General features: G+C 65.4%; 110 protein-coding genes and 1 tRNA gene (1 of these 111 running past the window's edge). 50 read left to right on the plus strand and 61 right to left on the minus strand.

All coding sequences use genetic code 11. The annotated features are described in order from the left end of the window. The 4 genes in view from argS to C935_RS0102020 are tightly spaced (at most 25 nt apart) and all read left to right on the plus strand, a layout consistent with a single transcriptional unit that may run on beyond the window. Positions 1-431 carry the 3' end of an arginine--tRNA ligase gene (gene argS / locus C935_RS0102005; protein ID WP_018860843.1) on the plus strand. 1,333 nt of this gene lie to the left of the window's left edge, so 431 of the gene's 1,764 nt are visible here — the last part of the coding sequence; its start codon lies beyond the left edge, outside the window; it ends in the stop codon at positions 429-431. Positions 432-434: 3 nt separating this feature from the next. Then, positions 435-1,019 carry an SPOR domain-containing protein gene (locus tag C935_RS0102010; RefSeq protein ID WP_018860844.1) on the plus strand — a complete coding sequence of 195 codons (585 nt, stop codon included), beginning with the start codon at positions 435-437 and terminating at the stop codon, positions 1,017-1,019. Further along, positions 1,019-4,942: an ATP-dependent RNA helicase HrpA gene (gene hrpA, locus C935_RS0102015; RefSeq protein ID WP_018860845.1), complete on the plus strand. Its 3,924-nt coding sequence runs from the start codon at positions 1,019-1,021 to the stop codon at positions 4,940-4,942. Before C935_RS0102010 ends, hrpA begins: the two co-directional genes overlap by 1 nt. Positions 4,943-4,967: 25 nt before the next feature. Then, positions 4,968-6,224 carry an FAD-dependent oxidoreductase gene (locus C935_RS0102020; RefSeq protein WP_018860846.1) on the plus strand — a complete coding sequence of 419 codons (1,257 nt, stop codon included), beginning with the start codon at positions 4,968-4,970 and terminating at the stop codon, positions 6,222-6,224. A gap of 64 nt (positions 6,225-6,288) precedes the next feature. On the opposite strand, the gene C935_RS0102025 is transcribed toward C935_RS0102020, so the two are convergent. The 3 genes from C935_RS0102025 to C935_RS0102035 are packed head-to-tail and all read right to left on the minus strand — an operon-like array spanning position 6,289 to position 8,691. Then, positions 6,289-7,611, minus strand: a complete 1,323-nt coding sequence (locus C935_RS0102025) for a HAMP domain-containing sensor histidine kinase (RefSeq protein WP_018860847.1) — start codon at positions 7,609-7,611, stop codon at positions 6,289-6,291. Between the two features lie 40 nt (positions 7,612-7,651). Next, positions 7,652-8,368, minus strand: a complete 717-nt coding sequence (locus C935_RS0102030) for a response regulator transcription factor (protein WP_018860848.1) — start codon at positions 8,366-8,368, stop codon at positions 7,652-7,654. Continuing rightward, positions 8,365-8,691 carry a PepSY domain-containing protein gene (locus C935_RS0102035; RefSeq protein ID WP_018860849.1) on the minus strand — a complete coding sequence of 109 codons (327 nt, stop codon included), beginning with the start codon at positions 8,689-8,691 and terminating at the stop codon, positions 8,365-8,367. The genes C935_RS0102030 and C935_RS0102035 overlap by 4 nt, the downstream gene beginning before the upstream one ends. Positions 8,692-8,787: 96 nt before the next feature. Here C935_RS0102035 and C935_RS0102040 point away from each other — a divergent pair, with 96 nt between their 5' ends. Together C935_RS0102040 and C935_RS0102045 are read left to right on the plus strand one after the other, a co-directional pair. Beyond that, on the plus strand, positions 8,788-9,102 hold the full coding sequence (locus tag C935_RS0102040) for a DUF2288 family protein (RefSeq protein ID WP_026278592.1): 315 nt from the start codon (positions 8,788-8,790) through the stop codon (positions 9,100-9,102). Positions 9,103-9,109: 7 nt separating this feature from the next. Then, positions 9,110-9,502 carry a DUF3775 domain-containing protein gene (locus C935_RS0102045; protein ID WP_018860851.1) on the plus strand — a complete coding sequence of 131 codons (393 nt, stop codon included), beginning with the start codon at positions 9,110-9,112 and terminating at the stop codon, positions 9,500-9,502. Positions 9,503-9,535: 33 nt separating this feature from the next. Here C935_RS0102045 and C935_RS0102050 read toward each other — a convergent pair whose 3' ends face one another. After that, positions 9,536-9,847 carry a PilZ domain-containing protein gene (locus C935_RS0102050; protein WP_018860852.1) on the minus strand — a complete coding sequence of 104 codons (312 nt, stop codon included), beginning with the start codon at positions 9,845-9,847 and terminating at the stop codon, positions 9,536-9,538. A 225-nt stretch (positions 9,848-10,072) separates the two neighbouring features. On the opposite strand from C935_RS0102050, the gene C935_RS0102055 reads away from it, so the two are divergent. Both C935_RS0102055 and C935_RS0102060 read left to right on the plus strand, forming a co-directional pair. After that, positions 10,073-10,387: a c-type cytochrome gene (locus C935_RS0102055; RefSeq protein ID WP_018860853.1), complete on the plus strand. Its 315-nt coding sequence runs from the start codon at positions 10,073-10,075 to the stop codon at positions 10,385-10,387. Between the two features lie 18 nt (positions 10,388-10,405). Next, the gene (locus C935_RS0102060) at positions 10,406-11,701 is read left to right on the plus strand and encodes an FCSD flavin-binding domain-containing protein (RefSeq protein WP_018860854.1); all 1,296 of its coding nucleotides are present in this window, start codon (positions 10,406-10,408) and stop codon (positions 11,699-11,701) included. Positions 11,702-11,781: 80 nt separating this feature from the next. On the opposite strand, the gene C935_RS0102065 is transcribed toward C935_RS0102060, so the two are convergent. Further along, entirely contained in the window at positions 11,782-11,982 is a 201-nt protein-coding gene (locus tag C935_RS0102065) for a YdcH family protein (RefSeq protein ID WP_018860855.1), read from the minus strand. A gap of 90 nt (positions 11,983-12,072) precedes the next feature. Here C935_RS0102065 and C935_RS0102070 point away from each other — a divergent pair, with 90 nt between their 5' ends. Then, positions 12,073-12,843, plus strand: coding sequence for a carboxylesterase (locus C935_RS0102070; protein ID WP_018860856.1), 771 nt, complete (start codon positions 12,073-12,075; stop codon positions 12,841-12,843). Positions 12,844-12,946: 103 nt separating this feature from the next. On the opposite strand, the gene C935_RS0102075 is transcribed toward C935_RS0102070, so the two are convergent. Beyond that, entirely contained in the window at positions 12,947-13,687 is a 741-nt protein-coding gene (locus C935_RS0102075; RefSeq protein WP_018860857.1) for a ferredoxin--NADP reductase, read from the minus strand. A gap of 143 nt (positions 13,688-13,830) precedes the next feature. On the opposite strand from C935_RS0102075, the gene C935_RS0102080 reads away from it, so the two are divergent. Both C935_RS0102080 and C935_RS0102085 read left to right on the plus strand, forming a co-directional pair. Further along, entirely contained in the window at positions 13,831-14,412 is a 582-nt protein-coding gene (locus C935_RS0102080; RefSeq protein ID WP_018860858.1) for a thioredoxin family protein, read from the plus strand. A 109-nt stretch (positions 14,413-14,521) separates the two neighbouring features. Next, positions 14,522-15,052, plus strand: coding sequence for a hypothetical protein (locus C935_RS0102085; protein WP_018860859.1), 531 nt, complete (start codon positions 14,522-14,524; stop codon positions 15,050-15,052). A 94-nt stretch (positions 15,053-15,146) separates the two neighbouring features. Here the strand turns inward: C935_RS0102085 and C935_RS0102090 are convergent, their stop codons facing one another. Next, a complete protein-coding gene (locus C935_RS0102090) occupies positions 15,147-15,524 on the minus strand; it encodes a hypothetical protein (RefSeq protein ID WP_018860860.1) in 378 nt (125 codons plus the stop codon). Positions 15,525-15,610: 86 nt separating this feature from the next. On the opposite strand from C935_RS0102090, the gene C935_RS0102095 reads away from it, so the two are divergent. Continuing rightward, positions 15,611-15,817 (plus strand): hypothetical protein, encoded by a 207-nt coding sequence (locus tag C935_RS0102095; RefSeq protein WP_017926221.1) that lies wholly within the window; start codon positions 15,611-15,613, stop codon positions 15,815-15,817. 161 nt (positions 15,818-15,978) lie between these two features. On the opposite strand, the gene nadA is transcribed toward C935_RS0102095, so the two are convergent. After that, the gene (gene nadA / locus C935_RS0102100; protein ID WP_018860861.1) at positions 15,979-17,061 is read right to left on the minus strand and encodes a quinolinate synthase NadA; all 1,083 of its coding nucleotides are present in this window, start codon (positions 17,059-17,061) and stop codon (positions 15,979-15,981) included. A 135-nt stretch (positions 17,062-17,196) separates the two neighbouring features. Here nadA and C935_RS0102105 point away from each other — a divergent pair, with 135 nt between their 5' ends. Then, complete coding sequence (locus tag C935_RS0102105) at positions 17,197-17,628, plus strand: hypothetical protein (protein ID WP_018860862.1); 432 nt, start codon at positions 17,197-17,199, stop codon at positions 17,626-17,628. Then, positions 17,625-18,164: a protein disulfide oxidoreductase gene (locus tag C935_RS0102110; RefSeq protein ID WP_018860863.1), complete on the plus strand. Its 540-nt coding sequence runs from the start codon at positions 17,625-17,627 to the stop codon at positions 18,162-18,164. Before C935_RS0102105 ends, C935_RS0102110 begins: the two co-directional genes overlap by 4 nt. Before the next feature lie 112 nt (positions 18,165-18,276). Here C935_RS0102110 and C935_RS0102115 read toward each other — a convergent pair whose 3' ends face one another. Both C935_RS0102115 and C935_RS0102120 read right to left on the minus strand, forming a co-directional pair. Next, complete coding sequence (locus C935_RS0102115; RefSeq protein WP_018860864.1) at positions 18,277-19,122, minus strand: SUMF1/EgtB/PvdO family nonheme iron enzyme; 846 nt, start codon at positions 19,120-19,122, stop codon at positions 18,277-18,279. Positions 19,123-19,257: 135 nt separating this feature from the next. After that, a complete protein-coding gene (locus tag C935_RS0102120; RefSeq protein ID WP_026278593.1) occupies positions 19,258-19,692 on the minus strand; it encodes a type IV pilin protein in 435 nt (144 codons plus the stop codon). 172 nt (positions 19,693-19,864) lie between these two features. Between C935_RS0102120 and C935_RS0102125 the strand changes: the two genes are divergently transcribed. The 12 genes from C935_RS0102125 (at position 19,865) to C935_RS0102180 (ending at position 31,861) form a co-directional block, all read left to right on the plus strand. Beyond that, entirely contained in the window at positions 19,865-20,416 is a 552-nt protein-coding gene (locus C935_RS0102125; protein WP_255349343.1) for a GspH/FimT family pseudopilin, read from the plus strand. Further along, positions 20,416-21,189, plus strand: coding sequence for a PilW family protein (locus C935_RS0102130; RefSeq protein ID WP_255349344.1), 774 nt, complete (start codon positions 20,416-20,418; stop codon positions 21,187-21,189). The genes C935_RS0102125 and C935_RS0102130 overlap by 1 nt, the downstream gene beginning before the upstream one ends. A gap of 83 nt (positions 21,190-21,272) precedes the next feature. After that, entirely contained in the window at positions 21,273-22,421 is a 1,149-nt protein-coding gene (locus C935_RS0102135; RefSeq protein WP_018860868.1) for a pilus assembly PilX N-terminal domain-containing protein, read from the plus strand. Further along, a complete protein-coding gene (locus tag C935_RS0102140; RefSeq protein ID WP_018860869.1) occupies positions 22,418-24,280 on the plus strand; it encodes a hypothetical protein in 1,863 nt (620 codons plus the stop codon). Before C935_RS0102135 ends, C935_RS0102140 begins: the two co-directional genes overlap by 4 nt. Before the next feature lie 142 nt (positions 24,281-24,422). Continuing rightward, entirely contained in the window at positions 24,423-24,947 is a 525-nt protein-coding gene (locus C935_RS0102145; protein ID WP_018860870.1) for a GspH/FimT family pseudopilin, read from the plus strand. Between the two features lie 92 nt (positions 24,948-25,039). Then, complete coding sequence (locus C935_RS0102150) at positions 25,040-25,558, plus strand: GspH/FimT family pseudopilin (RefSeq protein WP_018860871.1); 519 nt, start codon at positions 25,040-25,042, stop codon at positions 25,556-25,558. 9 nt (positions 25,559-25,567) lie between these two features. After that, the gene (gene pilV / locus C935_RS0102155; protein WP_018860872.1) at positions 25,568-26,038 is read left to right on the plus strand and encodes a type IV pilus modification protein PilV; all 471 of its coding nucleotides are present in this window, start codon (positions 25,568-25,570) and stop codon (positions 26,036-26,038) included. Beyond that, the gene (locus tag C935_RS0102160; RefSeq protein ID WP_026278595.1) at positions 26,035-27,069 is read left to right on the plus strand and encodes a PilW family protein; all 1,035 of its coding nucleotides are present in this window, start codon (positions 26,035-26,037) and stop codon (positions 27,067-27,069) included. Before pilV ends, C935_RS0102160 begins: the two co-directional genes overlap by 4 nt. A 2-nt stretch (positions 27,070-27,071) precedes the next feature. Beyond that, entirely contained in the window at positions 27,072-27,569 is a 498-nt protein-coding gene (locus C935_RS0102165; RefSeq protein ID WP_026278596.1) for a PilX N-terminal domain-containing pilus assembly protein, read from the plus strand. Positions 27,570-27,600: 31 nt separating this feature from the next. Continuing rightward, complete coding sequence (locus tag C935_RS0102170; RefSeq protein ID WP_231367683.1) at positions 27,601-31,125, plus strand: pilus assembly protein; 3,525 nt, start codon at positions 27,601-27,603, stop codon at positions 31,123-31,125. Between the two features lie 14 nt (positions 31,126-31,139). Then, the gene (locus C935_RS0102175) at positions 31,140-31,451 is read left to right on the plus strand and encodes a hypothetical protein (RefSeq protein WP_026278598.1); all 312 of its coding nucleotides are present in this window, start codon (positions 31,140-31,142) and stop codon (positions 31,449-31,451) included. After that, positions 31,448-31,861: a type IV pilin protein gene (locus C935_RS0102180; RefSeq protein WP_018860876.1), complete on the plus strand. Its 414-nt coding sequence runs from the start codon at positions 31,448-31,450 to the stop codon at positions 31,859-31,861. The genes C935_RS0102175 and C935_RS0102180 overlap by 4 nt, the downstream gene beginning before the upstream one ends. Positions 31,862-31,984: 123 nt before the next feature. On the opposite strand, the gene typA is transcribed toward C935_RS0102180, so the two are convergent. From typA to speA, 3 genes are all read right to left on the minus strand, one after another. Beyond that, positions 31,985-33,805: a translational GTPase TypA gene (gene typA / locus C935_RS0102185; protein ID WP_018860877.1), complete on the minus strand. Its 1,821-nt coding sequence runs from the start codon at positions 33,803-33,805 to the stop codon at positions 31,985-31,987. A 253-nt stretch (positions 33,806-34,058) separates the two neighbouring features. Next, positions 34,059-34,307, minus strand: a complete 249-nt coding sequence (locus C935_RS0102190) for a YcgL domain-containing protein (protein WP_018860878.1) — start codon at positions 34,305-34,307, stop codon at positions 34,059-34,061. A gap of 4 nt (positions 34,308-34,311) precedes the next feature. Beyond that, on the minus strand, positions 34,312-36,216 hold the full coding sequence (speA, locus tag C935_RS0102195; RefSeq protein ID WP_018860879.1) for a biosynthetic arginine decarboxylase: 1,905 nt from the start codon (positions 36,214-36,216) through the stop codon (positions 34,312-34,314). 106 nt (positions 36,217-36,322) lie between these two features. On the opposite strand from speA, the gene speE reads away from it, so the two are divergent. After that, positions 36,323-37,174 carry a polyamine aminopropyltransferase gene (gene speE / locus C935_RS0102200; RefSeq protein ID WP_018860880.1) on the plus strand — a complete coding sequence of 284 codons (852 nt, stop codon included), beginning with the start codon at positions 36,323-36,325 and terminating at the stop codon, positions 37,172-37,174. A 148-nt stretch (positions 37,175-37,322) separates the two neighbouring features. Here the strand turns inward: speE and fetB are convergent, their stop codons facing one another. The 6 genes from fetB to folB form a co-directional block, all read right to left on the minus strand. Further along, entirely contained in the window at positions 37,323-38,129 is an 807-nt protein-coding gene (fetB, locus tag C935_RS0102205) for an iron export ABC transporter permease subunit FetB (RefSeq protein WP_018860881.1), read from the minus strand. Next, complete coding sequence (locus C935_RS0102210; RefSeq protein ID WP_018860882.1) at positions 38,120-38,740, minus strand: ATP-binding cassette domain-containing protein; 621 nt, start codon at positions 38,738-38,740, stop codon at positions 38,120-38,122. Before C935_RS0102210 ends, fetB begins: the two co-directional genes overlap by 10 nt. A 203-nt stretch (positions 38,741-38,943) precedes the next feature. Beyond that, complete coding sequence (locus C935_RS0102215) at positions 38,944-40,197, minus strand: ammonium transporter (protein WP_018860883.1); 1,254 nt, start codon at positions 40,195-40,197, stop codon at positions 38,944-38,946. A gap of 37 nt (positions 40,198-40,234) precedes the next feature. Further along, positions 40,235-40,573, minus strand: a complete 339-nt coding sequence (locus tag C935_RS0102220) for a P-II family nitrogen regulator (protein ID WP_012981610.1) — start codon at positions 40,571-40,573, stop codon at positions 40,235-40,237. A gap of 65 nt (positions 40,574-40,638) precedes the next feature. After that, positions 40,639-41,355, minus strand: coding sequence for a TorF family putative porin (locus C935_RS0102225; protein WP_018860884.1), 717 nt, complete (start codon positions 41,353-41,355; stop codon positions 40,639-40,641). A gap of 254 nt (positions 41,356-41,609) precedes the next feature. Next, on the minus strand, positions 41,610-41,975 hold the full coding sequence (gene folB / locus C935_RS0102230) for a dihydroneopterin aldolase (RefSeq protein WP_017926523.1): 366 nt from the start codon (positions 41,973-41,975) through the stop codon (positions 41,610-41,612). Between the two features lie 111 nt (positions 41,976-42,086). Here folB and C935_RS0102235 point away from each other — a divergent pair, with 111 nt between their 5' ends. Both C935_RS0102235 and C935_RS0102240 read left to right on the plus strand, forming a co-directional pair. Further along, the gene (locus tag C935_RS0102235) at positions 42,087-43,079 is read left to right on the plus strand and encodes an amidoligase family protein (RefSeq protein WP_018860885.1); all 993 of its coding nucleotides are present in this window, start codon (positions 42,087-42,089) and stop codon (positions 43,077-43,079) included. Then, on the plus strand, positions 43,045-43,884 hold the full coding sequence (locus tag C935_RS0102240; RefSeq protein WP_369771384.1) for a gamma-glutamyl-gamma-aminobutyrate hydrolase family protein: 840 nt from the start codon (positions 43,045-43,047) through the stop codon (positions 43,882-43,884). Before C935_RS0102235 ends, C935_RS0102240 begins: the two co-directional genes overlap by 35 nt. On the opposite strand, the gene hmpA is transcribed toward C935_RS0102240, so the two are convergent. Then, complete coding sequence (gene hmpA / locus C935_RS0102245; RefSeq protein WP_018860887.1) at positions 43,885-45,066, minus strand: NO-inducible flavohemoprotein; 1,182 nt, start codon at positions 45,064-45,066, stop codon at positions 43,885-43,887. A gap of 169 nt (positions 45,067-45,235) precedes the next feature. On the opposite strand from hmpA, the gene argB reads away from it, so the two are divergent. Further along, positions 45,236-46,114 carry an acetylglutamate kinase gene (gene argB, locus C935_RS0102250; RefSeq protein WP_018860888.1) on the plus strand — a complete coding sequence of 293 codons (879 nt, stop codon included), beginning with the start codon at positions 45,236-45,238 and terminating at the stop codon, positions 46,112-46,114. 9 nt (positions 46,115-46,123) lie between these two features. Here argB and C935_RS0102255 read toward each other — a convergent pair whose 3' ends face one another. Further along, positions 46,124-46,780, minus strand: a complete 657-nt coding sequence (locus tag C935_RS0102255; RefSeq protein WP_018860889.1) for a DUF4124 domain-containing protein — start codon at positions 46,778-46,780, stop codon at positions 46,124-46,126. Here C935_RS0102255 and C935_RS0102260 point away from each other — a divergent pair. Further along, positions 46,773-47,534 carry a sulfite exporter TauE/SafE family protein gene (locus C935_RS0102260; RefSeq protein WP_018860890.1) on the plus strand — a complete coding sequence of 254 codons (762 nt, stop codon included), beginning with the start codon at positions 46,773-46,775 and terminating at the stop codon, positions 47,532-47,534. The genes C935_RS0102255 and C935_RS0102260 overlap by 8 nt on opposite strands. A gap of 75 nt (positions 47,535-47,609) precedes the next feature. Here the strand turns inward: C935_RS0102260 and metH are convergent, their stop codons facing one another. After that, the gene (gene metH / locus C935_RS0102265; protein WP_018860891.1) at positions 47,610-51,401 is read right to left on the minus strand and encodes a methionine synthase; all 3,792 of its coding nucleotides are present in this window, start codon (positions 51,399-51,401) and stop codon (positions 47,610-47,612) included. 151 nt (positions 51,402-51,552) lie between these two features. Between metH and C935_RS0102270 the strand changes: the two genes are divergently transcribed. Beyond that, a complete protein-coding gene (locus C935_RS0102270) occupies positions 51,553-52,293 on the plus strand; it encodes an arginyltransferase (RefSeq protein WP_018860892.1) in 741 nt (246 codons plus the stop codon). Positions 52,294-52,318: 25 nt separating this feature from the next. Here C935_RS0102270 and C935_RS0102275 read toward each other — a convergent pair whose 3' ends face one another. Both C935_RS0102275 and C935_RS0102280 read right to left on the minus strand, forming a co-directional pair. Further along, positions 52,319-53,167: a methyltransferase domain-containing protein gene (locus C935_RS0102275; RefSeq protein ID WP_018860893.1), complete on the minus strand. Its 849-nt coding sequence runs from the start codon at positions 53,165-53,167 to the stop codon at positions 52,319-52,321. Then, a complete protein-coding gene (locus C935_RS0102280) occupies positions 53,164-53,982 on the minus strand; it encodes a class I SAM-dependent methyltransferase (RefSeq protein WP_012981594.1) in 819 nt (272 codons plus the stop codon). The genes C935_RS0102275 and C935_RS0102280 overlap by 4 nt, the downstream gene beginning before the upstream one ends. A 472-nt stretch (positions 53,983-54,454) precedes the next feature. Here C935_RS0102280 and purH point away from each other — a divergent pair, with 472 nt between their 5' ends. Genes purH through C935_RS0102295 form a run of 3 tightly spaced genes read left to right on the plus strand, consistent with a single transcriptional unit; the run spans position 54,455 to position 59,847 of the window. Then, on the plus strand, positions 54,455-56,020 hold the full coding sequence (gene purH / locus C935_RS0102285) for a bifunctional phosphoribosylaminoimidazolecarboxamide formyltransferase/IMP cyclohydrolase (protein WP_018860894.1): 1,566 nt from the start codon (positions 54,455-54,457) through the stop codon (positions 56,018-56,020). Positions 56,021-56,028: 8 nt separating this feature from the next. Further along, positions 56,029-57,318 (plus strand): phosphoribosylamine--glycine ligase, encoded by a 1,290-nt coding sequence (gene purD / locus C935_RS0102290; RefSeq protein ID WP_018860895.1) that lies wholly within the window; start codon positions 56,029-56,031, stop codon positions 57,316-57,318. Positions 57,319-57,360: 42 nt separating this feature from the next. Further along, the gene (locus tag C935_RS0102295; RefSeq protein WP_018860896.1) at positions 57,361-59,847 is read left to right on the plus strand and encodes a glycogen/starch/alpha-glucan phosphorylase; all 2,487 of its coding nucleotides are present in this window, start codon (positions 57,361-57,363) and stop codon (positions 59,845-59,847) included. Positions 59,848-59,860: 13 nt separating this feature from the next. Here the strand turns inward: C935_RS0102295 and C935_RS0102300 are convergent, their stop codons facing one another. The 5 genes from C935_RS0102300 to C935_RS0102320 all read right to left on the minus strand — a co-directional run bounded on the left by C935_RS0102300 (position 59,861) and on the right by C935_RS0102320 (position 65,940). Further along, positions 59,861-60,742 carry an NAD(P)-dependent oxidoreductase gene (locus C935_RS0102300; protein ID WP_018860897.1) on the minus strand — a complete coding sequence of 294 codons (882 nt, stop codon included), beginning with the start codon at positions 60,740-60,742 and terminating at the stop codon, positions 59,861-59,863. A 13-nt stretch (positions 60,743-60,755) separates the two neighbouring features. After that, complete coding sequence (locus C935_RS0102305) at positions 60,756-62,381, minus strand: BCCT family transporter (protein WP_018860898.1); 1,626 nt, start codon at positions 62,379-62,381, stop codon at positions 60,756-60,758. A 226-nt stretch (positions 62,382-62,607) separates the two neighbouring features. Then, a complete protein-coding gene (gene rsmD / locus C935_RS0102310; protein ID WP_255349347.1) occupies positions 62,608-63,189 on the minus strand; it encodes a 16S rRNA (guanine(966)-N(2))-methyltransferase RsmD in 582 nt (193 codons plus the stop codon). A 28-nt stretch (positions 63,190-63,217) separates the two neighbouring features. After that, the gene (locus C935_RS0102315) at positions 63,218-64,552 is read right to left on the minus strand and encodes a pitrilysin family protein (protein WP_018860900.1); all 1,335 of its coding nucleotides are present in this window, start codon (positions 64,550-64,552) and stop codon (positions 63,218-63,220) included. Then, the gene (locus C935_RS0102320; RefSeq protein ID WP_018860901.1) at positions 64,552-65,940 is read right to left on the minus strand and encodes a pitrilysin family protein; all 1,389 of its coding nucleotides are present in this window, start codon (positions 65,938-65,940) and stop codon (positions 64,552-64,554) included. Before C935_RS0102320 ends, C935_RS0102315 begins: the two co-directional genes overlap by 1 nt. 89 nt (positions 65,941-66,029) lie before the next feature. Here C935_RS0102320 and ftsY point away from each other — a divergent pair, with 89 nt between their 5' ends. From ftsY to rpoH, 4 genes are all read left to right on the plus strand, one after another. Next, positions 66,030-67,052 carry a signal recognition particle-docking protein FtsY gene (gene ftsY / locus C935_RS0102325; RefSeq protein WP_018860902.1) on the plus strand — a complete coding sequence of 341 codons (1,023 nt, stop codon included), beginning with the start codon at positions 66,030-66,032 and terminating at the stop codon, positions 67,050-67,052. Positions 67,053-67,363: 311 nt separating this feature from the next. Further along, complete coding sequence (gene ftsE / locus C935_RS0102330; protein WP_018860903.1) at positions 67,364-68,035, plus strand: cell division ATP-binding protein FtsE; 672 nt, start codon at positions 67,364-67,366, stop codon at positions 68,033-68,035. Then, entirely contained in the window at positions 68,032-68,961 is a 930-nt protein-coding gene (locus C935_RS0102335) for an ABC transporter permease (RefSeq protein ID WP_018860904.1), read from the plus strand. The genes ftsE and C935_RS0102335 overlap by 4 nt, the downstream gene beginning before the upstream one ends. Before the next feature lie 103 nt (positions 68,962-69,064). Then, positions 69,065-69,934, plus strand: a complete 870-nt coding sequence (gene rpoH / locus C935_RS0102340; RefSeq protein WP_018860905.1) for an RNA polymerase sigma factor RpoH — start codon at positions 69,065-69,067, stop codon at positions 69,932-69,934. 293 nt (positions 69,935-70,227) lie between these two features. Here rpoH and ccoS read toward each other — a convergent pair whose 3' ends face one another. From ccoS to C935_RS0102395, 10 genes are all read right to left on the minus strand, one after another. Further along, positions 70,228-70,446 (minus strand): cbb3-type cytochrome oxidase assembly protein CcoS, encoded by a 219-nt coding sequence (ccoS, locus tag C935_RS0102350; protein ID WP_018860906.1) that lies wholly within the window; start codon positions 70,444-70,446, stop codon positions 70,228-70,230. Positions 70,447-70,477: 31 nt separating this feature from the next. Beyond that, positions 70,478-73,033 carry a heavy metal translocating P-type ATPase gene (locus tag C935_RS0102355; protein WP_026278601.1) on the minus strand — a complete coding sequence of 852 codons (2,556 nt, stop codon included), beginning with the start codon at positions 73,031-73,033 and terminating at the stop codon, positions 70,478-70,480. Between the two features lie 15 nt (positions 73,034-73,048). After that, a complete protein-coding gene (locus C935_RS0102360; RefSeq protein ID WP_018860908.1) occupies positions 73,049-73,876 on the minus strand; it encodes a FixH family protein in 828 nt (275 codons plus the stop codon). A gap of 96 nt (positions 73,877-73,972) precedes the next feature. After that, positions 73,973-75,373 (minus strand): cytochrome c oxidase accessory protein CcoG, encoded by a 1,401-nt coding sequence (gene ccoG / locus C935_RS0102365; protein ID WP_018860909.1) that lies wholly within the window; start codon positions 75,371-75,373, stop codon positions 73,973-73,975. Positions 75,374-75,538: 165 nt separating this feature from the next. Then, positions 75,539-76,477, minus strand: a complete 939-nt coding sequence (gene ccoP / locus C935_RS0102370; RefSeq protein WP_018860910.1) for a cytochrome-c oxidase, cbb3-type subunit III — start codon at positions 76,475-76,477, stop codon at positions 75,539-75,541. After that, positions 76,474-76,692 (minus strand): cbb3-type cytochrome c oxidase subunit 3, encoded by a 219-nt coding sequence (locus C935_RS0102375; RefSeq protein WP_018860911.1) that lies wholly within the window; start codon positions 76,690-76,692, stop codon positions 76,474-76,476. The genes ccoP and C935_RS0102375 overlap by 4 nt, the downstream gene beginning before the upstream one ends. A gap of 29 nt (positions 76,693-76,721) precedes the next feature. Beyond that, positions 76,722-77,456 carry a cytochrome-c oxidase, cbb3-type subunit II gene (ccoO, locus tag C935_RS0102380; protein ID WP_018860912.1) on the minus strand — a complete coding sequence of 245 codons (735 nt, stop codon included), beginning with the start codon at positions 77,454-77,456 and terminating at the stop codon, positions 76,722-76,724. Between the two features lie 18 nt (positions 77,457-77,474). Beyond that, positions 77,475-78,962, minus strand: coding sequence for a cytochrome-c oxidase, cbb3-type subunit I (gene ccoN, locus C935_RS0102385; protein ID WP_012981573.1), 1,488 nt, complete (start codon positions 78,960-78,962; stop codon positions 77,475-77,477). A 206-nt stretch (positions 78,963-79,168) separates the two neighbouring features. After that, complete coding sequence (gene bioC, locus C935_RS0102390; protein ID WP_018860913.1) at positions 79,169-80,041, minus strand: malonyl-ACP O-methyltransferase BioC; 873 nt, start codon at positions 80,039-80,041, stop codon at positions 79,169-79,171. A 10-nt stretch (positions 80,042-80,051) separates the two neighbouring features. Further along, entirely contained in the window at positions 80,052-80,798 is a 747-nt protein-coding gene (locus C935_RS0102395) for an alpha/beta fold hydrolase (RefSeq protein WP_018860914.1), read from the minus strand. A 105-nt stretch (positions 80,799-80,903) separates the two neighbouring features. Here C935_RS0102395 and plsY point away from each other — a divergent pair, with 105 nt between their 5' ends. Continuing rightward, entirely contained in the window at positions 80,904-81,530 is a 627-nt protein-coding gene (gene plsY / locus C935_RS0102400; protein ID WP_018860915.1) for a glycerol-3-phosphate 1-O-acyltransferase PlsY, read from the plus strand. A gap of 9 nt (positions 81,531-81,539) precedes the next feature. On the opposite strand, the gene tsaD is transcribed toward plsY, so the two are convergent. Together tsaD and C935_RS0102410 are read right to left on the minus strand one after the other, a co-directional pair. Next, positions 81,540-82,550 carry a tRNA (adenosine(37)-N6)-threonylcarbamoyltransferase complex transferase subunit TsaD gene (gene tsaD / locus C935_RS0102405; protein WP_018860916.1) on the minus strand — a complete coding sequence of 337 codons (1,011 nt, stop codon included), beginning with the start codon at positions 82,548-82,550 and terminating at the stop codon, positions 81,540-81,542. A gap of 70 nt (positions 82,551-82,620) precedes the next feature. After that, entirely contained in the window at positions 82,621-83,754 is a 1,134-nt protein-coding gene (locus C935_RS0102410; RefSeq protein ID WP_018860917.1) for a class I SAM-dependent methyltransferase, read from the minus strand. Between the two features lie 133 nt (positions 83,755-83,887). On the opposite strand from C935_RS0102410, the gene C935_RS0102415 reads away from it, so the two are divergent. The 3 genes from C935_RS0102415 to C935_RS0102425 are packed head-to-tail and all read left to right on the plus strand — an operon-like array spanning position 83,888 to position 86,487. Then, entirely contained in the window at positions 83,888-84,610 is a 723-nt protein-coding gene (locus tag C935_RS0102415; protein ID WP_018860918.1) for a pteridine reductase, read from the plus strand. Positions 84,611-84,666: 56 nt separating this feature from the next. Beyond that, positions 84,667-84,921, plus strand: a complete 255-nt coding sequence (locus C935_RS0102420; RefSeq protein ID WP_018860919.1) for an accessory factor UbiK family protein — start codon at positions 84,667-84,669, stop codon at positions 84,919-84,921. 60 nt (positions 84,922-84,981) lie between these two features. After that, positions 84,982-86,487, plus strand: coding sequence for a YifB family Mg chelatase-like AAA ATPase (locus C935_RS0102425; protein WP_018860920.1), 1,506 nt, complete (start codon positions 84,982-84,984; stop codon positions 86,485-86,487). Positions 86,488-86,552: 65 nt separating this feature from the next. On the opposite strand, the gene C935_RS0102430 is transcribed toward C935_RS0102425, so the two are convergent. Continuing rightward, positions 86,553-87,398: a c-type cytochrome gene (locus C935_RS0102430; RefSeq protein WP_018860921.1), complete on the minus strand. Its 846-nt coding sequence runs from the start codon at positions 87,396-87,398 to the stop codon at positions 86,553-86,555. 190 nt (positions 87,399-87,588) lie between these two features. Between C935_RS0102430 and C935_RS0102435 the strand changes: the two genes are divergently transcribed. Both C935_RS0102435 and C935_RS13315 read left to right on the plus strand, forming a co-directional pair. Then, positions 87,589-87,665 (plus strand) — tRNA-Arg (locus C935_RS0102435). A 485-nt stretch (positions 87,666-88,150) separates the two neighbouring features. Further along, positions 88,151-88,288 carry a hypothetical protein gene (locus tag C935_RS13315; RefSeq protein WP_018860922.1) on the plus strand — a complete coding sequence of 46 codons (138 nt, stop codon included), beginning with the start codon at positions 88,151-88,153 and terminating at the stop codon, positions 88,286-88,288. A 132-nt stretch (positions 88,289-88,420) separates the two neighbouring features. Here the strand turns inward: C935_RS13315 and C935_RS0102445 are convergent, their stop codons facing one another. The 3 genes from C935_RS0102445 to C935_RS0102455 form a co-directional block, all read right to left on the minus strand. After that, positions 88,421-89,470, minus strand: coding sequence for a DmsC/YnfH family molybdoenzyme membrane anchor subunit (locus tag C935_RS0102445; protein ID WP_018860923.1), 1,050 nt, complete (start codon positions 89,468-89,470; stop codon positions 88,421-88,423). Positions 89,471-89,495: 25 nt separating this feature from the next. After that, complete coding sequence (locus C935_RS0102450) at positions 89,496-90,191, minus strand: 4Fe-4S dicluster domain-containing protein (protein ID WP_018860924.1); 696 nt, start codon at positions 90,189-90,191, stop codon at positions 89,496-89,498. A gap of 67 nt (positions 90,192-90,258) precedes the next feature. Continuing rightward, a complete protein-coding gene (locus C935_RS0102455; RefSeq protein WP_018860925.1) occupies positions 90,259-93,165 on the minus strand; it encodes a molybdopterin oxidoreductase family protein in 2,907 nt (968 codons plus the stop codon). Positions 93,166-93,394: 229 nt separating this feature from the next. Here C935_RS0102455 and moaA point away from each other — a divergent pair, with 229 nt between their 5' ends. Beyond that, positions 93,395-94,399, plus strand: a complete 1,005-nt coding sequence (gene moaA, locus C935_RS0102460; RefSeq protein WP_018860926.1) for a GTP 3',8-cyclase MoaA — start codon at positions 93,395-93,397, stop codon at positions 94,397-94,399. Positions 94,400-94,495: 96 nt separating this feature from the next. Here moaA and C935_RS0102465 read toward each other — a convergent pair whose 3' ends face one another. After that, positions 94,496-95,752: an inorganic phosphate transporter gene (locus C935_RS0102465; RefSeq protein ID WP_018860927.1), complete on the minus strand. Its 1,257-nt coding sequence runs from the start codon at positions 95,750-95,752 to the stop codon at positions 94,496-94,498. 27 nt (positions 95,753-95,779) lie between these two features. Continuing rightward, complete coding sequence (locus tag C935_RS0102470; RefSeq protein ID WP_018860928.1) at positions 95,780-96,460, minus strand: TIGR00153 family protein; 681 nt, start codon at positions 96,458-96,460, stop codon at positions 95,780-95,782. Between the two features lie 573 nt (positions 96,461-97,033). Between C935_RS0102470 and thiC the strand changes: the two genes are divergently transcribed. Further along, on the plus strand, positions 97,034-98,923 hold the full coding sequence (gene thiC, locus C935_RS0102475) for a phosphomethylpyrimidine synthase ThiC (RefSeq protein WP_018860929.1): 1,890 nt from the start codon (positions 97,034-97,036) through the stop codon (positions 98,921-98,923). Between the two features lie 188 nt (positions 98,924-99,111). Beyond that, positions 99,112-99,726 (plus strand): hypothetical protein, encoded by a 615-nt coding sequence (locus tag C935_RS0102480; RefSeq protein WP_018860930.1) that lies wholly within the window; start codon positions 99,112-99,114, stop codon positions 99,724-99,726. 158 nt (positions 99,727-99,884) lie between these two features. On the opposite strand, the gene C935_RS0102485 is transcribed toward C935_RS0102480, so the two are convergent. Together C935_RS0102485 and C935_RS0102490 are read right to left on the minus strand one after the other, a co-directional pair. Then, positions 99,885-100,982, minus strand: a complete 1,098-nt coding sequence (locus C935_RS0102485; RefSeq protein ID WP_018860931.1) for a diguanylate cyclase — start codon at positions 100,980-100,982, stop codon at positions 99,885-99,887. Positions 100,983-101,103: 121 nt separating this feature from the next. Continuing rightward, positions 101,104-101,478: a DUF5362 family protein gene (locus tag C935_RS0102490; RefSeq protein WP_018860932.1), complete on the minus strand. Its 375-nt coding sequence runs from the start codon at positions 101,476-101,478 to the stop codon at positions 101,104-101,106. A gap of 132 nt (positions 101,479-101,610) precedes the next feature. Here C935_RS0102490 and C935_RS0102495 point away from each other — a divergent pair, with 132 nt between their 5' ends. Both C935_RS0102495 and C935_RS0102500 read left to right on the plus strand, forming a co-directional pair. Beyond that, positions 101,611-102,144, plus strand: a complete 534-nt coding sequence (locus tag C935_RS0102495; RefSeq protein ID WP_018860933.1) for an FHA domain-containing protein — start codon at positions 101,611-101,613, stop codon at positions 102,142-102,144. Positions 102,145-102,158: 14 nt separating this feature from the next. Next, entirely contained in the window at positions 102,159-103,844 is a 1,686-nt protein-coding gene (locus tag C935_RS0102500) for a serine/threonine-protein kinase (protein WP_018860934.1), read from the plus strand. A 15-nt stretch (positions 103,845-103,859) separates the two neighbouring features. On the opposite strand, the gene C935_RS0102505 is transcribed toward C935_RS0102500, so the two are convergent. From C935_RS0102505 to soxY, 12 genes are all read right to left on the minus strand, one after another. Continuing rightward, positions 103,860-104,216 (minus strand): cupin domain-containing protein, encoded by a 357-nt coding sequence (locus tag C935_RS0102505; protein WP_018860935.1) that lies wholly within the window; start codon positions 104,214-104,216, stop codon positions 103,860-103,862. Positions 104,217-104,224: 8 nt separating this feature from the next. Then, the gene (gene gpmI / locus C935_RS0102510) at positions 104,225-105,775 is read right to left on the minus strand and encodes a 2,3-bisphosphoglycerate-independent phosphoglycerate mutase (protein WP_018860936.1); all 1,551 of its coding nucleotides are present in this window, start codon (positions 105,773-105,775) and stop codon (positions 104,225-104,227) included. Positions 105,776-105,891: 116 nt separating this feature from the next. Beyond that, on the minus strand, positions 105,892-107,082 hold the full coding sequence (tatC, locus tag C935_RS0102515; RefSeq protein WP_018860937.1) for a twin-arginine translocase subunit TatC: 1,191 nt from the start codon (positions 107,080-107,082) through the stop codon (positions 105,892-105,894). Beyond that, complete coding sequence (gene tatB / locus C935_RS0102520) at positions 107,079-107,786, minus strand: Sec-independent protein translocase protein TatB (RefSeq protein WP_018860938.1); 708 nt, start codon at positions 107,784-107,786, stop codon at positions 107,079-107,081. The genes tatC and tatB overlap by 4 nt, the downstream gene beginning before the upstream one ends. Before the next feature lie 44 nt (positions 107,787-107,830). Beyond that, positions 107,831-108,133 (minus strand): twin-arginine translocase TatA/TatE family subunit, encoded by a 303-nt coding sequence (gene tatA / locus C935_RS0102525; protein WP_018860939.1) that lies wholly within the window; start codon positions 108,131-108,133, stop codon positions 107,831-107,833. A gap of 73 nt (positions 108,134-108,206) precedes the next feature. Next, on the minus strand, positions 108,207-108,584 hold the full coding sequence (locus C935_RS0102530; protein ID WP_018860940.1) for a phosphoribosyl-ATP diphosphatase: 378 nt from the start codon (positions 108,582-108,584) through the stop codon (positions 108,207-108,209). Beyond that, the gene (gene hisF, locus C935_RS0102535) at positions 108,584-109,375 is read right to left on the minus strand and encodes an imidazole glycerol phosphate synthase subunit HisF (protein WP_018860941.1); all 792 of its coding nucleotides are present in this window, start codon (positions 109,373-109,375) and stop codon (positions 108,584-108,586) included. Before hisF ends, C935_RS0102530 begins: the two co-directional genes overlap by 1 nt. Position 109,376: 1 nt before the next feature. Continuing rightward, positions 109,377-110,108 carry a 1-(5-phosphoribosyl)-5-[(5-phosphoribosylamino)methylideneamino]imidazole-4-carboxamide isomerase gene (gene hisA / locus C935_RS0102540; protein ID WP_018860942.1) on the minus strand — a complete coding sequence of 244 codons (732 nt, stop codon included), beginning with the start codon at positions 110,106-110,108 and terminating at the stop codon, positions 109,377-109,379. Between the two features lie 10 nt (positions 110,109-110,118). After that, positions 110,119-110,775, minus strand: coding sequence for an imidazole glycerol phosphate synthase subunit HisH (hisH, locus tag C935_RS0102545; protein ID WP_018860943.1), 657 nt, complete (start codon positions 110,773-110,775; stop codon positions 110,119-110,121). Positions 110,776-110,803: 28 nt separating this feature from the next. Next, positions 110,804-111,397, minus strand: a complete 594-nt coding sequence (gene hisB, locus C935_RS0102550) for an imidazoleglycerol-phosphate dehydratase HisB (RefSeq protein ID WP_018860944.1) — start codon at positions 111,395-111,397, stop codon at positions 110,804-110,806. A 150-nt stretch (positions 111,398-111,547) separates the two neighbouring features. Further along, complete coding sequence (gene soxZ, locus C935_RS12675; RefSeq protein WP_038040115.1) at positions 111,548-111,832, minus strand: thiosulfate oxidation carrier complex protein SoxZ; 285 nt, start codon at positions 111,830-111,832, stop codon at positions 111,548-111,550. A gap of 46 nt (positions 111,833-111,878) precedes the next feature. Further along, positions 111,879-112,352, minus strand: coding sequence for a thiosulfate oxidation carrier protein SoxY (soxY, locus tag C935_RS0102560; RefSeq protein WP_018860946.1), 474 nt, complete (start codon positions 112,350-112,352; stop codon positions 111,879-111,881). Between the last annotated feature and the right edge of the window lie 238 nt (positions 112,353-112,590).

The raw sequence follows: 112,590 nt of genomic DNA on the forward strand, positions 1-112,590 counted from the left end.
ACCTGGACTTCGACCTGGATCTGGCCAAGTCGCAGTCCAACGACAACCCGATGTACTACATCCAGTACGCCCATGCGCGCATCGCCAGCGTGCTGCGTACCGCCGCCGAACGCGGCCATACCGCCAGCGCGCTGGACGACGCCGGGCTGTCCGAACGCCTGACCGAGCCGCAGGAAGACGACTTGCTGGATCGCCTCGACCGCTTCCCCGAGGTGATCGCGGCGGCCGCCGAGGCCTGCGAGCCGCACCAGATCGCCCAGTACCTGCGCGAGCTGGCCGCCGGCTTCCATACCTACTACAACGCCGTGCCATTCCTGAATGCCGAGGACGCCAACGTCATCGGCGCGCGCCTGGCGCTGCTGACCGGCATCAAGCAGGTGCTGCACAATGGGCTGCGCCTGCTCGGCGTCACCGCCCCCGAACGGATGTAGCCCATGGCCCAGGCCCGCCGCAAGCGCCGCAAGACGACCCCCGCCCGATCTTCACGACCGATCCCGGGCTGGGTCTGGATGTTCGCCGGCCTGCTGATCGGGCTCGGGATCGCGGCCGTGCTCTATCTCCAGGGGGCCGACCGTTCGCCCGACATCGGCGCCCTGTTCGGCGAGCCGGAGACCCCGGCCGAGCGCGCACCCGCAGCGCAGCCGGAGCGCCTGCCCACCGATGATGAGCCGCGGTTTCGCTACTACGAGCTGCTGCCCGAAGACGAGGTGCGTGTCCCTCGGGGTGAGCGCGAAGTCCCGCAGGACCAGGTGGTCCCACCCCCGGCCTCCCCGGCCGAGGGCGATCCGGTGATCCTGCAGATCGGATCCTTCCGGCGGTTCGAACAGGCCGACGAGATGAAGGCCCGCATCTCCCTCCTGGGCCTGAGCCCGCAGGTACACGAGGTCCAGGTCGAGGGCGAGACCTGGCACCGAGTCTTTGTCGGCCCCTTCACCCAGGAGGACGACGTCAACCGCGCCCTGGACCGCCTGCGCTCGGAGAACATCGAGGCCCTGCGCCTGCGTCACCGGGACGGTTGATGGCCGCGGCCGGCCCGGACCTGGACGCGCTGGCGAGGACCGTGGAGGCCCTGCCACAGGGCAGCGAACGCCGCGAACTGGGCGAACTGCTGCGCCGGGCCCGCCAGCGGCACAAGCGCGGCCAACCCTGTGACCGGCTCGTCTCCACCCTGACCGAACGCCTTGCACACGCCGAACATGGCGCCGCCGAGCGCGAACGCCTGCGCCCGCAGCCCGTCTACGCCGGCGACCTGCCGATCCACGCCGAGCGCGAGCGGATTGTCGCCGCGATCCGCGAACACCCGGTGCTGGTGCTGTGCGGCGAGACCGGCTCCGGCAAGACCACCCAGCTGCCCAAGCTGTGCCTGGAGGCCGGGCGCGGCGAGGCCGGGCTGATCGGCCACACCCAGCCGCGCCGCATCGCCGCGCGCTCGGTCGCCAGCCGCATCGCCGAGGAGCTGGGCACGACGCTGGGGGGCGATAAGACCTCCACCGTCGGCTTCAAGGTCCGCTTCTCCGACCAGACCGGGCCGAACAACTGGGTCAAGCTGATGACCGACGGCATGCTGCTGGCGGAGCTGGCGCATGACCCGGAGCTGCGCACCTACGACACCCTGATCGTCGACGAGGCGCATGAGCGCAGCCTGAACATCGACTTCCTGATGGGAGTGCTCAAGCGCCTGTCGAAGAAGCGCCCGGAGCTGCGCATCATCATCACCTCCGCGACGCTGGATCCGGAGCGGCTGTCCGCGTTCTTCGACGACGCCCCGATCCTGACCGTGGCCGGCCGCACCTATCCGGTGGAGCTGCGCTACCGCCCGATCGAGCCGGAAGACGCGGCCGACGACGAAGACGCAGGCCGTGGCGAGCGCGACCTGTTCGACGGCATCCGCGACGCGGTCGCCGAATGCGAGCGTGCCGGCCCCGGCGATATCCTGGTGTTCCTGCCCGGCGAACGCGAGATCCGCGACGCCCACAAGGCCCTGCGCGGCCAGGTGCGCGCGGACACCGAGGTCCTGGCGCTATACGCGCGCCTGTCCGCGCGCGAGCAGTCACGGGTATTCCAGTCGCACGCCGGCCGACGCATCGTGCTGGCCACCAACGTCGCCGAGACCGCGCTGACCGTCCCCGGCATCCGCTTCGTGATCGACTCGGGGCTGGCCCGCGTCTCGCGCTACTCCTGGCGCTCCCGCGTGCAGCGCCTGAGCCTGGAGCCGATCTCGCAGGCCGCCTGCGACCAGCGCGCCGGGCGCTGCGGACGGCTGGGCCCCGGCATCTGCATCCGTCTGTTCGCGGAAGACGACTACCACCTGCGCCCGCCGTTCACCGACCCGGAGATCCAGCGCTCCAACCTCGCCTCGGTGATCCTGCAGATGGCCGCGCTGAAACTCGGCCAGCCGCGCCAGTTCCCGTTCGTCGACCCGCCCGACCCGCGCCTGGTCAAGGACGGCTACCGCCTGTTGGAGGAGCTGGGCGCGGTGGATGCCCGCGGCCGCATCACCCCGCGCGGTCGCCAGCTTGCACGCATGCCCATCGACCCGCGCCATGGCGCGATGCTGCTGGCCGGGGCCGACCACGGCTGCGTAACCGAGACCGCCACCATCGCGGCCTTCCTGTCGCTGCAGGACCCGCGCGAACGCCCGGCGGAGGCCACCCAGGCGGCGGACCAGGCCCATCGGGAGTTCCAGGTCGAGGGCTCCGACTTCATGGGTATGCTGCGGCTGTGGGAGGCCTGGCACACCGCGCGCGAGGACCTGGGCTCGAATGCCCTGAAACGCTGGTGCCGCGAGCACTTCCTGAACTTCCTGCGCATGCGCGAGTGGCAGGAACTGCGCGTGCAGCTGCTGCGCCAGGCCCGCGAGATGGACCTAAAGCCGAACCACCAACCGGCCGACGCCGAGCCCGTGCACCGCGCACTGCTGACCGGGCTTGTCAGCCAGATCGGGCAGAAGACCGAGCGCGGCGACTACCTCGGCGCGCGCAACCGCCGCTTCCAGATCCATCCCGGCTCGGTCCTGGCGAAGAAGAAACCGGCCTGGGTGATGAGCGCGGAGATCGCCGAGACCACCCGCGTCTACGCCCGCGACAACGCCCGCATCGAGCCCGACTGGATCCTGGCCGCGGCGGCGCATCTGCTCAAGCACCACATCTTCGAGCCGCACTTCCAGCGCCGCAGCGGACGCGTCGGGGCCTTCGACCGCATCACCCTGTACGGCCTGGTCGTCGCCCCGAAAAAGCCGGTGGACTTCGCAAGACACGACCCCGCCGAGGCCCGGCGCATCCTGATCCGCGAGGGCCTGGTCGGTGGCGAGCTGCGCACCCGCTCGAAGGGGGTGCAGGCCAACCGCGAGGCGGTGGCCGAGATCGCCGAGCAGGAGGCGCGCGGACGCCGGCGCGACCTGCTGGTGGAAGAGGATCGCCTGTTCGACTTCTATGACGCCCGCCTGCCGGCGGAGATCACCGACGGCACGAGCTTCGAGACCTGGGCGCGCAAGACCGAGAAGCGGGACCCCGACGCCCTTCGGATCGACCGCGCGGCGCTTCTGAACGAACCGGACACCACGCTCCCGCAAGGGGCCTACCCCGACCACCTGGAGGTCGAGGGCCTGCGTCTACCGCTGGCCTACCGCTTCGAGCCGGGCCAGCCGGACGACGGCGTGACCGTGACCATCCCGATCGCCGCGCTGAACGCGGTGCCCGACTGGCTGGGCGACTGGCTGGTGCCGGGGCTGCTGGAGGAGCGCGTGACCGGCCTGTTGAAGAGCCTGCCCAAGGGTCTGCGCCGCCAGTTCGTGCCCGCGCCGGACTTCGCGCAGGCCGCGCTGGCGCGCATCGAACACCGCCAGGGCCCGCTGATCCCGGCGCTGGCCGAGGCCCTGCACGCGATGACCGGCACCGAGATCCCGCTGGATGCCTGGCGCCCGGAGAACCTGGAGCCCCACCTGGTGATGCGCTTTCGCATCCTCGATCCAGAAGGCAACGAGCAGGCCAGCGGCCGCGACCTGGCCGCGCTGAAGCGCCGGCTGGGCGACAGCGCCGAGGCCCACTTCGACGCCAGCCGCCCGGACGAGATTACCCGCGAGGGGATCACCGAGTGGGACTTCGGCGCGCTGCCGGAGAGTGTCGAGTTCGACCATCAGGGGGCGCAGCTGCGTGCCTTCCCGATCCTGGTCGATCGCGGCGACGCGGTCTCGCTGGAGCTGGAACCGGACCCGACTCGGGCCACGCGCGCCCACCGCGCGGGCCTGCGCCGGCTGTTCCTGCTGGGCGCGCGCAAGACCGCGCGCGACCTGCGCCGCCAGCTCCCGGAGATCGAGCGCGCCTGCCTGAACTACTCGACGCTCGGCAGCTGCGAGGCGCTGCGCGACCAGATCCTGGAAGCCGCGGCCGACCGCGTGTTCCTGGCCGAGCCATGGCCGCGCGATACCGAGGCCTTTCGAGAGCGCCTGGAGGCCAGCCTGCCCGAGTTCTCGCCGACGGTGATGGAACTCTCGCGCTTGGCCGCCGAGATCCTGCGCCACTGGCACGACCTGCGCACGCGGCTGCAGGGGGATCTGCCGCTGTCCTGGATCGAGGCCGCGCGCGACATCCGCGGCCAGCTCGAGGCGCTGGTCCCGGCCGATTTCCTGCTGCGTACCCCGCACGCCGTGCTGCCCGAGCTGCCGCGCTACCTGCAGGCAATCGACAAGCGCCTGGAACGCCTGACTCAGGCGCCGGACAAGGACCGCGCGCGACGTGTGGCGGTCGAGCCGCTGTGGCAGCAGGCACAGGAGCTGATCGCGCGGGCGCCGGACCACCCGGATGTGCTCGCCTTTCGCTACCGCATTGAGGAGTTTCGCGTCTCGCAGTTCGCCCAGGAACTGGGCACTCGCGAGAAGGTGTCGCCGAAGCGGCTGGAACGCGAATACGCCGACGTAATCCAACGACTGGCAAGCGGTACATGAGCGTTCTTGATAGGGGAAGCAGCGGATGCGCGTAGTCGTGATCGGGGCCGGTGTGATCGGTGTGACCACTGCCTGGTACCTGCAGGAGGCCGGCGCCGACGTCGTGCTGGTGGACGCAGGCCCGCGGCCCGCCACCGGCTGCAGCCAGGCCAATGGCGGCATGCTGCATGCGAGCCATGCCGAGCCCTGGAACACCCCCGGCGTCGGCCTGGACCTGCTGCGCTTTCTCGGCCGCACGGAGTCGCCGCTGCTGTTGCGCCCCCGCGCCCTGCCCGGGCTGGCCGGATGGGGTCTGCGCTTTCTGTGGCACAGCCGCCGCTCACTGTTCGAGCAGCACACCCGCCTGAATGCCCGCCTGGCGGCGTTCTCGCTCCGGGAGATCGACCGCCTCCAGCAGGAGCTGGCAAGCGAGGGGCTGGACTTCGACTTTCGCCGCTGCGGCATCCTGAAGCTGTTCCAGGACCCGGCCAGCCAGACCCACAACCGCGCCGCGAGCGAGGCGATGCGTGATGAGGACGTGCGCTTCGAGGACTGGGACGTGGAGCGGATCATCGCGGAAGAGCCGGCACTGGCGCCGGTGCGCGAGCGCCTGTGCGGCGGGCTGTTCTTCCCCGGCGATGCGATCGGCGACGCGGCCCGCTTCACCGAGCAACTGCTCGCGATCGGCCAGCGCCGGGGCATCCGCTATTACCCGAACGTCACCGCCCGGCGCCTGCGCACCCACCGCGGCCGGATCGACGCGGTGGAGACCTCCGAAGGGCCGATCGCGGCGCAGGCCTGCGTGGTCGCCAACGGCTACCACGCCGCGGACCTGCTGCGCCCGCTGGGGCTGCACCTGCCCGTCGCCCCGGTAAAGGGCTATTCGCTGACCCTGCCGATGGACGCAGACTGCCGGCTGAACCTGCCGCTGATCGATGACGCCAACAAGGTGGTGATGACCCCACTGGGCAAACGCCTGCGCCTGGCCGGCACCGCCGAATTCGCCGGCCGTGACCGCCACCTGAACACCGAGCGGAGCGCCAATGTCCTCGACCAGTGCCGGCGCACCCTGACCGGCCTGCCCGCGACCTTCGACCCGGCGACGATGGCCCCCTGGACCGGGCTGCGCCCAATGAGCGCCCGCGGTACGCCGATCCTGGGGCCCACCTCCATCAACGGCCTGCACCTGAACACCGGGTCCGGACATCTGGGCTGGACGTTTGCCTGCGGGGCGGCGGCGCTGGTGCGTGCGGGGGTGCTGGGCGAATCGCCGTCTCTACCCATGGAAGAACTGAGGCTCTGATCGGCTCTGGGGCGATGCGTTGAGCAACGCGAAACGCATCATGAGGCAATACAGACCACGCCATTTACGACGCCGGGAATACCATGCGGATCCGTGCCCCATGCAGCTCCGGTGCCTGTTCGATATGCAGCTCGCCACCGTGATCCTGCACCAGGGCCTGGATAATGCTGAGACCCAGGCCCTGGCCGGCCTCGGCGTCGCTGCGTACGTCTGCGCGTTCCCCCCGCTCCAGCACCCGGGCGCGATCCGCCGGCGCGATACCGGGCCCATCATCGTCGATGGTCAGCGTAACGGCCTGCGGCGTGCACTGTGTCGAGATTCGCACACGGCTGGTCGCATGGCGGATCGCGTTGTCCAGGGTATTGCCGAGAAGCTCGAAGATCGCGCCCGGTTCCATGCGCAGGGCACAGCCCGGTTCGAGTTCGCTGTCCAGATCCACACCCTGCTGGCTGGCGAGCCGTCCAAGCGCCTGACAGGTTCGCTCGATGATGGGCGCCAGTAGCTCGGGCGCCTGGAAGGGCGCCGGACCCAGGCGCTGTGCCTGGCTGAGCTGGTGCTGCACCATGGCCTGCAGCCGGTCAACCTGGCGCTGCATGTCCTCGGAGTCGAGGTTCTGGCTCTCGAGGTTGAGACGCAGCGCGGAGATCGGGGTCTTCAGGCTGTGGGCCAGGTCGGCCAGGGCATTCTGCTGGCGTTTCAGTCGCGCGCGCTCGAATTCGATCAGGTCGTTGATGCTCCCGGTCAGGGCCTGCACCTCGGTCGGGTACGGCCCCTCCAGGCGCCTGTGGTCCCCGTGCCGCAGTGCCTCCAGATCGCCCTGTACGCGGCGCAACGGCCACAGTCCCCAGAACCACAGTGCCAGCCCAAGGGCGACGATCAACGAGATCGTCATGGTCATCAGCCCCTGCCAGAGGCTGGCGCGATACTGCTCCACCTGTTCTTCAAAGGCCTCACGATCTTCCAGCATCTGGAAAGTCAGTCCGACCTGGCCACCGTCCAGCTCCCATTGCACGGGCAGGCTGAAGGCGAAGAAGTCGTCCTCCGACCAGTCACGCAGGGAGATCCCCACTGCGGACGGGGAGCGCCAGAGCGTGCGCCCGTCCGGACCGAGGATGCGGGCATAGAGACCACTGGCGGGCAGTTGCAGGCGACTCTCGGGCAGCATCTCGGGGACGCGGACCTCGTTGCGCCCGACGACCTCGACCAGCCCCATCAACAGCAGAACCTGGGCCTCCAGGCGGGTCTCCACGGCATCCGCCGCATTGTCGCGAAATGCGGCCTCCAGCACCCAGGCCGTTAGCAGGGAAAACACCAGTACAGTAGCCCCTGCTACCAGCGCCAGGCGCAGGGTCAGGCTACTGCGGATCTGGCGCAGAGGGCGTCTCATCGGATATCGAACAAGGAGCCGGCGTCGCCCGTGCGCAGCGTCATGAGCCCGAGGCGGGATCGGACGGGGTGGCGGCATCCGCCTCGCGTACAAAGCGATAGCCCCGGCCGCGCAGGGTCTCGATCAGGCCCAGGCTGCCGTCCGGGTCCAGCTTGCGGCGCAGGCGCCCGATCAGCACCTCAATCACGTTGCTCTCGCGATCCTCGTCGTGTTCGTAGAGATAGTCCGCCAGCACTTCCTTGCTCAGCACACGCCCCGGCTGGCGCACCAGTGTCAGGAGCAGGCGGTACTCGAACGTCGTCAGCGAGACCGGCTCGTCGTTCAAGCGAACATCGTCGGTGGCGGTGTCGATCAACAGAGGGCCGAACTGCAGCTGTTCGCGACCGGCCTGCAGACTCCGACGCGCAAGGGCGCGCAGGCGAGCCACCAGCTCCTGAATGTGGAACGGCTTGGTCAGATAGTCGTCGGCACCCGCCTCGAGACCCTCGACCTTGTCCTGCCAGCGGTCGCGGGCCGTGAGGATCAGGATGGGCAGTTGCGGCTTCACCTCGCGAGCCTTGCGAATGACATCGAGGCCATCCATGCCGGGCAGCCCCAGATCCACCACCGCAATATCGCAGTGATACTCGGTTAGCAGGTACAGGCCGGTGTCGCCGTCCGAGGCGGTATCCACGCGGCAGCCGTTGTTCTCCATCTCCTCGGCGATCTGGCTGCGCAGAGCCAGATCGTCCTCGATCACCACTACGCGCAGATTCATGGGTCCAGCTCCGTCCCTTCCTCGATCTTGATCGTTCGCACCTGCTGGTTGTCGGTCAGGATACGCACGATAAACACGCGATTCCCGTACTCGGTCAAATCTTCGCGCGCGGACAGGACCCGCCCTGGATAGTTGGCTTCGACACGCGCCACCGCCTCGTCCAGCGTCCAGACGGCCGCATGCGGATCTTCGGTAATGAATTGCGCCTGCGCCGCGAAGGGCGCCAGCAGGACCGCCAGCAGGATCCCGAGCGCGCCCGCACGACCGATGAATCGGCGTCTCCGGGCACCGCCTTTGGCAACGGTCTCCGGTCCGGGGCGCATAACGGTGATCTCCGTGACAGGGTGGGTGAGCAAACTCTTGCAGCTACAAGGCTATAGGCCTAGCCTGAACGTTATCTGAAACCGGACGTTCCCGTCATGACTCAAGCCCCTGCCCACTCCGAACCCGAGGTACCTTTGGAGGAAGAAGCCGGCCCTCTGCGCTGGAACGAACTGATGCCGCATTTCGCCCGTGGCGTGGTGATTCGCGTGGCGCCCGAGCTGGACCTGATCGCGGTGGCCCGCGCGTTCCGTGACGACGCCACGCATCAGGTCAGCGAATGGCTGGCCAATGACCAGGTCGCCCGTGCCTCGGATGACGATGCACGCCGCTGGGCCGCGAATGACCCCGTGTTCACCGCGATCGTCGCCGCACCCTGGGTGCTCGCCCAGGAACGCAGCACGGCCCACTGATCCCGCCATGACCTCGCCGCTGGGCATCGAGGACGACACGCTGGCCCGCCTGATCCAGGCGGCGCGGGAGTTCCATGCCAAGGAGGAGGTCGTATTTCCGGACTCGAACCCCGACACGTCGGACGACGACTGGGCCATGCAGATCCTCGCCGATCATGCCGGCGATCTGACCCTGCGCGAGCTGGAAGACACCCTCAGCGGCCTCGGGCCGGAGTACCAGGCAGAGCTGCAGGCCCTCAGCGCCCTCGGGCGTGGCGACTACGGTGCCGAGGAATGGGAAATCGCACTGGAGGATGCCCGCGACGACTGGACACCCGATACCGCCCATCGCCTGATCGCCAACCCGATGATCGCGGACGAGTGGGAGGCCGGGCTGGAGCAGATGCAGGCTGTTGACTAGGGAGAAGGCAGCCCGGGGCCAGAGCGGCCCGAGTCACGCCCCCAGCTCGGACGGATCGAACTGCACGGCCACCCCGTCTTCCATGACGCGCACGACCTGTGCCCGCACCCGGGGTGGCTCGCCCCCGTCCCCGAGCAAGCCGAACACCTGCAGCATGAGTTCGTCGCCCGGATCGAGGCCCTTCAACACGCCAATCCCGGGCTGCTCCCGATCTTCCCAAGCGAGGAAGGCGCCTCCACCGGAGATATCATTCGTGGTGAGTCTTACCTGACTCCCGTCACTGCATTCCGCCACCACCTCGACGGTCATCGGGATGCGCGGATGGCGCCGACGTTCCCCTGTCATGGCCTTTCTCCTGCTGCAGATACCTTTTCGATGCATCGAAAAGGCGGATGGGTTGTGCTATATCCCAAATCAATGATCGTTCCATCACACGATCAGGCGCAACTCCGGGCGAACAAACCCGGAAATGCATCCCAGCCCGGCGACCACACCGGGTGCGAGGAGCGAGGCAGTACCGAGAAGACTGTCGCCATACAAAGCCACTTCAAGACGGAGGAGTCCGTTCACATGAAGCAATCACGTTTGTTTGTGGCGGGGCTTGTGGCCTCGCTGGCGATGGCCGGTACCGCATCCAAGGCAATCGCCGATAATGACGAAATCACCCGTGGCCAGCTGATGGCCGCTTCCTGCAAGGCCTGCCACAACGCTGCTGGCGCCGAAAAGGGCGTGCCCGACCTGGCTCGAATCTCGCCAGAGGTCATCCAGAGCCAGATGCGCGCGTTCCGCGATGGCGACCGTGACGCGACCATCATGGACCGCCACGCCAAGGGCTACACGGACGAAGAGATCGAAGCGATGTCGGTCTACTTCTCGCGCTTCTGATCACGGGGGATGACAACAATGCACAATTTTACTCGACGCCACTTTCTTAAGGCCTTCGGGGTCACCAGCGCGGCCGCACTGACCGGTATCGGCTGTGCCCCTCGTGCCGCCCGTAACGGCGCAAAGGCCCATGTGGTCGTGGTCGGGGGCGGTTCCGGCGGTGCCACGGCAGCGCGCTATCTGAAACAGTTCTCGCCCGACATGATGGTCACGCTGATCGAACCCAACGCCACCTACGTCACCTGCTACGGCAGTAACTGGGTGATCGGCGGGTTCGAGAGCATGGATGCGATCACGCACGGCTACCAGAACCTGCGCGACCGCGACGGTATCGACGTCATCGAAGACAAGGTCGTCGGTGTAGACACCGACAGCCGAACCGTGCGCCTCGAAAGCGGTGGCAGCGTGCAGTACGACAAGCTGGTCATGTCGCCGGGGATCGACTTCAAGTACGACGACATGCCCGGCATCGATGAGGCCGACGCCGAACGGATTCCACACGCCTGGAAAGCCGGTTCGCAGACCGAACTGCTACGTTCTCAGTTGCTGGAGATGCCCAATGGGGGCGTCTTTGTAATGGTCGCACCACCGAACCCGTTCCGCTGCCCGCCCGGACCCTACGAGCGGGTCTCGCTGATCGCGCACTACTTCAAGGAGCACAAGCCACGCTCCAAGATCATCGTGCTCGATGCCAAGGACAACTTCTCCAAGCAGGGCCTGTTCGAGGAAGGCTGGGCCCAGCACTATGGCGACATGATCGAGTGGCGCGGCGCCTCCGACGGTGGTCTGGTCGAGGAGATCGACGTCGGCGGGATGACCGCCCGCTCCGACAGCGGCTTCGAGCGCGTGCGCGCGGATGTAATGAACTTCATCCCGGCGCAGCGGGCTGGCCAGATCGTCCACGATGTCGGCCTCACCAACGACCAGGGTTGGGTCCCGGTCAACCAGCGGACCTTCAAGTCGGAGATGGATGACAACATCTACGTGCTGGGGGATGCCAGCGTGGCGGGCGCGATGCCGAAGTCCGGCCATTCGGCCAACAACCAGGGCAAGATCGTCGCCGCGGCGATCGTGCGCGAGTTGATGGACCAGGAGCCGATCGATCCCTCCTCGGCCAACACCTGCTACAGCCTGATCACCCCGGAACACGGGATCAGCGTGGCGGCCGTCTACAAGTACCAGGATGGTGCCCAGGCGGGCGTCGAAGGCTCTGGCGGTGTCAGCCCCTCGGGCGAAACCTCGAGCTTCCGTCGTCGCGAGGCCGAGTACACCCGGGCCTGGTACGCCGGGATCACCCGGGACATCTGGGGCTAGACTCGATTACAGCCGTCACGGCTGTAATCGATGGATGAAGACGGCGCCTGCGGGCGCCGTCTTCTTTTGGGTGCTTCGAATCAAGCGTTCAGGTCGGGAATCAGGCGACTGCGCAGTCGCTGGATGGAGTCTTTCAGCTGCAGCTTGCGTTTTTTCAACCGCTGAATCGCAAAGGCATCCGGCGCCGGTTGCTCGTGCATCACCGCAATTGCGGAATCCAGCGCCCGATGCTCGGACTCGAGCTCCGCCAGTCGTGCACGAATCTGACTCTCCGTCTCCAACAGCCCATCCTCGCTTGTTTGTTCGGGTCACGAGATACATCCAGCTCGCGTATCATCGCAGACCCACCTTGCCCGAACCATCCCGAACCCATGGCCATCCGCAACACCAGCCTGTCCATCGATACCCCGCGCGGCATCCAACTGAACGGCGTTCTGGCAGAACCCGACCAGGGTCCGCTACTCGGCCAGGCCTGCATCGCACACTGCTTCGCCTGTTCCAAGGACTTCCCCGCCACCGTGCGTCTGGCACGCGCGCTGGCGGAAGAGGGCATCGCCACGCTGCGCTTCGACTTCGCCGGCCTGGGCGACTCCGAGGGCCGCTTTCGCGACAGCACGCTCGAAACCTATTGCGAGGACCTGAACGCCGCACTGGACGCGGTGCAACAGGCCACCGGCGAGCCCACCGATCTCCTGATCGGGCACAGCTTCGGCGGGGCCATGGCCATCCATGTGGGCAGCCAGCGCGAGGAGTTGGGGGGTATTGTCACCATCGCCGCGCCCAGCCGGCCCGGCCATGTCGCGCATCTGTTCGGCGACATCGCCGACACCATCGAGCGCGAAGGCTTCGCCCGCGTCAATATTGGCGGCCGCCCGGTCGAGATCGGAAAACCCTTCCTGGACTCGATCGAAGAGCCAACGCTGGACAGCGCCCTGGAGCGCATGACACAACCACTGCTGCTCCTGCACGCCCCCGGCGATACCGTGGTCAGCGTCGATCATGCCCGTCGGATCTTCCAGCAGGCCCACCACCCCAAGAGCTTCGTCGCCCTGCACCAGACCGACCACCTGCTCTCGCGTCCCGAACACACGCGCTATGCCGCCGGGCTGATCCACGCCTGGGCCGCCAACCTGTTCGATTAACCCCAGCGCACGCTGAACTGTAGGAGGCCAGCCCTCTGGCCGATGGGGTTTTATTGGCGTCCAATCGGCCAGAGGGCTGGCCTCCTACAGCATGAACCAGGCTCTACCAGTAGTTTTCGGTCGTGATCTGCCCCGGCTTGCGGCGGCGATTCTTTTCCAACCCGCGCTCGCGGAGGATGGAGGCGGTGTCCTTCACCATGGCCGGGTTGCCGCACAGCATCACCTGCGAATGTTCCGGCGCGATCTTGAGCCCGGCGTGATGCTCCAGGCGACCTTCGGCAATCGCGGCCGGGATACGACCCTCGAGGCCGCCCGGGCAGGGTTCGCGGCTGACGAACGGGATGTACTGGAACTGTTGCGAGTCGCGTTCCTGGAACTGCCGGATCGTATCCTGGTAGGTCAGTTCGTCCGCCTTGCGCACGGCATGGATCAGCCGGATATTATCGAAGCGTTCCCAGGGGGTGTCGGTCTTCAGCATCGACAGGAAGGGTCCCAATGCGGTGCCGGTGGACAGCAACCACAGATCGCGGCTGTCCGGCAGCTCGTCCAGCGTGAAGAACCCCGTGGCGCGCGGCATCAACTCCACCGTGTCACCGGACTTCAGTTGCACGAGCCGGTTCGACAACGGGCCCTCGGGCACCGTGATCAGGTAGAAATCCAGCGGGGTTTCGTCCGGCGCGTTCACATAGGAATAAGGACGCGCGACCGGCTCGCCGTCGATCTCCAGGCGCAGCCGGTTGAACTGCCCGGCCTTGAACGGCTCCACATCCGCCTCCACCCGCAGCGAGAAGAGACGATCCGTCCACTGCTTGCACTCCTGCACGGTCCCCGTGACCCAGCCCATATTTCCGACTCCATGACTCAAGTATTATCCAGACTGGTGGCGTATCCGGATCGTTTCAAGCCGTCCTCCAGACGACGCGGATTAATCCACCCAGTCCCAATCCGTATAATCGGCACCCACACCTAACAGGCACTGGAGCAACCATGGCCCGCACCCCCTCGCAGATGATCGAACTCGGCACCGAGGCCCCGAACTTCTCCCTGCCGGACGTCGTCTCCGGCGACACCATCAGCCTCGACAGCTTCCCCGATGCGAAAGGCTACATGATTGCCTTCATCTGCAATCACTGCCCGTTCGTGCAACTGATCCGCCACGAGTTCGCACGCTATGGCCGCGAGTACGCGGACAGGGGCATTGCGGTGATCGCGATCAACTCCAACGACATCCAGGCGGTACCGGACGACGCCCCGGACAAGATGCGCGACGATGCCCGCCGTTTCGGCTACAAGTTTCCCTACTGCCTGGACGAGGACCAGTCCGTGGCCAAGGCCTACCATGCGGCCTGCACCCCGGACCTGTACCTGTTCGACGCCGACCGCAAGCTGTACTACCGCGGCCAGTTCGACGAAACGCGCCCCGGCTCCGACACCCCGGTCACCGGGCGCGACCTGCGCGCGGCCAGCGATGCCCTGCTGGCCGGCCAGACTGCCCCGGAGCCACAGCACCCGAGTCTGGGCTGCAACATCAAGTGGCGCCCGGGCAACGAGCCGGACTACTACGGCTGACCCACCTGCCGCAATGGGCTGGCCGAATCGACCGTGCGGGAGCGGGCTTGCCCGCGCGGCGGCCGTGCCCGCCGTATACTGAACGCACACTCCGAACCATGGCCACCGCATGCCGCCCAGCAACGTGATCGACGGCCCGCGGGTCGCCACCTGGCGCTGCCCGTCCTGCCAGGAGGCCGTCCCGCGCCTGCTGCCCAACGGCGAGAGCAACCGCATCCCGATCCCGCCGGCGCGCATGGCACTGCCGGACAATACCGTGCGCCAGGCCTGCGAACGTGTGCAGGGGCTGCGCGCACCGGAGATCTGCTTTGCCTGCGGCCAGGCCTACCAGGAGCTGCTGGGCACGCTTGTGCGCCCACCGGCCGAGCTGGGCGACGCCCGTGGCGAGCCCGGGCTCAATGACACCGGCATCATCGGGGCCCTGTTGCCTATCGCCGACCAAGGTACGCAGATCCTGATCTTCAACGTGGTCGACCAGGAACTGCGCTGCACCGAGATCGAGCGCCTGGCCACCTTCAATCCCGACCGCCTGACCTACCCTGGTTCGCGCGGCGCCATCGCCCCGCGCATCTGGGCCCTCTACGAAGACCACCTGGCCCAGCTGCATGCCCGGCCGCCCGTTCCATACCACCCCGAATAGCCGTTGTCATCGCGTGGCGCGCAGCGCCGAGGCGATCTTTCGGGGCACCCCCGGGCGCTCACATCAACGCGGCCTCTCGACAACACGCGATCCGTTACGCGTGACCGCCTTCCCCGTCATCGCCCCCGGCAGCATCCACACGCGCGAGCATGCGCATCCCGCCGGCCATACAGCGCAACGCCTCCAGGGTCTGCAGGTCGAAATCGGCCCCGGTCTCGTCGGGCAACTGCCAGTACTTCGGCCGACAACTCGCGGGACGGCGTGCCGGCATGACGCGGGCGGCAGACGTGTCGACCGCCACCAGCAGATCGGCCCAGGACAGGTCAGCGTCCGTGACGTCGGCCATCGCGTCCGCCGGGCGCACCTCGATCCAGTCCTCGAACTCGGCCGCCGCGGCCAGCTCCGCCACGCGCGCAGCGCGCCCATCCGGCCGTTCCGCCGCCACCAGCAGACGCGCACGGCGCTTATACATCTCCACTTCCTCGCAGGTGCTTTTGAATGGCACCGCAGGCCACCGTCAGGCTATAACCCAAATGATCGAAACGGAGAACGGACGCCATGGCCCACCTCGACTGGTCGCATTATCCGGTGAATGAACTCAAGCTCGTCTACAGCACGCTGCACGCGCAGCTGACGCTGGCGCCGGAGTTGATGGATTCGCAACTGATGGATGACCTGCAGACCCACCTGCAAAAGGCCGCGAAGGCCGACGGCGTGGACGTCTCCACCCACTCCCAGTGGGCCGCCTGGCTGAACGACCGCTGAGCCCCAGGAGCATCACTGCTTACAAGGGCCCGATCGGCCAGGGGGCTGGCCTCCTACAGTGGGTGACACCAAGGGCGTAGCAACCTCCATGCGAAAACCCGCACCTTGTGCCACCCCCGAAGGTCGCCTCGGCGCTGCGCGGCGCGCGATGACGGGCACCCCTAGGCGTCGCCGGCGGTGGCCTTGCGGTGTTCGGCGGCGAAATCGAGCATGCGCTGGGTAGCCACCAGGGCCTTCTGGCGCGCGGTTTCATCAACGAAGATCTCGTTCTTCGCGGGTTCCGCGGCGTCTTCCAGCGTCTCGGCTAGCGAAACCAGGTCGTTCATGGCCATCCACGGGCAGTGGGCGCAACTGGTGCAGGTGGCGCTGTGGCCGCCGGTGGGGGCCTCGATCAGGGTCTTCCCCGGGGCCGCCTGCTGCATCTTGTAGAAGATGCCCTTGTCGGTGGCAACGATGAACTCCTGTTCCGGGCGGTTCTTCACCGCCGCGATCAGCTGGCTGGTGGAGCCGACCACATCGGCCTGATGGATCACCTCCCGCGGGGATTCCGGATGCACCAGCACCGCGGCGCCGGGGTGGCGGCCGCGCAGGTCCTCCAGCGCCCAGGCGCGGAACTCGTCGTGCACCACGCAGGAGCCGTCCCACAGCACCATGTCGGCACCGGTGGTGCGGCGAATGTAGTCGCCAAGATGTTTGTCTGGGGCCCACAGAACCTTCTTGCCCTGATCGCGCAGGTGCTCGACCAGCGGCACGGCGATGCTGGACGTGACGACATAGTCGGCCTGCGCCTTCACGTCCACCGAGGTGTTGGAGTACACCACCACCGTGTGATCCGGATACTGGGCGCGGAACTTCGCGAACTCGTCAGCCGGGCAGCCTAGATCCAGCGAGCACTCGGCCTCCAGCGTCGGCATCAGCACGCGCTTCTCCGGGCTCAGGATCTTGGCCGTCTCGCCCATGAATCGCACCCCGGCGACCACCAGCGTCTCGGCCGGGTGCTCCTTGCCAAATCGCGCCATCTCCAGGGAGTCGGCCACACAGCCGCCGGTCTCGTCCGCCAGACGCTGTAACGACTCGTCCACATAGTAATGCGCCACCAGCACCGCGTTGCGCTCGATCAGCAGGCGCTTGATACGGCGCACCAGTTCGTCGCGCTGGGCATCGGTCAACGCATGCAGCGAAGCCGTCACGTGATCCGTGCGCGGAACCTGGAAGATTGGAATTTCGGCCACCGGTGCGGTCATGGGTCCTCAACACCCCGGCATGCGGGGTAAATTATCGTTGGCTAATAGTACGACAGGCTCCCGGGCGCTGTCGTTCCTACACATTGTGGGGGCGTCGCCGCGCATCCCAACCCGGGCGCCTATAATGCCCCGGCCATGACCGACCTGAAGCAGCAATACAAGGCAATGACATTCGAGGAACGCATGGACCTCGCACTGTCCGCGGACCTCGAGGCGCACTGGCGGCCCCTGCTGGTGCGCGACCAGCATGCCCAGGTGAAGGCCTACTTCTCCCGCCGCATGGATCTCACACCCGAGGAGGTCGCCCTGCTGCTGGCCGACCCCAACCAGACCGTGCGCCTGAACTGCGCCAAACGCCCCGACCTGACGCCCGAGCAGGTCGACGCCTGTGTGAACGACCGCGACCCGAATCTGCGCTACTTCGTCGCCCGCAATCCGCTTCTGACCGAAGCCCAGCGTGAACGCCTGATGGCTGACGAGGACGAACTGGTGCGCATCGCGGTGCGCAAGGGCCCGAAAAAACGCGGGACCCGCGCCCGCCCCGGACAGGCCGAGATGATCCGTTGACCGAGACCCGCCCCGACAAACCGAAACGCCCGAAGCCTTCCCGGCGCCGCCGCGCCCTGAGTTGGGGCATCCAGATCGGGATCGCCCTGGTGATCTTCCTGGCCGTGCGCGCCTGGATGGCGCGCGACATGGTCGAGGGCCCCGCCCCCGAGTTCGAGGCCCAGCTACTGGATGGCACGCCAGTAACACTCGCCGACTACGCGGACGAGCCCATGCTGCTGCACTTCTGGGCCACCTGGTGCCCGATCTGTCGCCTCGAGGAAGGCGAGATCGTGCGCCTGTCGCAAAGCCACCCGGTGCTCACGGTGGCCATGCAATCCGGCACGCCGGAAGAGGTGCTGGAGCACCTGAACGACCGCGAGCGCGAGCTGGCCGTGATCAACGACCCGCAGGGCAAACTCGCTTCGCAATACAACGTTCGCGGTGTACCCGCGACCTTCATCATCAACCCCGACGGCGAGATCGTCTTCCGCAAGCAGGGCTACGCCCCGCCCCTGGAGCTGCGCCTGCGCCTCTGGCTCGCCCGCTGGCTGTAGCCCCACCGCTCCACGGTGCAGTTCGCTGCGCTCAGTGCGCCCTACGCGTCACATCCCAACCGTAGGATGCGTTGAGCAAAGCGAAACGCATCGCGCTCAGGCAACCGAGCGTTTAATCATCCAACTCCCGCAGGACGCGGAAGCCGAGGTTGGTATCCATCTCGTCGATGTTGCGGCGACGCCGGGCGGCGCTGCGGGTGGCGACCGCCGGGTCGAACCACGAGCCGCCCTTGACCACGACCCACTCGTTGTCCGGGTCGCGACGGTATACGCCGTCGCGCGGCATGTTCGCGTGATCGTCATGCCAGGGCGTGGAAGTGAACTCCTGCACGTTGCCGTGCATGTCGTACAGGCCCCACAGGTTCGGCTGGAAGCTGCCGACATCCAGCGGACGGGACAACGGGAAACAGGCGGGCAGATACCACTTGCGGCGCTGCCGGCGCTCCTCGTAGGGGAACAGGGAATTGAAGTGCACGTCGCGGCAGCCAACCACCTCGCCGAAGGCAAAAGGCGTGCGTGTACCGGCCCGGCAGGCGTATTCCCACTCGGCCTCGGTGGGCAGACGATAGCGCTTGCCGGTTTCCTCGCTCAGCCAATCGAGATACTGCTGAATCGACGCGGGCTTGATGTTGAAGATCGGCGTGCGTGGCGTCCTTGGCCACACCAGCCAGTCCCAGGTCTCCCAGCCCGTCGCCTCGGCAAAGGCCTCCCACTCCTCCCGCGTAATCGCGAAACGGCCCAGCGCAAAAGGCTTCTCCAGCACCACATAGCGCCGCGGTGACTCATGCTCCTGATGCCCGTACTCCGAAGCATCCGAACCGATCTCGCACTCGCCCGCCGGGATCACCTGCAACTCGGGCGTCACCGCACCCGAACGCGCCTCGTCACGGAACGTGACATCCAGCCGCGCCTTGCGCGCCGCCCGCTGCTGCAGATCCAGCAGATCCGCCTGCTCCAAGTCCTGAACGCTCCGGGCTTTATCCAATTGCATTCCACAAGTGTCTGCCTACATGAATCATCAGGCAACAACAAATGCCCGCAAGTTCGGGCACTTGCTGAATGAATAAGGCCGATCAATGGAACACAGAGAAGGCTAGAAGCACTCCTCGGGAGTTCGATCCGTTTCACCCGTATCGCGCGTCACCGTCACAACCATGGGATTACACGTCGAGTCCGTGCGCCCGGAAACCTTGTCCGCCTGCACGGTAAAGGCGTTGGTTCCCGAAGAAGTGATCGAAAGTCGCCACCGCCCCTCATCACTATCGTACGTGGCCGACTGCCCATCACTCACAAGCCTCAGCCCGTCGTCATCCGACCCGAAATTACTCGAGTACTGCGGGTTATTGGCCCGGAATCGCTCCTGGCGGAGCAGTACATCTGTCAACGCATTCTGCCCATCCGCTCGCTCGGCCCGTGTGACGTAGCGGTCATAGGCAGGGAAAGCGATCGACGCGAGTATGGCCACGATCACAACGACGATCATGACCTCGATCAGCGTAAACCCGAGTACTCTGCGCTTTGCATACATGATCGTGCCCCCCTGCCCAGCGATTTCCCTGCCCCGAGAATACCACCAGTTCGTCAATCTTCCGGAACGCTCTTGCGAGCGGGGCATTCGCCCCCATGAGCGGTCAACCCGTGCCCGCTCGTTCAACCCATACTACATACACGAAATCGTATACCCGGCGAGGTCAATCCGCATGCCGCTTGCGCCCCCCATTTCTGCAAGCCAAATCACCCGCAGGTCACAGCCCTGCACGGGCTTCACCTTGATCGAATTGATCGTGGTGGTGTCCGTGCTTGCAATTATCGCGACGCTGGCAGCTCCCAACCTGATCAACTTACTCGACAACCGGCGCCTGAACGGTGCTGCCGAAGCCATCCTGGCGGAACTCCAGTTCGCACGATCGGAAGCGATCATGCGCTCCGGCGAGGTTACGCTGGAACTACCTTCCAACGGAGCCTGGCTTGTGGTCCGCGATGCCAACAATCAAGACATCCGACGGATCAACAACGATGATTTTCCCCGCATCCAGATTGCCGCCAACGAAACCTGGGATGACGGGATCCTGATGGATCCGGTGCGCGGCCTGGCGCTTCGCACGACCAACACCGATCAGGTGATTTCACCGGTCGCCTCCATAACGGTATCCGACCCGCGCGGACGATCCCTGGAAATTCGCCTGAACGCGCTTGGCCGGTCATGGATTTGCCAGCCCGATGGCAGTGGGCGTTTCGGGGCCTGCACCTGATGCGCACAGTAACGACGAAAGACACGGTCGTCACCCGCCCAGGGAAAGCAGTCCCTGGGCGACGGACTGCTCAGCATGGTGTGACACTGATCGAACTGATGATTGGTCTCGTCGTGGGCCTGATCGTGCTGCTCGCGCTTTCCACGGTTTACATCGTCACCGTAAATGCCAGCAACGAGACATTGTCATCGGTTCGTCTGAATCAGGACATGCGTTCCACCATGTTGATCGTCTCGTCGGACGTCCGGCGGGCCGGATACTGGAATCAGAATCTGAACGCGGCCAGCCCTTTCGCTCAGGGAACCGGACAGGGCTTGCAACTGGACGACTGCGCTTCCGAGAGCACCAACTGCGGGCGCCTGAATTACGCCTTCGACCGGAATCGTGACGGCACCATTGGCAACAACGAGTTGTACGGGTTCCGTCTTAGCGAAGGGTCGATCCAGATGCTGAATCCGTCATCGGACCCCGATGACGAAGAATGGGTGGTACTCGTCGGCGGGGCCAATGACCCAGTGGAAATCACCAATCTGACCTTTACGGCGATCGGAGATCCAGGGCAGGAAGGTCAGTTTCTCTGTCGAAACATCTCCACGGGCGAAGGGAGTTTTTCATCCTGCTCTGCTGATGCCAGCGAAGCCGGCGACCCAGGACAGACCATTCTGCAAAAGCGCCGCATTCGGATTGTCATGGAGGGTCAACTTGGTGACCACCGGGTCACGCTGACCGAGATCGTACGGGTGCGCAACGACCGACGGGTAACACTGCAATGAATCGAGTGACCCAGACTACGAGATCGACCCGCATGCGAAACTTTCCAGCGTTGTCGTCGCCTCCGAGGAGACAGGCCGGTGCCATGGCGTTGGTCGTTGGCGTCATCCTTTTCTTCGGCGCCACCCTGATCGCCCTTTACACCACCGACCCTGTTCGCACCGAGCAGCAAATGGCGGGCAACGAATACCGGTCGTTTCAGGCCCTAAACGCGGCTGAGGCTGGGCTGGGTTACATGCAGTCCATTTTCGTTTCCTACGACGTCGACAACCTCGATTGCGGCCCTCATTTTCTCGGCCCCAACAGTGATCGAGGTAGTTTCGAGATCGTCCGCATTGATGGTCAGGCATGTTCCGATTTCGAAGCCCCATCCGACGTCGCCGCAATCGGCTATGTAACCCTCGATATCGAGGTGGAAGGCCGTAGCGACGATGGATCCGCCGTTCGCCAGTTGTCGCAAAGCGTGTTCTTGATGGACTTTGGCGAAGGCGCTTCAGAAGGGAGCCTGGCTCCCCTCAACTTTGCTGGCGACGTCGACTTCGACGCACCAAACAGTAACTCGTTTCGGGTGGATGGCGCTGGCGGGCCGGCCATCTCACTCCAGGATGCAGCGAACCGCGACGCAGTAATCAACGCAATCGCGGAAGTGGGGCGTGCGGACAACTACGACGGGCCCATCTCGGACGGTGGTTTTGGCGAACCCTGGGACAATCCCAACGCACTGAATGACTTTGTCAGCGCCATCGAAGCAGAGGCCAATGTGATATCTGGCAACCATTCGGTTGGCGGCAACAGCAGTCTCGATGGCGTGAACGTCGTGAATGGAGATATGGAATTCAGCGGCAACGCGGGGGGGTCGGGTGTCCTGGTGGTGAAAGGGGGTCTGACCACATCCGGGACACCGCAGTTCGACGGACTCATCATCGTCCTGGGCGGAAGCTACACAGTGACCGGTGGTGGCAGTGGCGGCCTCGAAGGCTCCATGTTCGTCTCGAACTTGATTCAGAACAATGGGAGTTATGAATACGGCGAGACCACCTTCCAGAGCTCAGGCGGTGGTAACGCCGACTTCAATTACAATTTTGCGGCGCTCAATGCCGCCCGTGACCTTCTGAGCCAACAGGCACGGGACCTCTGGTATCTGGAGGATCCCACGGGACCGTCCGGGCCCAATATCTATGGCGCGGGCATTCAGACGGGCATCATCGCAGGCAGCTGGGTGGACTTCGAATGAAATATTCTTTCTATCGCACAGGCGATGCAGCGCTGCCAAAGGCGCGCACCCACGGCTTTGCTCTTCTTGAGGCCTTGATTGCGTTGATCGTATTCGCGGTAGGCCTGCTCGCCATCGCGCAGTTCCACGGCACACTGATGCAAACGAGCGGCCAGAGCAAAGCGTCCAGCGAAGCCCTCTATCTGGCCCAGCAGAAGATTGACGAATTGCGATCCGTCAGCTGGGAAGAGATGGAAAGCGGTAGCGAAACTGGGCTCGCGGGAACCAACGATGTCTTTGAACTGACCTGGGAAGTGACGAAGGTCGATGACCTCGCCAATATCACGGTACGCGTAGACGGCTCGGAGATTGAGGGCATACAGCTTTACACCTCGATTTCCCGCGTCGCTGATATCGCACTCGCGCAAAGCGACGGAGACGGCACTACCGGCACGTATCGAAACGAAGATGGCGAAGTCGAATTACCCAGTGATGCCCATGAAGGGCAAACGGTCGATGGCATGATGGTCCGCACGGACGAAAGCGGGGAGATCACCGAGATCATTGACCCGGATACCGGAGACTTCCTGGAAGTTCCGAACGGCAGTGCGCGCATTAGTGGGAACATCTTTTTCCGCGGGGACGACTTCCTGGACAACGGGCTCCCTCCAATCCAGATCACAGCCACGGGGAACACCCTTTGCCGTGTATTCCCCGGACAGGGACTCAGCCACAGCACCACATTTGGTAGCTATGAGGCGATCGGATATTCGTGTTACGTGTCCAACGGCTGGCTGGGCAATATCGTGGCCTTCCCGCAGGACCCGACGACACAGGTTTGCATTGGTTCGCCCAACGAGCGGCCTCAGGCATTCTCCGGCGGACTGGGCGGGGCCGTGGAACGCCGTTACTTTGGCAATCGCATCACCGAAGAGGACACGATTGTCGAAATCGGGATCACGGGTAGCACCATCGAAGGAAAGGCCAGCATCGGCACCGTATGCGATCGCGACGGAGACTGCCGCGACACGGAGGTTGAATATTTCGTCCCCGGAGGCCATCACTTCCTGGTAAAAGACGACTCCAGTGACTGCGAGCAAGCGATGCTCCAGTTCAGCGAGGAACACGTCGGGCACGAAAATCACCAAGCCGACAGTGCGGACAACCCCAATAACCCGTTCTACGACAACCCTGCCGGCCTGGTCTGCACTACGCGCCCGACTTGCGGTGCTGTAACGCAAACACGCACCACCTTCCGCACCCGAATGAGTGGATTCCTCGACGCGGACAGCAACGTCTCGACCGCCGATGCACGGATGTCGGGCGGCTCTCTCGAGTGCCAGACGTTCGGGCGCCTCGGGGACGGGGATGGCAGCGGAGCCTACTGGTGTCCGGTTACCGACCCCATGCGCAATTCCGCTCAGGGCGTCGTCGGCGCAGCCTCCGGATCCGGAGTCGAGGTAGACGAACTTTGGGGGTACCGAATCGAGCGCGACGGGCAGGGCGAGCTCATCGAAAAGCGTGCCGGGCGCTCGGCTTCCTCACTCAACATTGAAAAAATACTCGACTTCAACAGCTTCGGATTCGTACTAGCTGCCCGCGACAGTGGTGACGACGACGATGGTGACGACGACCCTCCCCCATCCGGATCGGAATGTACGACCGTCGTGCAGGGGAGCCGCCACAACCGAAATCAGATCGTTTCGGTCGATCTGCCCACTTCAGGGGGGACTTGTTCCCATCCGAGCAACAGTACCTATTCCTGCTCCATTGAAGCGCTCGAAGGGGAGACGATCGAACTGTTGGCTTCGGGGCCCGGTAACCAACTGCGTGAGTTCCGCGGAACAACGAACTGCGGCACGATCAACCATAACTTCTAGCAGCGTCAGACGGGTTGCGTCACGAGAACAAGGCTCGTGCCCGGATGACACGGACATCAAGCATATGGCACGTTCGCACCAGTGGCGATAATTTACGAACGCCTTTAGAGTCATAGCTAAACAACTCAGGGAGGAGTCTGGTATGCGCAAGGATGCGCTCGGGCTGACGCTCGTGGAATTGATGGTGACGCTGGTGGTTTTTGCGGTGCTGGTCGGTATCGCGGCCCCCGCTTTCGGCAATCTGGTCGAGCAGAATCGCGTGACCAGCGCGACGAATTCCTTTCTGACCACCCTGCACCTGGCGCGTAGCGAGGCGATCCGTCGCGGCTCGCCGGTCACGCTGTGCACATCTCAGGATGGCGCCACCTGTTCGGCGGCGATCGACTGGGACGGCGGCTGGATCCTTTACCAGAACGCCGCACTGGCCACACAACCGACAGGACCTGATGCGATCGTGCGCGTGGGGCAGGAGGCGCCGCGCGTGGGAATCACTGGCAACACCCCCACCCGTCACTACATCAGTTTCGATGCATTGGGACAGTCACAGCAGCTCTCCGGTGCCTGGCTAATGGGGACCGTCAGTGTCTGCGCGGGAGAAGGCTCGGGACGGGCGATCGTGCTGTCGAATACCGGGCGACCGCGCGTGGGCGAAGCAACATGCGGCTAAAGTAATTAAGACACCGTCCATTGCTGTATTTGGACCGCCGGTTAGAACAGGTCTACACGCGACCCTTCCCATCATCTAGAAATGAGCCCGTCATGGAAGACTCGGCTATCCGACAAACCCGGCGAAAGGGATTTTCGCTGGTGGAGTTGATGATTACGATTGCCGCGCTGGTAATCCTGATCAGCCTCGCCATCCCGCACTTCTCCACCCTCGTGGAGAATCACCGCACCTCGGCGACCACCAACGAACTCGTCAATGCCCTGAATCTCGCCCGCAGCGAGGCAGTCCGCCGCGGGCTGCCCGCAGCCGTATGCCCGGATGGCAACGACTGGGAGGGTGGCTGGGAGGCACGGGTGTTTGCCGTGGACGAAGACCCGAACGACTGCGGCCAGGGCACGGCCCTGCAGCAATGGTCAGGCCCGGCCAGTTCCATTCGGATCGCGGTCAATGGCTCACTCGCCTTCGACGCCCTGGGTGCCCAGTCCAGTCCGGAACCGACCGATGCCGCTATGCGCATCTGGCCACAAGACTGCAGCGGCGAGCGCGGCCGTTCGCTGCATGTCGAGCCGGGCGGACGCGTATCGACACAGCCCGAAAGCTGCCCGGAATAGGCCAAGTCGATGTCATCACGTCCACTCCCCGCCGCCCGTGTGGCCCGTACCCGTGGCGTCACCCTGATCGAGGTGCTCGTCGCCCTGGTGGTGCTCTCCATTGGCGTGATTGGGCTGGCGGCCCTCCAGGCGCAGGCGCTTCAGCTCAACCAGGGTGCCTATATGCGTGCACAGGCGACCAACCTTGCCTACGACATCGCCGATCGCATGCGCACCAACCGAGAGGCCGCCCTGGATGGCAACTATGACACGGGCTTCCAGTCACCACCCGATTGCGAGGCCCCGGGAACGGGGCCCGACCTGGCAAGCGCCGACCTGACGCAATGGCGGATGGCGCTGGCCTGTGCCCTGCCCGAAGGACAGGGCCGCATCGAACGCAACGGTGAGGTTTTCACCATCACCATTCGCTGGGACAACCGCCGCCTGGCGGAGGATGGCGAAGAGCCCTTTGAAGAGTTCGTCACGAGGACCGGGATATGAGTGCCGACTCCTCATCTGGCCGGAACAGGAACCGTGTGCGCGGCTTCACTCTGGTGGAGCTGATGGTCGCGATGGTGCTCGGGCTGTTGATCGTGGGCGGGGTCATCGCCCTGTTTGTCTCCACCCAGCAGACCTCGCGCACACAGGAAGCCATGTCGCGCGTGCAGGAGACCGGGCGCTTTGTGATCGAACGCATCGCTCGCGATGCGCGGGAGGCCGGCCACGAGGGCTGCCGTGGCGGCAATGTCAACAACCTGCTCGACACGGCAAGCGCGGATTTCGACCCCTGGTCGCACACGGTCGAATCGGCATTCCTGCCCCCGCAGCCACCCAGCGACCATCTTCGTGGTGACGTCCTGACCCTGCATGGCATGACCTCGATCGGGTCGGTTGCCGTCGCGGTGCCCAATACCACCGCACCGATCAACACGGTTGACCCGGTCGATGTTGCCCAGGGCGAGATCGTGCTGGTCGCGGACGAGGCCGGCACCACCTGCGAGCTTTTCCAGAACGCTCCAGCCCAGCCCGGCGTGCTCAGCCGCGCGACGGGCGCGAACATCTCGCCAGGGAACGTGGGCGGCGACCTCACGGATTTCTCCGGGCCCGCCACCCTCTCGATCTCCCGACTCGAAACCATCACCTATTACATCGGCGAATCCTCGGCCAGCCCCGGTGTGGCCAGCCTGTTCCGGCGCAGCACGGCGGATACCGATAGCAACGGCAACCCGGTGCGCCGCGAGATCGCCGAGGGGGTGTACGACATGCGCCTGGAGTTCGGGCAGGACAACAACGACAACCAGCAGGTCGACGGCTTCGTGGCCGCGGGCAATACCACCAGCTGGAGCGAAAGCGACTGGGCCAGAGTCGCCGCCGTGCGCGTCCACCTGCTCGTCTACAACGGGCTGGACAACAACGTGGTGGATCAGCCCCGCACCGGACTGCTGTTCGCCAACGAACTGTTCGATGCGCCGGACCGGCGTCTGTACCAGGTGTTCACCACCACCGTCGCCACGCGCAACCGGCTGGAATGACCATGAACGCAACACCTCGAAGCGTGCCCTGTCGGCATGGGCAGCAGGGCTCGGCCCTGATCGTCGGGCTGGTACTGTTGCTGGTGATCACGCTGATCGCCGTTACCGGCATGCGCAACACCATTCTGCAGGAACGCATGACCGGCAACATGCTGGACCGCAACCTGGCGTTCCAGGTCGCCGAGGCTGCCCTGCGGCATGGCCAGATGAATCTTGATCCCAGTACAGCAGCGGAGCCCGTGGGCGCGCCTGCCGATCCTCTCGCCTGGGAGGAGCGGCTCGCCAACGGAGGCGGAACGGCCTATGCCCCGCCGGACGCGGAGAGCTTCGGCCTGTACGCGATGCCCCGCTACTACATCGAGGCCGTGCCGGTTCCCCCGGTGGATGCGCTCGCCGCAGACGAAGCCCTGCCCAATCAGGATCTCTACCGGATCACGGTGCGCGCTCAGGGCGGATCACCCGAGGCTGTCGTAATCCTGCAGGCCACCTTCCGCCACTAACCCTCGGCCACCGCATGACGCAAGGATGCCCATGACGCCAGGAATCTCCACGCCACGAGCCGCACCCCGCCACGCCCTGGTTGCGGCCGCGCTGGGCCTCGCGCTGGCCAGTATGCCGGCGAGCGTGGCGGCACAGGTCGCCAACAAGCCGCTGTTCCTCACCGGGCCAGGCCTGCCACCCAACGTACTGCTGATCCTCGACAACTCCGACAGCATGCAGGAGGGCCTGAGCCAGGGCCGGGTCGCGATGGACTGGGATCAGTGCGCCCCGGGCGAGGACCTGGAGCCCGACACGTGCCCGGCCGGTGCGCGCTACGAGGACAGCAAGGGCAGCATCGTCAAACGTGTAGGCCAAAACCTGATCAACGAGTATCGAGGGCGCATCAACCTGGGACTGATGGCCTATCAGCAACATCCGCCTAGCAATGCCCGCAACGACGTCTTCATCAGCGCGGTAGACGACCCAGCCGACCTGGGTACCGTGCTCTGGCGCCTGGTCCACCGCCCGCATGACGTGCGCTACGCCTCCACCCCGAATCCCGATTTCTACGATCCGGACCACGAGGGCCCGTGGGATTCGGATACCAAGCGCTTCCGCGAACCCCACCCCACACGCGACGACGTCTGGGTCTTCTACAACGTGGCCGTGCCCGGCTATCAGTGGATCACGGCGGAGGATGGAGCGACCGGCTTTCCGGAACACGACGAGACCTGGTTCTGCGAATACACCGGAGACTTCACCGAGGACGACCTGTTTCCGTTCGACTGCTACCGCGATGTCACCGCGGGTTTCGGCGGGCAGCCCGTCTATTCGAACCAGATCCCGCTGAACCTGCTCGGCACCCTGACCGACAGCATGCGCCAGCGCGGTGTTACGCACTGGGGCGAGCACATGATCTTTTCCCAGCTCAATCAACCGGAATGGCGTGCCAACCATTCGCCGGGCCTCGGCTACCTGCATGTGCCCATCGGCGGATTCGATGCCGACGGCAACGTGGATCCCAACCACTGGGAAGCGATCGAGCGCAAGCTGGAGCCCCAACGCCACGACTGGTCACCCGGCGATGGCAATGTACTGGTGGACCCGGACTGGCCACTGATTGCCGCCGGGCTCACGCCACTCGAGGGGACGATGCGCACCGCGCGTGACTACTTCCTCGGACAAACCGAGCACTTCGGCAGCGATCAGGGGAATCTCGATACGCCCGAGATCCCGCGCAGTTGCGATGTCAACGCCGCGGTCTGGGTCACCGACGGCCTCCCTTCGGTACAGGCCGACGGCACCGAACTGGGCGACGACCCGGCCACCGCGATCCGCCAGGCGTCCGACGCGATCGAGGACTTCCACGCCACAACCGACGTCGACACCTACATCGTGGGCTTCGCTTTGCCTCCCGGAATCGGAGGCCTGGACGACGACATGCCGGAGAACCCGCTGGACCTTCTGGCCGAATCCGGTGGTACCGGTTCCGCCTTTGACGCGACCAGCGAGGACGGTCTGCAGGACGCCATGTCGCGCATCTTCGAGGGCGTAATCGCGGAGGCGACCGGCAGCTCGGCTGCTGTCGCAGCCAACTCCACCAGCCTGCAGGCGGGATCCGCGATCTTCCAGGCCGGCTTCGACTCCAGCGACTGGTCGGGAGAGTTGCGGGCCTTTCGGCTAACCAGCCCCGCCCTGGATGACGGCGAACTGATCGAGTCCATCCCCGCTTGGGATGCCGAGGCCCAGCTGCCACCACCTGCGGGGCGCAACCTGCTGACCTGGGCACCCAGCGAAGAACCGGATGATTTCTCACCGAGCTGGAGCCAGGGCGAGACCGTCGCCTTCGAATTCTCGGCACTGACCGATCCCCAGCAGGAAGCGCTGGGCGGAGAAGGGACGGGCCCGGAGCGGCTCGACTGGCTGCGTGGCATGTCGGATAACGAGGGTTTTGGCGCAGACCAGTTACGCCCCCGGCAGCGCCTTCTGGGCGATATCGTGAATTCACGCCCGTTGTTCGTACATGCACAGGACTTCGGGTATGGGCGTCTCGAAGGGGTCGGCGAGTCCTACAGCGACGCGCTGGACTCCTGGAGGACCCAGCGCCCACTAGTGGCCGTCAACGCGAACGACGGCAAATTCCATGCTTTCGACGGCCGACTCCCCTGCCAGGACAACACTGCCGAACCCATTGGTGGCTGCTCCTCGGAAGGCGGCCTCGAGGTCTTCGCGCTCGTCCCCAACGCCGTCTATGGCGACCTTCAGGATCTCTCCAGACCCGATTACGACCGGCGCTATGTGCTGGATGGCTCACCCCGGCTCGGTCACGTGCATGACGGAACCGGCTGGCGGCGCATCGTGGTGGCCTCGCAGGGGGCGGGTGGAACCGGCGTGTTCGCGCTGGATATCGACCGGCAGGAAGTCCTGTGGGAGATCGACCACCGTCACGAGGCATTCGAGTCCTCTCTCGGCCGGGTCATCGGCGACCCCGTGCTCGGGCGCGCCGCCAGCGGGCAATGGATCACCGCGATTCCGAACGGCTACGGCAGCGAGAACGGCCAGGCCTCAATCCTGATTCTCGACACCCTGAGCGGCGAACGGCTGTTCGAATGGACACCGAACCACTCGGACAACACCGCAGACAACGGCATGTTCAGCCCCGTACCCGTCGACACCAGCGGCGACCGCAAGATCGACCGCATCTACGCCGGGGATCTGAATGGCAATCTCTGGCGTCTGGATCTGGGTGGAAACGGACCCGCGCAGTGGGGTGCCCCGGGGTTCCTCACTACCGGCACCCAGACTTCACCGCTATTCCAGGCGCATGATGCGGGTGGCACCCGGCAACCGATCACGGCGCGTCCGGCGGTCGCGCGCGACGACAGTGGGCACGTGAACCTGTTCTTTGGTACCGGCCAGTATTTCGAGGTCGGCGACAACGACCCCGGCAACAGCTCCACGCAGAGCCTGTACGGGGTACGAGATCGCGATGAGGGCATCGTCGAACGCTCCGATCTGCTGGTCCAGGAGATCCAGCACGAGGTCCAGGCATTCGACTTTGATCTGCGCGTCACCAGTGATCACACCATGGAGGACAGCCAAGCCGGCTGGGTGATGGATCTTGTCTCGCCGCTGTTCGGTTTTCAGGGCGAACGGGTGGTGGAAGATGCCCTGATCCGCCACGGCGACCGTGTCGTCTTCGCGACCCTGATCCCCGAGCCCAGCAGCGATCCCTGCGACCCCGGTGGCGGGACCGGCTGGATCATGGAGTTCGATGCCTTCAGCGGCGGCCGGCTGGAGCGGTCGCCCTGGGACCTCAGCGGCGAAGGCTTTGGCGAAGAAAGTTTCGTGGACGTCCCGGTCGAGAACGAGGATGGCACCGTGGAATCGATCGCCCTGCCCGCCCACGGAATCCGCTCGCCAGTCGGCATCCCCTCGCGGCCAACCGTGGTCGAGGACCAGCAACGGCGGGATCGCGAATACAAACTGCCCGTTGGCTCCGGGGGAGAGGTCTGGCAGATGCCGGACGAGGAACGTCCGGGCTTCAACTGGCGCAGCTGGCGTCAGCTCCGATAACGGGGGGATACAGGATGAAAAAACCGAGAACAACCTTGCCCGCGATGGGCCGCAGACGGGCGATCGGGGTGCTGGTTGCGTTGAGTCTGTCCCCGACCTTCGCGATGGCTTACGTCGAGCAGGAACGCACGGTTGAAGGCGTGCTGGAACGCAGCCTTCCGGAACAGAAGCAGGTCGTCATCAATGGCGAGCGACTGCGCCTGCATTCCCGCATCCCGCATCCGAAACACCGCCGCACTCATGACGACACGAGCCCGGCGGTCGGCGACCGGGTGAGGGCCACAATCGCGGACGGCCGGGTCGTGCAGCTGGAGCGAAAACCATGACCCCCAAAGCACCTCGGGGCGGTCTCGGGTTCACCCTCATCGAGGTAATGGTGGTGGTCGCGGTCGTGGGCATCCTCGCAGCGATTGCCTACCCCTCCTACCAGAACCATGTGACCAACACCTGGCGGGGCAATGCCGCCGGCTGCCTGACCGAGGCTGCACAGTCGATGGAGCGACGCTACACCCGTGAAATGAGCTACGAGGGCGACCTGCCCAGCCGTGGCTGCATGACCGAAAACGGCATGCCGGATCGGTACAGCTTCCGTCTGGCCGAGGTCGAGCGGGCCTCGTTCCGGCTCGAGGCCGTACCCCAGGGGGTCCAGGCCAGCCGTGACACCCGGTGCGGCACCCTTACCCTGAACGAGCGCGGCGAACGCGGTGCCAACGGTACCGCGTCCGATTGCTGGTGAAATCGACGGGCCAGCCCGAACAAGCCCCGGCGATCCGATGCCCAAACAAAAGCGCCCGGCGGGTAAACCCGGCCGGGCGCCTGTTATTGCCTTGCCCCTTGTAGGAGGCGCTGGCGTTGACCGTTACGCCGAGGCGGCGCGGGCGGCCTTTTTGCGTTCGTGTTCGAGCAGGAACTTCTTGCGGATGCGGATGTTTTCCGGAGTGACCTCGACGAGTTCGTCGTCGTCGATGAACTCGATGGCCTGCTCCAGCGTCATGCGGATCGGCGGGGTCAGCTGGATGTTCTCGTCCGTGCCAGCGGCGCGGATGTTGGTCAGCTGCTTGGCCTTGAGCGCATTCACGACCAGGTCGTTCTCGCGCGAGTGCAGGCCGATGACCATGCCCTCGTAGACCTCGTCGCCGGGGCCGATGAACAGCTTGCCGCGATCCTGCAGGTTGAACAGCGCAAAGCCGAGCGCCTTGCCGGCAGCATTGGCGATCAGCACGCCGTTCTGGCGCGAGGCGACCGCACCCGGCTGGTAGGGGCCGTAGTGGTCAAAGATGTGGTGCAGGATGCCGGTGCCGGAGGTCGCGGTCATGAACTCGGTCTGGAAGCCGATCAGCCCGCGCGACGGGATGATGAAGTCCAGGCGCACGCGGCCCTTGCCGTCGGGCACCATGTTGGTCATGTCGCCGCGGCGTTCGCCGAGCTTTTCCATGATCGTGCCCTGGTGCTGCTCCTCGACGTCGACGGTGACGGCCTCGTAGGGCTCCTGCTTTACGCCGTCCACTTCCTTGATGACCACTTCCGGACGCGAGACGCCCAGCTCGTAGCCTTCGCGGCGCATGTTCTCGATCAGAATGCCGAGATGCAGCTCGCCACGGCCCGAGACCTTGAACTTGTCGGCGTCGTCGGTCTCTTCCACGCGCAGGGCGACATTGTGCTTGAGCTCTTCCAGCAGGCGGTCGCGCAGCACGCGCGAGGTCACGTACTTGCCTTCGCGCCCGGCGAACGGCGAGGTGTTGACCTGGAAGGTCATGGTCACCGTCGGTTCGTCCACGGTCAGCGGTTCCATCGCCTCGACGTTATTCGGGTCGCACAGGGTGTCGGAGATGTACAGCTCGTCCATGCCGGTGAAGGTAATGATGTCGCCGGCGCGGGCCTCCGCGACCTCGACACGCTCCAGGCCGTGGAAGCCCATGATCTGCAGCATGCGGCCATTACGTACCTTGCCCTCGCGGTCCACCACCTTCACCGGAGTGTTCGGCTTGATGCGCCCGCGCTTCACGCGGCCGATGCCGATCAGGCCCTGGTAGGAGTTGTAGTCCAGCGAGGAGACCTGCATCTGGAACGGGCCGTCGGCGTCGACGTTCGGCGGCGACACATGCTTGACGATCGTCTCCAGCAGGCAGGTCATGTCGCCTTCGGTAACACTGGAATCCAGTCCGGCGAAGCCGTTCAGCGCGGAGGCGAACACGATGGGGAAGTCCAGCTGCTCGTCGGTCGCGCCAAGGCGGTCGAACAGGTCGAACACCTGGTCCACGGCCCAGTCCGGGCGGGCGCCGGGGCGGTCGACCTTGTTGACCACCACGATTGGCTTGAAGCCCATCGCAAAGGCCTTCTGGGTCACGAAGCGGGTCTGCGGCATCGGGCCGTCGACCGCGTCCACCAGCAGCAGCACGGAATCGACCATGGACAGCACGCGCTCGACCTCGCCACCGAAGTCGGCGTGTCCAGGGGTGTCGACAATGTTGATGCGGTAGTCCTGCCATTCGATGGCCGTGTTCTTGGCCAGGATGGTGATCCCGCGTTCTTTCTCGATCGCGTTCGAATCCATGATCCGCTCGCCGTGGTCGCCGCGCGCATCAAGCGTTCCGGACTGGCGCAGGAGCTGGTCGACCAGCGTGGTCTTGCCATGATCGACGTGGGCGATAATGGCGATGTTGCGAAGCTTCTCGGTCATGGAATACAAACTCTGGATACTGGCAAAAGGGCCGACACTATACAGACTTATTCGTGACCGCGCTGCGACTTCCACGTTTTATGCGCAGGCTCCTTCGCCCCCGCGCTGCCAGGGCAACTCATCAGCCGCCTGATCGCCATCGATAACCGGCGCCCGGCCATCCCGGCCGTAACGCAGCGACAGAGCCGGAATGACCCAAAGTGACGCGGGTTCGGGAAGCATGGCGGCACCATGTGGGCGGCCGCGCGGAGGGTCAGGACCTGGACTCGTCTTCCGGCGGTGGGAGCTGGAGGTGGAAGCCCTGCTCATTGAGGTTGGCCAGGACCTTTTGCGGGTCTTCCTGGGCCAGGGCGCGCTCCGGGGTCAGCTCGAACTCCAGGGCGAACTCGAGGCGACCGAGTGCTCGACTCAGGCCGTCGGGGAGTTCGGAGAAGTCGCCCTTCTGCGGCAGATAGACGTAGGTATCGGCGCGCCGGGTCGCGCGGTAGACATAGCACTGCATCGGTTCAGTCCTCGAGATAGGTGTAGCCGGTCAGGCCCTGCTCCAGCTCCGCCAGCAGCCGGCCCGCGGCCTCGCCGCGCAGGCCGGCGGCGTCGATCTTGGCGCGGAAGGTGCGCCGCAGATCATCCGGGGCAAAGTGCACGTACGACAGCAGTTCGTCCACGGTGTCGCCGCGTTCTGGGTCGACCAGGCGATAGCCGCCTTCCGGCAGCAACTCCACGTTCACGGTGTCGGTGTCCCCGAACAGGTTGTGCAGATCGCCCAGGATCTCCTGGTAGGCGCCGACCAGAAAGATGCCGAGGTAGTACGGCTCGCGGTCGTTCCACGGGTGCAGGGCGAGCGTTGTGTGCGTGCCTTCGCGCTCCACGTAGTGCTCGATGTGGCCATCGGAGTCGCAGGTCAGGTCCTGCAGCACCGCGCGCCGCGTCGGCCGTTCGTCCAGCCGATGCAGCGGCATGATCGGGAAGATCTGGTTGATCGCCCAGGTGTCCGGGATCGACTGGAACACGGAGAAGTTGCAGAAGACCTTGTCCGCCAGCTTGTCGGTCAGCTCCGCGTGGATCTCCGCCGGCAGGGCCTCCGGCCGTGCCAGCAGCCGCTGGCACAGGGCAAAGTAGATCGCCTCGGCACGGGCGCGGTCGGCCAGCGACAGCATCCCGCGGGCAAAGCGCGCCTGCACCTCCGCCAGGCCGTAGGCGGCATCGTGGTAGATCTCGGACGCCGGGCGCTCGCCCTCGTCCAGCAAGGCACGCATGGCGGCGATCTCGGGCAGTTCGCCATTCTCCGCAGGCGGGACGTCGCCATCCCCCGGGGCCGGCTCGCAGTCGATCACGTTGGTGATCAGCACCGCATGGTGCGCGGTCAGGGCGCGCCCGGACTCGCTGAAGACCTCGGGCATGGTCAGACCCAGTTCCTCGCAGATGCGCTTGAGCGGGCGCAGGATGTTCAGCGCGTACTCCTCCACCGAATAGTTGATGGAGCATTCGTTGCGCGAGCGCGAGCCCTCGTAGTCGATGCCCAGCCCGCCGCCGACATCCACTACCCGCAGGGCCGCGCCGGCCTCGGTCAGCGCGGCGAAATAGCTGGCCGCCTCGCCCATGCCGTTCTGGATGTCGCGGATGTTCGCGATCTGCGAGCCCATGTGAAAGTGCAGCAGTTGCAGCCGGCCCAGCCAGCCGAGGCCGCGCAGGCGCTCGAGGATGCCCAGCACATCCGCCGCCGAGAGGCCGAACTTGGCCTTCTCGCCGCCGGTGTTCTGCCACTTGCCCTTGCCGATCGAGGCCAGGCGCACGCGCAGGCCCAGCAGCGGCTCGACCTGCATGGCCTCGGCCTGGCGGATCACCTCCTCCAGTTCGGAGGGTTTCTCGATCACGATGTACACGCGGTGTCCGAGCTGGCGCCCGATCAGCGCCAGGCGCACGTATTCGCGGTCCTTGTAGCCGTTGCAGATAATCGCCGCACCCGGGCGCGACTGCGCCAGTACGGCCATCAGCTCCGGCTTGGAGCCGGCCTCCAGCCCCACGCGCGGGGTTAGCCCCTCGGCATCCGGCTGATCACCGGCCGCCAGAATCTGATCCACCACACTGCGCTGCTGGTTGACCTTGATCGGATAGATCGCCGTGAATACGCCTTCGTACTCCAGCTCGCGCGCGGCGGTGTCGAAGGCCCGCGCCAGGCGGCGCACCCGGCCGTCCAGCACATCCTGGAATCGCACCAGCACCGGCGGGCCCACATGCTCCTCCCGCAGACGCCCCGCGAGCTCGTACAGATCCACGCCAGGGTGCTCCGGCCAGTCCGCGCGGCGCATCGCCACGTTGCCCGCGGCGTTCACCTCGAAGAAGCCACCGTTCCAGTGATCGATCCCGTAGGTGGCGCGGGCCTCGTCCAGATTCCAGGGCGTGTCAGACATGGCGATCCCGGGTTTGCGCATGAGTGTGACCAGTTGCCCGCAGCGTACGGGGCACTATCATAGCGGCGCATCATACCGTCCACCGCACCGGCAAGGGGAGCCGCCAATGGCACTCGACAACAACTGGTTCAGCGAACCGCACGAAGACATGGCGCTGTCCCTGCGCATCAAGCAGAAGCTGCACGAAGAACAGACCCCGTACCAGAGGATCGAGATCTACGAGACCGAGGCCTTCGGCAACCTGATGGTGATCGACGACTGCGTGATGCTGACCGGCCGCGACAACTTCATCTACCACGAGATGATGTCGCACCCGGTGCTGTATTCGCACAACGCTCCGAGGAACGTGGTGATCATTGGCGGCGGCGACTGCGGCACCCTGCGCGAGGTGCTCAAGCACGACGAGGTCGAGCGCGCCGTGCAGGTGGATATCGACGAGCGCGTCACCCGCCTGTCCGAGCAATACTTCCCGGAGCTGTGCGACGCCAATGACGATCCGCGCGCCGAGTTGCTGTTCGACGACGGCGTGCAGTACCTGAAGGACGCCGCCCCCGGCTCCATCGACGTGATCATCGTCGACTCCACCGACCCGGTCGGCCCGGCCGAAGGCCTGTTCTCCACCGCGTTCTACAAGGACTGCGTGAAGGCCCTGGGCCCGGACGGCCTGCTGGTGCAGCAGAGCGAATCGCCGCTGCTGCACACCGACAGCATCATCCGCCCAATGCATGACAGCCTGCGTGCGGCGAACTTTATCGACGCCCTGGCATTGCACTTCCCGCAACCGACCTATCCCTCAGGCTGGTGGACCTGCACCATCGCCGCGAAGGACTGCCCGGTGTCGTTCCTGCGCGAAGAGGCAGCCGAGGAACTGCCGTTTGTCACGCACTATTACAACGCCGCGATCCACCGCGCCGCCGGTGCCACCCCGGAGTTCTTCCGCCGCAAGCTGTTCGCCTGAGGCGGGCAGCCCCTTCAGCCTCCCACGCAAGGGGTTCCGCCGGCCGCGGCTTGATGCGGTTCGCTGCGCTCAGCGCATCCTACGGAGCTACCGAGCACCGCAGGGTGCAAAGAGCACATGCGAATTGCGCCGTGAGTGCGGGATCGGGCTAGGCGGGGCGGCCGGCCTTGAGGCGGTCGAGGCGCAGGCGTTCACGGGTGTCGAACAGGCGGCGGGAGGCGAACCAGACCGCGCCCAGGGTGCCGAAGCCGGTGCCCGCGGTGATCAGGAACATGATCAGGATCTGGTACTTCACGGCCTCCACCGGCGGGGCGCCGGCCAGGATCTGGCCGGTCATCATGCCCGGCAGGCTGACGATGCCGGCGGCGGCCATGGCGTTGATGGTCGGCATCAGGCCGGAGCGCGCGGCCTCGCGACGCATGGTCGTGACCGCTTCGCTCCAGGAGGCCCCCATCGCGAGCCGGCCCTCGATTGTTCGGCGCTCGCGCCAGACGGTCTGCGTCAGGCGGTCCAGTCCCAGCGCGATACCGGTCATGGTGTTGCCGAGCAGCATGCCCAGCAGCGGGATCGCGTATTGCGGCTCCCACCAGGGGGTCGGGCCGACCATGGTGGTCAGTGCCAGCACCGTGACCGCGAATGCCGAGATGAACATGGTCACGGTACCGATCCCGTAGCCCCACAGCCCGGCGAAGCGGCGCTGCTGGCGCGCCATCACCTCGTAGCCGGCCACCGCCAGCATGATCACCGCCATCAACGCCACCCAGCCAAGCTGGGCGTGGTCGAACAGCGTCTGCAGGATCAGCCCGACCAGCAGCAGCTGGATCACGGTGCGCGCCCCGGCGATCAGCAGGCTGCGCCCCAGGCCCATGCGCGCCCAGACGGTCACCCCGGCCAGCGCGACGACCAGCAGCGCCGCCAGCGTCAGATCGAACGGGGAAAGCGAGATCAGCTCCATGCGGGGGCCTCCAGCTTGCCGTTGCTGATGGTCAGGATGCGTCCACCGAGGCGCTGGCGTTGCAGCGTGTCATGGCTGACCCAAAGGGCCGCCGCCTCTTCCTCCGCCAGGTATGTGCGTACCGCGCGCTCGATGCGCCTGGTGTTCTCCAGGTCGAGGTTGGCGGTGGGCTCGTCCAGCAGGAGGACGCGTGGATGATTCAGCAGCGCCCGCAGAAGACCCAGGCGCTGCTTCTCGCCGCTGGAGAGCCGCTCGACCTCCCAGTGCAGGGATTCTTCCGGGAGTGCGACCTGCTCCAGCAGGTGCAGCGCCGTCTCGCGGGAGAAGTCGGCGGGCAGGTGCTCGTCCACGCGTTCGCTCCACCAGGCGGTCTCCGCCGGCACATAAGCAACCTGCCGGCGCCACTGCACCGGGGGCATCGAGTCGCGGGGCGCACCGGCCAGACGGACCTCGCCGGTATTCGGATCCAGGTCCGCCAGCGCGCGCAACAGCAGGGACTTGCCGGAGCCCGAGGCACCGGTAAGCTGCACCAGCTCGCCGGGCTGGAGTTGCAGTTCCAGCGGGCCCAGGTGGGCCGTTTTCAGCTCATGTGCTTCGAACAGGCGATCCATGCTGGCGGTTCCGGTCAGGCGAAAGCGGAATCGTAACCGAACCCGCGGGGGTTCGCGGGGGGCAAAAAAAGAGGGCGCCGGGGAGGCGCCCTGAAAGCCAACATCCTTGAGTCCTGGGAGACTGTTGCTGTCGGCGTCGGAGGAGACACTTTGGGGGTTCGACCCGGCCCTCCGGGCCGAACCCCTACTCGCGTTTCGAGCGTTTACTGCTTCCCGGTGAATTCCGGGTAGGCCTCGAGGCCACACTCGGTGATGTCGGCACCGATCTCCTCGTCCTCTTCGCTCAGGCGAATACCCATCACGGCCTTCAGGATGGCCCAGACAATCAGGGATGCCGTGAAGACGAAGGCGAAGATGGCGAGCAGGCCCGCGATCTGGCCGAAGAACGTCGCGTCCGGGTTGGACAGCAACACGGCCATCACACCCCAGATACCGGCAGTACCGTGCGCGGAGATCGCACCAACCGGATCGTCGATCTTCAGCTTGTCCAGCGCGACGATCGAGAAGACCACGATCACGCCACCGATGGCACCGATGATCATCGCCAGGAACGGGCTGGGCATCAGCGGCTCGGCCGTGATGGACACCAGGCCCGCGACCGCGCCGTTCAGTGCCATGGTCAGATCAGCCTTGCCGAACACCAGACGGGTGGTGATCAGGGCGGCGACCACACCCCCGGCCGCGGCCAGGTTGGTGTTGGCGAACACGGCGGCCACGGCGTTGGCGGACTCGATGTCCGAGACCTTCAGCTCGGAGCCACCATTGAAGCCGAACCAGCCCAACCACAGGATCAGCACGCCCAGGGTCGCCAACGGCATGCTGGAGCCCGGGATCGCGTTGATCTGACCGTCCTTGCCGTACTTGCCCTTGCGCGCCCCGAGGAGCAGCACACCGGCCAATGCCGCGGCGGCACCCGTGAAGTGGACGATGCCGGAACCGGCGTAGTCGAGGTAGCCGATCTGGTCGAGGAACCCTTCACCCCAGCTCCAGAAGCCCTGGATCGGGTAGATGAAGCCGGTCAGCACGACCGCGAAGGCCAGGAAAGCCCACAGCTTCATCCGCTCGGCCACGGCACCCGAGACGATGGACATCGCGGTGGCCACGAACACGACCTGGAAGAAGAAGTCGGCACGATCGGAGTAGTAGATGTCGCCATCGCTACCCAGTACCTCGCCCACGGCATTGTCGCCGGTGATCAGGAAGCCCAGGCTCGGGATTACGGAGCTCAGGCCATCGCCGTACATGATGTTGTAACCGATCAGCATGTACATGATGCTGGCGATCGAATACAGGGCGATGTTCTTGGTAGCGATTTCGGCGACACTCTTGGTGCGCACCATCCCGGCCTCGAGCATGGTAAAGCCCGCGGCCATCCACATCACCAGTGCACCGGCCACCAGAAAATAAAATGTGTCCATCGCATAGGCGAGTTCGACAACTTGTTGTTCAATTTCCATGATTGAAATTCCTCATTCGATGGAAGAGGGAAAACCCTTAAAGGGCCTCCGGGCCGGTCTCGCCCGTGCGAATACGCACGACCTGCTCCACCGGTGTGATAAAGATCTTGCCGTCGCCGATCTTGCCCGTACTGGCAGACTTGGAAATGGCCTCGACCACCTGATCGACCAAGTTCTCGTCGACAGCCACTTCCAGTTTCACCTTGGGCAGAAAATCGACCACGTATTCGGCTCCGCGATAGAGCTCGGTATGGCCGCGCTGACGACCAAAACCCTTTACTTCGGTCATGGTCATTCCTTGCACGCCGATCTCCGAGATCGCCTCGCGGACATCATCAAGCTTGAACGGCTTGATCACGGCGGTAATCATCTTCATGTCGGACTCCTTGAGCGGGTCCACCAAAAGGCGGACCCGCAGTTACTTGAGGGGAAAAGCCGGGTTTAGAACGTCTTGGTCCAGCCCACCCAGGCGCCAACGTCCTCGTCGGACTCATCGACGTATTCCAGGTTGAAACTGAACTCGCCCCAGTCACCGGCATCGCGGGTGAGGCTCGCGGTGTAGTGGGTGTAGTTGTCGTTTTCGTCGGTGTCGTCGAAGGTCTGGCGGCCGACCAGGAAGCCGACGCTGTAGACATCCATGAACGGGATATCGAGGCCGCCGTAGTAGTACGTATCCTTGCGCTCGAGCGCCGAGTCGGAGCTGTCGGTGACGACGTGTGCGATACCGCCATAGAGGCCTACAGGGCCGGTGTCGAAACTCAGCTCGCCGTAGATCTCGCCGAAATCGGCGCTCAGGGAACCGGTGTCGTCACGGGCATCGGGGTAGGCGTAGTAGACGTAGCCGACGTCGTAGCCAAGACCGTTTTCGAAGTCATCGGCGAACCCAAGATAAAGATCCAGCTCGTAACTCGTGTCGTCCCCGAAGTCGACATTGGAGACCCAGGTTCCGGTATAAAATCCGGATGCGTGTTCGTAATCTATGCCACCCTGGATCGCGGCACCGTCATCCGTTTCAGAACCACCACGGAAGTAGTAGTTGGAGACCGCCCCGATGTTGACGGAAAGCTCCGCGGTGGCGGTCGAGGTAAAGACCACGCCACCGGTCGAGCCGACAGTGACAATGGCGGCGGCCAGTGCGGAACGAGTGAACTTCTTCATGTTGTGTTCTCCCAGTTGTGCAATTGAGTGTCGCGTAGTCGACACCCGGTCCTTGCACGGGCCGTGCCACATCGGGAAAACGGAGCCAGATCGGCTTTTCACAACACCTGTTGCAGGCGAACGACGCTCGCGCGCACGAAAGTAGTGCGCACTAAAAGTGCACACGCACCATGTTGGGTCAGAGAATGAGGAATCTGTGACCGGCCGCACGGCCGGCACCGAAACGGACTAAGTCAGGAACAGGCGTAAGGGGATCAGGCGGAGGCTGGCAGGGTGCCGCGTTCGACCACGATGCCGACCTCGGCCACACCGGCAACCGCACCGGGCTTGCCCAGTTCGATGCGCACCCAGGGGGTGCGGAACTCGGCCATCAGGGCCTCCGCGACCTCCTCGGCCAGAGATTCCAGTAGCGCGTGAGGCTCGCGCGTGACGATCGCGCGCACGGCGTTAGCCACCGCCTCGTAATCGACCGTATCGGTGATCTCGCCCGAGTGCGCGGCGATGCGCGTATCAGTAGCCAGCTGGATGTCAAAGCGCAGGGGGCGCTGGATGCGCTGTTCCCAGTCATAGACACCGACGACGGCATCAATGCGCAGATCCTTGAGGTAGATTCGATCCATCCCGTACCTTCGCGGTCCGGCCCTGGCGGCCGGCGCCTATCGTACTGGCTTGCCCACGGCAGGTACACCGAACCGTTATCATGACGCGGCACCTTCCCAAGGACATTCCTGATGCCCGAGCGCTTTCACGATCTGCCGTGGCCAGATAACCCGGATGGGTCGCCCCGAAAGGTGGGCGTGGAGATCGAGATGGCTGGCGTTTCGCTCGAGCGCATGGCGGAGGCGATCCGCACCGAGTTTGGCGGCCAGGTGCGCTGTGACAACCCGTTCGTCGCCCGGGTCTGCGATACGGACCAGGGCGATTTCCAGGTCGAACTGGACGCCCGGGTACTGAAGGACCGGGCCTATCGCAGCCACCTGCGGCGGCTGGGCATCGAACTCGACGACACCGACGAGGCCGCGCTGGACCGCTGGCTGGCCGATGCCGCCGGGCGCCTGGTACCGCACGAGATCGTCGCACCACCGATACCGGCCTCGGCACTTCCCCGCCTGGACCGTGTACGTGCCGTACTGCAGGAAGCCGGTGCCCTTGGGACCGAGCGCTCGTTGCTCTACGCCTTCGGGCTGCAGCTCAATATCGAGGTCCACAGCACCGATGCCGCCTGGATCCTTGATGTCCTGCGGGCCTTCCTCCTGCTGTACGAGGTGCTGACGAACGCGGGCGAGATCGACCTGGCCAGGCGCCTGTCGCCCTACATCCGCGCGTTCCCCGGCACCTTCGTCCGCGAGACCCTGAACCCGGACTTCCAGCCGGGCCAGGGGGGACTGATCGACCATTACCTCGCACACAACGCCACGCGTAATCGGCCGCTGGACATGCTTCCGCTGTTTGCCGAGCTGGACCGGGACCGCATCAACGCCGCCCCGGTGGAGCATGAACTGATCAAGGCCCGGCCCGCGTTCCACTATCGCCTGCCCAACTGCGAGATCGACGACCCCGAATGGAGTCTGGCCCACCCCTTTAACGGCTGGGTCGAAGTGGAACGGCTCGCCGCGGACCGGGAACGCCTGCAGCGGATGAGCCGCGAATACCTGGAACGTCCCACTCAGGCACTGGGTCGCTGGGCCGATGACTGGGCCAGGAGGCTGCGTGGCTGGTTCTGAATACGAGGCCCTGAGCGACCCCGAGCCGGCGCGGCGTCCAGTCGTCGCGATCACCGGCCCCGACCAGGGTGGAGGCCCCGCCTGGCTGTTTACCGCGCTGGCCGTCTGGCGCGCCGGCGGGCGCCCCCTGCGCGTACGCCCCGGCAAGCCGCGCCCCCATTGCGCGTTCGACGCACTGGTGGTCGGGGGCGGTGCGGATGTCGATCCCCAACTGTACGGGGAGTCGCTGCCTCAGGGCCCGAACCCGGAGGCCATTCGCGGCGCGGAACGCCGCCTGTCGCAACGACTGATCGGGTACCTGTTCTACCCCGCGCTCTGGCTCCTGAGGCGGCTGTTCCAGTCGCACGGCGGCGTACTGGACGTGGAGCGTGACCGGCTGGAAAAGGCATTGATCCATCGCGCGCTGGACGAGCACCGCCCGGTACTGGGCATCTGCCGCGGGATGCAGCTGATCAACGTGGTGCGCGGCGGGACGCTACAGCAGGATCTAGCCGAGTTCTATGTCGAGACCCCGCAGGCGCGCAGCCTGCTTCCGGTCAAGCCGGTCATGCTCGATAGCCGCAGTCACCTGGCCCAGATACTGGGCGAAGGCGCGATCCGTGTGAACGCGCTGCACAATCAGGCGGTGGACAGGCTGGGCCGGGGGATGCGCATCGTCGGACGCGAGGAGACGGGCGTCGTTCAGGCGATCGAGGCCGAGCATGGCTGGTGCATCGGCGTGCAATGGCACCCAGAATACCTCCCACAAAAACGCCGCCACCAGCGCCTGTTCCGGGCACTGGTGGCCGCCGCCCAGCCGCTGTGATCAGGCTTCCAGCGCCCGTGCCGGGCCAAAGAACTCGAAAAAACAGCGTTCCTCGGGCACGCCAAGCTCGCGCAGCTGCTGGCGAACCTGCCGCATGAACGGCGTCGGCCCCAGAAAGTACACGTCGACCTCGGTGCGATGCGGGAGCCACTCGGCGAGCTTGTCCCGAGTCAGGAAGCCGGTCGCGTCGGCGGCATCCTCGTTGGCAGGCTCGCTGTAACAGAAGTACGGACGCAGGTGATCGTGCTCCCGTGCCCGCGCCTCGACCTGCTCGCGAAAGGCATGGACCCCACCGTGGCGGGCGCAATGGATGAAGTGCACCTGGCGTCCGGCCTCCAATGCCGGGTCCAGCATGGCCATGGTCGGGGTAATCCCCACGCCCGCCGAGATCAGGGCCAGCGGACGATCGCTTTCGCGCAAGACGAAATCTCCGGCCGGCGGGGTGAGTTCCAGTACATCGGCCTCCTGGATGCGGTCGTGCAGAAACCGAGATACCCGGCCTTCCGGCTCCCGTTTCACGCTGATGCGCAACCCGTGCGCGCCCGGCGGGATAGAAAGCGAGTAGTTTCGGCGCAGCTCTTCGCCATCAATATCGACCTTCAGCCCGATGTACTGGCCGGGCTGGAACGGGGGGACTGGCCCGCCGTCCTGGGGCTCCAGATAGAACGAGGTGATCTCCTCGCTCTCCGGCACCTTGCGCCGCACGACAAACGAACGCAGTCCGCGCCAGCCGCCCGCCTGCGCCTCGGCCTGCTGATAGGCATCCTCCTCGGCAGCGATCAGGATATCCGCCAGCTGCTGGTAGGCCGCACCCCAGGCCTCCAGCACGGCATCGGTCGCGATCTCCTCGCCCAGCAGCTCGCGCATTGCCCGCAGCAGGCACTCGCCCACAATCGGGTAGTGCTCCGGCTGCACCTGTAGCGACACATGCTTGTTCACGATCTGCCCGACCAGCGGGCCCAGGGCCTCCATCTCGTCGATGTGCCGCGCGTACTGCAGCACCGCATTCGCCAGCGCCCGCGCCTGCTGGCCGCTCGCCTGATGCGCCTGGTTGAACAGGGGCCGCACCTCTGGGTAATCGCGAAACATAATGCTGTAGAAGTGGCGGGTCAGGTCTTCGCCCCCGGATTCCAGGATGGGGACGGTCTTCTGGATAATGGACTTGTGGTCGTCCGACAGCATGTATCTCTCCTTATGTTGTATTGTGTGTGCAGCTTTATACGGGAGCGGCAACCCACCGTCAAACGCCGTATTTCTAACGCACCTTAAAGCCGGGTACCGGCACCTCAGGCGCCTGCCTCTGTCACGGTGGTAAACTGCGCGGCCGCATTCCTGAACAGCCAGAACTGCCATGGATACCCATACGGCCCATTCCGTAGCCCATGTCCTGATCGAGGCGCTGCCCTATATCCAGCGCTTCGCGGGCAAGACGATCGTGATCAAGTACGGCGGCAACGCCATGACCGAGGACCACCTGAAGGCCTCGTTCGCGCGCGACATCGTGCTGCTCAAGCAGGTGGGCGTGAATCCGGTGGTGGTGCATGGCGGCGGGCCGCAGATCGGCCAGCTGCTGGAACGGCTGGGTAAGCAGACGGAGTTCGTCAACGGCCTGCGTGTGACCGACCGTGAGACCATGGACGTGGTGCAGATGGTGCTCGGCGGGATCGTGAATCAGGAGATCGTCTCGCTGATCAACCGCTTCGGCGGGCGCGCGGTGGGCCTGACCGGCAAGGACGGCCAGATGATCCGCGCAAACCCGCTGCGCGATTACGGCGCCTCGGAGGGGCAGCCCACCGTGGACCTGGGCCATGTGGGCGAGGTCGAGGGCGTGGACCCGGCGATCGTGCATACCCTGGACGAAAGCGACTTCATTCCGGTGATCGCGCCGATCGGCTTCGACCGCGACGGCAAGGCCTACAACATCAACGCCGACACCGCGGCCGAGAAGCTCGCGGTGGTGCTGGATGCGGAGAAGCTGTTCCTGCTGACCAACACCCCGGGTGTACTGGACGGCAACGGAAAACTACTACCCAAGCTGACGGCCCCGGAAGTGGACGAGATGATCCGGGACGGGACGATCCACGGCGGGATGATCCCGAAGATCCGCTGCGCACTGGATGCCGTGCGCAGCGGCGTCAACGCCACGCATATCGTCGATGGCCGTGTGGAGCATGCCGTGCTGCTGGAACTCCTGACCGACGAAGGTGTGGGGACCCTGATCAGCCGCTAACGACAGTTTCTAACCGTCGCCGTCCATTACAAGCCGCTGATAATCCTCGCGGTCCAGGTCCAGCCGCTGCTGAATGGCAGACAGGCGGTCTTGCTGCCCCTGCCGGTAGGCACGTTCGCGCGCAATGCGTTCTTCCAGGTCATCAAGCTGGGCCTTGAACCGCTCCCGTGACGACGCCGATTCGCTGTCGGCATACTGCTGACGGATACGTTCGCGTTCCCGCAACAACGTCGTTTCCTGCGCCTCGGAACGCGCGATATCCCCGCCGATAGCGGACTCGCGGCGCGCACGAAGTTCCTCGATTTCCTCAAGGTTTTCGTAGGCCTGTCTTAACTGATGCGCGCGCGTGGCCCGGTCGGCCCGGGCCTGGCGCGCGGCCTCCAGTTCCTGCTGCGCCTGCTCCTGTTCGGCGCGGGCCTGCTCGCGCTCCTCGAGGGTGGGGGGAGCAGGTATGATCTCCCGCATAAGACCACGGGAATCAAACACGCGCCGCTCGCGCTGGCTGGCCTCTGGCTGTGGGGTGTTCGAGTAATGCACCGTGCCGTCATCATCGACCCAGCGATAGATTTCCGCATGAGCCGGCAGCGCCAGCACCAGCGCCACCAGGCCCCAAAAAACGCCGCGCCGCCACACGGAATCGCGCTTTCCGCCCCCTGACATGACCATACTCGAACACCTCGGCCTGCTCTTCATCGCCATCCTGGCGAATGGATTCTCCGCCCTTGCGGGCGGCGGGGCCGGCTTGTTGCAGTTGCCGGTCCTCATATTTCTGGGGCTCCCCTATCCCGTCGCCCTGGCCACACACAAGATCGCCACCGTTGCGCTTGGCGCCGGGGCCAGTCTGCGGCACCTCAAGCAAAGCACATTCGAACCGGCTCGCCTAGCCGTCATTCTTGCGGCCGGTCTTCCCGGGGTGCTGATCGGTGCGTGGCTGGTGCTGGAAATCCCCCCGCGGGCCGGCGAGATCGCCCTGGGCCTGCTGACCGTCGCCCTGGGCTGGTACTCCTGGCGCCGGCCACAGCTGGGCCAGGCCGTGCGCGAGACGGACAAGACCCTGCAACACGCCCTGATCGGAGCGCTGGGCCTGTTCATCATCGGCATCCTGAATGGCTCGCTGGCCTCCGGCACCGGGCTCATGGTGACGCTCTGGCTGGTGCGCTGGTACGGCATGAGCTACACCCAGGCGGTCGGTTACACAATGGTACTGGTGGGGCTTGTCTGGAATGGCGCCGGGGCACTGCTGCTCGGCACCTTCGGCACGGTCCAGTGGGACTGGCTGCCGGCACTGCTGATCGGCAGTTTTATTGGCGGCTATCTGGGGGCAGCACTGGCTCACCGCTACGGCAATCGGCTGGTGAAGCGCACCTTCGAGGTGGTCACCGTGCTGACCGGGATCGCGCTGCTGGCACCGGTGCCCTGATCAAGCGCGAAAGCACACACGAAAAGAAGCCCCGCACGAGGCGGGGCTTCGGTTAGCGGCACATCCAGCCAGCGGTCAGGCCGACTTGGCCTCGCGTTCGGCCTTGGCTTCCGCCTTGGCCTCGTCGCTGTCGTCGTAGCCGATATTCGGCGCGAGCCAGCGCTCGGCCTCCTCGAACGACATGCCCTTGCGCTGGGCATAGTCCTCGACCTGGTCGCGGTTGATCTTGCCCAGACCGAAGTAGCGCGACTCCGGATGGGCGAAGTACCAGCCAGACACGGCCGAGACCGGCAGCATCGCGTAGCTCTCGGTGAGCGTCATGTCCGCATGCTCGTCGGCCTGCAGCAATTCCCAGAGCGTGCCCTTCTCGGTGTGCTCGGGGCAGGCCGGGTAGCCCGGGGCCGGACGGATGCCCTGATACTTCTCGTCGATCAGGTCCTCGTTTTCAAGCGCCTCGTCCGGGACATACCCCCAGTAGTGCTTGCGCACGTACTGGTGCATGCACTCGGCAAAGGCCTCCGCCAGACGATCCGCCAGGCTCTTCACGAGGATCGCGTGGTAGTCGTCGTTGGCCTTCTCGAACTCCTCGGCCTTGGCATCGACGTCACCACCGGCGCTGACCGCGAAGGCCCCGATGTAGTCGGGACCGCCGACGTCCTTCGGCATCAGGAAGTCAGCCAGCGAATGGCTGGGCTGACCACGGCGCTTCTCGGTCTGCTGACGCAGGTGGTGCAGCTTCGTCAGCACCTTCGATCGGCTCTCGTCGGTGTAGACCTCGATATCGTCGTCATTGACGGTGTTCGCCGGGAAGAAGCCGACCACACCGCGCAGGGTGGCCCACTTCTCCTCGATCATGCGATCGAGCATTTCCTGGGCATCCTTGAACAGCTTGCGCGCCTCTTCGCCCACCTTCTCGTCGTCGAGAATGCGCGGGTAGGCGGCGTGCAGCTGCCAGGAGTGGAAGAACGGCGTCCAGTCGATGAAGTTCTTGACCTCGTTCAGGTCGAAGTCGTCGAAGCGCAGCAGCACGGAGCCGTCGCCATGCGGGTGCAGCAGCTTCGGCTCGCCCGGCAGCTTGTCGGTCTCCAGTGCCTTCGGCTTGGTCGGGGAGTAGCTCGACCAGTCGATCTGCGGCTTGTTGGAACGCGCCTTTTCCAGCGAGAGCCACTGAACCTTCTTCTTGCGGCCGGCCGTCTGGATCCGCAGCTTCTCGTACTCCTCGCGGATCTCGGCGGCGTAGTTCTCGCGCAGCTCGGGGCTGATCAGGCTCTGCGCCACACCCACCGCCCGCGAGGCGTCCTTCACCCAGACCACCGGGCCGGAATAGTTCGGTTCGATCTTCACCGCGGTGTGGGCACGCGAGGTGGTGGCTCCGCCGATCATCAGCGGGGTCTTCATGCCTTCGCGTTCGAGATCGGCGGCGAAGTTCGCCATCTCCTCCAGCGAGGGGGTAATCAGGCCGGACAGACCGATCACGTCGACGTCGTGCTCCCTGGCCGCCTTCAGGATCTCGGCACCGGGCTGCATGACTCCGATATCGATGACCTCGAAGTTGTTGCACTGCAGCACCACACCGACGATGTTCTTTCCGATGTCGTGGACGTCGCCCTTAACAGTGGCCATCAGGATCTTGCCGTTGTTCTCGGTGCCGGTCTTCTCGGCCTCGATGTACGGGATCAGATGGGCCACGGCCTTTTTCATCACGCGCGCGGACTTGACCACCTGCGGCAGGAACATCTTGCCCTCGCCGAACAGGTCGCCGACCACGTTCATGCCGTCCATCAGCGGGCCCTCGATCACCTGGATCGGGCGGTCGTAGGCCTGGCGCGCCTCTTCGGTGTCATCCACCACGTAGGTGTCGATACCCTTGACAAGCGAGTGCTCGAGGCGCTTGGTGACGTCCCATTCGCGCCACTCGAGGTTCTCTTCCTTCTTGCCGCCGCCCTGGCCCTTGTACTCCTCGGCCAGATCGAGCAGCCGCTCGGTCGAATCGTCGCGACGGTTCAGGACCACGTCCTCCACCGCTTCCTTCAGCTTTTCGTCGATGTCGTCGTAGACCGCCAGCTGGCCGGCGTTCACGATCCCCATGTCCATGCCCGCCTTGATGGCGTGGTACAGGAACACCGCGTGGATCGCCTCGCGCACCGGTTCGTTGCCGCGGAAGGAGAACGACACGTTGGACACGCCGCCGGAGACCAGCGCGTGCGGCAGGTCGTTCTTGATGCGGCGGGTGGCCTCGATGAAGTCCACGCCGTAGTTGTTGTGCTCCTCGATACCGGTCGCGACCGCGAAGATGTTCGGGTCGAAGATGATGTCCTCGGCCGGGAAGCCGACCTTCTCGGTCAGCAGCTTGTAGGCCCGGGTGCAGATCTCGACCCGGCGGTCCTCGTTATCGGCCTGGCCGTCCTCGTCGAAGGCCATAACCACAATCGCGGCGCCGTAGCGGCGGCACAGCTTCGCCTGTTCGATGAAATTCTCCTCGCCCTCCTTCATGGAGATCGAGTTGACCACCGGCTTGCCCTGCACGCACTTCAGGCCCGCCTCGATGATCTCGAACTTGGAGGAGTCGATCATCACCGGGACACGGGCGATGTCCGGCTCGCCGGCCAGCAGGTTGAGGAAGCGGACCATCGCGTCCTGCGACTCCAGCATCCCCTCGTCCATGTTGATGTCGATGATCTGGGCGCCGCCCTCGACCTGGTTCAGCGCGACTTCCAGCGCGACGTCGTATTCCTCGTTCTGGATCAGCCGCAGGAACTTGCGCGAGCCGGTCACGTTGGTGCGCTCGCCGACGTTCACGAACAGCGAGTCGTCGGTGATGTTGCACGGCTCGAGGCCCGACAGACGGCAGGCCGGGGCGATCTCCGGCACCTTGCGCGGCGGGTGCTTCTCCACCGCCTCGCGCATCGCGCGGATGTGCTCCGGCAGCGTGCCGCAGCAGCCGCCGATGATGTTCAGCATGCCCTGCTCGGCCCAGGGGCCGACGTCGTCGGCCATCTGCTCCGGGGATTCGTCGTAGTCACCGAACTCGTTTGGCAGACCGGCGTTCGGGTGCGCGGAGACATGGGTGTCAGCAATGCGCGACAGCTCTTCCACGTACTGGCGCATCTCTTTCGCGCCCAGCGCGCAGTTCAGGCCGATGGAGACCGGGTTCGCATGACGCACCGAGTTCCAGAAGGCCTCGGTGGTCTGGCCAGACAGGGTACGGCCGGAGGCGTCGGTGATGGTCCCGGAGATCATGATCGGGAGGTCCTTCCCGAGCTCGTCTTCCAGAGTCTTCACCGCGAAGATCGCGGCCTTGGCGTTCAGGGTGTCGAAGACCGTCTCGATCAGCAGCAGGTCCACGCCGCCCTCGACCAGGGCCTCGGCGGCCTCCTTGTAGGCATCGACCAGGGTGTCGAAGTCGACGTTGCGTGCGCCCGGGTCGTTCACGTCCGGGGAGATCGACGCGGTGCGGTTGGTCGGACCGAGGATGCCGGCGACAAAGCGCGGCTTGTCCGGGGTCTTCTCCGTCCAGGCGTCGGCGGCCTTGCGCGCGAGCTTCGCGGATTCGCGGTTCAGCTCGGGGACCAGGTCCTCCATGTGGTAGTCCGCCATCGCGATGCGGGTACCGTTGAAGGTGTTGGCCTCGATGATGTCGGCGCCGGCCTCGAGGTAGTCGTTATGGATCTGCTCGATGATGTCCGGACGGGTCAGCGACAGCAGGTCGTTGTTGCCCTTCAGGTCGGACTCCCAGTCCTTGAAGCGCTCGCCGCGATAGTCGGCCTCCTCCAGCTTGTACAGCTGGATGGTCGTGCCCATCCCGCCGTCCAGGATCAGGATGCGCTCTTTCAGCGCCTTCTCGATGTCATTTCGCGTTGCCGTCATGTGCGGTACACCATTGTGTTGAATGGATTCATGGTCGTGGCCGGGCGTTCACGCCCGGCGGGAACCCTACCCCGGGACAGAGTTCCGGATTGTGCTGTACAGGTCCGGCCTCCTGTTTTGCGCCGGTCGCGAGTCGTGTCACGATAGCCATATGCAGGAGCACCCGATCCGTTGGTTTGTTACGGCCCCGCAGGCCTGTCCCTATCTGGACGACCGCGAGATGCAGAGCCTGCTGGTCGACCCCGCAGTCAACCTGGGCGGGGCACGCTACGGGCAACTGCTCGCCGAAGGCTTTCGCCGCAGTGGACAGTTCGTCTATCGCCACCACTGCCCGACGTGCGCGGCCTGCGTGCCGGTGCGTATCCCCGTCGCGGACTTCGCGCCCAACCGCAGCCAGCGCCGGTGCCTGAAACGCAATCATGATCTCGCGGTCACGATTACACGGCCACCGGACCAGCCGGGGCATACCCCCTGCGCGGATCTGGACGAGCACATGCCGCTGTTCTCGCGCTATCTCGCCCATCGCCATACCGGCGGCGGCATGGAACGCATGGGGCGCGACGATTACGCGGGCATGCTCAGCCACCGCAACGGTCCGGTGGATATCCTCGAATTCCGCCGGGACCACACCCTGGTGGCCGTTGCACTCACCGATCGCACCCCGCAGGGGCTGTCGGCCATGTACAGTTTTTTCGATCCGGAGACCCCGGAACGCGGACTGGGCACCCTCGCCGTGCTTACGCAGATCGCGCATGCCCGGCGGCTGCGCCTGCCGCATGTCTATCTCGGGTACTGGATCGACCAGGCCCCGAAGATGGCCTACAAGACCCGCTTCCGGCCCATCGAGGGCCGGGTGGGCGGAGTCTGGAAGCGTCTGACGGCCTGCGCATAGCGGCCGACGGACACCCCCGGCCGGCTTACTCGCCCGGCTTGCGGAAGCGGAAGATGCCCCAGGTCAGATAACCCGAGTTGCCGCCATCCACCCAGTGCTGAAGCCCCTGCTTCATGCGGTCGATGTAGTCCTGGGAGATATAGCCACGCAACTCCTCTTCACGCGACTCCAGTTCCTGCTTCACACGACCATAATGCGTCGCGATCTGGTTGGAGTGCTCCTCGAAGCTGACCTCGTAGAGTCCCGCTTCCTTGGCCGCCTCGCGATAGAGCGAGGGGCTGGCCAGCGAGTCGAGGTGGATGCGGGCCAGGATCGGATCAAGCACGCCATCCGGGCAGTTGTCGGTCTGCATCGGATCAGTGAAGATCAGCCAGCCACCCGGCTTCAGCACGCGCGCGGCCTCCTTGATCACTTCCTTTTTCTTGTCGTTCTGGCTGTGCAGGAACGAGTCCTCGGACCAGACGACATCGTAGGAGGCATCCGGCTCGTCGACCTTCTCGAAGGAGCCGTCGACCACGGTGATCTTGTGGTCGAGATGACGCGCCTTGTTGATCTCGCGATCGCGCTCGTTCTCCTTCTCGGAGAGGTTGAGCGCGGTTACGTCACAGCCGTAGTTCTCGACCAGATAGCGGGCCACGCCACCATAGCCGGCGCCCATGTCGAGCACGCGCCATTCCGGCTGCGGCTCGCCGAGCAGGTCGGACATGTGCGCGACGGTGCGCCGGCTGGCGTCACCGATCGGCTCGCCCTGGTACTCGTACATGCCGATGTGCAGGTCTTCGCCACCCCACACCAGCTTGTAGAAGGTATCGGCGTCTTCGCTGTTGTAGTAGTCGCGCGCCGTCTCGACGACGTCGGAATACTGAGTGCTCATCGGTTCTCGTCCTCGATGTAACGCTTGTCGGCGACGTGGATGAAGAAGTCCGGATCCGTCTCGCGGTAGGTCTCCTGGAAATCGCCGTAGGTCTCGATCTGCTGGAAGCCGACCTCGCGCATCAGGCGACGCACATAGGCCTTGCGCAGCGGGAACATGTTCAGGAAGTACTCGGAGCCATCCGGGAAGCGGTACTGGAAGCGGGCCAGGCCTTCATCCACATGCGCCGGCTGCACCTGAACGTCGTCGCCACAGTAGTAATACGTATGCTTGGACGAGTAGCCGTGGTCCATGATGGTGTCGTAGTTGCGTTGATCGAGGATCAGCACGCCATCGTGGTTCAGGGCGGAGTAGAACTCCGCCAGGGCCTTGCGGCGGTCGTGTTCGTTGAACAGGTGGGTAAAGGAATTACCCAGGCAGACCACCGCGTCGTAACGGCCGTAGATGTCGCGGTTCAGCATGCGCCAGTCGGCCTGCACGGTGCGCAGGATGTGGCCTCGCTTGCGACCGTTCTCGAAGGCCTTGGCCAGCATCTCCGGGCTGCCGTCGGCAGTGACCACATCGAAACCCGCCTCGCGCAGCTGCACGGAATGGAAGCCGGTACCGGCCGCCACGTCCAGCACGCGCTTGGCGCCGCGCTTTTTCAGCTCCTCAATAAAGAAGGTGCCTTCGCTCTTGGCGCGGTTGTCCCAGTCGATCAGGTCATCCCACTTGTCAACAAAACCGGTGGTGTACTCGTTGCGATAGTTCTCGGTATCGCGACGCTCGGTCGGCTTCTCGCCGAAATCCTGATCATTCTTGATGTTCGCGGACATGCTGATTCCTCTTGGCTGTGCTGCGTTATTCACGCGGTCCAGCCGACCTTCGGCCGGACCGCCGGAACCAAGCCCACCGGACGCCGTCGCGCACCTCGCTCGGGCGGCACATCGACGATGATCCGGACCGGGCTGACTGCGCCCGGCGATCAGGCGTCCTCTCCCGCAGGCGCGTTGTCGGGCAGCGCCTGCGGCCGGCCGAAGCCGGTTTTCCCTCGCATCCGAAGGGCAGTCGAGCCCGGATGCCGAACCGTGGTCTGGCGGATCCAGCCGCCTGGTTCGGGGAAACGGTAACGGCGCCTCGCAACGCGTCGGGTCGCGGGCGATTGGTTCCGAAATCGTTTTTATACCCTGAAGGTTTTGCACAAAAATTACAAGTTGGCGGCCGCCATGGGGCGCTCGCGCACGGGCCACCCGGCCGGGCGAGCTTCGCTATAATGGGGGTTTTGATCCGATTCCAGAGGCCCCCCGAATGACCGCCAGCCGCCCCGTCCGCCGAGCCCTGCTGTCCGTATCCGAAAAGACCGGCGTGGTCGAACTCGCACGCGCCCTGCACGAGCGAGGCGTCGAGCTCCTGTCCACCGGCGGCACCTCGCGGCTGCTGGCCGAACAGGGCCTCCCGGTAACCGAGGTTTCGCAGCACACGGGCTTCCCCGAGATCATGGACGGACGGGTCAAGACCCTGCACCCGCGGATCCACGGCGGCCTTCTGGGGCGGCGCGATGTCGATGCCGCGGTGATGGCGGAGCAGGACATCGCACCGATCGACCTGCTGGTGGTCAACCTGTATCCGTTCGAGGCCACCGTCGCCCGTCCCGGCTGCACGCTGGCGGAGGCGATCGAGAACATCGACATCGGCGGACCGGCGATGCTGCGCGCGGCGGCCAAGAACTATCGCGACGTGACCGTCGCCACCAGCCCGGACCAGTACGGCGCCATCGTCGACGCCCTGACCGAGCACGGCGAGGTCCCGGCGCATCTGCGTTTTCGCCTGTCGGTGGCGGCCTTCGACCATGTCGCCCGCTACGACGCGGCGATCAGCAACTACCTCTCGGCGCTGGACGAGAACGGCGAGGCGGAACTCTTCCCGGGTCAGCTCAATGCCACCTTCGAGCGTGTCGAAGCCCTGCGCTACGGCGAAAACCCGCACCAGCGCGCCGCGTTCTATCGCGATCCCGCGCCGGCACCCGGCTCGCTGGCCAGCTACCGCCAGCACCAGGGCAAGTCCCTGTCCTACAACAACCTGGCCGATGCCGACGCCGCCTGGGAATGCGTGCGCCAGTTCGAGGCCGGGGCCTGCGTGATCGTGAAGCATGCGAACCCCTGCGGCGTGGCCGTCGCCCCGACCCAACTGATGGCCTACGAACGCGCCTTTCAAACCGACCCCACCTCGGCCTTCGGCGGCATCATCGCCTTCAACCGCCCGCTGGACGGCGACACCGCGCACGCGATCATCAGCCGCCAGTTCGTGGAGGTAGTCATCGCCCCGGAGATCACCCCCGGTGCACTGCGTGCCCTGTCCACGAAGAAGAACGTGCGGGTGCTGGAGATCCCGCCCGCGGCGACCGCCCCGGGCCTCGACTACAAACGCATCGGCGGCGGGCTGCTGGTGCAGGATGCCGACCGTGGCTCGCTCGGCGATGTGGATTTGAAGACCGTGACCGCCCGGGCGCCGTCGGAACAGGAAACCAAGGACCTGTGCTTCGCCTGGCAGGTCGCGAAGTACGTGAAATCGAACGCGATCGTCTATGCGCGTGACGAACAGACCATCGGGGTTGGCGCCGGGCAGATGAGCCGGGTCTACTCCGCACGGATCGCCGGCATCAAGGCAGCCGACGAGGGCCTGCAGGTGGCCGGCTCGGTGATGGCCTCGGACGCCTTCTTCCCGTTCCGCGACGGGATCGACGCGGCCGCCGAGGCCGGCATCACCGCTGTGATCCAGCCGGGCGGCTCGATGCGCGACGAAGAAGTGATCGCCGCCGCCAACGAACACGACATCGCGATGCTGTTCACCGGCATGCGCCACTTCCGCCACTGAGGTCCGTGATGAACGTACTCGTTATTGGCAACGGCGGCCGCGAGCATGCCCTGGCCTGGAAACTCGCCCAGTCCCCACGCGTGCAGCGGGTGCTGGTCGCCCCCGGCAACGCCGGCACCGCGCGCACGGACAAGTGCGAGAACCACGCGGTGGACGTCACCGACATCGATGGCCTGCTGGCCCTGGCCGAACGCGAGGACATCGCGTTCACCGTGGTCGGCCCGGAGGCACCGCTGGTTGCCGGCGTGGTGGATGCCTTCCGCGCCGCCGGGCGCCGCTGCTTCGGCCCCACGGCAAAGGCCGCGCAGCTTGAGGGCTCCAAGAGCTTCGCGAAAGACTTCATGCAGCGCCACGGCATCCCCACCGCCGCCTACGGCAGCTTCGAGGACGAGGCGGCCGCGCTGAACTTCATCCGGGCCCACGGGGCGCCGATCGTGGTCAAGGCCGACGGCCTGGCCGCTGGCAAGGGCGTGATCCTGGCGCAGACCGAGGACGAGGCCCGCGCTGCGGTGCGCGACATGCTGGCCGGCAACGCCTTTGGCGAGGCGGGCCATCGTGTGGTGATCGAGGAGTTCCTGCGTGGCGAGGAGGCGAGCTTCATCTGTATGGTGGACGGCGAGCATGTGCTGCCGCTGGCCTCCTCGCAGGACCACAAGGCGCGTGACAACGGCGACCAGGGTCCGAACACCGGCGGCATGGGTGCCTACTCGCCGGCCCCCGTCGTCACGGACGAGTTGCATGCGCGCATCCTGCGCGAGGTCATCGAGCCAACCGTACGCGGTATGGCCGCCGACGGCGAACGCTACACCGGCTTTCTCTACGCCGGCGTGATGATCGACGCCGACGGCAACCCGAAGGTGCTGGAATTCAACTGCCGCTTCGGTGACCCGGAGACCCAGCCGATCCTGAGCCGCCTGGAATCGGACCTGGCCGACCTGATCGAGGCGGCGCTGGACGAGCGACTGGACCAGATTGAGGCGCGCTGGGATGCGCGCGTGGCCCTGGGCGTGGTACTGGCGGCCGGCGGTTATCCAGGCGCCTACCGCAAGGGCGACGTGATCACCGGCCTCGAGGCCGTGGAGCACGACCCCGAGGCTTATGTATTTCATGCCGGGACCGCAACACGCGAGGACGGCTCGGTCGTAACCGCGGGCGGGCGCGTGCTTTGTGTAGTAGGCCTCGGGAACGATGTGCAGTCTGCACAGCAAAAGGCCTACGAAGCCGTGCAACGGATCCACTTCGAGGATATATACTGCCGGACCGATATCGGCTATCGCGCCGTCGCTCGCAAGGGGTAAACCCGGGGCGGCGGCTCAAACTTTGATCCTGGAGACCGCCTGATGGCCGCCCCCGAAGTAACGCACCTGCCCCACCTCCCCAATGATGTGGAGGGCCTGCGGCAATCGATCCGTGATGCCGTCGTTCGCGTAGTGGGAGAAGACCCGCGCCAGGCCACCGACCGTGACTGGATGGAGGCCCTGGCCTTCGCCATCCGCGAGCGCATGGTCGAACGTCGCCTGTTGACTCGGCGCCAGTTCGCCGAAGAAGACGTCAAGCGCGTCTATTACCTGTCGATGGAGTACCTGATCGGGCGCATGCTCGAGGCGAACCTGCGCAACATGGGCATCCTCGACGAGGCGCGCCAGGCGATGTCCGACCTCGGCGTGGACCTCGGCAAAATCCTGGACCTTGAAGACGATGCGGCTCTGGGCAACGGAGGTCTCGGTCGGCTGGCCGCCTGCATCCTGGAATCGCTGGCCACCCAGGGCTACCCCGGTTATGGCTACGGCATCCGCTACGAATACGGCATGTTCCGCCAGGAGTTCGAGCCCTACCGCCAGGTGGAGCACCCGGACAACTGGCTGCGCTACGGCAACCCCTGGGAGTTTCCGCGCTCGGACCGCAAGTTCTCGATCCATTTTTACGGCTACGTGGTCGAACACCACCACCCCAATGGCGAGACCCGCTACACCTGGGAAGACGGGGAGGAAGTCCTAGCCATGGCCTACGACTATCCGACGGCGGGCTATGGGCGACGCAACGTCAACAATCTGCGCCTGTGGGCCGCGAAGGCGACCCAGGACTTCGACCTGCGCTACTTCAACGAAGGGGACTATATCCGGGCGGTCGCGGACAAGAACCAGTCCGAAACCATCTCCATGGTGCTGTACCCGAACGACGCCACCGCGATCGGCAAGGAACTGCGCCTGAAGCAGGAATACTTTTTCGTTTCCGCCTCGCTGCAGGATGCTCTCGAACGCCATCTGGCGCTGGGCTACCCGCTCGACGCCCTGCCGGACAAGGCCGCGATCCAGCTGAACGATACCCATCCGGCGATCGCCGTAGCCGAACTGATGCGGCTGCTGATCGACTGCCACGACCTGCCCTGGGATCGTGCCTGGGATCTCACCCGGCGGGCCCTTGCGTATACCAACCACACCCTGATGCCCGAAGCGCTGGAGACTTGGCCGGTACCACTGATGCAGCATGTGCTGCCGCGCCACATGGGCATCATCTACCAGATCAATCACGACTTTCTGGAGGAGGTGCGGCACCGCTACCCAGGCGACAATGAACGTCTGGAGCGCCTGTCGATCATCGACGAGGAAGGCGAACGCCGGGTCCGCATGGCGCACCTGGCGGTAGTCGGCTCGCACCACATCAATGGCGTGGCCGCACTGCATACGCGCCTGCTGCAGGAAACCCTGTTCGAGGATTTCTACCAGCTCTGGCCGGAACGCTTCGTCAACGTGACCAACGGCGTGACGCCGCGGCTGTGGATGATCCAGTCCAACCCTGCGCTGACCGAGCTCCTGGGACGCCGCATCGGCAACGACTGGCAATACGACCTGGAGCGCCTGCGGGCCCTGGAACCCTACGCCACCGATCCGGAGCTACAAAAGGAGTTCATGGCGGTAAAGCGGGCCAACAAGGTCCGGCTCGCAGAGCTGGTGCGCGAACGCACCGGGGTTGAGTTGAACCCGGATGTGCTGTTCGACGTCCAGGTGAAGCGCATCCACGAATACAAACGCCAACTGCTGAAGTTGCTGCACGTGATTGACCTGTACCGCCGCATCCGTGCCGGCGAGGACGTCCCGTCGCGCGTGGTGCTGTTCGGCGGCAAGGCAGCCCCGGGCTACGCCCGCGCCAAGGCGATCATCCAGGTGATCAACGAGGTGGCCGATATCGTGAACCATGACCCGGCCGTCGGCGATCGCCTGAAGTGCGTGTTCTTCCCGAACTACGAGGTCAGCGCCGCCAGCATCATCATTCCCGCCGCGGACATCTCCGAGCAGATCTCCACTGCCGGCTTCGAGGCCTCCGGCACGGGCAACATGAAGCTGGCCCTGAACGGGGCCCTGACCATCGGCACGCTGGATGGCGCCAATATCGAGATCCGCGATGCCGTCGGCGACGAGAATGTCTTCATCTTCGGGATGACCGCCGACGAGGTTGTGGAACACCGCGCCAGCGGCGAGCAGCCGTCCGCCATCCTGGAACGTACACCCGGCCTGGCGGCTGCCGTGGACATGATCGAGTCCGGGTTCTTCACCCGCGACGATCCGGAGACCCACCGCGATCTCGGGCGCTACCTGCGCGAGGACGACCGGTTCTTCGTGCTGGCCGACTATCAGGCCTACGCGGAGGCCTGCGATCGAGCGGACGCCCTGTATGCGGATACGTCTGCCTGGGCCGAGGCGGCGATCCACAACGTCGCGCGCATGGGCTTTTTCTCCATCGACCGCACTGTACGCGACTACGCCAACCAGATCTGGGACATCATCCCGGAGCCGGTGACCCCATCCAGGACCAACGGCGCCGCATGATGGCGCACCTTCGTCAGTGCGCGGAAGGCTCCGGGGCGATGGCGCTGTAGATCGCGGAATAGTCGGCATCCGCCAAGCCGCGATCCTGCGCCTGCTCCAGTAGCTGCGCCAGAAGCGGCAGCCATGGACCAACGAGCTGCGCGTCCTCGGCGGCGCGATCGACCAGGCGGACGTCCTTCAGCAGGTGCTTGACCGGGAAATTCGCCGTCCCGAAGTCGCCGGAGAGCATCTTGTCCAGTTTCTTGTCGAAGGTCGGCGCATACAGCGCCGACTCACGCAGGATGTCCATGAAGGTATCGACGTCCGCCCCTTCACGGCGGACCAGCCCGAGACTGAGGGAGAAGGCGGCGGTGAGGCTGGCAATCAACTGATTGAACGCAAGCTTCAACGCCGCACCCTGGCCCACCGGGCCGACATGCCGCGGGTTCTCGCCCAAGGCGGCCAGCAGCGGACGGGCCCGCCCGAAATCCTCCGCCGCATCGGCCCCGGCCATGACCAGCAAACGCCCTTCGCGCGCTTCCGGAATCGACCCCAACACCGGCGCCTCGACGTAACAGGCCCCGGAACGGCGCAGGTGCTCGGCCAACTGGCGGCTCTCCGCCGGCAGGATTGTCGCCATCTGGATCACGCAACGCCCGTTCAGCGCGCCTTCCGGCAATGCCCCCAGCACCGACCGGATTGCGGCGGCGTCGGAAAGCATCAGCACCAGGGTGTCGGCCCCTGCGACGGCGATCGCCGGCTCGGTGTGGACCGTCACCCCCTCGCTGGCCAGGTCACTGGCTCGCTCTGACGTGCGGTTGTACGCCTCGACGGCAAAACCGGCGCGCAAAAGACGCAGGCCCATGGGTTGCCCCATGAGCCCGCAGCCCAGCAGCGCCACGCGCGACGCAGCCATAAAACACCTCCTCCTACTTGATCTTTTCGTCCAGGTCTTCCGAATACCCTAAAAGGGTATGCGGAGGGGGGGCCTCTTTCTGGTACTTGGTCGGGGTCAAGGCCTCGGTTTGATGCAGGCTCTTCCACAGGCCGATTACCATCACCAGCATCACGACCGAAAATGGGAGACCGACACTGATCGCAGCGGCCTGCAACGCGGCAAGACCTCCAGCCAGCAACAGGATCGAGGCAACAACCCCCTCAAGGATCGCCCAGTAGACCCGCTGGGTTACGGTCGGGTTGCGTACGTCACCCGACGCCAGCGTGTCGATGACCAGGGAGCCTGAGTCCGATGAAGTCACGAAGAAGGTCACGATCAGAACGGTAGCCGCGGCCATCACCAGCACGGCAAACCAGTCCCACAACGGCATGGCCTGGATGGTCGCGAACAGCGCGGTGGAGACGCTCTCCTCGACTGCACCGGTCAGATCGGCCACGCCGCCCAGTTCGTAGCTCATCGCGGTTCCACCGAACACGGCCAGCCAGACGAAGGCGGCGGCGGTCGGGGCGAGAAGCACACCGGCCACGAATTCACGGATCGTGCGCCCGCGCGAGACACGGGCGATGAACATACCGACATACGGTGCCCAGGAGATCCACCAGCCCCAGTAGAAGATGGTCCAGGCAGTGGCCCAGCCGGTTTCGTCGATGGTATCCGCCCACAGACTCATCTCGGGCAGGTGCTGCACGTAGTTGCCGGTCGACTCCACCAGCACACGCAGAATGAACAGTGTCGGCCCCATGATCAGGAGCAGCGCGACCAGGAGCGCCGCCAGTCCGATATTAAAGTTGGACAGGCGTTTGATCCCGCGGTCGATCCCCAGGGCAACGGACCCCACCGCGATCAGGGTGATGATCGCGACCAGGGTGATCTGCATCTGCGTGGATTCCTCGATCCCGAACACGAAATTCAGGCCCGAGTTTATCTGCATGACCCCAAGGCCCAGCGAAGTAGCCACCCCGAACATGGTCCCGAACAGGGCCAGGATGTCGATCAGATGCCCCCAGGGCCCATAGATGCGGTCACCGATGAACGGATACAGCGAGGAGCGGATCAGCAACGGCAGGTTATGCCGGTAGGCATAGTAGGCCAGCGACAGGCCGACGACGATGTAGATCGCCCAGGCGTGCAACCCCCAGTGAAAGAAGGTATAGCGCATCGCCTCGGCCGCGGCCTCGCTGGTTTCTCCCTCGGCATGCGGCGGACTCAGGTAATGGTACATCGGCTCGGCGATGCTCCAGAACAGCAACCCGATGCCCATGCCCGCGGAGAAGAGCATCGCGAACCAGGCGGCGTAACTGAAACGCGGCACCTCGAACTGGTCCCCCAGCCGTATGGCCCCATAGCGCGAAAACATCAGGTACAAAGAGAAGACGAGGAAGATCGTCACCACCAGCATGTAATACCAGCCGAGATATTCGGAGATGCCGGTCTGCAACTGCTCGAAAATGACTTCCGCCCGCTCCGGGAACAATGCCCCGAACAGCACGAACACCGTGATCGCAAGGGTGGAAACCCAGAACACCGGGCTGCAGATCACGCCAAACCCGGCGATCCGGGTCTGGTTCAGCCCCGGGCTCGAAGACGACTCTTCCATGCTTGGCTCCCCTATTCTTGTGTTGCATTCGGACGCCGCACCGGCGTGTTCGGCACACATCGGGACATTGCATCCCGATCCTTCCCGCATGCCTGACGGTCGGGGACGCGCTCAGCCAGCGAAATCGTGGAGCCGACTGATAACGCCCTTACCGTAGCCAATGGCCTGGCAAACTGCAAAACGCTTCAGGAAACACGGATCCATGCGGGGAGCGCAAACGTGCATGTCAATCCGTGTTTCCTTTACCGGCCGATTCGTCGGAACGGCGCCTGAGCAGGAGGCCTCGAGCCTGCCCGCTCACCCGCTCGCGCTCGATGTCCCAGCCGGCATTGATCACAAAGGCCGGGGCGACCTCGGACTCCAATTCCGCATAGACGTACGCGGACGGCGCGAGCCAGTCCTGCGCGACCAGAGCGGCGAGTGTCGGGGCCACCAGCTCCTGACCAAAGGGGGGGTCAAGAAAGACAAGGTCGAAAGCCCCTCCTGTGGGAGGCTGGCCCAGCAGCCGGGCCACGTTGTCGCGGCGAATGTGTACCTGGTCTGCGCCAAGACGTTCCCGGTTGGCCTCGAGCTGGGAGGCCGCCCGCGCGTCACGCTCGACGAGCCAGACTTCACCTGCGCCCCGCGAGGCGGCCTCGAACCCCAGGACACCGGTGCCGGCATACAGGTCCAGCACCCGCGCTCCTGGCAGGTGCGGCTGCAGCCAGTTGAACAGGGTCTCGCGCTGGGCATCCGCAGTCGGGCGCAGCCCCCCGACAGATAGCACGGGCAACCATTGGCGGCGCCAGGCCCCGCCAATGATACGGATGCGCGCGCTGCGCCCCGGCGGGGCGCGCCTAGTCTTCCTGACCACCAACGATGACCGTCACCAGGGCTTCCGGGTTGAGGCGGTCGGCCAGTTGCGCATTCATCGCTTCCAGCTCCACCGCCTGAATGCGCTCGACATAACGCTCCAGATAGTCATCGGACAGTCCATAGAAACCAATCATGCCGAGCAGACTGACGATGTCACTGTTGGAGGCCAGCGACAACGGAAACGAGTTGATCACGTTCTCGCGCGAGGCCTCCATCTCGTCGGGTTCCACACCGTCGGCGTGCCAGCGCAAGACCTGCTCGCGCAGCACCTCGACGGCCTCGTCCGCCTGCTGCACGCCGGTCTGCATGTTGATCACGAACGGCCCTTCGGCCGCCATCGGCTGGAAGCGGCTGTGCACCGAGTAGGCCAGCCCACGGGCGCTGCGCACCTCCTGGAACAGACGCGAGGTGAAGCCGCCACCACCCAGGGCGTGATTCGCCAGCGTCAAGGCGAAGTGGGCCTCGTCCCCCCGGCGCAGGGCCGGCGCCCCCATGAAGATGTGTGCCTGCTCGGACGGAAACGCGATTCGTTCCTCCACGGGTTCTTCGCGCATCGGCACCGGTGGCAGGGGGTCAACCGCATCGCCACGGGGCAGCGCGGCCGAGATCCGCGCAGCCAGTTCCTCGGCCTGCTCGCGGCTCACCCCGCCGGTGATCGCCAGCGAGCCGTTCCCTGCCGCGTAGTGACGTTCGAAAAAGGCCCGCGCATCGTCGCGCGTAATCGCCTCCAGGGTGTCGACCTCGCCACCCGGCCAACTGGCGTACGGATGACCCTCATACATCAACTCGTAGAAACGTCGACTGGCCACCGCGGCCGGTTCCTGGCGCTCGCGCTGCAGGGACTGCAGGGCCTGCCGGCGGCTGCGCTCGAAATCGGCCTCGGGAAAGGCGGGGGCGGACAGCACATCGGCCAGGGTGCCGACGGCCGTGTCCATCCAGTCCGGCTCGGTCAGCGTTCGCAGGCTGATGATCGCCATATCCCTCAGGGAGCTGGTGCTGAATCGGGCGCCGACCGATTCGAAGCGTTCGGCCAGTTCGGAGGCATCCATGTCCTCGGTGCCATGACGCAGGCCACGAGAAGTCATCATCGCCAGGCCTGGCAGATCGCCATCCCGCGCCGCGCCGCCATCGAAGGTCAGGCGCAGGTCCACCATTGGCAGGTCCGGTGCCTCGACATACAGGACACGCAGCCCCTCGTCGGTCTCCCAGCGGTCGATCTCTATCGCCTGGGCCGGGATCACCAGCAGGGTCAGCGGCGCCAGGGCCAGACCCGCAAACAGGGAACGACGCGCGAGTTTCTTGATTGCGTGCAGCATTAGTGATCCCCCTCCGGATAGCCACCATCGAGATCCGGGGCACCGTAGGGCCCGGGCGCCGGGGTATCTTCGTCATCCATCGGCTGCGGGTCGAGGATCCCGACCGTGCGCCGCTCGGGGACCAGGTACTCGCGCACCACGCGCTGAACATCCTCGGCCGTCACCTCGCGCACCCGCTCCAGGAACCGATCGTTCTCGCGCCAGCCGACACCAACGGTCTCGAGCATGCCCAGCTGGAAGGCCTGGGCCCGCACGGAATCCCGCTCGTAAACCTCCGAGGCGATCACCCGTGCCTGCACACGTTCCAGTTCGCGATCATCCACGGGCTCCTCGGCAAGGCGGTCGATCTCGTCCAGCAGCGCCTGCTCCAGGCTCTCGATATCCGTCCCCGAGGCGGGCACGGCAGCGACCATGAACAGGTCGTCCAGACGCCCGAACGGGCTGTAGCGCGCGGAGGTGGCGCTCGCCAGTTCCTGTCCCCGGACAAGTTCACGGGCAAACCGCGAGGCCTCGCCCGAATCCAGAATGCCGGCGGCCACCAGTAGGGCATAGGCATCCTCGTGCGAATCCAGCGTATTCAAGACCGGGGCCTTCCAGCCCATCATCAGAAACGGCACCTGGGCGGGGGCCTGCACGGTAATCCGACGTTCCCCGGTCTGCGGAGTCTCCCGGCGCGGCTTGGCTTCGGGCAGGTTGCCGCTAGGGATCGAGCCAAAGTGCTTCTCGGCGGCGGCGATCACCTCGTCGGCGTCGACATCGCCCACAACCACAACGACCGCGTTATTGGGGTGGTAGTAGCGGTCATACCAGTCCTGGAGATCCTCCAGGGTGTAGGACTCGATGTCGGTCATCCAGCCGATCACGGGCTGGCCGTACGGATGATTGAAAAAGGCCGTCGCCATCAACTGCTCGCGCAGCAGGGCATTCGGCTGATCCTCCACGCGCAGGCGCCGCTCCTCCTGCACGACCCGCAGCTCCGGACGGAACTCGTCCTCCTGCAGCTTCAGGTGCTGCATGCGCTCCGCCTCCATGGCCATCACCGTCTCCCAGTGATCGGACCCGATGACCTGGTGGTACCCCGTATAGTCGCGTCCGGTAAACGCGTTCTCGCGCCCGCCCATGCGCGCGACGATGCGCGAAAACTCGCCCGGCTCGTATTTCTCGGTGCCGCGAAACATCATGTGTTCCAGCATGTGCGAGATGCCGGTGATGCCGCTGTGTTCATCGGCGGATCCCACGCGGTACCAGACCATGTTGGCCACCACGGGTGCGCGCCGGTCCTCCAGCACCAGCACGGTCAACCCGTTGTCGAGCGTGGCCTCCACCACGTCCGACTCGATATCCAGCTCCCCGGCCACGACACTGGCACCGATCAGCCAGACGGCCATCCATCCAACGAGACTTCCGAGCACTGCTCTACGCATTGCAATACGATCCCCGTGCTAGCATGAACACTTTCTACTGGACCACCTGAAACATGTTCGGTTTCCGCAAGAAGAAATCCGAAGAATCCACCGCGCCCAGCCCCGAAACCACGCCGGAGGCGCCGCCGGAAACCGCTGCGGATGGCCAGCCAGCCCGTGGGGGCGGCTGGTTCCAGCGCCTGCGCCAGGGCCTGGCCAAGACCGGCCAGGCGCTCGGCGGCGACCTCAAGAGCCTGTTCCGGCGCAAGATCGACGACGAACTGTTCGAAGAGCTGGAGGAACGTCTGCTCCTGGCCGATGTCGGCCTGGATGCGACCCAGCGGATCATGGATCGTATCACCCGCGAGGTAAAACGGCGCGAACTGGACAACGCCGACGCGCTGATGGACGCGCTCGAGACCGCAATGGTGGAGATTCTGGAGCCGGTCTCGCGGCCCCTGGAGATCCCGCAGGCCGAGCGACCCTTTTCGATCCTGGTGGTCGGCATCAACGGCGCCGGGAAGACCACCACGATCGGCAAGCTGGCGCATCGCTTCCAGGCGGAGGGCCGTTCGGTCCTGCTGGCCGCCGGGGATACCTTCCGAGCGGCCGCCGTCGAGCAGCTGCAGACCTGGGGCGAACGCAATGATGTCCCGGTGATCGCGCAGGGAACCGGGGCCGATTCGGCCTCCGTGGTCTACGACGGCCTCCAGGCTGCCCAGGCGCGCAAGACCGACATCCTGATCGCCGATACCGCCGGACGCCTGCACACTCAGACCAACCTGATGGACGAAGTACGCAAGGTGAAACGCGTGATGGGCCGCCTGGACGAGAACGCCCCGGACGAGGTGCTTTTGGTGGTCGATGGCGGCACCGGCCAGAACGCATTGAACCAGGCACGCCAATTCCACGAGGCCCTGGGCCTGACCGGCATCGTGGTCACCAAGCTGGACGGGACCGCCAAGGGCGGCGTCCTGTTCGCGCTGGCGGAGCAACTGGGCGTGCCGGTGCGCTTTATCGGTGTGGGCGAGAAGGCCGAAGACCTGCAGCGCTTTGATGCCCGCGCGTTCGTACGCGCACTGCTAGGGAAAGACTGATCAATGTACACGCTCGCGTTGGTACCCCAGGTTTTCCGAGACAAGGCGCGTCGAGCAGCGGGTAGTGGTTCTACCCGCCCGTTTTTGACTGGTTCGGGGCGCAACGCAGGATCGGGGAACCTGGGGTGCCAACCCCGAAGGGGCTCGGCCGCCCGTTGTTATCGCAAACGGGCGCTCGCACGGCGTTGCGGCTCCCTTGTGCAGAATGACTGCACGGCAGTCGCCGCGCCTTGTTCGCGCGCAAAAGCGACTCGAGCGCGAGCGTGTACATTGATCAGTCTTTCCCTGGATCGCGAGGAAAACCAGGCAGCATGATCCAGTTGCAGCGCGTAACCAAGCGCTTTGGCAGCGCGGCCGATGCGCTGTCCAATGTCAGCCTGAGAGTGGATGCGGGCGCCATGGCCTTTGTCACCGGCCCGTCCGGGGCCGGCAAGAGTACGCTGCTGCGACTGATCGCCGGGCTGGAGCGCCCGACCCGCGGTCGTATCCGCGTGAACGGGCACGAGCTGGACCGCCTGTCGGCTCGGGCCATCCCGCGTTTTCGCCGCAGTATCGGCCTGGTCTTTCAGGACCATCGCCTGCTGTTCGACCGCCCCGTGTTCGACAACGTCGCCCTGCCGCTGGAGATCCTGGCCTATCGCCGCCCGGAGATGCGCAAGCGGGTACGCGCGGCGCTGGACAAGGTCGGGCTGCTGCACAAGGAGACGGTCAACCCGCGCACCCTGTCCGCTGGGGAGCAGCAGCGCGTCGGCATCGCCCGGGCCATCGTGCACCGGCCGGTGCTGTTGCTTGCGGACGAGCCAACCGGCAACCTGGACCCGGCCTTGTCGGAAGAGATCCTCGCGCTGTTTGACGACTTCAACCGAGTGGGCATGACCGCATTGGTCGCGAGTCATGACCTGGAGCTGATCGGCCGCATGGGCAAACCGGTCCTGCACCTGGAAAACGGCCGCATCGAAGCCCGCGGCGGGGCGAGCGCATGAGACCCGGGCGCCGCCTGTTCGATGCCCTGCCCGCCTGGCTGGACAGCCACCGCGATGCCGCTCGGCGCAGTCTTGGCCGGCGACTGCAGGCCCCGGTACTGAGCCTGATCACCATCGCGGTACTGGGCTTCATCCTCGCGCTCCCCGCCTATCTCTGGGTGCTGCTGGACAACGCGCGCGCCCTGTCGGCGCATGTCGACCACGACCCGCGCATCGCGCTTTATCTCGATCATGTCGACGAGGAAACCGCCGACCGGCTGCAGGATGCGTTGGATGACGACGAACGCGTTGCACGCTGGGAGCGCATCGACGCCGACACCGCACTCACTGCTTACCGCGACAGCCTGCCGGACCCGGAACTGCTGGACTGGCTGGAGGACAACCCGCTACCGGACGTGATCGATGTTGTACCCGCCAGCACGCAGCCGGACACGGTGGCGGCACTGCGCGACGACCTGCGGGCACTGGCGCCCGACGCCGGAGTGGTCGCCGACGACGAATGGGTACGCCAGCTCAACAGCCTGCACGAGCTGGGTCTGCGCATCCTGTCCGTGGTCGTCGCACTGCTGGGCCTCGGCGCCGTGTTGATCCTGGCGCTCGCCACCGCCTCGGAGCTGCGCGAACGTCAGGAAGAGATCGCAATCTCGCGCATCAGTGGCGCAACCCACCGCTTTCTGCGCCGCCCGTCGCTGTACGGGGGTGTGCTGACCGGGTTCGGTGGGGGTATCTTCAGCGTGATCCTGCTGCTGGTGGGGGTCGCGTTGAGCCGCGAACCGCTGACCGAGGCCGCCGCCGCGTTTGATCTGGAGTTCACCCTGCGCCTGCCGCATGCCGGGGATATTCTGGGCCTGATCCTGGTGGGCCTGATACTGGGCTGGCTGGGCGCACGACTGGGCAGCGGCCATGCCCTGCGCGACGCGCCCTGAGCGCGCGCGGAGCAACAAAAACTCCCGGAACTTTCAGCGGGTTTAGCACTCTATTCCCGCGAGTGCTAATCTCTGTCTTTATTCTCTGGAGGCATCCATCACGATGAGCAGCAAGGCCCTGGCAACCGTGCATGCAGACCTGCCCGTTCCCGTCGGGAACCTGGACCATTACATGCAGGCGGTCAGCCGGATCGAGGTACTGGACCCGGAACAAGAGCGCGAACTCGCCCGGTCGCTGCACGAACGCAACGACCTGGACGCGGCGCGCCAGCTGATCCTGCACAACCTGCGCTTCGTCGTGCATGTGGCCCGTGGCTACCAGGGCTACGGCCTGCCCCTGGGTGACCTGATCCAGGAAGGCAATGTCGGCCTGATGAAGGCCGTGCGGCGCTTCGACCCGAACCAGGGGGTCCGCCTGGTCTCGTTCGCGGTGCACTGGATCCGCGCCGAGATCCACGAGTTCATCCTGCGCAACTGGCGCATCGTGAAGGTGGCAACGACCAAGGCGCAGCGCAAGCTGTTCTTCAACCTGCGCAGCGCCAAGCAGCGCCTCGGCTGGATGTCGAACGACGAGGTATCGGCCGTCGCCCGAGACCTCGGGGTATCCGAAAATGACGTCTGGGAGATGGAGCGGCGACTGTCCAGTCAGGATGCGAGCTTTGACCCCGCGCCCGACAGCGACGACGAGCACAGCTACCTGGCCCCGGCCCAGCGCCTGAGCCTCGAGGACATGAGCGACGACCCGGCGCAGGTGGCCGAGGACGAGGACTGGGACCGTCATTATCAGGAACGGCTGGCCAGCACCCTGGGCGAGCTGGACGAGCGCTCCAGGGACATCCTGGCGCGGCGCTACATGAGCGAGCCCAAGGCGACGCTGCACGAACTGGCGGCGGAATACGGCGTCTCCGCCGAGCGCATCCGCCAGATCGAGAACAACGCGATCAAGCGCATCCGCACCGCCTTCGCCGACTGACGCGACAACCTCGGCTGCGCCCAACGAAAAAAGGCCCCGACCGCTTGTGCGATCGGGGCCTTTTTTGATGGCTTCCGGCGCCGCTCAGGCGGCGCGCGGGAATCCCTGGCTCAGCCGCCGAACAGGATCACCGAGAAGAAGCTGATCCAGGACCAGATGATCAGGGCGGCAGTGAACGTCAACGGGAAGTTCGCAAAGGTAAACCACTCACGCATAGCCAAAGCCCTCAACACACATCGATTTAAGAATGGATAAAGGGTAAGCGGGAGGAGGCCACGGCGCAAGTTTCCGGATCAGCGCGGTCGGTCTTCCGGTCGCTGCGTCTCCCCGGTCTTCCGGTCCTTTTCGTCGTCGGTGGTCGGGATCCGCGGGTCATCGTCATCCATCAGGATACGGTGCGCCGGGCCCTCGAGGTCATCGTACTGCCCCGACCGTATCGCCCACAGCAGGACCATCCCCACGACCAGGGCAAACAGCATCGCCAGCGGAATCAGCAGGTACAGAATCGACATGGCAACCAGTCTACTCGTCCTGCGCCGAGCCTCAACCCGGGGGCGAGGCGGGCGCCTCGGTGGGCGCGCGACTATCGTGCTCGCGCGGAGCAACCACGCGGTCGCGCCCCGGACGCAGACGCAGGGCATTCCCCACCACCAGCAAGGAGCTCATCGACATCCCCAATGCGGCCAGCCAGGGCGTGAGCAGGCCGGCCGCGGCAATCGGCAGAGCCACCACGTTGTAGGCAATCGCCCAGGCAATATTCTGGCGCACGATCCGGGTCGTGCGACGGGCCTGATCCAGCGCCTCCGGTAGCCGATCCAGGCGGTCGGACGTCAGCACGAGATCGGCCTGGGTCTGCGCCAGACGGGTGCCGCCGCCCATCGCCAGGGAGACGTCGGCTCCCGCGAGTACCGGCGCGTCGTTGATTCCTTCCCCGGCCATCAGCACGGTGCGGCCCTCGGCCTGGAGTTCGCGTACGTGGCGCAGCTTGTCCTCCGGCGTCAGGCCGCCATGAAACCGGTCGATGCCCAGGTGTTCGGCGAAGCGCTGCCCCGCCTCCGGACGGTCGCCGGTCAGCAGGATTACCTCGAGCCCGCGCGCGGACAGCGTCGCGACGGTCTCGGCCGCCTCCGGCCGTGGTGTGTCGGCGAGCCAGAAGGTCGCAACCGGCTCGCCGTCCACCACCAGCCAGATCGGTGAAGCGAACGAATTGTCCACCGGGGCCTCGGCGGCCGGAGGCTCCGTTTGCGACAGCATTCCACGCCCCCCGATTGCCACCTTGCACCCCTCAATCTCGCCAGTAAGGCCGCTTCCCGGCTCATTGTGTACGGCCCGGGCTGTCACGTCGGAGGCGGCCCCGGCCTCACGGAAGGCACGTGACAGCGGGTGCTCGGAATGGGCCTCCAGCGCGGCCGCCCAGGCGCGCCAGTCCTGCCCTGGCGGCGGCGCCACGTGATCGTTCTGCGCCACCACGCGCGGGCGGCCCTCGGTCAGGGTGCCGGTCTTGTCGAGGCAGACGGTATCGACACGCGCCAAAGCCTCCAGGGTGCGTCCACGTGTCACCAGCAGGCCGAGGCGCGACAGCGTACCCGTCGTCGCGGTCAGCGCGACGGGTGTTGCCAACGCCAGCGCGCAGGGGCAGGTGGCGACCAGCATCGCCACCATCACCCACAGCGCCCGGCTCGGGTCGATCCAGGCATACCAGACGAGGCCTGCCAGCGCGGTCAGGAGCAGGACCGCCCCGACAAACCAGCCGGTTCCGGTTTCCGCGAGCCGGGCGATCCGGGGTTTCTCGCTTTGCGCGCGATCGAGCAGGCGCTGGATTGCGGCCAGCGTGGTCTCGGCGCCGACGCGGCGTACCTCAATGACCAGCGGACCATCGACATTGACGGTGCCACCCACCACCTCGTCCTGCGCGGCGACGGGTTCGGGGTCCGGTTCACCCGTGAGCAGAGCGCGATTGATGGTGGAGCGCCCCTGGACGACGACGCCATCCGCAGGGACCGATTCGCCGGGGCGGACACGCACATGATCGCCGGGGATCAGGTCGCCGAGCGCCACGGGCTCCTCCTGGCCACCGGCATCCAGGCGATGGGCCAGTGCCGGCACCATTCGATCCAGGCGATCGATGGCCTGACTCGCATGCTGGCGCGCGATCAGCTCGAGGTAGCGACTGGTCAGCAGGAAGAAGACAAACATGACGACCGACTCGAAGTAGACATGCTCGCCGGTCCCGAGCAGGACCGCGTAGAGGCTGGCCACGTAGGTGACGATGATCGCCAGGCTCACCGGGACATCCATGCCGAGCCTTCGCTGGCGCAGGTCGCGCCAGGCGCTCTGGTAGAACGGGATGGCCGAGTAGAACACCACCGGGGTGGTCAGGGCCGCTGCCACCCAGCGCATAAACTGCATCAGGTCCGCGTGCTGGGGGTCGTCCTCGCCCAGCCAGATCGCCAGCGCCAGCATCATCACCTGCATCATGCCGAGGGCGGCCACGCCGATCCGGCGCAGCGCGATACCGCGCTCGCGGGCAATCGCCTGCTCGCGGGTGCCCGGGTCGTACGGGTGGGCGTGGTAACCGATATCGCGGATCGCCTTGAGGATCTCTGACAGGGCAATGCGCTCCGGATCCCAGACCAGGCGGGCACGATGGGTGGAGTAGTTGATGCTGAAGGCAATCACACCCGGTAGCGACTGTACATGGCGCTCGTTCAGCCAGACGCAGGCGGCACAGGTGATGCCCTCGAGGATCAGCGCGGCCTCGAGTCGGGAGCCGTCACCGGTGTCTGCCGCCGGCGTCACGAACGAGCGCTGGACGGCCTCGGTATCGAAGAGTTCGAGCTCGCGCAGCTCGTCAGGGACCAGTGGCTCGCCGGCCTGCCCGGGCGGCGTCGGTCGGTGATGGTAGTAAGCCCCCAGACCGCGTTCGATGATGGCCCCGGCAACGGCCTGGCAGCCGGGGCAGCAGGTCGGCCGCTCGCGCCCCTCGAACAGGACCGGGTAATTCGCACCGCCCGGAATCGGCAAACCGCAATGAAAACAGCCACCGCGCGTGTCAGTGGGCGTGGCCGTGGAATCGGGTTCGGGGCGATATCCGCTCACCGGCGGTCGGCGAGATCAGCTGGAATGACCGCGCACGCGCGTACGCGCCTGCTGCTCCACCAGCTGTCCGTCGTGCTCGACATGGAAACGCAGGTCCCAGCGTCCCGGCGATGGCAGCGTCAGCTCGACCTGATAGAGCCCTTCACCAATCGGCTGCATGCTGAAAGCCTGGTCGCGGCGCTCGTCGGCGACCCACATGAAGGTGCCGCTGACGTCGGCGTCGGAGATCGGCCGCCCCTCGGCGTCGCGGACTTCAACCTGGAACGTGGCGGTCTCGCCCTGAACCGGGCTTTCCACCCAGCCTTGGCGCACCTGCCAGCCGAGTTCGCGCTGTTCCTGGAGCCGCGTCATGCGATGCACGGCGAGGGCCTCGTCGCGCTCCTGGATGCCGCCGACCGTACCGGGGAAGGCCGAGGTGACGCGCTCGGCCGGTGTCTCGGGCTCGGGCAGCAGGGTGCCGATGTAGCGCTCCGGCATGCCGTTATGGGCGAGCGTGATCAGCACCGCCTGAACCGACGCGATGATCGTAAAAAAGCCGACAATCACCAGCGGGGCCCAGTGCAGGCTGAACGACCCCTTCTGCCCATCCTCGGCTTCCGCCTCCTTCTGCGTCAGGATAATGCCCAGGCCATAAGGCACGATAATGTACAGTGCCAGATGAATCGCGAACACGTCCGCACCCTGCCAGGTCAGGATGGAGGCCGGGATGAACACAAACAGCATGATCGCCACCACCACGGCCGCCGTGTTGTAGGCGCGCAGACGGGTGAACTTGTAGATCAGCGCGAACAGCAGGGCGAGCGCTGCGCTGCCCAATCCAAGGGAAATGACGAGATTGCTCATGATGTCTTCATCGTATCGTTCCGGCGCAGCAGGGTATCACTCGGTTGGCGCCGCGCCAGTTTCGCCAGCCGTATTGTCGTAATCTTTCCCGGGCCATCAGCGGTAGCTGAAGCGGGCATCGGCCTCGACGGGCTCGATTCGCCCTTCACGGTCACTGATCACGAAATGGAAACGGATCGGTGAATCCGCGCCGGCCTCCACATCGTGGCGCACTCGAGCCAGCACGGTCAGGCGCTGGCCGGGTTCGAGCCGGATCTGCTCGACCTGCCCGAGGTCGAGATCCGCGCCTTCCAGACCCGCGATATCGAGGGCGAAATCCAGCTCCTGGTCGGAGACATTGTTCAGGCGCAGCTCGTAGCTGTTTTGTACCCGGCCATCGGACATCTGCACGAACAACGGCTGGCGCACCTGGTTGACGTTCACATCGACCGGCGGGCGCTCGAGGATGCTGAATACCAGCGCCCCGATCACCACCAGGACCGCGGCTCCGTACCCCAGGGTCTTGCCCTTCAGCCAGCGCGTCTTTTCACCCTGCAGCTCGTGTTCCGAGGAATAGCGGATCAGCCCGCGTGGCCATCCCTGCTTGTCCATGATGGTGTCACAGGCATCGATACACAGTGCACAGTGGATGCACGAGACCTGCAGCCCGTCCCGGATGTCGATGCCCGTCGGGCAGACCTGGACGCAGTAGCCACAGTCAATGCAGTCCCCAACTCCGGCCGCCTGTCGTTCCTCGCGCGTCTTCAGTCCAGCCTGCACCTTCGCACGCCCGGCCGTGCCCTCGCCACGGTTCGGGTCGTACGAAACGATCAGGGTATCCTGGTCGAACATCACGCTCTGGAACCGGGCATACGGACAGATAAAGGTACAGACCTGTTCACGCGCCAGTCCGGCAAAGGTATAGGTGGTTGCAGTCAGCAGGCCGGCGGTCACGTAGGCGGCAAACCTAGCATCACCAGTAAAGAAGTCGCGCACCATGGTCGGTGCATCGGCCCAGTACAGGACAAACCCAAGCCCGGTCGCAAACGCCACGAGAAGCCAGGACAGGTGTGTCGCACCCAGCTTCCAGAGCTTCTCGAAATTCCACGACTGTTTGGAGAGACGGATACGGGCCGGGCGCTCGCCCTGGATCTTGCGCTCCAGGTACATGAACACGTCGGTCCACAGCGTCTGGAAGCAGAAATAGCCACAGAACACACGACCCAGCACCCCGGTGACGAAGAACAGCAGAAGGGCGGCCAGCACCAGGAAACCCGCCAGCCAGAAAATGTCCTGCGCGTAAACGACCAGATCAAACAAGAAGAACTGCCGGTTCGGGATGTCGAACAGCACGGCCTGGTTCGGCCCGAACTCGCGATCCCAGCGCAGCCATGGGAGGCCAAAAAATACCCCGTAGGCCAGAAACAGGATCCCGGTCTTGAGGTTGCGAAATCGGCCTTTGACCGATCGCGGATGGATCGGTATGCGGGCCTCGTAGATTGGCTGGCCTTGCGCCATGAATCCTCCCGGGCAGAACCCGGCGTGCGCACACCACCATGTGCGAGGGAATGTATCCCAACGGAAGCAGGGGCCCGTACGGCCGTCAAGAAACCCGCGCGGAACCCCTGTAGTGCAACCCGGGGCGCGCCCGCTGGCGAGCCCCGGCGATAAATCCTTTACTACTTACTGACCGCCACCCAGGGAATGGACGTACGCGGTCAGCATCTTGATCTCCTCGTCAGACAGACGATCGGCAAAGGCGGGCATTTCGCGCTGGATGCCGTCGCGGACGAAGTTGGCCACCAGGCGCAGACGCTCGGAATCGCTGTCCGCACCCGGCACGTCGATCAGACCCCAGATGTTATTGGTCAGATTCGGCGCGCCCTGCGAGGCCAGCCCCTGTCCATCTTCGCCATGGCACTGGAAGCAGCCGCCTTCCATACCGGTAAAGATCCGCTCGCCGGCATCCGACATGTCGGAATCGACGTCGTAATCGTTCAGCGACAGCACATAGGCCGCCACTTCGTTCAACTGATCACTGGAGAGCGTGTCACGAAAAGCCGGCATGAAACCCATGCGACCTTCGCGAATCGTCTGCTCGATCTGGTCCACGGTACCGCCCCACTTCCAGTGGTCGTTACGCAGGTTCGGGTACTGGCCGATCACGCCGGCGCCACCAACCTGGTGGCAGGCCGCACACCACGTGCCAAAGGAGCCCTGCGCATACGCGTTCACGAAACTCATGGAGTCGGCATCCGCCAGGATCGTCTCGTAGTCCTGCGCGGCGACCTGCTCCAGCATCTCGCGCTGGCGCACCGCGTACTCGCCGGTCTGCATGTCACGGGCCAGCAGGGCACGGGTGTTCCAGTGCGTGGTGCGCTCTTCGCCACCCACCTCGTAGGTGATGGTGGCAAAGCCCTTGGTGAAGCTGTCGCCGATCGGCCAGGCCGGATAGATCAGCCAGTAGACCAGCGCAAACACGACCGTGGCGTAGAAGCCCCACAGCCACCAGCGCGGGAGCGGGTTGTTGTATTCCTGAAGATCCCCGTCCCAGACGTGCCCAGTGGTTTCGACCTGGTTCTTATCGCCCTGGTTTTTATCGTGGTTGTCCTGTGTGCTCATTGCTTTTCGCTCTCGGTTTTGTCGCGCCGGGCCGTGGGCTCCAGGTGCGAATCATCTTCTTCCAGAGGAATGTAGCGGTACGTCTCGAACTTCTTGGCCCGTGTCGGCTTGGCGAACAGGTAAATCACGATTCCGATGAACGTGCTCATGAACAGCACCAGCGCGAACATCTTGCTGTTGCCGAGATCCGTGATCCATTCCCAGGCTGCTGCCATATCTCCCAACCTTGGCCGGGCCGAATTCCCTAGCGGAATTCGGCAAAGTGGCCGTCATCGTATTCGCTGAAGTCCACCATGGTGCCGAGCACCTGCAGGTAGGCCACGAGGGCGTCCATCTCGGAGATGAACGAGGAGTCACCGTCGAAGTTCTCTTCCTGCGCCTGTTCGATCAGCATCTCTTCGGCGTTGTTGATATCGAACATCCGGGCGTGTTGCTCGCCGAACTTCTCGACATTGGACTCGTACTCCTCCTCGGTAATCGAGTACGGCACCCCGACGCGCTTCAGGGCGCGCATGCGCGCCGCGATATCGGAATAGTCCAGCGGCGTGGTCGCCAGCCACGGATAACCGGGCATGATCGACTCGGGCAACAGGGACCGCGGGTCGATCAGGTGCTGAACGTGCCATTCGTTGGAGTACTTGCCTCCCACGCGTGCCAGATCCGGTCCGGTGCGCTTGGAGCCCCACTGGAACGGGTGGTCATACATCGACTCCGCCGCCAGCGAGTAGTGGCCGTAGCGCAGCATCTCGTCACGGAAGGGCCGCACCATCTGCGAATGGCAGGTGTAGCAACCCTCGCGGACGAAGATGTCACGCCCACGCTGTTCCAGCGGGGTGTAGGGGCGCACGCCGTCCACTTCTTCGATCGTGTCGTCGATGTAGAACAGCGGGACGATTTCGACCAGGCCGCCCACACTGATCACCGCGAGCGTCAGGATGATCAGCAGGCCGGCATTGGTTTCAACGCTTTCGTGCTTCATGGATCTAGTCTCTCCCTATCAGGCCGTGCGGGCTTCGGCCGCGCGGGCTTCTTCACGCTCGCGAGCTTCGGACTTGATGCCCATGCGGACGGTCATGGCGATGTTCCAGGCCATGATCAGCATGCCGGCGAGGAAGAACCCGCCACCAATGGCACGCACCACATACGGACGATGCAGGAACACCACCGACTCGGTGAAGGTGTAGGCGAGGTTCCCGTACTGGTCGAAGGCACGCAGCATCAGGCCCTGACCGATACCGGCCACCCACATCGCGGTGATGTACAGCACGATCCCGATGGTCGCCAGGAAGAAGTGCACGTATACGAGCTTGAGGCTGTACAGGTTGACGCCCCACAGACGCGGGATCAGGTGGTACAGCGAACCGAAGGTGATCATCGCCACCCAGCCCAGCGCACCGGAGTGCACGTGGCCGACGGTCCAGTCGGTGTAGTGCGACAGCGCGTTCACGCTCTTCAGCGACATCATCGGACCTTCGAAGGTCGACATGCCGTAGAACGACAGCGCCGTGATCAGGAACAGCATGATCGGGTCGGTGCGCAGCTTATCCCAGGCCCCCGACAGGGTCATGATGCCGTTGATCATGCCACCCCAGGAGGGCAGCAGCAGCAGGATGGAGAAGGTCGCCGCCAGGGTGGAGACCCAGTCCGGCAGGGCGGTCCAGTGCAGGTGGTGCGCCCCCACCCACATGTACAGGAACACCAGCGCCCAGAAGTGGATGATCGACAGCTTGTACGAGTAGATCGGTCGACCGGCCTGCTTGGGCACAAAGTAGTACATCATCCCGAGGAAGGCCGCGGTCAGGAAGAAGCCCACCGCGTTATGGCCGTACCACCACTGACGCATCGCGTCCTGCACGCCGGAGAACAGCGGGTAGGAATCGGTGTGGAAGATGCCGACCGGCACCTCGAGGTTGTTGAAGATGTGCAGCAAGGCTGTCGCCAGAATGAACGACATGAAGAACCAGTTCGCCACATAGATATGCGGCTGGTTCCGACGCAGCAGGGTCTGCAGGTAGATCCAGAAGTAGGCCACCCACACGACCAGGATGATGATGTCGATCTGCCAGTTGAACTCGGCGTATTCGCGACCCTGGGTGATCCCCATGGTGTAGGTGATCACGCCGAGGATCAGCGCCAGGTTCCACCCGTAGAAGGTGAAGCTCGCCAGCGAATCACCATACAGCCGTGTCTGACAGGTGCGCTGGACGACATAGTAGGACGTCGCAAACAGGGCGTTACCACCGAAACCAAAGATGACCGCCGTGGTATGTACCGGACGGAATCGGCCAAAGGTGATCTGGGCGATATCGAAGTTCAGGAACGGAAATGCGAGCTGCGAGGCAATCCAGACCCCGGCCGCCATGCCAAACACGCCCCAGAGGACGGCGGCAATCGCGAAACGCTTGACGATCGCGTAGTTGTACTGCTCGGTTGAAGCGACTGACGTTGCGGGTACGGAACCCGCCGTAGTGGCTGCTTGCGACATGACTTTTTCCACCTTGCTGCGGGGAACACGGATGTCCCGATGGTTTCGGGGGGCGTGAACTTTACCCCATTCCAGACGCACAAAAAACCAAGACCGCCTGTAACACTCGGAAATAGCCCCAAATCAGGCGGAACTTTCAGCGCCGGAGAGAATACATCTTTATGGTCTTGCTCTGCGAGGGGCCAATCGCCCCGCATTGATCTGGATCAAGAGACCGGCCGAACGGGAATCACCCGGCCTTGCGGTTTCGAGGGCGGCGGGGCCTCCGGCACCCAGGCGTGACCGTACACAACCTCCCAGGTCGCCGGCAGACGATCCTCGACTGCGAACGCCCGCGCATAGGCTTCCGCCACAGCCTGCAGCCGACGCGGGCCCAGCAGTCCGCGCGCACGCCCGGCCAGCGCATTGCGCACCCCCACCCCGCGCAGATCCCGCAGCAGGGTCTGGAAATCGCCGTAGGTGAGCGTCAGGGTCTCTTGGTCCATTACCGGGTCCGCGAACCCCGCGCGCACCAGGGCGTCGCCGATGTCATGCATATCGACAAAGGCATTCACGTGTTGCGCGCCCCCGCCGTCGACCTCGGCAAAGGCCGCGCGCAACTCGCGCAGGGTATCCGGGCCGAAGGTGGAAAAGGTCCACAGCGCCCCCGGCGCCAGCACACGCCGCACCTCCGTGAAGGCCTGATCGAGGCTGGAACACCACTGCAGCGCCGCACTGGAGGCCGCCAGATCGTAGTGCGCCTCCGGCAGGGGTAGTGCCTCGATGTCCGCACATACGGCCAGCGGCCGGCGCCACCAGTGGCCCCGACGCTGCGCCGCCGCGACCATACCCGGGGCAAAGTCGACACCGGTCAGCTCGGCCTTGCGGTAGCGCTGCCGCAGGAGATCCAGTGCCTCCCCGGTCCCGCAACCCAGATCGAGCACGCGGGCCGGTTGCAGCTTGACCAGATCGAGTCGCTCGAGCAGCCGCCCCTGGACCTCGCGCTGCAGCACCGCATGGGCCTCGTAGCCCGCGGCCGCCCGCCCGAAGGCCTCGCGTACGCGCGCCTTGTCCAGTGCGTATTCATCCGCCCCCGTCATGGATCGCCGATCACTCCAGTGCCGCTACAAACTCGTTTATAAAGGCCGCCACGGGCGCCGGGTCCCGCCACCACTGCGCATGCCCCCCGGGCCGCACGGCCAGCCGGGCGTCCGGGCACAGGCGATGCAGGTCGTCCGCCACGGTGGGCGGCACCAGCGCATCCCCCTCGGCGAGACAGGCCGCGACCGGCACCGGACTGGATTGCCAGCAGGCGCGCTGGTCGCGACCCATCAGGCAGGCCAGTCCGGCCGCGAGGCCCGAATCGGTCGCCGGGGCGCCCTCCAGCTCTCCGACCAGATCGGCGGCCAGCGAGGCCGCTTCCGGCGAGCCCCTGGCACAGAGCATCGCGAGGCGCCGGTGCAACCGCCGTCGGGGGCCCTCGAGGGCCAATTGAAAGTCCGCAAGCTCCGCGACCGGCAGCGCATGGGCCCAGTCCGGGGCCGCCGCAAAACGCGGCGTGGCATTAAGCAGCATGAGCCCGCGGGTATCCAGCATCGTTCGCGCCAGCTCCAGTGCAACCAGCCCACCGAGCGACCAGCCCACCCAGACGGGATGCGACAGTGTGCGCGGCAGTTGGGCCCGGATGGCCTCGCAGGTGGCTACAGGATCGCCCAGGGCCTCGCCGCCAGCGAGTTCCCCGTGCCCGGGCAGGGCCGGCGCGTGGATCTCGAACCCGGGCAGCGCGGCACGCAACGGGGCCCAGACGGCCGGGGAAAACCCCCAGCCATGCAGCAGCACCAGGGTCGGGCGCGTCATGGCGGGCCAACCCGCCGCCACCCTGAACTCAGCGCCCCGGCTTGCGTATCATGGGCGCCGGTTCGCGCCGAACCCCACCCAACCGAATCTTCAGGTCGAGTTTGCATGGACATCGTACTGGGCATTGTCATCGCGTATCTGCTGGGATCGCTTTCCACGGCCATCGTCGTGAGCAAATTGCTGCGGCTACCGGACCCGCGTCACACGGGCTCGGGCAACCCCGGTGCGACCAACGTACTGCGCTACGGCGGCAAGAAGGCGGCCATCATCACGTTGATCGGGGATGTCGGCAAGGGCTGGCTGCCGGTGTTCGTCGCCGCCCAGCTCGGCATCTTCCCGACCTGGGCGCTTGGCCTGATCGGCCTGGCCGCCTTCCTCGGACACGTGTTTCCCGTGTACTACCGCTTTGGTGGGGGCAAGGGCGTGGCCACTGCCCTGGGCGTGCTACTGGCGCTCAACCCGCTGGTCGGCGGGCTCACGCTGCTGACCTGGCTCGTGGTCGCCGCGATCTGGCGCTACTCCTCCCTGTCGGCCCTGGTCGCGGCGACCCTGGCACCCGTCTATTTCGTGTTCCTGGAGCCGGACTTCTGGGTCGCGCTGATCGTGGCGGGCATGGCCGTGGTGCTGTTCATCCGCCACGACAGCAACATCCGCCGCCTGATGCGCGGCGAGGAAGGCAAGATCGGCCACAAGAAGGACGAGGCCGAGACGGAAGCACCCCCCCGAGACTAGCGGTCTGCCTCAGGCGGTGAGTTCCGCCAGCGGCCAGCGGGCACGCGCCGTGATCGCCGGGGCCTGGTCGTCGGGCACCCAGCCCGCCTGCAGGCGGCGCAGCCCGGCGAGCGCGATCATCGCACCGTTGTCCGTGCAAAACTCGATCCGCGGAAAGTACACCGGTACCCCCTGCTGCGCGGACATCGCCTGCAGCCCGGCGCGCAGCCGGGTGTTCGCGGCCACCCCGCCGGCGACCACCAGCGCCGGAGCCTGGCTCTGCTCCAGCGCCCGGCGGGTCTTCTCCACCAGGGTCTCGCTGACCGCCTCCTCGAATGCGCGCGCGACATCCTGCGGGCGGTATTCCTGCTTGTTCAACGCAGTCAGCACGGCCGTCTTCAGGCCGGAAAAGCTCATGTCCAGCCCCGGCCGGTCGAGCATCGGGCGCGGCAGACGCAGGGCATCGCTCGCCCCCTGCTCGGCCAGGCGCGACAGGGCGGGACCGCCGGGATAGCCCAGCCCCAGCAGCTTGGCGGTCTTGTCGAAGGCCTCGCCAGCGGCGTCGTCGATGCTCTCGCCCAGCAGTTCGTAGTCGCCCAGAGACCGGGCATGGATCAGCTGCGTGTGCCCGCCCGAGACCAGCAGCACCAGGAACGGGAAATCAAGCCCGGCGTCTTCCAGGAACGGGGCCAGCAGATGGCCTTCGAGATGGTGCACCGGCATCGCCGGCACGCCCCAGCCCCAGGCGAGCGAGCGTGCGACCGAGGCCCCCGTCAGCAGGGCCCCGAGCAGTCCCGGCCCGCCGGTATAGGCGATTGCATCCAGCTCGGGCCCCTTCACGCCCGCCTCGTCCAGCACCGCCCGCAGCAGCGGCAGCAGGCGCCGGATGTGATCGCGCGAAGCGAGCTCCGGGACCACGCCGCCGTAGACCGCATGCAGGTCGGTCTGGCTGTACAGCCGGTGTGCGAGCAGGCCGCGCCGATCATCGATCAGCGCCACGCCCGTCTCATCGCAGGAGGTCTCGATACCCAGGACTTTCATAGGAGCAGCATGCCTCGGGGCGCTGATACGGGGAAGGATTCCGGGCGAACCGGACGGGATTGCGAGTCCCTCACAGGCGGCCGCGCCGATCGGGGATCGCGGAGAAGTCGAGCGCGGCACAGGCGCGACCCAGGGCCATCACCTGAAAGCGCTCGCCCATCTCTCCGGGCAGGGTGAGCATGCGCACGGCCTGGGCGGCCTGCATGGTCTTGCGGGCATCCTCGCCACTGCCGACGCGCGCCTCGAAGCGCTGCGCCAGACCCGCACCCAGCAGGAACTCGCCCTGCGCGGCATAACCGAGCACATCGAGCCCGGCTGCATCCGCGGCCTCGGCCACCGCGGTGAAATCGACGCTGGCCGTCAGGTCCATCAGCCCGGGCTGCGCCAGGGGATCCAGCATCATCTGCTGGCGGTAATAGCCGACCAGCGTGCCCTGGTGGCGCTCCGGGGCGTAATACGCGGCCCGCGGGAAACCGTAGTCGACCAGCAGCGCCACACCCTGTTCCAGGCAGGCGGCCACGCTCGCGACCCAGGCCGCCTGCGCCGGACGCCACTCGGAGGTGTACCCGTCGGGCCAGGGGCCATGTGCTGCCTGCAGCTCGCGCACGGCATCCTCCAGTGGCTCGGGGGCCGGCTGTTCCGCCAGCACCAGACTGCCGTCCCCATCCACTGTGACACCCATCTGCCAGGGCTGGCCCTCACGCCAGCGAAAGAGCTCCACCGGCAGCGCGTCGAGCACCTCGTTCGCCAGCACCACGCCCTGGATCGGCTCCTCGGGCAGGGAATCGAGCCATTCCACCCGAGCATATTCCTCCGGCTCCAGGCATTCGGCCAGATACTCCTGCTGCACGGCGCGCAGGTCCGGGCTGACCTCGATAATCTTGTAGCGCCGCCAGCCCACACCCAGCTCGCGCAACGTCACGAGCACATCGCCCGCCAGCCGCCCGCGGCCCGCGCCAAACTCCAGCAGCTGCCCCGCCCCCACCATCTCGTCGCGCAGCAGCGGGGCCAGCCAGCTGGCCAGGGTCTCGCCGAACAGCGAGGACAGCTCCGGCGCGGTCACGAAATCACCACCCGCGCCCAGCTTGCGCGCCCCGTTCACGTAATAGCCGAGCCCCGGCGCATACAGCGCCTGGTGCATGTAATCGACAAACGGGAGGAACCCACCGTGCTCGGCGATACTCTGTTGCAGGGAGTCGTGCATCTGCCGCGCGATGGCGGCGGCCGGGTCGTCTGGCGTGGTTGTGCTAGGTTTCGGCGGCAGCATGGCGGCAAATGGTACCAAGGCGAGGCATGACGTGACGGAACACACACAGGGAACACCACAGGACGCAGGGGTGGTACTGGTCACCGGCTCCGCGCGCCGTGTCGGCGCGACCATCGTACGCTGGCTGCATGACGAGGGTCTGCGCGTGCTGATCCACTATCGCGGATCGCGCGACGACGCTGCCGCCCTAGCGGATTCACTGAATGCCCGGCGCAAGGACAGCGCGCGCATCCTGCAGGCGGATCTGCTGAACCTGAACGAGATCCAGCGCCTGGCACGCGAGGCGGAAGAGGCCTGGGGGCGGCTGGATTACCTGGTCAACAATGCCTCGACCTTCTACGCGACCCCAGTCGGCGAGATCGATACGCAGGCATGGGATGACCTGGTCGGCTCCAACCTGAAGGCCCCCACCTTTCTGACCCAGGCCTGTGCGCCAGCGCTCGCGCGCACCCGGGGTGCGGTGGTCAACATCGTGGACATTCATGCCCTGCGCCCGCTGAAGGGTTACCCCGTGTATTCCGCGGCGAAGGCGGGACTCTGGGCCTTGACCCAGGCCTATGCCCGCGAACTGGGCCCGGACGTGCGTGTTAACGGCGTCGCACCCGGCGCGATCCTCTCGCCCGAAGACCCGAACAATGCCGGCACGCACGAGGCGATGGTCGAGCGCACCGCACTCAAACGCGAGGGTCACCCGAACGACATCGCACGCACGGTACGCTTTCTGCTGCTGGATGCGCCCTACATCACCGGGCAGGTGATCCCGGTGGACGGCGGACGCTCGGCCTCGCAGTAACGATCCGCGCGACGCGCTACACTGAGTTATCCCGAATCAAGAGAAGAGAACGGCCCATGATCGACCCCAAACGCTTTGACGATCTCGCGCGCCGGATCACCGAGAGCCTGCCGGAATCCGTGCGCCACATGCAGGAAGATGTCCAGCGTCAGGTCCGCTCGTCGCTGCAGCATGGCTTCGAGCGCATGGACCTGGTCACCCGAGAGGACTTCGACGTCCAGGTCGCGCTGCTGGAACGCACGCGCGAACGCCTGGCCGAACTGGAAGCCCGCGTGGAGGCACTCGAAGCCGAGCGCAAGACCGAGGAGTAACACGCCCCACAGAACCGCCGGGCACGGAGGCCCGGACCCGCGAATCTACGGAGGGCAAGGATGCCCATTGCCATTACCCATGCCCGCGCGGTCGCCGGCATCCAGGCACCGCTGGTCACCATCGAGACGCACCTGGCCAACGGCCTGCCGTCGTTCCAGATCGTCGGCCTGCCGGAGGCGGCCGTGCGCGAGAGCCGCGACCGCGTGCGCGCGGCCATCCAGACCAGCGGCTTCGACTTTCCCCGCCGCCGCATCACGGTCAACCTGGCCCCGGCCGACCTACCGAAGGATGGCGGGCGTTTCGATCTGGGCATCGCGCTGGGCATCCTCGCCGCCAGCCAGCAGATGCCGAGCAACGCCCTCGAGGGGCGCGAGTTTCTGGGCGAACTGGGGCTGGACGGGACCCTACGGCCGGTCGGCGGCACGCTGGCCGCCGCGCTGGCGGCCGCCGTTGACGCGCGCGAGCTGATCGTGAATCCCGAGGACGGGGCCGAGGCGGCTCTGGCCAGCGCCGCGCGGGTGCGCACGGCCAGCCACCTGATCGCGGTCTGCGCCGGACTGCAGGGCCAGGGCGAGCTGGACGAGGGCCGCCCCGTCGAAGCGGAACCGGATCGTTACCCCGACCTGGCCGACGTGCGCGGACAGCACCAGGCACGTCGCGCGCTCGAGATCGCGGCCGCCGGCGGCCACCACCTGCTGATGGTCGGCCCGCCCGGCAGCGGCAAATCGATGCTGGCCGCACGCATACCGGGCATCCTGCCACCGATGTCCGAGGCGGAGGCGCTGGAGACCGCCGCGATCCACAGCCTGCGCGACACCGGCCACCTGCAGCGCGACTGGCGCGCCCGGCCGTTCCGCTCGCCCCACCACACGGCCTCGGGGGTCGCGCTGGTCGGTGGCGGCTCCACGCCACGCCCGGGCGAGATCTCTCTGGCCCATCACGGCGTACTGTTTCTGGACGAGCTGACCGAATTCCAGCGCAGTGTGCTGGATGTCCTGCGCGAGCCGCTCGAGACCGGGACGATCCATATCGCCCGGGCCGCCCGGCAGGCAGAGTTTCCCGCACGGTTCCAGCTGGTAGCCGCGATGAACCCCTGCCCACAGGGCTTCGACTGCGACCTCGGGGCACGCTGCCAGTGTTCCCCGGAACAGATGGCGCGCCACCGGCGGCGCCTGTCCGCCCCACTGCTGGACCGTATCGACCTCGCCATCGAGGTCCCGCGCATCCCGCCACCCGAGCTGGCCACGCACGGCGCCCCCGGCGAAGACTCAGGGACCGTCGCGCAGCGCGTCGCCCTCGCCCAGGAACGTCAGCGGCAACGCCAGGGGGCACTCAATCGTGAACTGGCGGGCCAGGCGCTGGGCCAGCACGCCATTCTCGAGGCGGAGGATCGCGCGCTCCTGGACCGGGCGGCGGAGCGCTATCGGCTGTCGGCACGCGCCTACCACCGTATCCTGCGGCTCGCACGCACGATCGCCGATCTCGAACCCAGCGATCCGATCACGACCGCGCACCTGACCGAGGCGCTCAGCTATCGCGCGCTCGATCACTGGCGAACGCAGTAGGCCGCCCAAAGAAAAGGCCCGCGCGGCGACTGCCGGCGCGGGCCTCGAGACCGAGTCAGGTCCGATCAGTCTTCGAAGGTCGCGATAAAGACCGAAAGATCGGCGATGTCTTCGTCCGACAGGCGAGACGCGTTCGGCGCCATCAGGGCCGTGCGATCACCCACGGTCTCGCCGGCACGGTAGCGCACCAGCTTGTCGGCGATGTACTCGGCGGTCTGGCCGGCGATCTTCGGGAAGGCGGGTGAACCCTGGCCCTGGGCGCCGTGGCAGGCGATGCAGGTGGAGTACAGGGATTCGCCGCGGCTCACGTCACCATCATCCAGGGCGATCCCTTCCAGAGCATCGTCGTCCTCGACAGCCGCCTCGTCATCTTCGGCCACGGCCTCGTCGTTGCCGTTTTCATCGCCGTTGGCGTCTTCCGGCTCCCAGCCATGGTCAATGCCGGCTTCATCCAGCATGTAGGCGACTACCAGCTTCACTTCCTCGTCGCTCAGGCTGTCATCGCCGCCGCGAGGCGGCATCGCGCCCATGCCGCTGATGGCATTATCGAACACCTCGTCCAGGCTGCGCTCGTCGAGACGGGCGGCCCAGGCGTCGGAATCGTCCTTGATCGGGGCGTCGGAGGCGCCCGTATCGTGACAGGCTGCACAGACATTGCTGTAGATATCGCCCGGGCTCAGGTCGGCGGCCTCTTCCTCGGCATCCACGGGTCCCGAGGCCACGCGACCAATGGGCTGGATGCGCTCGGCGATGCGGTCACGCTCGGCCTCGCTGGGCTCGCCCAGCTGGAGCCCTCCCATGAAGTTCGCCAACTGGATCAACAGGTAGATCACAGTGGCGAGCAGCGCCACGGATGCGATGAACAACAACACCTTGTTACCGGTGTCCATCTTGATCGGTTGATTCGCCACTTGTCTCCCTCCGAAAGGTGCGGGCCGCGCGCGGCCGTAATGGTTCCTAGCCCAAGTCTTCCCACGCGCCAGGCGCGCAAATCGGGCGCCGAGTATAGGGCATCGTCCCGCTCGGGACCACAAACCCAGTAGGGCAGTCAAAAAATGCGCTGGACGGACCCATTCGGCGCCCCGTATCATGACCCGTCTTGCGCCCGTAGCTCAGCTGGATAGAGCGCTGCCCTCCGGAGGCAGAGGTCAGAGGTTCGAATCCTCTCGGGCGCGCCATTACGCAGAAAGGGGCCCTCGTGGCCCCTTTCTGCGTAATGGGGTGTCTGAGGGCCCGATTCGAACCTCCGTTCGAGCCGAGGCCCGCGCAGCGGGCCGACGCGCGGTACCGCCGCAGGCGGTGCCGGTCCGCAGGACCAAGCGACCGCAGGTCGCGCAGCCATCCTCTCGGGCGCGACGCCTGAACACCCCCGAGCCCAACGCCGCGCCCCCGTCGAATCAAGGCCTGCGCAGCGGCACGGCATCGCAAGTCACCCCCTCGGCGATAGCCTCGGGGCGTTCGCCGGCGCGAAGCCGTGCTTCGCGAAACCCCGGCTCACCCTCTCGGGCGCAATATCGTTGTGCTTCCCAACAGGCTCTCGCTCCACCAACCAGGCGCACCAACATCCTGAGCCGCAAATGCCACCACTCCCTTGATCCAGATCAAATCGAGGCCCCGGCAGTGGCGCTAGCGTGAGGGTGACCACTGAAATCGGGAGAGCGTGATGCTGACGGAAATCATGTTTCAATCGCCCATCGGAATCCTGACGATCCTGACCCTCGTGGGCATCGTGGCGTTCTTCGTGTATGTCGGATACTTCATCCTGCACGGCATGCACGAACAGGACGACAAGACGAAGTAACAAAGCCGAGTTTGCTGTACACCATAAAGAAACGGGCCAGGATTCTGGCCCGTTTCTGGTTGCGTGTTCGCTTCCCAACCTCCCGGCGGTTCACCGGCAATATACCGGATAACCGCGGGTAGCTGGCCGGCATTACGAGCCGGAGCCCCCGGGGGTATCCCCCAGTTCCCAGCGGCGCGCGTCGGTCGGGTCGGTGGCCGGCGCAACCGCGGCTCGGCCGCGAGCGGGCTCGGCCAGGGAGTTGGTGCAGGTCTGGGCCCCGTGGTACAGACGCACGACGTGCTTGGCCTCGGCGAAGAACAACCAGCGTTCCATGCCGATGCCAATCAGGCTCGAGACCGCCGCCAGCCAGGCGATGCCCGCCGGGGCACCCGACAGGATCGACGCGAACACCAGGACCGGGGCCACAAAGCCGAGCAGGAAGACACCCATCTTCACGTTGTCGATGGTGTCCTTGCGCGGGTCGTAGCCAAACTCGTCGGTCAGGAAGGTGCCGGCCGTGTGGCCGGTATCCAGCAGACGCACGGTGGCCCGGTTGAAGGTCGTGGCGGTGTTGATCGTCGGGCCGTTCACGCGCGAGATCCAGAAGTAGTAGATCCCCTTGAGCACGGCGGCGGCGACCAGCGCGACCATCGCAACACCCGCATGCAGCGTCGTGGCATTGCCAAACACGGTGGCAATCGCGGCAAACAGCGTGGTGCCGGTCGCGATGCCCAGCATGATGTAGTTGGCCGGGGTCAGCGCGGTATTCCACTGGCGGATGGTCTTCAGACAACCGTAGATCATGCCGGTGGAGAACAGGGTGATCACGGCCAGCACGGCGGCGATCACCCCTGCCAGTGCCGGCAGTGGCCCGATGGCCGCGCCCTGCAGCAGGACGCCCAGGCCATAGATCCCGGCGAAGGGATAGAACAGCACCGCGAACACGGCCTCGCGCGACAGCCAGGAGGTCTTGAAGCGCATGAACGAGCGCCAGGCGTTCTTCTTGTTCGCCAGGTGGCCGGTGGAGAGCATCAGCCCCAGGGTGATCATCCCCAGCGACGCCGCGCCGTGCGCCAGCAGCTCGCCATGGCTCATGGCCGGGCCGATGCCCGCGAGATGGAAGGCCGCCAGCAGGATGAACAGGCCGTAGCCGGCACCGGAGATGACGGTAAACAGGATGACGGAAAATGCCGGATGCATATGAATTCTCCCGATCGGGCCGCGCCTAGCGCGCGACCATCTTGTTGACCCAGTCCTTCACCGAGCTGACCACGCGGTTGGCCCGCACGTCGTCGATGGGAATGGGACGGGTGATACGCGGGGGCAGATAGGTGTTGACCGGCTTGTAGCCCAGCTCCGGCATCTGCTTCACACCGCCGCGCTCGCGCACCAGGCGGCTGACCTCGGAGTTGTCGTCGTCGAAGTCACCGAAAAACCGGGCATGGGCCGGGCAGGTGATCACGCAGGCGGGCTGGCGCTCTTCCGGCGGCAGCTGCTCGTCGTAGATGCGGTCCACGCACAGGGTGCACTTCTTCATTACGCCGTCTTCGCGGTCCAGCTCGCGCGCGCCATAGGGGCAGGCCCAGGCGCAGTAGTTGCAACCCATGCACTTGTCCTGGTCGACCAGCACGATGCCGTCTTCCGGACGCTTGTAGGAGGCGCCGGTCGGGCAGACATTCACGCAGTCGGCATGCTGGCAGTGCATGCAGGACATCGGGATGTTCACGGTCTTGTTGTTGGGGTAGTCCCCGACCTCGTAGTGGCGCACACGGTTGAACCAGACGCCGCTCGGGTCCTCGCCGTACGGGCGATAGTCGGTCAGCGCACCGGTGGTGCCACTGGTGTTCCACTGCTTGCAGGCCACCGCACAGGCGTGGCAGCCCACGCAGGTGTCCATGTCGATTACGAGTCCAAGTCGCATACAACTACTCCTCAAATTTCCTCGGGCCGCCGGCCGGGGCCGGCGGCGTGGCCCAGATCCGTGATACCTAGCGGTCTTCGTCCAGCGAGCCGCGGGTCAGCACGTCACGGATGGAACGATTCAGGTGCACCGGCTTGTGCGCGGCGTAGCGCAACTGGTCCGGGGCCTCGGTCATGCCGGGGGCCGGCTTGACCGTCTCGAAGTCGGGCCAGGTGCTGGTCTCTTCCGGATCGGCCGGGGTGATCTTGACCTTCAGGTCGTACCACGCGGCCTGGCCGGTCACCGGATCGGAGTTGGTGATCTGGTCCACCGGATCGCCCTTCTTCGGCAGCAGCTCGCTGATCAGGTGGTTCATCAGGAAGCCCTTGTTGGACTCGTTCGCATCCGGCTTGAGGCCCCAGGCACCCTTCTGCTTGCCGATGGCGTTCCAGGTCCAGACGGTGCTCGGCTCGCAGCCCTCGATCAGCTTGACCTGCACGCGGACACGGCCGTTGTGCGACTCCATCCACACCCAGGACAGGTCCTCAATGCCCATGGACTCCGCCTTACCGCGGTTCATGTACAGGTAGTTCTGGGCGCAGATCTGGCGCAGCCAGGCGTTCTGCGAATCCCAGGAGTGGTACATGAACATCGGGCGCTGGTTGACCGCGTAGAACGGGTACTCGTCCTCGTCGATCCGGGTCTGCTCCAGCGGCTTGTGCCAGATCGGCAGCGGATCGAAGAACTGGGTCAGGCGATCCTTGTGCTCCTGCTTGGTCGGCTGCGGGCCGTCATACAGGCCCTGGCCGGCCAGCTTGAAGCGCTGCTGGGTCTCGGAGTAGAGCTCGATCGTGATCGGATCGGTCTTGCCCACCCAGCCGGCGTGCTTGGCCAGCTCCAGGTACTCCTTGTTCGCGTAGCGGTAGAACTGCTGGTTCGGCGCCAGGTGATGCACGAAGAACCCCTGGTTCTCGATGTACGCCTCCCACTGCTTCGGGTTCGGCTCGCCACGCAGGTGGGTCTGGCCGTCCTTGCCGCGGTAGCCGGACAGGAAGCCGATGCCCGGCTCCTTCTCGAAGTTGACGATGAAGTCCTTGTAGTCCGCGAACTTGCGGCTGCCGTCATCGTTGGTGAACGCCGGGAACTTCAGACGCCCGGCCAGCTCGACCATCACCTCCTGCCACGGACGCACGTCGCGATCGACCTCGAGGATCGGGTGGCGGATGGAGTCCGCCGCCGCGGCCGGCTCGGAGATCGGACGGTCCAGCATGGAGATGGTGTCGTAGCGCTCCAGATAGGTCGTGTCCGGGAGCACCAGATCGGCAAAGTTGACCGTCTCCGAATGGAACGCGTCCGCGACCACCAGGAACGGGATCTTGTACTCGCCGCTGTCGTCCTTGGCCCGCAGCATGTCCATCACCTCGGCGGTATTCATCGAGGAGTTCCAGGACATGTTCGCCATGAAGAAGATCAGCGTGTCGATCGGGTACGGATCGCCGTTGACCGCGTTGGTCACCACCATGTGCATCAGGCCATGGTTGGAGATCGGGGCATCCCAGGAGAAGGCCTTGTCGATACGCAGTGGGTTGCCGTCGTCATCGATGACCAGGTCCTCCGGCGCGGTCGGAAAACCGAGCGGCGGGCTCTTCAGCGGGGTGTTCGGCGCGCATTCCTTGGCCGGCTTGATGCCCGGCGGGACGTGCTTGGGATACGGCGGCTTGGCCAGATGACCGCCGGGGCAGTCCACCGAACCCAGCATGATCTGCAGCAGATGGATCGCGCGGCAGGTCTGGAAGCCGTTGGAGTGCGCGGAGATGCCGCGCATCGCGTGCATGGAGACCGGACGGCCGAACACCTTGTCGTGCTTGCGGCCCCAGGAGTCGGTCCACTCGATGTCGAGTTCGATCGTCTCCTTGAACGCGACGTGGGCCATCTCCAGGGCCAGGCGCTCGGTCTGGTCGGCCGGAACGCCGGTGATCTTCGCAGTGTTTTCCGGGGCATATTCCTCGGACAGGTAACGCTCGGCCAGCAGCGTCATCACGGTCTTGACCGGGCGGCCGTCGGGCGCGGTGTACTCGCCGAACAGCGCCGGCTTGATGTCGACCTGGGTGCCGTCGACGAACGCTTCCTGCTCCAGTTCCCAGACCAGCGGGTTGCCGGCCTCGTCACGCAGGATCAGGCCATCGCCCTTCTGCCCCGGGGTCTGCACCACCAGCTGGGTGGCGTTGGTGTAGCGCACCAGGAAGTCCCAGTCGAACTGGTCGTTCTTCAGCAACACGTGCAGCATCGACAACGCGAACAGGCCGTCGGTACCGGGCTTGATGCCCACCCACTCGTCGGCAATCGCCTGGTAGCCGGTGCGCACCGGGTTGATCGCGACGAACTTGCCGCCGCGGCGCTTGAGCTTCTCCAACCCGATCTTGATCGGGTTGGAGGCATGGTCTTCCGCCACGCCCCAGAGCATGTGGTACTTGGTGCGGTCCCAGTCGGGGTCGCCGAATTCCCAGAACGCGAAACCGGTGGTGTACAGACCGCCAGTGGCCATGTTGACCGAGCAGAAACCACCGTGGGCCGCCCAGTTGTAGGTACCGAACTGGGTCGCCCAAAGACCGGTCAGGGCCTGCATCTGGTCGCGGCCGGTGAAGAACGCCAGCTTGCGCGGGTCGGTCTCGCGGATCTTCTGCAGACGCGTGGACAGCATGTCCAGGGCCTCGTCCCAGGAGATCGGCTCGAACTCGCCGGCGCCACGCTCGGTGCCCGGCTTGCGGCGCATCGGCTGGTGCAGGCGCGCCGGGGACTGCTGCTTCATGATGCCGGCGTTGCCCTTGGCGCAGAGCACACCCTTGTTGATCGGGTGGTGCCGGTTGCCCTGGATATAGCGGACCTTGTTGTTCTGGACCGTAACCTTGATGCCGCAGCGGCAGGCACACATGTAGCAGGTGGTGTACTTGATCTCCTGCTCGCTGTGGTTCTCGAACTCGGGTAAGGCACTCATTCAGGCGACCCCATAGATTATGGTTTGCTTATTCACGCTCGGCATATTGGCCATAAAGCGGACTTTTGGCCAACGAAAAGTTCTTATCTAGAAATAAGCAAAAATAATCTACGAGAGAATTTATTTATTGCCACGTCGAATCTGGGGCCTTGTTGTGGCAATCACGGAAAAGTGGTCTACGATGTGTACCATGAAACATATCGCCCCCATCGGCAGGACGGGACACCCCATGGAAGAACGACTCAAGGACGAGAATGCGCTGGTCGACGCCTTCGGCCGCCGTATCGAATATGTCCGTCTCTCGGTCACCGACCGCTGCGACCTGCGCTGCTTCTACTGCATGCCCAAGGGCTTTCGTGACTTCGAGGAGCCGGAGCACTGGCTGAGCTTCGACGAGATCGAACGCGTGATGGGGGCCTTCGGGCGGCTTGGCACCCGCCGCGTGCGCCTGACCGGCGGCGAGCCGCTGGTCCGCAAGAACCTCCCGGACCTGGCCGCACGCCTGAACGCCCTGCCCGGCATCGACGACATCTCGCTGTCCACCAATGCCACGCGCATGGCGCGCCATGCCCAGGAGTTGAAGGATGCCGGCGTGGCCCGCATCAACGTCAGCCTCGACTCGCTCAAGCCCGAGGTCTTCAAGGAGATCACCGGCGGGAAGCTGGAAAAGGTCCTGGACGGCCTGATGGCATCCAAGGCCGCCGGGCTCGACCCGATCAAGATCAACATGGTGGTAATGGGCGGGATCAACGAGCCGGAGGTCGAGGACATGGTCGACTTCTGCATCGAACACGGCTTCACCCTGCGCTTCATCGAGACCATGCCGATGGGCGATACCGGGCGCGAGGCGAAAGAGGGTCACTACGTGAACCTGCAGGACGTGCGCGCCCGCCTGGAACAGCGCTACAACCTGGTACCCGGCGTGATGCCCGGCGGCGGCCCGGCCCGCTACATGCAGATCCCGGATACCGACGTGCGCATCGGCTTCATCACGCCGATCTCACAGCACTTCTGCGACACCTGCAACCGCGTACGCCTGTCGGTCGACGGCACCATCTACACCTGCCTGGGCAACGACCACAGCCTGAACCTGCGCCCCTACCTGCGTGAAGGCTGCAGCGATGCGGAACTCGAAGAACTGGTGATCCAGGCGATCAACCTGAAGCCCGAGCGTCACGAGTTCTCGGAACGCCCGGAGAAGGTCATGCGCTTCATGTCCATGACCGGCGGCTGACACCACCGCGAGAGCTCACCGCAACAAGAACCCCAACAAGAAAGGTCCATCTCGCTGGACGGGCCTTTCTTGTTCAGGGCCCGGCCACCACGGTGACTAGCTGAGCACCCCGCGCAGGATGAAGAAGAACACGATGGCGAGGATCGCCCCGGCCGGCAGGGTCACGATCCAGGACATGAAGATCATGCGCACCAGGCGCAGGTCGATCGCCGCGATCCCGCGCGCCATGCCAACACCGAGGATTGCCCCCACCAGCGTATGGGTAGTGGAGATCGGCAGCCCGGTACCGGAGGCCAGCACGACGGTTGCGGCCGCCGCCGCAGTGGCCGCGTAACCGCGGCTCGGGGTGAGCTGGGTGATGCCGGTGCCAACCGTGGCGATCACCTTGTGGCCATAGGTGAACAGCCCGAAGACGATCCCGAAACCACCCAGCAACAGCACCCACATCGGCACCACGGTCTCCGGGTCCACCTCGCCGGTGTGGATCACATCCACCACCGCCGCCAGCGGCCCGACCGCGTTCGCCACGTCGTTGGAGCCCAGCGCAAAGGCCATCGCGCAGCCGGTCACGACCATCATCACGCCGAAGACCTTCTCGACATCGCTGAAATGCGAGCCATGGGCTTGCGGGGAGATCTCCTCGAAACGCAGGCGCCGAATCGCGAGGAGCCCAACCGCCACCACTCCCAGGCTGATCAGCACGGCAAACCCGTAGGCCTGCGCGGTGGTCAGGTCCAACCCGACATGCGTCAGCCCCTTGAACATCGTGACCAGCGCGGTGACGAGGGCCGTCAGGAAGATGTACAGCGGGGCCCAGCGCTTGGCGTTTTTCAGGGGGTCGACGGTATCCAGGATCAGCAGCTGAATGCTGCGGAACAGCGCGAAGGCGATCATGCCGCCGATCATCGGCGAAAGCACCCAGGAGATCGCGATGGTCCCGACGCGCTCCCAGCGCACCACCTCGAATCCGAGGCCCACCACCGCAAAGCCGATGATCGCGCCGATGATGGAGTGCGTGGTGGAGACCGGCCAGCCGAAATAGGAGGCGGTCAATAGCCAGGTGCCCGCTGCCGCCAGGGCCGCGAGCATGCCGAAGACCAGTAACGAGGGACTGTCCGCAAGCAGAGCCGAGTCCACCATCCCGCTACGGATGGTCTGCGTGACCTCGCCGCCCGCCAGCCAGGCCCCGGCGAACACGAACACCGCGGCCACAAAGACCGCCTGGCGAATGTTGAGGGCCCGCGAGCCGACCGAGGTACCCATCGCATTGGCGACATCGTTGGCGCCGATGCCCCAGGCCATGAAGAGCCCGAAGATGACTGCAAGGCCGAGCAACAGGGTGTCGTATTCCATGCCGTCTGCGTCAGTTGGTGGCGGTGTTTACTTGGCCAGCATCAGTTGCAGGCGGCTGCCCACGCGCTGGGCCAGATCGGCCAGCTCGCCAATGGAGTCAATCACGCGGTACATGAACATCACGTTCACCGGGGGCAGCTCCGCCTCCTGGGCAAACAGGATCTCGCGCACCTCGCGTTGCGCCTCGTCGGATTCGTGCTCGATCTGGTCGAGCTCGGTCAGGATGTCATTGACCACCTCGACCTCGTGCCCGCGAAAGCCCGCCTCGACCAGTTCGTCGAGCTCGTCGACCGCACGGCCAGCCTGATTCACCGCATCCACACTGCGGTCCAGAAAGCGTTGCAACGGATCCTGCATATTGGCCGGGAACTGCATCTGACGTCCGAGCATCAACCCCGCGATGTCCTTGGCCATGTTCGCGATACGGTCCTGGATCAGCAGGGTATCGAGCACGTCGCGCCGCGACATCGCCAGCATCATCCCCTTGGGCAGGTGCAGCCGCAGATCCTTCTTCAGGCGGTCCGCCTCGTGTTCGAGCTTGACGATCTTCCGCTGCTGAGCGCGCGCAGTATCCCAGTCGTCCCGGGCCATGGCCTCGATGAACGGCGGGAGCTCGGCGATGCAGGCACGAACCTTCTCCATGTGCGCCTGCAAGGGGCGCACCGGCGAACGGCCAAACAGTTCGAAGACGAAGTTCTTGGGGCTCATGGCGGCGCGAAGAATGTCACAAAGGCGCAATGTACCGCAAAACAACCCTCGATACCCTGTCCCCTGCAGGCGAATGCGCGCCGCGTGCGCTACACTCGCGATCAGAGCTGGGGGTGCCCGCGCCATGTGCCGGGCTGAGAGAGTCCCCTAGGGAAACACGGACCAATGTACACGCTCGCGTTGGTGCCTCAGGTTTTCCGAGACAAGGCGCGCCGTGCAGCGGGTAGTGGTTCTACCCGCAAGCGGTGCAACGCAGGATCGGGGAACCTGGGGCACCAACCCGCAACTTAATCAACGAGGGGGCTTGGCCGCCCGTTGTTGATCAAAAGCGGGCGCGCGCACGGCGTTGCGGCTCCCTTGTGCAGAATGACTGCACGGCAGTCGCCGCGCCTTGTTCGCACGCAAAAGCGACTCGAGCGCGAGCGTGTACATTGGTCCGTGTTTCCCCGCACCTGAACCGGTTAACACCGGCGGAGGGAAGCTCGGTCAACGGTCTGCTGTACCCGGGGTTCCTGCTCCCGCGATCGCCCTGCCCGCGCTCCCTTCGCCTCACGCGACAGCAGAGGTCCAATCATGAGCGCCATCCCCGAGTCGTTTGCCCGCAAGACCGCCGAGGTCTCCGCAGAAGTCACCCGCCCGTTCCCGAACTCCGAGAAATGCTACGTCGAGGGTTCGCGCGCGGACATCCGCGTGCCGTATCGCGAGGTCGCGCAGACACCGACGATGACCTCCGGCACGCCCGAGGACAATCCGCCAATCCCGGTCTACGACACCTCCGGCCCCTACACCGATCCAGAGGCGAGTATCGACCTGACCCGCGGACTGCCGGACCTGCGCGGCGGCTGGATCGACGAACGCGGCGACACCGAGTGGCTGGACGGCCCTAGCTCGGAGTACGGCCGCGCCCGCGCCGCCGACCCGGAGCTGGCGAGCCTGCGCTTCGAGCACATCCGCCCGCCGCGCCGCGCGAAGGCCGGCGCGAACGTCTCGCAGATGCACTACGCCCGGAAGGGCATCATCACCCCGGAGATGGAGTACGTCGCGATCCGGGAGAACAACCGCCTCGAGGCGCTGCGCGCCGACCCGCGCTACCAGAAGCTGCTGCGCCAGCACGCCGGCGAGTCCTTCGGCGCCTCGATTCCGGAAGAAATCACCCCCGAGTTCGTGCGCGAGGAGATCGCCCGCGGCCGCGCGATCATCCCGGCGAACATCAATCACCCCGAGCTCGAGCCGATGATCATCGGCCGCAACTTCCGGGTGAAGGTGAACACCAACATCGGCAACTCCGCGGTCACCTCCTCGATCGAGGAGGAGGTTGAAAAACTCGTGTGGTCCGCGCGCTGGGGCGGTGACACCCTGATGGACCTGTCCACCGGCAAGAACATCCACGAGACCCGCGAGTGGATCCTGCGCAACTCGCCGGTACCGATCGGCACCGTGCCGATCTACCAGGCGCTGGAGAAGGTCGACGGCAAGCCCGAGGACCTGACCTGGGAGCTGTTCCGCGACACCCTGATCGAGCAGGCCGAGCAGGGCGTGGACTACTTCACCATTCATGCCGGCGTGCGCCTGCAGTACGTACCGCTGACCGCCGACCGCGTGACCGGCATCGTCTCCCGCGGCGGATCGATCATGGCCAAGTGGTGCCTGGCGCATCACCAGGAGAACTTCCTCTACACCCACTTCGACGAGATCTGCGAGATCATGAAGGCGTTCGATGTCTCCTTCTCGCTGGGCGACGGCCTGCGCCCCGGCTGCCTGGCCGACGCCAACGACGCCGCCCAGTTCGGCGAGCTGGAGACCCTGGGCGAGCTGACGCAGAAGGCCTGGGCGCAGGACGTGCAGGTGATGATCGAGGGCCCCGGCCACGTCCCGCTGCAAAAGGTCAAGGAGAACGTCGACAAGGAGCTGGAGGACTGCTTCGAGGCGCCGTTCTACACCCTCGGCCCACTGGTGACCGACATCGCCCCGGCCTACGACCACATCACCTCCGGCATCGGCGCGGCCAACATCGGCTGGTACGGCACCGCGATGCTCTGCTACGTGACACCGAAAGAACATTTGGGCCTGCCCAACAAGCAGGACGTGCGCGACGGCATCATCACCTACAAGATCGCTGCCCATGCCGCCGATCTGGCCAAGGGCTTCCCCGGCGCGCAACTGCAGGACAACGCACTCAGCAAGGCGCGCTTCGAGTTCCGCTGGGAGGACCAGTTCAACCTGGCACTGGACCCGGAGCGCGCGCGCGAATTCCACGACGAGACCCTGCCGAAGGAGGCGCACAAAGTCGCCCACTTCTGCTCCATGTGCGGGCCGAACTTCTGCTCGATGAAGATCACCCAGGACGTGCGCGACTACGCCGCGGCGCAGGGCATCAGCGCGGACGAGGCCCTGCAGAAGGGCATGCAGGAGAAGGCGGTGGAATTCGTCGAGAAGGGCGCGGAGATCTACCGGAAGGCCTGACGGTCCGTTAACGAAATCTGGCTGGCCAGACAGAGCAGGCCAGCCAGAATCGAGAACTGATACCAAATTCGCAAGGAAGCGCTACCGATCGGTCGTTAAGCGCAACCCGTCACTGGCTCCAGACAGGTGGGGCGTCTACGCTTTGTGTACTGCGCCCAGCATCAATCGGCTGCCGGGAGGAGTACGGCATGGCGACCACCCGTTGCCTTCGTAGCGCCATTGCCCTTGCCGCGGTGCTGGCCGTCTGTCAGGTCGGGACGGCCGCGGCCGAGGAAGACGGGATGGCCCGACAGTGGGCGGAAACCTCGGTCTTCGCCTATGGCGCGCGCTGGACCGACACCCGCTTCGTCGAAATCCTCCGTTTCCAGACCGAGATGCAGGACTCGCACCTGGCGGCGGTCGGCATCTCCCGCCGCCTGCACCGCTTCGGTGACCACCTGCATCTCGAAGGCGAGGTCAACGTCGCCCGGCACTGGGGTCAGCAGGATCACTTCGAACTGAACGCGGCCGCCAACCTCCGCTGGACCCGTTTCCCCTGGGACCACCTGGTGGACACCTCGGCTGCCTGGGGCATAGGCCCCTCGCGTGCCTTCGGCGAGCCAGTCATCGAAGATAGCCGCCCCAGCCGCACACAGGCATTCATGATGGCCGAAATCGCCTTCGCCCCTCCCGCGTCGCGGGACAGTTCCTGGGAAGCCTTCCTGCGCATCCATCACCGTTCCGGCGTCTTTGGTGTGGTCAGCGACGCCAGCGGCTCCAATTTCATCGCCACCGGACTACGCTTCCACTTCGGCCCCCGATAACGCGCGACTTGGCTCACCAGCCGCCGTCTGATCCGACTCAATGCGGCTTGCAAGGACTCTCGGCAGCGGGAGTGCGGCCTCGGTGTTCGCCCTGGTGGCCCCACCGCGAGGCATGCTCACATCCAGAGTCCGACACTACTGTGTACGAGTCTCCTTGATCAGCGTACCTCTAGGCGGTTGCGGCCGTTCTTCTTGGCCGCGTACAGGGCCTGGTCGGCCCGATCGAAGGTGTCGACCATACGTTCGCCCGGACGGTGTTCGGTCACGCCGAAGCTTGCCGTCCGCCGGCCTACCGTGTCGAAGTCGAAGGCATTGATCCGGGCCTGCAGGTCGCGGGCAGCCACCTGCGCCTGCGCGATATCGGTTTGCGGCAGCAGCACGAAGAACTCCTCGCCGCCAATCCGGCCAATGGCATCCACCTTCCGCAGATTCTGGCGCAGCAGGTCGGCGAACTGCCGTAGCACCCTGTCGCCGGCATTGTGGCCCCAGGTATCGTTCACCGCCTTGAAGTGGTCAATGTCGATCAGGATCACGGAAAACGGCTGGCCATAGCGTTCGGTACGGGCACGTTCCTCCTCGAACAGTTGTTCGGTGTGCGCCCGGTTCGACAACGAGGTCAGTTCGTCGATCTGCGCGGAACGCTCGAGCTGGCGTTGTTGCAGGAAGGTGTGCTTGCGGGCGCGCTCCAGAATGAAGGCACTGAGTCCGCCAAACGAGAAGGCGGCCAGCACCCACAGTAGATGCAGCTGTATCAATTCGCCCTGCATGGGTTGGTGGAAGGCAGCCGCAATCACCAACGCAACGATTGCGATCGCGGCAATGGATGCCTGACGCAGGGGCAGACCCGATATTGCAAAGGTCCACATGATGCTGAGATAGATCTCGGGGGCGAACACCAGGAACTGCGGCGATCCCGTATTGAGATAGAGATTGGCGCCATTCGCGACGACCGGCGCCACCATCAGCAGGGCCCACATCGGCCGCTGCAGGGATGCCCGGAAGCTCATCGCGGCCACCGCCAGCAGCATTCCGGGCACCAGGGCCGCATGAGCGAGCAGCCTCGCGCTGTGCAGGTCGGTCGCCACCGACTGCTCGACGGCGCTGAACAGGAAGTACATCAGGGCCGTCAGAAGCGCGATGTAACGGACCTGCGGGATGCGCACCTGGCGATGCCAGGTATCGAACGCCCGCCGGACGGTCAAGTCTTCCTGGTGCAGCGGATCCCTCAGGGCCCGCAGGCGCCTGGTGCTACCCAATCGCCGACTCCTTTCGTTGTTCGGGCGCGCAAATACCCGGCCCTGCACTTCCCCCGCGCACCCAACGAACAGGTCTGGGCGAGGCATGCTCGTTGAAAGTGGCGAGCCTCTGAAACCGCGATTACATAGCGCCGGCGGCCATACCGCCCAAGCCCATCATGCCGATACCGAAAAGCATACCGACGACCATCAGGATCAAATAGATCAGCAGCAGCACTCCGAAGATGGTGAAGTAGATTCGCAGTCGGCTCAGTGCGTACTTGATCTCCAGCGGGTCGGCGCTGTCGAAGGCGCGCTGCGAGGCGCCTGCCGCCTGCATCAGTACCACTCCGGCCCAGATCGGGATCCAGGCAATCAGGATGCCGACAATGGACAGGGCGGTAAGCACACCCGAGATGATCAGCATCACGCCGATCAACTGCATCCAGAACTTGCCCCGAACCAGTGGTTCGATCAACTCGCGAAGCTGCGGGTTGGCTGCGGAATCTGCTTCCATGCGAATACTCCTGGCTGTTGTGTTGGCGCGCCTTCGAGCATAGCAGCACGGCCGACGCGCCGTGCATTGTTCGCCATGGGAGCGAAGGGCATACTCGGGCGGGTACTACCGTAGCTGCGCAATGGAGGCCGCATGAGTGATCAGGGACGAGACAAGGGGCGCGAGCGTAGTGGGCCGCAGGGGACCATGCTGTTCCAGGGCGCAGCGCTCCCCGAGACTGAAACCAGCGAAGAACAATCGCACACCCCGCCCGGCGGACACCCCGTGCTGGTGGGTGTCGTCGGCCCCTTCCGCCAGCAGCGCCTGACCCTCAAGCCCGGCAAGCAGTCGGTTGGCCGCCAGGGGGACAACGACATCGTGCTGCAGGAGGACAGTGTCTCGTCCCAGCACGCCTGGCTGGTCAATGACAGCGGGGCCTGCCGCGTGGTCAACCTGCTCTCGACGAACGGCACCTGGGTCAACGAGCGCAAGGTCCACGAGGCCACATTGAACGATGGCGACCATGTTCGCTTCGGGCGCGCGGAATTCATCTTCCGGCATCGCGATGATGGTTCGGAGGTGGTGCCCACCAGTGGCGTGCGGCGATCTTCCTGGCGCTGGATCGGACTGGCAGTCGCCATCCTCGTGCTCGCCGCAGTCGCGCGCGTCCTCCTCGAGAGCACCTGAGCGAGCAGCCCGGCGTGCAGCGGATCGGTCGCTACGGCGTAGGCGAGGAGATCGGCCGCGGGGCCATGGCCGTGATCTATCGCGGTTACGACCCGGAGATTCGGCGCGAACTCGCGATCAAGTGCCTTCAGGATGACTACGCCAGCCGGCCCGAGTATCGCCGACGGTTTCTGGCCGAGGCCCGCGCGGCGGGTACGCTGACCCACCCGGGGATCGTGACGATTTTCGACGTCGGCGAGTCCGACGATCGCCCGTTCATCGCAATGGAACTGCTGGACGGCATCACGCTCGCCGCATTCGCCAGCCAGTTTCGGCCGCTGCTGCTGCGCAACGTGTTGAAGATCGCGATCCAGCTGACCGAGGCGCTGGATTACGCCCATCGCAATGGTGTGGTGCATCGCGACATCAAGCCGGAGAACATCCTCGTCACCAGCGCCACGGTGAACATCAAGGTGATGGACTTCGGTATCGCCCAGACGCTGAACGACCCCGCCTGGCGAGCCGACTCGGACGGCTATGTCGCGGGCTCGCCCCACTACATGGCTCCGGAGCAAATTCGCGGCCGGCCCACCGATGCCCGCGCGGACCTCTACTCGGTGGGCGTCGTCCTGTATGAGCTGCTCACGGGTTCGACACCATTTCGCGGACACGAGGTGGAGGGACTACTGACCCGAGTGGTGCGCGACCCGGCACCGCCCTTGCGGCCGGTTGTCCGGGATTGTCCGCCCGAGTTGATCGACCTGGTCGAACGCCTGCTGGAGAAGCAGCCAGAGCAGCGCTACCAGTCGGCCGGGGAACTGCTGGTGGACCTGCAACGCATCGATGAAGAGCGCTTGGAACGCGAGCGTGCCGGAGCCGGCCGACGGATCATCCCCTTGCGTTGGCGCTGGCCCGCGATACTCGGGGCGACGGTAGCCATCACCCTGCTGTTCGCCGGCACCCTCGTACAGCAAAAACAAAACGAGGTGCTCACCGACCTGGCCTTTGACTACGGCGCCACACTGGCGCAGATCATCTCGGTGGAGAGTGCGGAAGACCTGCTGCTGGAGGATGCTGTTGCCGTACAGGGGCGGCTGCGCGACATGCAGAACAATCGCGAGATCGCGCTGTTGAGTGTGGCCGACCACCGGGGACGGGTGGTGGCGAGCAGCGATGACGCATCGCTTGGCGGTGCGTTTGAGTCCCCTCCCGACGAAGACCTGCTGACCCGACGCGCGGAACAGGCGATCTGGGCCAGGGAGGGCCCGGACGGACGCGAGATGTTCGTGTTCGAGGCGCCGGTGCGTTTCCAGGAGATGGAGATCGGGCGGCTGCAGGTGGGGCTTTCGACCCGCTCGCTGCGCGCCGCCAATCAGACCACACTGCTAGCCCTGACGTTGCTGGCACTGGTGACGCTGCTCGCCGTGTCGATCGGCGCCTATGTGCTTGCCCGACGCTTGCAGGCACCCCTCGATACCCTGCGCGGCGCCCTGGATCAGATCGGACAGGGTCGACTGGACACGCGCATCCGCACGCAGCGAAGCGATGACTTCGAGCGGGTATACGCCGCCTACAACGCAATGGCGGACTCGCTGGAAGCCCGGGTGAAACAGCGCCAGGCTCCACGACAGGACCCGCATGCGGAGGCCGACAGCGAGCGAACACTGGTACTGGAGGAAGAAGGCGAGCCTGTACGCTCGGAACGCAATCCACCCGCCTGAGCGAGGCGCCCCCGACTAGAGAAGCTCGGTGTCGTCGTGCGAGTAGGGCGGCGAGCAGCTGCACAGGATATGCAGTGGCTCGGCCCCGATGTTGCGGATGTTGTGCGGGGTGCCGGGATGGATGCACACGGTATCCCCAACGGTCACCTCGAAGGTCTCCTCGCCGAGCCGCATTTCGCCGCGTCCGCGGGTAATGTGATAGAGCTCCTCGGTCTTCGCATGGCGATGCAGGTGCGTGGTCGCACCCGGCTCCACGACCGCTTCGGCCAGACTCTGGGCCGCATTGCCGTGGCTGTCCGGGTGCATCAGCTCGCGAATCTCGGAACCGTCCTTCGTGTCATAGGCCGGGATGTCGGTGTAGCGCGTGCGCATGATCCGCCTCACGCGGGCTCCGGGACTTCCTCGAGCAGCAGGCTGGTCCCGCCCATCGCCGCAGGCTTGGGCACGCCCATCAGCTCCAGAACGGTCGGGGCCACATCGGCCAGGCCGCCACCGGTGCGCAGGCGCCAGCGCTGCGAGTCGGTGATCATGCACATCACCGGGTAGATCGTGTGCTGTGTGTGCGGGTCGCCCGTCACCGGATCGACATATTCGTCGCAGTTGCCGTGGTCGGCGGTCACGATCACGGAATACCCGGCCTCCTTCGCGGCGTCCAGCACGCGCCCGACCTCGCGGTCCAGCGCCTCCACCGCCTCGATCAGTGCCTCGCGCTTGGCCGTATGGCCCACCATGTCGCCATTGGCAAAGTTGACCAGGATGAAGCCGTAGCGACCGCTCTCCATCGCCTGGATGGTCTCGTCGGCCACCTCGACCGCGCTCATCTCCGGCTGCTCGTCGTAGGTATCCACCGCCGGCGAGGGCACCATTACCCGCTGCTCACCCGCGTACGGTTCTTCCTTGCCGCCATTGAAGAAAAAGGTGACGTGGGCGTACTTCTCGGTCTCTGCGCAGTGAAACTGCGGGATGCCGGCCGACGCAATGGTGCTCCCCAGGGTGGTCGAAGGACGCTCCGGCGGGAAGGCGATCGGCGACAGAAATCGCGGGTCGTACTCGGTCAGACAGGTCTCGGCCACCGGGCGGAAATCTCCCCGATCGAAGCCGTCGAAGTCGTCCAGACCCAGCGCCGCCGTCAACTGACGCGGCCGGTCGTTGCGGAAGTTGAACAACACGCAGACCGCATCCTGTCCGAGCGGGGCCCCGCCATTGATAATGCGGGGATTGATGAACTCGTCGTCCTCGCCGGCGGCGTAGGCGGCCTCGATGGCCTCGCGTGCAGAGTTGGCGGGCTCGCCCTCGGCGTAGGCGATCGCGCGGAAGGCCTTTTCGGTGCGGCTCCAGCGCTTGTCGCGATCCATGGCGTAATAGCGGCCACAAACCGTGGCGATGGCCCCGCCGGCACTCGCGAGTTCTTCTTCCAGCGGGTCGAGGTAATTGAGCGCGGAACGCGGCGCCGTATCGCGCCCGTCGGTGATCATGTGGACCATCGGGCGCGCGCCCTCACGCTGGCAGATCTCGACCAACGCGCGCAGGTGGCGGATATGGGAGTGCACGCCGCCATCGGACACCAGGCCGATCAGGTGTAGCGGCAGGTCATTATTGGCGGCCGCTCTTGCCGCACTGACCAGGGCATCGTTCTCGAAAAAGCTGCCTTCGGAAATGGCATCGTCGATGCGCACCAGATCCTGGTTGATCACGGTGCCCGCGCCCAGTGTCAGGTGCCCCACCTCGGAGTTGCCCATCTGGCCATCCGGCAACCCGACGGCGCGGCCACAGGCATCCAGCGTGGTGTGGGCATGGGTGGACAGGTACTCGTCGAGGCGGGGTGTGTTGGCCTCGGCATAGGCATTGTTCACCTTGGAGGGGTTTACGCCCACCCCGTCCATGACGATCAGCAGGACAGGGCGGCGGGGGGTCGGACGCGGGTCGGCCATCGCGGGTTCGTTACCTGGGTCAATGGGTTATCAGGGCATTTTAGCAAGTTCCGATGCGCGTATGGACGCCACAGGAATTCCCGAAGACGCGGACGTGTGAAGCACGTCTGCGTCTCCTAACGAGAACGGCCCTCGTCATAGTCCTCCTGCGACGGCCCTTCCTCGCCCAAGGCATCGTCGCTGGCAGATTCTTGCGGCTTGCCATCTTCGGTCGAGTCCGGTTCGGCGGCTTCGTCGGCCTGGGACCGTGAGGACTTGCGGGCCTCCCGCTGACGCTGGAGCTCGGCCTGCTCCGCTTCGATGCGGTCCAGCTCGGCGTCCATCTCCTCGTCGGTCATTGGGGTATAGCCGGCGCGCGCCGAGGCCGGGGTCTCGCGGGCGCCGGCACTGGAAGCTGCCGCTCCACCCGTGGCCGTGGCGGCCGAGCCCTTGCGTCGGCCCCCGCCGGAAGCACCCTTGCCCCCGCCACCGGGACCGCCACCCGGATCGTCGGGACCATCACCCGAATCATCACTCAAGTCATCGGGCTCATCGCCCCCCTGCTCGCGACGCTTCTGAGCCTTCTTGCGTTCCATAATGCGCGAGAGCACCAGACCGATCTCGAACAGCAGCCACATCGGCAACGCCAGCAACGTCTGCGAGATGATGTCTGGCGGCGTAAGCACCATGCCGACCAGGAACACCCCGACAATCACGTAGGGGCGTTTCTTGGCGAGTTTCTCCGGCGTCGTCGCGCCCAGCGAGACCAGCAGGATCGTCGCCACCGGCATCTCGAACGCGATCCCGAACGCGATGAACAGCATGATCACGAACGCGAGATATCGGGAGATGTCGGTCATCACCGCGACACCTTCGGGCGCTGTCGCCGTAAAGAAGGCGAAGATCAGCGGGAAGACCACGAAGTAGGCGAACGCCATGCCGAGGTAGAAGAGGATGGTGGACGAGGCGACCAGCGGCAGGGCCAGGTTCTTTTCGTGGCTGTACAGACCCGGCGCGACAAACGCCCAGACCTGATAGAGCAGGTACGGGATGCTGATCACCACCGCCAGCAGCAGCACCAGCTTGAACGGGATCAGGAACGGCGCGGCCACGTCGATCGCGATCATGCTGGTGCCTTCCGGCAGGTGCTGCATCAGCGGATCGGCCAGCCACGTATAGATCGGGTTGGCGAACGGGAACAGCACCAGGAACACCACCAGAATGGCGATGAACATCCTGAGGATACGGTCACGCAGCTCGATCAGGTGCGTGAGCAGGGTTTCGGTGGCCTCCGGACTCGGTTCGACCTCCGGCTTGGTCTTGCTCATGAGTGCTTGTCGGGGGCCTGGTCGTCGTGAGTGGAGTCGTCTTGATCCGGGGCCGCATCCGGGTGATCCGCGGATTCGGCTTCAGCCGCCTTCCCGGTCCGCCGCGGGCGTACCGCCGGTTTCTTGCGCTTGGGTCGGTCGGCCTCACCGGCTCGCGCCTTGCGCTCGGCTTCCAGCGCCGGATCGTCGGTCATCAGGTTGCCGTCCATACCCGACCGGGTCGGCACGCGCCGGACCGGGGCCTCGCCATTATCCGAGTCGGAGTCGGCTTCGCCCTCTGCCTCGTCGGCGGCGGGCGTGCGGCGCGGGCGTACCGCCGGCTTTTTCGGCTTGGCGGAAGCGGCCTTGTCATCCAGGGCACGTTGCTCGTCCTTTGCCAGGCCCTTGCGCGTGGCGGCCTTGCCCTCGATATCTTCGCGCAGATCCTTTTCGGTTTCCTCAAGGTCTTCGCGGAGATCCTTCTCGGCCTCCTCCACCGTGCCTTTGAGCTGGCGGATCTCGCGCTCCTGGCTCTTGAGCATCTTGCGCAACTCTTCCGTCTGCAGCTCCTGCTCGAAGTCGGAGCGCACGCTGTGCACGAAACGCCGGGTCTTGCCCACCCAGCGCCCTATCTCGCGCGCAAGGCCGGGCAGCCGCTCCGGTCCCACGACCAGCAGCGCGACCAGCACGATGATGATGATTTCCCAGAAACCGATGTCGAACATGCGCTAGGGCCGCTCGAGTCCGGTGTTCCCGCGCGTGGCGCGGATCAGGATTTCTTGTCCGACTGCGAGGTCTCGGTGTCCTTCTCCGAGCTCTTCTTCGCCTCGCCGTCGACTACACGCCCCTTGTCGCCCGTCTGGTCTTCGACCTCGGGGGTCTCGTCATCCTGACCTTCCGCGTTTTCATCCTGCTTGTTCTGGCCGTCCGGATCCTTGACCGCCTGACGGAAGTTCTTCAGCGCGGAACCGACGTCGCCGCCCATGTTGCGCAGCTTCTTCGTGCCGAACAGCAGCACGACGATGAGCAGGATAATAAGAAGTTGCCAGATGCTGATGCCACCAATACCCATGGACTCTCTCCAAGATCATTCAACTTTGGGATAAGCCTGAACGGCGCCAGGCCCACAATCAATACGCAGCGTTTTATTTATCGTTTTTGTCGGAGCGCTGCCCACTGGCCCGTCGCGCGGCCTTTTCCGCGATACCGGACAATCCGAAGCGCCGCGCCAGCTCGTCGAGGACGTCGTCGGGGTGACGGCCCCGGGCCGCGAGCACAATCAGGCTATGAAACCACAGGTCAGCCATCTCCGATACCAGCGCGTCGCTGTCGTCGTTCTTGCCGGCGATGATGGTCTCCGCCGACTCCTCGCCGAGCTTCTTCAGCATCTCGTCGAGCCCCCGGGCGTGCAGCTTCGCCACGTAGGACTGCTCCGGGTCGGCCCGGCGCCGCTGCTCGATCACCTCGGCCAGCGCGCTCAGAAGCTCGTTACCTGTCGGGGACTGCGCCTTACCGCCGGCCATCAGGCGACCACCCCGACATCATTGGGCCGCACCGGCACGCCCGCCGCGGCCATTGCGTCCTTGGCCTCGCCCACCGTGTGCTGACCGAAATGGAAGATGCTGGCCGCCAGCACCGCATCGGCATGGCCCTTGGTCACGCCCTCGACCAGGTGCTGCAGTTCGCCCACGCCACCGGAGGCGATGACCGGGATACCCACCGCATCGCTGACCGCCCGGGTCAGTTCCAGGTCGAACCCGATCCGGGTGCCATCACGATCCATGCTGGTCAGCAGGATTTCGCCGGCCCCGAGGGACTCCATCCGCTGCGCCCACTCGACGACCTCCAGACCGGTTTCGCGACGCCCGCCGTGAGTAAACACCTCCCAGCGGGGAGGCTCGCCTTCCGCGCTGACCCGCTTGGCATCGATCGCCACCACGATGCACTGGCTACCGACCCAGTCGGCCGCCTCGCGCACCAGCTCCGGGCGGTGCACGGCGGCGGTATTAATCGAGACCTTGTCGGCGCCGGCATTGAGCAGGCGTCGGATGTCCTCCACCGCGCGCACGCCGCCACCGACGGTCAGCGGGATAAAGACCTCGCGCGCGACCTCCTCAACCACATGCAGGATGGTGTCGCGGTCGTCACTGGAAGCCGTGATGTCCAGGAAGGTAATCTCGTCCGCGCCCTGCGCGTTGTAGCGTCGCGCGACTTCCACCGGGTCGCCCGCATCGCGTATACCCACGAAGTTCACACCCTTGACGACTCGGCCAGCATCGACGTCCAGACAGGGGATGATGCGCTTGGCCAGCATCTCAGCCCCCGGAGGCCGCCTTGCGTGCCTCTTCAAGGGTGAACGCACCCTCGTACAGCGCACGGCCGACAATCGCCCCCATGATGCCTTCTTCCTCGTTCTCGGCGAGCTGGCGCAGATCATCCAGCGAACTGATACCCCCCGACGCGATGACCGGCACCCGCACGTTGCTCGCCAGGCGGGCAGTGGCCTCCACGTTGGGTCCCTTCATCATCCCGTCGCGGGCGATATCGGTATAGACGAAGGCCATCACGCCATCCGCCTCGAAATGCTGGGCAAGGTCGATCACGTCGTGGTGCGACAGCTTCGACCAGCCATCCACGGCCAGCTTGCCGTCCTTCGCATCCAGCCCGACGATGATGCGCCCGGGAAACTCCAGGCACAGATCATTGACGAAGTGCGGCGCGCTCACTGCCCGGGTGCCGATAATCACGAACTCCACTCCGGCGTCCAGGTAGGCCTGCACGGTGTCCTCGTCGCGAATCCCGCCGCCAATCTGGATCGGCAGGTCGGGAAAGGCCTCGGCGATCGCATGCACGGCCTCGGCATTGCGCGGATGCCCCGCGAAGGCACCATCCAGGTCGACGATGTGCAGCCGCTCGGCCCCAGCATCCACCCAGCGCTTCGCCATCTCCACCGGGTCCTCGCCGAACACGGTGGAATCCTCCATCTTGCCCTGGCGCAGGCGCACGCACTTGCCTTCCTTCAGATCGATTGCGGGAATGACCAGCATCTTCGACTCCTCACACGGCCCCGGGACCCTCGCCGTCCCAGCGCAGAAAGTTGTGCAACAGGCGCAGCCCGCAGGCGGCGCTTTTTTCCGGATGGCACTGCATCGTAAACAGCGAGCCCCGCGCCAGTGCCGAGGCAAAGGTCTCGCCATAATCGGTGCGCCCGGCGACATCCGCCTCGCTCTCCGGCAACACGCGATAGCTGTGCACAAAATAGAACCACGGCGTCTCGGGCAAACCGTGCCACAAAGGATGATCGCCGGCCGGCAGCACCCGGTTCCACCCCATGTGCGGAATCTTGAGGCGCCGCCCCTCCGGGCCCTCGCGTTCCGGGAAGCGCACGACTCGCCCGGGCAGTATGCCCAGAAGATCGACCCCGCCGCTCTCCTCGCTGTGCTGCATCAGGATCTGCTGCCCCAGACACAGGCCGAGGAAGGGTCGATCCGCAGCCAGTTCGGGCAACAGACGATCAAGTCCACGGGCACCCAGCGCCCGCATCGCATCGCCAGCCGCTCCCTGACCGGGAAAGACCAGGCGGTCTGCCTCGCGCAGGGTGTCCGGGTCGTCCGTCAGCAATATGCGCTGGTCGGTGCCGGACTCGTGTTCGAGCGCGCGAACCACCGAGTGCAGGTTACCCATGCCGTAGTCAATGACGGCAACTGTTTCCATGGCCGGGAGATCCCTTCCGTGATTCGCGTTACAGACTGCCCTTGGTCGACGGGGTGATCCCCTCCGCGCGCGGATCGGCCTCGGCCGCCATGCGCAGGGCACGCCCGAAGGCCTTGAAGATCGTCTCGGCCACGTGGTGCGCGTTGTCTCCGCGAAGGCTGTCGATGTGCAGGGTCATCCAGGCGTGGTTGACCAGGCCCTGGAAAAACTCGTGAAAGAGATCCACATCGAACTCGCCGATGTGCGAACGCCGGAAGTCGGCATGCATCTCCAGCCCCGGACGTCCGGAAAAGTCGATCACCACCCGCGCCAGGGCCTCGTCCAGCGGCACGTAGGCATGGCCGTAACGACGAATGCCCTTCTTGTCCCCCAGGGCCTTCGTCAGCGCCTGCCCGAGCGTGATGCCGACATCCTCGACGGTGTGGTGCGCGTCGATGTGCAGGTCGCCCTGCGCACGCACGGCGAGGTCGACCATCCCGTGGCGAGCCACCTGGTCGAGCATGTGGTCAAGGAACGGGACACCGGTTTCCAGTGTGCTGGTGCCCGTGCCATCAAGGTTAAGCTCGACGGCGATCTGGGTCTCCAGGGTGTCGCGGCGGACGCTAGCAGTACGTTCAGTCATGATCCCGATTCAACGCGGCAAAGGCTCAGTGTAGCAAGGCTGGCCGCGCCCCGGTACGCACGGCGGTTCGCGGCCTCCATTCGTCATGCAGCGGACAAAAAAAAGCCGGGGCCCGAGGGCCCCGGCTGGACTTCAGGAAGCGAGGCTTCCTTAGCCGACTTCGACTTCGGTCGAATCGGATTCGCCCTTGTTGTCCGTCCAGGAGACGGACACGGTGTCACCGGCGGACCCGTCAAACTCGACCTGCAGGAACGGGTTGCGGGAGACGGTGAAGTTCCAGTGGGCGGTCACGGCATCTTCGCCGTTACGCTTGATTTCCACGGTTTCGATGAAGTGCGGGCCACCGTCATCATCGGGGACCAGCATGTCGTGGCTCATCAGAGCGCGGACATTGACAACGCCGTTACTTTCCTGGGCGCGAACTCGAATAGACATATCTTATTCCTCCAATAGGGTTCAGATCAGCGGTTCAGGGTCGGCCTTAGCCGCCGCAGCCACCGACCGTGACCTTCACTTCGCGGACGGTCTTGTACCAGTCATCGCCAGACTTCACGGCGGCGATCACGTTGGAGGACTCGCCCATACGGATACGGCTGGACACTTTCGGCTTGGTGCCGTCGGCCAGGACATAACGGCCGCTCAGGGAGAAATCGTTCTTCTCGACGAAGATGGCGATTTCGCTCACGTCGTCCATGCCGGTTTCGACGGAGACCGGGACCACGGCGCCGTTTTCGGCGATTTCCGGGGCGCTCAGGTCGATATCGTCGCTGTCCGGGATATCGCTGGAGCCGAGCGCGGCTTCCATCGCGGCGTCCAGGCCCTCGGCCTCGAACATTTCGGACGGCCAGGCGGCCAGCAGCTTGCTCGGAGCCAGCAGGCCAGCCCCAACAGCCACGCCGACAGTGCCGGCGGCGAGAGTGCCTTTCAGGAAGACACGACGCTTGGTGCTAATCATGGAGATCTCCTCTCATCTTTTTTGGGTCAGTTCCGGGTTATCCGGCGGCGTTTTTACGGTTGCCCGTGTTCACGCCTGTTGCTTTGGACGGCGACCCTCGGGGTTCTATTCCGTTGGGTCGGGCTCCATCGCTGACCAGCTTCAGTGGTCTTCTGCTGGTCTGGCAGGTTCATCCTCCCAAAGTTCGCTGAATCGATGATGAACGAATCACCAAGGGCTCAAAATCGGGTGAATGACG

The organism is Thioalkalivibrio sp. ALJ3 (assembly GCF_000377205.1).
Taxonomy (GTDB): Bacteria; Pseudomonadota; Gammaproteobacteria; order Ectothiorhodospirales; family Ectothiorhodospiraceae; genus Thioalkalivibrio.

Bases quoted from the DNA above. Each gene is read 5' to 3' on its own strand.
- C935_RS0102010 (WP_018860844.1), top strand. From the start codon at position 435: ATGGCCCAGGCCCGCCGCAAGCGCCGCAAGACGACCCCCGCCCGATCT.
- hrpA (WP_018860845.1), top strand. From the start codon at position 1,019: ATGGCCGCGGCCGGCCCGGACCTGGACGCGCTGGCGAGGACCGTGGAG.
- C935_RS0102020 (WP_018860846.1), top strand. From the start codon at position 4,968: ATGCGCGTAGTCGTGATCGGGGCCGGTGTGATCGGTGTGACCACTGCC.
- C935_RS0102025 (WP_018860847.1), bottom strand. From the start codon at position 7,611: ATGAGACGCCCTCTGCGCCAGATCCGCAGTAGCCTGACCCTGCGCCTG.
- C935_RS0102030 (WP_018860848.1), bottom strand. From the start codon at position 8,368: ATGAATCTGCGCGTAGTGGTGATCGAGGACGATCTGGCTCTGCGCAGC.
- C935_RS0102035 (WP_018860849.1), bottom strand. From the start codon at position 8,691: ATGCGCCCCGGACCGGAGACCGTTGCCAAAGGCGGTGCCCGGAGACGC.
- C935_RS0102040 (WP_026278592.1), top strand. From the start codon at position 8,788: ATGACTCAAGCCCCTGCCCACTCCGAACCCGAGGTACCTTTGGAGGAA.
- C935_RS0102045 (WP_018860851.1), top strand. From the start codon at position 9,110: ATGACCTCGCCGCTGGGCATCGAGGACGACACGCTGGCCCGCCTGATC.
- C935_RS0102050 (WP_018860852.1), bottom strand. From the start codon at position 9,847: ATGACAGGGGAACGTCGGCGCCATCCGCGCATCCCGATGACCGTCGAG.
- C935_RS0102055 (WP_018860853.1), top strand. From the start codon at position 10,073: ATGAAGCAATCACGTTTGTTTGTGGCGGGGCTTGTGGCCTCGCTGGCG.
- C935_RS0102060 (WP_018860854.1), top strand. From the start codon at position 10,406: ATGCACAATTTTACTCGACGCCACTTTCTTAAGGCCTTCGGGGTCACC.
- C935_RS0102070 (WP_018860856.1), top strand. From the start codon at position 12,073: ATGGCCATCCGCAACACCAGCCTGTCCATCGATACCCCGCGCGGCATC.
- C935_RS0102075 (WP_018860857.1), bottom strand. From the start codon at position 13,687: ATGGGCTGGGTCACGGGGACCGTGCAGGAGTGCAAGCAGTGGACGGAT.
- C935_RS0102080 (WP_018860858.1), top strand. From the start codon at position 13,831: ATGGCCCGCACCCCCTCGCAGATGATCGAACTCGGCACCGAGGCCCCG.
- C935_RS0102085 (WP_018860859.1), top strand. From the start codon at position 14,522: ATGCCGCCCAGCAACGTGATCGACGGCCCGCGGGTCGCCACCTGGCGC.
- C935_RS0102090 (WP_018860860.1), bottom strand. From the start codon at position 15,524: ATGTATAAGCGCCGTGCGCGTCTGCTGGTGGCGGCGGAACGGCCGGAT.
- C935_RS0102095 (WP_017926221.1), top strand. From the start codon at position 15,611: ATGGCCCACCTCGACTGGTCGCATTATCCGGTGAATGAACTCAAGCTC.
- nadA (WP_018860861.1), bottom strand. From the start codon at position 17,061: ATGACCGCACCGGTGGCCGAAATTCCAATCTTCCAGGTTCCGCGCACG.
- C935_RS0102105 (WP_018860862.1), top strand. From the start codon at position 17,197: ATGACCGACCTGAAGCAGCAATACAAGGCAATGACATTCGAGGAACGC.
- C935_RS0102120 (WP_026278593.1), bottom strand. From the start codon at position 19,692: ATGTATGCAAAGCGCAGAGTACTCGGGTTTACGCTGATCGAGGTCATG.
- C935_RS0102125 (WP_255349343.1), top strand. From the start codon at position 19,865: ATGCCGCTTGCGCCCCCCATTTCTGCAAGCCAAATCACCCGCAGGTCA.
- C935_RS0102130 (WP_255349344.1), top strand. From the start codon at position 20,416: ATGCGCACAGTAACGACGAAAGACACGGTCGTCACCCGCCCAGGGAAA.
- C935_RS0102135 (WP_018860868.1), top strand. From the start codon at position 21,273: ATGGCGTTGGTCGTTGGCGTCATCCTTTTCTTCGGCGCCACCCTGATC.
- C935_RS0102140 (WP_018860869.1), top strand. From the start codon at position 22,418: ATGAAATATTCTTTCTATCGCACAGGCGATGCAGCGCTGCCAAAGGCG.
- C935_RS0102145 (WP_018860870.1), top strand. From the start codon at position 24,423: ATGCGCAAGGATGCGCTCGGGCTGACGCTCGTGGAATTGATGGTGACG.
- C935_RS0102150 (WP_018860871.1), top strand. From the start codon at position 25,040: ATGGAAGACTCGGCTATCCGACAAACCCGGCGAAAGGGATTTTCGCTG.
- pilV (WP_018860872.1), top strand. From the start codon at position 25,568: ATGTCATCACGTCCACTCCCCGCCGCCCGTGTGGCCCGTACCCGTGGC.
- C935_RS0102160 (WP_026278595.1), top strand. From the start codon at position 26,035: ATGAGTGCCGACTCCTCATCTGGCCGGAACAGGAACCGTGTGCGCGGC.
- C935_RS0102165 (WP_026278596.1), top strand. From the start codon at position 27,072: ATGAACGCAACACCTCGAAGCGTGCCCTGTCGGCATGGGCAGCAGGGC.
- C935_RS0102170 (WP_231367683.1), top strand. From the start codon at position 27,601: ATGACGCCAGGAATCTCCACGCCACGAGCCGCACCCCGCCACGCCCTG.
- C935_RS0102175 (WP_026278598.1), top strand. From the start codon at position 31,140: ATGAAAAAACCGAGAACAACCTTGCCCGCGATGGGCCGCAGACGGGCG.
- C935_RS0102180 (WP_018860876.1), top strand. From the start codon at position 31,448: ATGACCCCCAAAGCACCTCGGGGCGGTCTCGGGTTCACCCTCATCGAG.
- typA (WP_018860877.1), bottom strand. From the start codon at position 33,805: ATGACCGAGAAGCTTCGCAACATCGCCATTATCGCCCACGTCGATCAT.
- C935_RS0102190 (WP_018860878.1), bottom strand. From the start codon at position 34,307: ATGCAGTGCTATGTCTACCGCGCGACCCGGCGCGCCGATACCTACGTC.
- speA (WP_018860879.1), bottom strand. From the start codon at position 36,216: ATGTCTGACACGCCCTGGAATCTGGACGAGGCCCGCGCCACCTACGGG.
- speE (WP_018860880.1), top strand. From the start codon at position 36,323: ATGGCACTCGACAACAACTGGTTCAGCGAACCGCACGAAGACATGGCG.
- fetB (WP_018860881.1), bottom strand. From the start codon at position 38,129: ATGGAGCTGATCTCGCTTTCCCCGTTCGATCTGACGCTGGCGGCGCTG.
- C935_RS0102210 (WP_018860882.1), bottom strand. From the start codon at position 38,740: ATGGATCGCCTGTTCGAAGCACATGAGCTGAAAACGGCCCACCTGGGC.
- C935_RS0102215 (WP_018860883.1), bottom strand. From the start codon at position 40,197: ATGGAAATTGAACAACAAGTTGTCGAACTCGCCTATGCGATGGACACA.
- C935_RS0102220 (WP_012981610.1), bottom strand. From the start codon at position 40,573: ATGAAGATGATTACCGCCGTGATCAAGCCGTTCAAGCTTGATGATGTC.
- C935_RS0102225 (WP_018860884.1), bottom strand. From the start codon at position 41,355: ATGAAGAAGTTCACTCGTTCCGCACTGGCCGCCGCCATTGTCACTGTC.
- folB (WP_017926523.1), bottom strand. From the start codon at position 41,975: ATGGATCGAATCTACCTCAAGGATCTGCGCATTGATGCCGTCGTCGGT.
- C935_RS0102235 (WP_018860885.1), top strand. From the start codon at position 42,087: ATGCCCGAGCGCTTTCACGATCTGCCGTGGCCAGATAACCCGGATGGG.
- C935_RS0102240 (WP_369771384.1), top strand. From the start codon at position 43,045: ATGACTGGGCCAGGAGGCTGCGTGGCTGGTTCTGAATACGAGGCCCTG.
- hmpA (WP_018860887.1), bottom strand. From the start codon at position 45,066: ATGCTGTCGGACGACCACAAGTCCATTATCCAGAAGACCGTCCCCATC.
- argB (WP_018860888.1), top strand. From the start codon at position 45,236: ATGGATACCCATACGGCCCATTCCGTAGCCCATGTCCTGATCGAGGCG.
- C935_RS0102260 (WP_018860890.1), top strand. From the start codon at position 46,773: ATGACCATACTCGAACACCTCGGCCTGCTCTTCATCGCCATCCTGGCG.
- C935_RS0102255 (WP_018860889.1), bottom strand. From the start codon at position 46,780: ATGGTCATGTCAGGGGGCGGAAAGCGCGATTCCGTGTGGCGGCGCGGC.
- metH (WP_018860891.1), bottom strand. From the start codon at position 51,401: ATGACGGCAACGCGAAATGACATCGAGAAGGCGCTGAAAGAGCGCATC.
- C935_RS0102270 (WP_018860892.1), top strand. From the start codon at position 51,553: ATGCAGGAGCACCCGATCCGTTGGTTTGTTACGGCCCCGCAGGCCTGT.
- C935_RS0102275 (WP_018860893.1), bottom strand. From the start codon at position 53,167: ATGAGCACTCAGTATTCCGACGTCGTCGAGACGGCGCGCGACTACTAC.
- C935_RS0102280 (WP_012981594.1), bottom strand. From the start codon at position 53,982: ATGTCCGCGAACATCAAGAATGATCAGGATTTCGGCGAGAAGCCGACC.
- purH (WP_018860894.1), top strand. From the start codon at position 54,455: ATGACCGCCAGCCGCCCCGTCCGCCGAGCCCTGCTGTCCGTATCCGAA.
- purD (WP_018860895.1), top strand. From the start codon at position 56,029: ATGAACGTACTCGTTATTGGCAACGGCGGCCGCGAGCATGCCCTGGCC.
- C935_RS0102295 (WP_018860896.1), top strand. From the start codon at position 57,361: ATGGCCGCCCCCGAAGTAACGCACCTGCCCCACCTCCCCAATGATGTG.
- C935_RS0102300 (WP_018860897.1), bottom strand. From the start codon at position 60,742: ATGGCTGCGTCGCGCGTGGCGCTGCTGGGCTGCGGGCTCATGGGGCAA.
- C935_RS0102305 (WP_018860898.1), bottom strand. From the start codon at position 62,381: ATGGAAGAGTCGTCTTCGAGCCCGGGGCTGAACCAGACCCGGATCGCC.
- C935_RS0102315 (WP_018860900.1), bottom strand. From the start codon at position 64,552: ATGCTGCACGCAATCAAGAAACTCGCGCGTCGTTCCCTGTTTGCGGGT.
- C935_RS0102320 (WP_018860901.1), bottom strand. From the start codon at position 65,940: ATGGCCGTCTGGCTGATCGGTGCCAGTGTCGTGGCCGGGGAGCTGGAT.
- ftsY (WP_018860902.1), top strand. From the start codon at position 66,030: ATGTTCGGTTTCCGCAAGAAGAAATCCGAAGAATCCACCGCGCCCAGC.
- ftsE (WP_018860903.1), top strand. From the start codon at position 67,364: ATGATCCAGTTGCAGCGCGTAACCAAGCGCTTTGGCAGCGCGGCCGAT.
- C935_RS0102335 (WP_018860904.1), top strand. From the start codon at position 68,032: ATGAGACCCGGGCGCCGCCTGTTCGATGCCCTGCCCGCCTGGCTGGAC.
- rpoH (WP_018860905.1), top strand. From the start codon at position 69,065: ATGAGCAGCAAGGCCCTGGCAACCGTGCATGCAGACCTGCCCGTTCCC.
- ccoS (WP_018860906.1), bottom strand. From the start codon at position 70,446: ATGTCGATTCTGTACCTGCTGATTCCGCTGGCGATGCTGTTTGCCCTG.
- C935_RS0102360 (WP_018860908.1), bottom strand. From the start codon at position 73,876: ATGAGCAATCTCGTCATTTCCCTTGGATTGGGCAGCGCAGCGCTCGCC.
- ccoG (WP_018860909.1), bottom strand. From the start codon at position 75,373: ATGGCGCAAGGCCAGCCAATCTACGAGGCCCGCATACCGATCCATCCG.
- ccoP (WP_018860910.1), bottom strand. From the start codon at position 76,477: ATGAGCACACAGGACAACCACGATAAAAACCAGGGCGATAAGAACCAG.
- C935_RS0102375 (WP_018860911.1), bottom strand. From the start codon at position 76,692: ATGGCAGCAGCCTGGGAATGGATCACGGATCTCGGCAACAGCAAGATG.
- ccoO (WP_018860912.1), bottom strand. From the start codon at position 77,456: ATGAAGCACGAAAGCGTTGAAACCAATGCCGGCCTGCTGATCATCCTG.
- ccoN (WP_012981573.1), bottom strand. From the start codon at position 78,962: ATGTCGCAAGCAGCCACTACGGCGGGTTCCGTACCCGCAACGTCAGTC.
- bioC (WP_018860913.1), bottom strand. From the start codon at position 80,041: ATGACGGGGGCGGATGAATACGCACTGGACAAGGCGCGCGTACGCGAG.
- C935_RS0102395 (WP_018860914.1), bottom strand. From the start codon at position 80,798: ATGACGCGCCCGACCCTGGTGCTGCTGCATGGCTGGGGGTTTTCCCCG.
- plsY (WP_018860915.1), top strand. From the start codon at position 80,904: ATGGACATCGTACTGGGCATTGTCATCGCGTATCTGCTGGGATCGCTT.
- tsaD (WP_018860916.1), bottom strand. From the start codon at position 82,550: ATGAAAGTCCTGGGTATCGAGACCTCCTGCGATGAGACGGGCGTGGCG.
- C935_RS0102410 (WP_018860917.1), bottom strand. From the start codon at position 83,754: ATGCACGACTCCCTGCAACAGAGTATCGCCGAGCACGGTGGGTTCCTC.
- C935_RS0102420 (WP_018860919.1), top strand. From the start codon at position 84,667: ATGATCGACCCCAAACGCTTTGACGATCTCGCGCGCCGGATCACCGAG.
- C935_RS0102425 (WP_018860920.1), top strand. From the start codon at position 84,982: ATGCCCATTGCCATTACCCATGCCCGCGCGGTCGCCGGCATCCAGGCA.
- C935_RS13315 (WP_018860922.1), top strand. From the start codon at position 88,151: ATGCTGACGGAAATCATGTTTCAATCGCCCATCGGAATCCTGACGATC.
- C935_RS0102445 (WP_018860923.1), bottom strand. From the start codon at position 89,470: ATGCATCCGGCATTTTCCGTCATCCTGTTTACCGTCATCTCCGGTGCC.
- C935_RS0102450 (WP_018860924.1), bottom strand. From the start codon at position 90,191: ATGCGACTTGGACTCGTAATCGACATGGACACCTGCGTGGGCTGCCAC.
- C935_RS0102455 (WP_018860925.1), bottom strand. From the start codon at position 93,165: ATGAGTGCCTTACCCGAGTTCGAGAACCACAGCGAGCAGGAGATCAAG.
- moaA (WP_018860926.1), top strand. From the start codon at position 93,395: ATGGAAGAACGACTCAAGGACGAGAATGCGCTGGTCGACGCCTTCGGC.
- C935_RS0102465 (WP_018860927.1), bottom strand. From the start codon at position 95,752: ATGGAATACGACACCCTGTTGCTCGGCCTTGCAGTCATCTTCGGGCTC.
- C935_RS0102470 (WP_018860928.1), bottom strand. From the start codon at position 96,460: ATGAGCCCCAAGAACTTCGTCTTCGAACTGTTTGGCCGTTCGCCGGTG.
- thiC (WP_018860929.1), top strand. From the start codon at position 97,034: ATGAGCGCCATCCCCGAGTCGTTTGCCCGCAAGACCGCCGAGGTCTCC.
- C935_RS0102480 (WP_018860930.1), top strand. From the start codon at position 99,112: ATGGCGACCACCCGTTGCCTTCGTAGCGCCATTGCCCTTGCCGCGGTG.
- C935_RS0102490 (WP_018860932.1), bottom strand. From the start codon at position 101,478: ATGGAAGCAGATTCCGCAGCCAACCCGCAGCTTCGCGAGTTGATCGAA.
- C935_RS0102495 (WP_018860933.1), top strand. From the start codon at position 101,611: ATGAGTGATCAGGGACGAGACAAGGGGCGCGAGCGTAGTGGGCCGCAG.
- C935_RS0102505 (WP_018860935.1), bottom strand. From the start codon at position 104,216: ATGCGCACGCGCTACACCGACATCCCGGCCTATGACACGAAGGACGGT.
- gpmI (WP_018860936.1), bottom strand. From the start codon at position 105,775: ATGGCCGACCCGCGTCCGACCCCCCGCCGCCCTGTCCTGCTGATCGTC.
- tatC (WP_018860937.1), bottom strand. From the start codon at position 107,082: ATGAGCAAGACCAAGCCGGAGGTCGAACCGAGTCCGGAGGCCACCGAA.
- tatB (WP_018860938.1), bottom strand. From the start codon at position 107,786: ATGTTCGACATCGGTTTCTGGGAAATCATCATCATCGTGCTGGTCGCG.
- tatA (WP_018860939.1), bottom strand. From the start codon at position 108,133: ATGGGTATTGGTGGCATCAGCATCTGGCAACTTCTTATTATCCTGCTC.
- C935_RS0102530 (WP_018860940.1), bottom strand. From the start codon at position 108,584: ATGGCCGGCGGTAAGGCGCAGTCCCCGACAGGTAACGAGCTTCTGAGC.
- hisF (WP_018860941.1), bottom strand. From the start codon at position 109,375: ATGCTGGCCAAGCGCATCATCCCCTGTCTGGACGTCGATGCTGGCCGA.
- hisA (WP_018860942.1), bottom strand. From the start codon at position 110,108: ATGCTGGTCATTCCCGCAATCGATCTGAAGGAAGGCAAGTGCGTGCGC.
- hisH (WP_018860943.1), bottom strand. From the start codon at position 110,775: ATGGAAACAGTTGCCGTCATTGACTACGGCATGGGTAACCTGCACTCG.
- hisB (WP_018860944.1), bottom strand. From the start codon at position 111,397: ATGACTGAACGTACTGCTAGCGTCCGCCGCGACACCCTGGAGACCCAG.
- soxZ (WP_038040115.1), bottom strand. From the start codon at position 111,832: ATGTCTATTCGAGTTCGCGCCCAGGAAAGTAACGGCGTTGTCAATGTC.
- soxY (WP_018860946.1), bottom strand. From the start codon at position 112,352: ATGATTAGCACCAAGCGTCGTGTCTTCCTGAAAGGCACTCTCGCCGCC.